We start from the raw sequence: 111,616 nt of genomic DNA on the forward strand, positions 1-111,616 counted from the left end.
AGACCATGCGGTCTTCGGTGTTATCCGGTATTAGCTCCGGTTTCCCGGAGTTATCCCGGTCTTGCGGGCAGGTTGCCCACGTGTTACTCACCCGTCCGCCGCTGACCAAACCAGAGCAAGCTCCGATCCGGTCCGCTCGACTTGCATGTATTAGGCACGCCGCCAGCGTTCGTCCTGAGCCAGGATCAAACTCTCCAAAGAAAGTTGATTGGCTAATTCCGCTTCGGTCCGCCGCCGCTCAGGGTCAAATAACCTTCCCCATCGGGGTGCAAGCACCCCTGCGGGTGAAGAACATTTGCCCGTCGCGGCGACCCGCGGACCTCCGCTTTTCGTTGCGCTTCGTTTCGTTCAGTTTTCAAGGAACAAGCAACTGCTTTTGCAACTTAACGACAACTATCATTATAAATAAATCTTTCAAAATGTCAAGCGGTTGTTTCCATCGCTTTGTGCCGCATTCATTTCATCACGGCAATATATTATTATAATCGTCATTCTTTGTTTGTCAACAACTTTTTTGATTGTTCCATCGCCGTCGTTTGCCTTTTGGCATTGCACGATCGCGAAATGGCGATTCTGATTATATTACGTCCACCCCTTCATGTCAATTGGAATTTCTGACCACCACATCGCAGACCGATTCACCCCCCTGTCCTGATCGTTCTTATCAACTATAATGATTGTAAGACCAAAAACAAGCCATCAATAAAGGAGGAATCGTTACAATGAATCACCCCTTTTCTGTTTTGCTTGACGGATACCGCCGCCTTTGGCCGAATCGTTCGCTCACAACGGAGACGCTTGATGAACAGAAAAGCAAAGCCCTTTTATATGAGACGATCCGGCAGGAGCTACGCGACGAATGGACGCATCCGCGCGTGCGGCAGACGCCTGAAGTGAAATTTTATTACGCGGTTAAGCGAGTGATTGCCTCGGATTTGCCCAATGACATGAAAATCGCGCTCATTCAAGCGTATTTAACAGCGATGGAACAATTGCACTCCAATCATACATAAATCAGGAGCATACGGCTCACACTATTGAACGGAAAACATTGATACCAAGGAGGAAATCAGCTATGGCGTTAATTCCGTATGACCCGTTTCGCCATTTGGAATCGATTCGCCGTGATATGAACCGCTTTTTTGCTAGTGATTTTCCATCGCTGTTCACTCATATGGATGAGCAGCACTGGATGCCGCGCATCGACATGCATGAAACAGCCAACGAATACGTTGTTTCGTGCGACTTGCCGGGTCTCGAGCGAAAAGAAGATGTGCACATTGACGTGCAGAACAACATGTTGACCATCAGCGGTACGATTCAACGCCACCACGATGTAAGAGAAGAACAAATGCACCGGCGCGAACGCTTCTTCGGCCGCTTCCAACGTTCGATCACCCTGCCGGCTGATGCGGCGACGGAAAACATTCGCGCGACGTACAAAAACGGCGTGCTCGACATTCACATTCCGAAAACAACAACAGGAACGAAAAAACGCGTTGATATTGAATTCCATTAATATGGAAGGGAGCGGTTGATCAACCGCTCCCCTTTTCACGTCCCTCGATGCTGGCGCGGATGACGAGCTCCGTCGGCACGACGACTTTCTTGCAGATGGTTCGGTTGGTCGTCAACCGTTCAACGAGCATCTCTACCGCTGTTTCACCCATAAATTCTGTGTATACTTTCACCGTTGAAAGCGGCGGGTGAAGAAAGGCGGCGGTCGGAAGATCATTGAACCCCACAACGGCCACTTCTTCCGGAACGGCGATGCCCGCTTCGTGCAACGCGCGCAAAGCGCCGATGGCCATCGAATCGCTGGCGATAAAAAACGCTGTCGGCAAGTCCCCTTTGGCAATCGCCTCTTTCATCAGCCGATAACCATCCTCGGCCGTAAAGGAGCCAATCCATACATGGCGCGAATCGTGTATCCCCTTGACATATAAATATTCGTAAAACGCTGTTTCCCGCTCATCACGAATTGGCGTTTCCCCGTCAACATATTCACGGCCGCCGATATACCCGATTTTCGTGTGCCCAAGCTGAAGCAAGTAGTCCAGCACTGCAATCGTCGCCTGACGCAAATCGATCACGACCGAGTCAAACCGCCGTTCATCAGGCGAGCAGTCGACAAAGACGATTTGCTTCGCCCCTTCGGCAAAGGCGCTCACTTCGTTCGGACCGAATTTCCCGACGGCGATGATGCCATCAAGCCCTTTCATCCGTTCAATCGGATAAGCGCCGTTCTGTTTAAACAATTTGACGAGTTCGATGCCGCGGTCAAAACATTCTTTTTCCACGCCGAGGCGGATCGCCATATAATACGGGTCGTCGATTTCTTGATGCTCCGAATACCAGTGAATGAGCCCGAAGCGAAATGATTCACGCGCCTGTTGGCTCCGTTCCCGCAATGTTTTGTAGTTCAGCTCTTGGGCGACTTCAAAAATGCGTTTTCTCGTCTCGTCGGAGACGGATAGCGTTGTGTCGTAGTTGAGCACGCGCGACACGGTTGCGACGGAGACGCCGACTTTTTCGGCAATTTCTTTTAACGTGGCCATAGTCTGTTTGCGATCCCTCCCTTCCTTCAGTTTCATATGAAACGCGTTTTTTCGCCCCATTTATACAAAAGACGACATCTTCTCCACCGCATGGCTAAGAAAGCGGCGAAACGCGTCCCTTCCTCGCTTGTCCCGCTTAAACACCCCAGCGTGCTCCAATACGGTCACAAACCGTTGTCCGACTTCGTAGCGCAAAATGTCATGGACATTTTCCTTCGTGATGTCCGGGTAGGCCGAGCGAATGGCTTCGCACCAATGCCAATGTTTACGCATTGTCTCATCCCAGTCTTCTTTTTTCGTCCGATGCACAAGGTAGTCGGCCAACGCTTCGAGTTCCGAGGCCAGCCGCCCCGGCAGCACCGCCAGCCCCATCACTTCAATCAAGCCGATATTTTCTTTTTTGATATGATGCAGTTCCTGATGCGGATGGAAAATGCCGTACGGATGCTCTGCCGATGTTCGGTTGTTGCGCAAAACGATGTCCAACTCAAACAAATCGCCGCGCCTCCGGGCGATCGGAGTGATCGTATTATGCGGGACATCGCCGCTGTAAGCGATAATCTCGACACTTGGATCGCTGTACGCCCGCCACACCTCATACAGACGCACCGCCGCCTCCAGCACGTCCTCTTTCGCCCCGGTTAAACGGATCACCGACATCGGCCAGCGGACAATCCCCGCCGTCAGTGATGGAAACGAAGGGAGATCAATATATTCCTCGATCTCTGCCTTTTCCATCGCAAACGGATAGCGCCCGCCTTGAAAATGATCATGTGTTAAAATCGAGCCGCCGACAATCGGCAAGTCAGCGTTCGAGCCGATAAAATAATGGGGAAATTGTTCCACAAAATCAAGCAAACGTTCCAGCGTCTTCCGCTCCATTTTCATCGGCACATGCTCGGCGTGGAAGACGATGCAATGTTCATTATAATACACGTAGGGAGAATATTGGAAATACCACTGTTCATCCAATAACGTGATCGGGATGACCCGATGATTGGAACGAGCTGGGTGGCTCCACGTTCCTTCATACCCTTCATTTTCTTTGCACAGCACGCATTTCGGGTACGAGGATGACGGTGCTTCTTTCATTTTGGCGATTTCCTTCGGGTCTTTTTCCGGTTTCGCCACATTAATGGTGATATCCAATTCGCCGTAGATGGTCGGCACTTCCCACTGCTGGTTTTGAGCGATGCGCGCCGTTTGAATGTAATTGGACGATTGGCTCAGCGAATAAAACCAGTCCGTCGCCTCCTGCGGGTCGCGGCGGTATCGCTCGTAAAAGGCGCGGATCACTTCCGACGGCCGGGGCATGACGCAATCCATCAGTTTCGCATCCCATCTATCGCGCTCGGTCGTTGTATTCGTTTCCAACAATCCTTGTTCATACGCCCAATCGATCATGGCGTCCAACACTGGAGCCGGCGAGGCCAAGGGAGTATCCTTGACCTCGACAGGCCGCCATTCAGTGAGTCGGAGCGTTGCCAGCAGGCGGTTGCGCGCGTACACCGCATCTTCCGGCATTAAAAGACCACGCTGCTTGGCATAATGAATCAGTTGTTCAATCGCCGCAAAAATCGTTTCCATTGTCACACACCTCGATAGCCGTTCGGCCGTGCTTTGTGCCATTCCCACGCCGATGCGACAATATCCGTAATGGATGGGAATTTGGGCTCCCAGCCAAGCTCGCGCTTTGCTTTTTCCGATGACGCGACAAGTCTCGCGGGGTCGCCCGGACGCCGCTCCACAACGCGGGAGGGAATTGGATGACCGGTCACTTGCCGCGCCGCTTCAATCACTTCTTTGACGCTGAAGCCGTTGCCGTTGCCTAAATTGTACACGTCGCTGGCCACTCCGTTCCGCAGTTTATGAAGCGCCAAAACGTGGGCATCGACGAGATCGAGCACATGAATGTAGTCACGGATGCATGTGCCGTCGGGCGTATCGTAGTCATCACCGTAAATGGAAATGTCCTCGCGCTGGCCGAGCGGCACTTTCAAAATCAACGGAATCAAATGCGTCTCCGGATCATGGTCCTCGCCGATTGCCGTGCCGTACGCTCCGGCAACGTTAAAATACCGAAGCGAAATCGAACGAATGCCGTAGGCGCGATCCGCCCATTTCATCATCTTTTCCATCGCCAACTTCGTTTCTCCGTATGCATTCGTCGGTTCCGTCGGATCGGTTTCAACGATCGGGACTTGTTTCGGCTCCCCATACACCGCGGCGGTGGAAGAAAAAACAATTTGTTTGACATCAAACTCCTTCATCACTTCAAGCAGCACTTGTGTGCCGTACACATTGTTGTCGTAATATTTCAGCGGCTCTTCCATGCTTTCACCGACCAATGAGTTCGCCGCAAAATGAATGACCGCCTCAATGTCGTGCCGGCGAAACACGCCGCGCAAAAAGTCGCGGTCGCGAATATCGCCTTGGCAAAACACTGCATCAGGGTGAACCGCTTCTTTGTGCCCCGTCTGCAAGTTATCGACAACGACGACCTCTTCCCCTTTTTCGAGCAGACGGTATACCGCATGGCTGCCGATATACCCTGCCCCTCCGCAAACCAAAATCATCGGCACATCTCCTCCAGTTCCGTGAGTTCTTTCGCCCCGTCACCAACATCAACGACATAAAAGCTTGCTTCGTACCCGATTTTTTCGGCATACGCGTTTCCGACCCGTTCAATGAAGTCTTGAACATAGGCTTTTTTTACAATGTTCACCGTGCAGCCGCCGAACCCGGCTCCGGTCATGCGCGCCCCGACCGTTCCTTCGTGCGCCCATGCCGCCTCAACGAGCGTATCGAGCTCGATGCCTGTCACTTCATAGTCGTCGCGCAGCGACAAATGCGACTGCTTCATCAGCTCACCAAAACGAACAAGGTCTCCCTGCTCAAGCGCCCCGGCCGCCGCAAGCGTCCGCTCGTTTTCCGTCACCGCATGGCGGGCCCGTTTTTGTTCGAGCGGGGAAAGAAGGTGAGCGTATTGATCCAGCTCTGCGCTCGTCAGCTCGCCGAGCGAGGCGATGTTGCGCACGTTTTGCAACTTGGCAAGCGCTGCTTCGCACGTCGCCCGCCGCTCGTTGTACGCCGAGTCCGCCAGGCCGCGCTTTTTGTTCGTATTGGCGATGACGATCGAACAATCGTCAAGCACCAATGGCAAATAGCGGTACTCAAGCGTCTGGCAGTTTAGTAGGATGGCGCAGTTTTGTTTCCCCATGCCGACGGCAAACTGATCCATAATGCCGCAATGGACGCCAACGTATTTATTTTCTACCTTTTGGCTCATTTTCACAAGCTCCAGCTGGTCAAGCCCGCGCCCGAACAATTCGTTGAGCATCACCGCGGTCACGAGTTCAATCGACGCCGATGACGACAGTCCGGCGCCGTTCGGGATCGTACCGTTATACAAAATATCCAATCCGGTCTCCAGCGGGCCAAGCGCCTGGAACGCGGCCAAAACCCCTTTCGGGTAGTTCGCCCAGCCGTGCTCGCTCCGGTATGACAAGTCATCATACGGAACGGTAATGACGCCGGTTCCCGGAAAGTTTGTTGAGTACAGCCGCACAAGCGGCTCTTTCGTTGGCCGCACAAGCGCATACGTGCCCATCGCAAGGGCGCACGGCAGCACATGCCCGCCGTTGTAATCGGTGTGCTCGCCAATTAAATTGACGCGGCCGGGGGCGAAAAACACACGGATGTCTTCGCCTAGTCCGCCGAAAAGTTCAATAAATTGCTGTTTTAACATGGAGATCATGAGAGGGCCTCCTTAGACTTTTTCTTTAGTAAATATTTTAGTTAATATTTTATTAAAGATCAATAAAAATGAACCCTATTTTTAGACACAACAAATCCCCCCTTGTTCGTTTCCCAAAATGAACAGGGGGATAGTATTCACTACTTTGTCTAGTATAAGACCGTACCAATCAAATGGCTAACTTATCAAGCAACTTCCCATATAAACAGTTTTCTGCACTTTCCCTTAACAAAACATTCATGAGCAACTTTTGCATTTAAGCATGAAATAAGCAAGTTCCCCTTCAGTTAATAATGTCCAAAGCGTGATTCATCACTTGGATCGATTGTTGATCATCTACAGAACCCCATGCATCTCCGCCAATAGCCCAAGCCCCAAAGCCAATTTCCAATACCTTTATCCCAGATTTTCCAAACGTCCGATATTCCATTTTGCTCTCCCTTTCAAACTGAATGGCCCTGGCTGCATAAAGCTCCTCATTGCTTAACTTCATACGGAATCCGCTTATAATCTTTCCCCTCATTGATGGCCCGAATAATCTTAAGGTCGATTTTCGGCTGACGATCATACGTTAACAACCCATTAATCTCTTGTTCCACGTCTGTTAGTTGCGTGTAACAGAAACCTTGGACAAGAGGGGATTCCAGCATAGCGGAAACAACCTGATAATAGCGTTCCGCAAAGTCCTCATCATTTTCGGCGCCTGAATATCCCCAACCGTCCCAATGGCTTTTCTTGTAGGCAATTCCGCCAAATTCCGTGACTAAAATGGGTTCTCCACGATACTCATACCCTGGCACGTAAATCAACCGATGGCCAGGCTGGGAATGCAAAATCGTTTCAAGTGTACGGTAACGTTCCTTAAGGATGTCTTTATTCGGCTCATAATCGTGAATGGTACAAAGATCGGATTTCGTATGTTCCCATCCGTCATTCGAAACAACAAGTCTCGTCGGATCTAACGATTTTGTTAAGTAGTAAAGACTTAAAGCATGGGCTTGCTGGCGTTCATCAGCGAGCAGGCGCGGCACCCCCCAGCTTTCATTGAGCGGCACCCAAACAACAATCGACGGATGGTTGTAATCGCGCTCGATGGCTTCCTGCCACTCGCTCACGATGCGCTTTACCGCCTCATCTGTATATATGTAGCTGTTGGCCATTTCCCCCCAAACGAGAAGCCCAAGTTTATCAGCCCAATACAAATAACGCGGATCTTCAATTTTTTGATGCTTCCTTACACCGTTAAATCCCATTTCTTTTGTCAACTGAATGTCTTTTCTAATGTCTTCATCAGACGGAGGAGTCAAAATTCCTTTTGGAAAATAGCCTTGATCTAAAACAAGCTTCATATAGTACGGGCGATTGTTTAACATAATGACGCCATTTTCCACAGAGATTTTTCTCATGCCGAAATAACTTTCTACACGATCGACTACATGTCCATTTTCCCGAATTGTAAAGACAATATCATATAAATTGGGGTGTTCCGGACTCCACAGTCTTCCAGGGCCGTGAACATTGAAATCATGCAAATAAATGCGGCGGCTTCCCTTTCCTTCAACAAGGTATACTTCATCTTTGGCAATTAACTGGCCATCAAAAGAAATTTCAATCTCTAGTTTTTGGTTTTCTTGAACGTTATTTATTGCATATTCAATCAAAATTTCGTCTGTATCCACATTTGGTGTCATTTTTACCTTTTCTAGATACGTCGCGGCTACTGCTTCGACCCAGACAGTTTGCCAAATGCCGGTTGTCCTTGTGTAAAAAATGGATTCTGACTTTTCCTTCCAATATTGTTTTCCGCGTGGTTGATCCAACGCTTTCGAGTAGTCTTCGGCTCGTACAACAATTTCGTTTTCCCCTTCTTTCACAACATGCGTAATCTCCGCATGAAATGGGGTATGCCCGCCTTCATGGGAACAAACAAACTGCCCGTTCACCCATACAGAAGAGCGATAATCGACCGCCCCGAAATGCAAAAGAATCCGTTTATTTTTCCATTCATCTGGAAGTTCAAACGTTCGTTTATACCAGACAATATCATGAAAGTCGGTCACGCCAATCCCGCTTAACTCGCTCTGGTAGCAGAACGGAACGCGGATCATTTGGCTATATTCATGGTTTTGATACCATTTTTCTTGAATGCCTCGATTTTCATCATCAAATTCAAATTTCCATTCACCATTTAAATTGATCCAATCCGTTCTAACAAATTGCGGACGTGGGTATTCTGGACGTGGAATGCTCATGTTCGCTCTCTCCTATTCCTCGTTTTATATCGTTATAAAACCCAGATGGGAACGCTTAAAAAGAACAAGCTCCCTCTGCAATGTTCAACCCGTTTTCCGTCTCAACCATTTCGATAAACAACGGCCTTTCGCTCCCATGAGGGGTATCCGGACAATGCACCGACATATATAATCTCCCTTGAAAGTCTCTAAACAGACTCGCATGCCCTGCATTTCGATCCAGCAGCAATGGTTCGTCATGGACCCATGGTCCAGCAATATCACCACTTTTCGATCGGGCAACAGCCACGACGTATCCTCCGTCCCCCCCGTAACTAGGCTTAGAATAACTCGACCAGAGCATGATTAACTCTCCATTTTTCGCTTGATACATAAACGGGGCATCAGTTAAAAATCCTTCCTTTTCAATTCTTGGGTCGCCAAAAAGGCGGATCCATTTCATTGACGAGGCGTGTAAAATATCAATTACTTCTCCATATGACCTCTTTAAATCTTTCGCTAGACGGATGGCTTTAATTTTTCCATCGTACTCTTGCGTCCACTCGTGGCAAAAGATGAGCCACCGCTGGCCATGGCGGTCTTCGTAAAATGTTCCGTCTAAACACTCCCAGTCCCTAGGGGTGACCGGTCCTTCACTATGAGGCTGGTACGGGCCAGCCGGATGGTCGGATACGAGAATGGCAGTGCCCCGGTGTTCCCCAATTCCTCCTTTGAATGTGGCAAACATGTAAAAGCGCCCGTCGATTTCAAATACTTCAGGCGCCCAGTAGTGCCTTACCCCCCAAAAGCCTTTTGGAGGCCGGAAAGCAATGTACGGGCCTTCCCAATCTTCTAGGTTTTCACTCGCATACACTTCGAAAACCGGGTCTTGATCCCCACATCCATCGGCAAATGTCGTGCCGAACAAGTAGTATCTTCCCTCTTTGATATAAGGAAAAACAAATGGATCTCTTATATGAATGTCATTTGTCTTCCATTTTCTTACCGTTCGAAACCCTTTCTCCATGCTGTACCCCCCTTTTTTTCGGTCAGTACAATGTCTTCAATTACTTAACATTAGGCCCTTCCGTTAGATCTGTACTTGGTTCTTGATTTTTAACGGTCGGCCATCCATTCTTCCAAATTACTCGGTCCATCATCAAAGGGCGCTTGGTTGCCCCATTCAGCAATCTCGGGTCGTCCTCATCGATGGCGTGGTATATGATCCAATCATTTCCGTTATCATCTGTGACAATAGCATTATGGCCAGGACCAACAAATTGCTTACCGTTTCTTCCAGGCTTCTCGTTGAAAGCTAGAATCGTAGTGCCACCGCCTTCTAAAAGCGGAATCCCTTTTCGGTCTTTATACGGTCCTTTCACTGACTTGGAACGTCCAACTCTTACATGGTACGTACTATTTTCCCCATCACAGCAAGTACCTGCTGAAACAAAAAGATAATAAAATCCGTCCCGTTTGATTACATAAGGCGCTTCATAACTTGTGTCAGCGATTTGAAACTTTTGGCCGACGGTATGCAACCCGTCGTCAGTCAGCTGAATTCCATAAATCCCATGGAAACTCCCCCAAAACAGATACGATTTTCCGTCCTCATCTTGAAAAAATTGAGGGTCAATCGAATTATCCACGCCAATACTTTTGCTTGTAAACAACGGACCGTGGTCTGTAAACGGACCGCCCGGCTTTGTGGCAGTAGCTACGCCAATGGCAGGGTTCGGATCTCCCCAAACAGAGAGGGCGTAATATAAATAATATGTTCCGTCCTGATGCCGGGAAATATCGGGAGCCCATAAGCCTCCGCCTCCTTCTTTCCAACCAGGTTTTTGTACAAACGCATCTCGATAAAATGTCCAATGAATCAAATCTTTCGAGCGAATAATCGGAATCAGGTGCGGTCCGTGTCCATCTCCCCAGTCATCCTCCGTGCCGTAGGCATAATAATAGCCGTCATCCCCTTTTATAACCGATGGATCCGCAAATGTCGGACCGAAAATAGGGTTTTGGTAGCGTTCTGGCCTCAGCAGCAACCAAACTCCCCCGATCAAACCGATAACGAGAAGAGAGGCCAACGCGTACACGATTCGTTTTTTATATTTCACACTCTCTTCCCTCTCTTCATTTAATCCCAGCTTGTGTGACAGCCTTCACGAACGACTTTTGGCCAATTAAGAAAATCACCATAACGGGAATGGTTGCAATTGTCGATAAAGCCATCAGTTTATTTGGCGTATTAACATAACTTCCCTGCGTCATAATCGCAATTCCCGCCGTCAACGTTCTCATTTCATCCGAGTTAGTCGCATACAACGGCCAGACGAAATCATTGAATACCCCCATAAACGTTAAAATAGCAAGCGTCCATAGCACGGGTTTCGCTGATGGCAATAAGATCCGATAAAAAATCTGAAATTTATTCGCACCATCCAAATAGGCGGCCTCTTCAATTTCTTTTGGGAAGGAAGAGAAAAACTGGTAAAGCAAAAATACACCAAACGCTCCCGCTGTATAGGGCAAAATGAGCGCCCAATAGGTGTCAATCAACCCAAGGTTGTTGAATTCGGCATACAGCGGCAGAAACCAAACAATATTCGGAATCATCATCGTGCTGACAATGATTGAAAATATCATTTTTCTAAAGGGAATGTCCAAGCGCGCCAATCCGTATGCAGCTAAAGCATCAACCGTTACGACTAATATCGTAGCAACGATCCCAACAAATAAAGAGTTGAATATCCATCGGAGGATCGGAACGTTTAATTCTCCCCCCGTTAACACATCACTATAATTGGCAAACGTCGGGTTGTCCGGGATCACATTCAAATTCGGCAATATGGCTTCAATGTCGTCCTTGAAGGATATCGAAACCATCCATAACAACGGCATAATAAACACTGCTGCCAAAACGCTTGCGATTGTAATGAGAAGCGTAGATTTCATATACCTCATGGCATTCACCCCTCCCTTTTATTCGCGAGCCGAAATTGGATAATAGAAACACCTATAATCATTAATGCCATTAATAGCGCCATGGCCGATGCTGCTCCCATTCGATGCTGGCCAAACGCCACGTCGAAGACGTTCATCAACAGCACGGTTGTTTCCGAGCCGGGCCCTCCACGGGTCATCAAGAATGGCTGGGCATAAATATTAAACGAAGCAATCGTTGAGGTGATCACTACAAAAACCATAATTCTCTTGATCGATGGCAAGGTAATGTATATGAACCGCTGCCATGCATTAGCTCCGTCAATTTTTGCGGCTTCATACATTTCCTCCGACACCTCGTTAAGGGCATTGATAAAAATAAGCATATTAAATCCAATGGTCCACCAAAGCGTAGCGCCGACAAGAGCAATCCAAACCCATGGGAGATCGGTAAGCCAGCCAATTGGCGACCCGAGATGGAGTTTGCTTAATATGATATTAAGAAGTCCTGCGTTCGTATCAAACACACGAATGAAAATCACGGCCATTACGGATGCCGAAATCGCATAAGGCATAAAAAAGATGGTGCGATACACTCCGCGAATTTTAGAAGGAAGCGAATTCACCAACAAAGCTAACGCTAAACCGATGACGATTAAAAAGGGGACAGAATAAATGACGAACTTAATCGTTCCAAGCAGTCCTTGAAAAAAACTGGTATGGAGGTAGTTCCCTTCCGTAAAAATATCGGTATAATTTCGCCAGCCAACAAAGTGACGCTCCGCCGAAAGCAGCTCGTAATCTTGAAAGCTCATCACAATCCCATGGACAAGAGGATACACTAAAAAGGCGATGAAGCAGACGAGGTACGGTAAAACGAATAAACTAGACGTTAGCTTCGACTTCCACCTCTGTTTAGAACGTTCGACTTTTATATTCACTGAAGCTCGATCAGATGGTAAATGTGGCGCCAAATGCGGCTTGGCATTGTTTTTCATTAACTCACCACCCTATGCTATTTAATCAGGCAGGTGATGCCACCTGCCTGATCCATTGTGTTATTTGACTTGCAACGCTTTTTCTTGCGCTTCGTCCAACGCCTTTTGTGGATCCTTTTGCCCGAGAAGCACGAGATTGATTTGTTTGTAAAGATCAGCCGTCATGGCTCCCCAGTTGATGATAGGCGGGTTAAATTGCACATAATCAAATTGTTGGGCGACAATCGTTTGTTGTTGTGTCAGTTTCTTAAATTCGTCACTTGCAAGAACTTGTTTCGACGCTACGGCTTGGCCGGACTGCGCCCAGTCGATCGAGTGACCTGCTACATATTTCAAGAAATCACCAATTCCTTCAAGAACTTTTGAATCCTTCACGTCCTTCGGAATGACAAACGTGTGAGACCCTGCTTGCACGGCCTGTTGTTTCGTACCAAGTTGCGGCACCGGAGCTACTCCGTAATTAATTTTTGCCTTATCGAACTGGTCTTTCATCCAAGGACCATTCAGCTGCATGGCGTTTTTCCCTTGAAGGAACAACGTCACTTCGCCATCTTGGGCTACTTTTTCCGGCGACACTTTATACTTGTAAACTAAGTCTTTTAAAAATGTCAGTGCTTCAACTGCTTCCGGAGAATTCAATCGGGGTTTCCCTTGTTCATCGGCCAGTTTCGCACCATTCTGTCCCACAATAGTCGGGAAAATGAACTGTTGCGGCCAAAGGGTTGGAACGACATATCCCCATTGCCCCTTTGATGGGTCCGTCAATTTTTTAGCCGCTTCGATAAATTCTTCTCGATTGGTAGGCGGATGATCAATTCCAGCCGCTTTAAATAAATCCTTATTGTAGTAAAGAACCAACGGGTGAATATCTAACGGAATCCCATACCATTTGCCATCAATGGTCGCATATTTGACAGGCGCCTCGACAAAATCTTCTTTTTTAATCCCCGCTTTAGCGGCTATATCATCAACAGGCTTCAATTGCCCCTTCTTTTGATAAGTCGGTATTTGGTCAACATGCATAATCATAAGATCAGGGCGTTTTTTGCCTGTGCTTAAAGCTAGGTCGACTTGCTTATAATACTCTCCGCTGGGGATGATTTGAAACTTTACTTGGTATTTATCAGATTGCTTATTGTAATCATCAACAATTTTTTTCATAAATGGGCCATCAGGTCCGGAGAACGGCGTCCAGAATGTAATTTCTTGTTTTCCTCCCGAAGTTGGAGAGGAAGATGCATCTCCGGATGTTTTTGCATTACACCCCGCCACCGTCAACGATGCACCTAGAAGAGCAGCTACCGCAATCCCTTTTGTCTTCTTTAACCAATTCATAAAACTACCCCCTTTTAACTTTTAAAATTGCCACATTCATCCCTATCTAGTTATCTATATGAAAGAAAACTAGTAGGCCTATCTAGTAAAACGGAGACGCATCACCAAATCAGTTTCATAGTTGCCAAACTTTCTTCCAAACAAATTAACTCCTCCGTCGTTAATTGCGTCCGGTTTTACACCGATGCGGACGGTAATAAACGGGGCTTGCTCCAACCGGAGATCATCCACTGTCACATCAGATATGATTCGCCCATCGATAAACGCTCCCTGATCAGTGACACGCCATGTTTTGAGAAGGCCGAATTGTGTATTGACCTCGCTCCACCATGAAGGGGTCAAAACCCCCCGTTCACCGCCAAAGTCACCTGGGCTCGTCCATGTTCCCACTTCTATTCCGTTAATCCAGAGCGTGATGTCAGAGGGCCAATTTGGGTTATGCAACGGCGCTTCCGAACAGACTTCCATCATGAGCTCAAGATTATTTACCTTCGCTCCAGGAGGAGTGCGATTAGGGAATCGGTATTCAACAAACCCGTGCCGAAACCAAATTAACTGGGCGTTCGTTCGCTCAGGTTCAAGAAACGAACTCGGATCATCAAGCTCGCCGATAATCTTGGAATCGCTTACAATACCACATGTCGGTGAAACCTGAAAATCAAAGAAATGACCAACTGGCATAGAAATCTCTATAAAATCATGATGATGGACTTGTACAGGTTCCCCTGTTTCCACGATAATCTTGCTAAATACTGCGGCGCATATTTTTTGTGTTCCCCTTGTACCTGGAACCATTTCTGTGCGAATTAAGTTCGCGTCCTCCAGCTTTTTGATATTCACCGCCGCCGTGGATGGAGGAATGTTGAACATTTCGGCAATTTCTACGACATTCATCGGACGCTCGAGCAACTTTTTAAAGATGGCGACCCGTAAATCACTTGACAAAGCTTTAGCAATCTCCACAAAATCATCTAGATTAGTAGTTAATACCCTCGTCGCTATCTCTGTATTTGACGAATCAACCATCAACTTTGGCATCACTATTTATTCACCTACTTTTATAAACCTTGATAAATTCAAACAAGTTTTATTGAATGATTAAAACGAATTTCTTCAATGGAATTCCGATCACTAACAACGTGACCAACTTTTATTAGAGCCACACCCAATAGGATAGACTCTCTTGGTCTCCAAGCTCAATCCATTCACTTATAAAGAGGCTTATTTTTACTTAACCGTTTAAGTAAAAATGTTTACGCTTTCATCATAACAAATTCAAAATCATCTGTCTACTCTTTTTAAACAAATTTTTTTGAATGTTTACTATTTTTTTGTTTGATTTGAATCAAAACGAAACCAAAACATGATACTCATTCGTATAATTCACAAAGGTCGATGTATCCTAAAGCATAGAACGAATATGGAGGCCCAAAACATGGATGCCAAACTACATTTACAAAAGGAATTAAAGCAAATCGAACAGTGGGAACACTCCCAAAAAGACCTCTGGTTTTGGGAAAAGCTCGGCCGCTTGCCGTTTCAAGTGTTGGACAAGCTGACGCCAAAAATGGTTCATCGAAAGCTCGGGCAATGGCTCGACGAATTAGGAAGCTATATTCAAAACGGTGGAAAATACTTAGTGAAGAAAGAGAACATATTGGAACGCCTTGGTGTCACGTCGCTTGAGGAAGTGCCGCACTTGCCGCTTGAGACGATGGATTGCGTCTGTGATGAATTGATCGAGGCGCGCGTGACGTTCGCCCAACTGCAAGGAGCGGCGACCGGAATCGGCGGAGCGCTGACGCTGGCGGTGGACATCCCCGCCCTGCTCGGACTGGCGCTGAAAACGCTGCAAGAAATCGCCATCATCTATGGATACGACCCAAACGAAAAACAAGAGCGCGTGTTTGTCGTCAAATGCCTGCAGTTTGCCGCAGCGGACATCGTCGGGAAAAAAGCGATTTTAGAGGAGCTGGCTTCATTTACCGGCCAGCGTGAGCGGGTATTTTCCGAGCTGCAAGGCTGGCGGGAAGTGATGATGACGTTCCGCGACCAATACGGGTGGAAAAAGCTGTTTCAAGCCGTGCCGATCATCGGTGTCATTTTCGGTTCGCTGTTTAACAAATCGTTTATGGAAGATATCGCCGAAACCGGGAAGATGCTCTATCGGAAGCGGCGCATCATCGAGAAGCTCAAACAATGGGAACCCGATGTCTAGACGACACCGGGTTCGATTGATTTCGGGATGATGCATAGGCGAAAGCGGCGCCATTCCCTCCTATCGAATGGCTTTCAGCCGCCACATCGCGCTGAAAAAATCACCCGCACGAGGCGGCACGGCGAGTCCGGCGTACATCAGCTCATCGCCTCCATAAACGCCAAGCCCCTCGATTGCGTAGTCTTGATTCGGGTCAAGCCCTTTGAGGCGCAGGTATGACAGCGGCGCGTTCGCCTCGGCCAACACGCGAAAGTAGGCGACGAGCGCTTCCGAGCGGTCGGCGGAGACGAACATCCACGCTGCTTCATTGCCCGCAAACGGGCTTACCAACCGATAGAACGTGCCGAACTGGACGAGGCGGCGCACTTCCTTGTAAAACGCGACTTGTTCCTTTATTATTTGTTTTTCTGTTTCTGTCAATTTCGTGATATCGAGCTCATAGCCGAAGTTGCCCGACATCGCGGCATGGCCGCGCGTCTTGAGCGGCGTCACTCGCCCGACTTGATGGTTCGGCACCGCAGAGACGTGGGCGCCCATGGCGCTCACCGGATAAACAAGGCTCGTGCCGTATTGAATTTTCAGGCGCGAGACGGCGTCGGTATTGTCGCTCGTCCACGTTTGCGGCATGTAATGCAGCATCCCCGGATCAAACCGCCCTCCGCCTCCTGAGCAGCTTTCAAACAAAATGTGCGGAAAGCGTGAGGTGATCTCGTCCATGACGCGATACAGTCCAAGTATGTAGCGATGCGCCGTTTCGCGTTGGCGCTCAGGCGGCAGGGCAGCCGAGCCGATTTCCGTCATATGGCGGTTCATATCCCACTTCACATAAGTGATTGGAGCGCTCGCCAACACGTTCGAGATCGTTTCGATCATATAATCGCATACATCTTGGCGGGAGTAATCGAGCACAAGCTGGTTCCGCCCTTCAGAGCGCGGACGGTCCGGCACATGGAGACACCAGTCGGGATGCTTCCGGTACAGCTCGCTGTTTGGCGACACCATTTCCGGCTCGATCCATAAGCCGAACTGCAGCCCGAGTTCGTTCACTTGTTTCGCCAACCCGTCTAAGCCGTTCGGAAGCTTGCGCCGGTTGACGATCCAATCGCCGAGCGAACGGCGGTCGTCGTCGCGCTCGCCAAACCAGCCATCGTCAAGCACAAACAGTTCGATGCCCAGTTCCGCTGCCGTTTTCGCAATGTTGACGAGTTTTTCTTCGTTAAAATCGAAGTACGTTGCTTCCCAGTTGTTGATCAAAATCGGGCGTTCGCGGTCGCGGAATGCGCCGCGCGCCAGGCGGGTGCGGTACAGTTCATGGTACGTTTGCGACATCCCATTTAACCCTTGGTCGGAGTAGACCATGACCACTTCCGGCGTTTGGAACGACTCGCCCGGCTGAAGCAGCCATGTGAAATCAAACGGGTTGATTCCCATCGAGACACGGGCGGTGTGAAACTGGTCCACCTCGACTTGGGCGAGGAAATTGCCGCTGTACACAAAACTGAACCCGTACACCTCACCTTGATGCTCATCGGCGTTTTTGGCGACGAGCGCGATAAACGGGTTTTGTTGGTGGCTGCTCGCGCCGCGGCGGCTTTCGGCCGCCTGCACACCGGTCAGAAGCGGGCGCCGCTCGATCCAGCGTTCGCGCCCCCACGCTCCGGGGAGATGGATCCAGTCATAATCGGCAGACGGGAAATCGACGCTCATGCTGAGCGCCCGCAACAGCTTTAGGCGCTCACGCCCCTTGTTTTCGAAACGGGCCGCGCGCGTGATGGCGTTCCATTTTTCATACGCGGTATACTGCAACGTGACCTCTAGACCGCTCAGCGCATCCTCGAGGACAATTTCCAACGTTTCCGCTTCATTCTCGTGTTCCACGTATGTCGCCGGCAGCCCGTTCAGTCTAGGCTTCCCTTTGTAAATGCGGTGCGTCTTGTAGCGCAAATCCGTCACCGTCGAACCGTTCTCAAGCTGCACGTGATACGCCGGGGCACGGAAATCGGTATTCCCATAGGCCGGATATTCTTGCGGCAGCGTATCGAGCGAAAACGTGCGGTCGGATGGGTCGGGATTGGGGGAAAACGCGCGGTCCAGCCGCGGAAACCTCCGCTCCCCCCGAACATCGCGCACCGCTTTTCCCCAATAGACATGAGCCAAATAGCCGGAACGGACGAGCTGCATGACATATGTTGTGTCATTGGCTTTAAGATAAAACGTCTTATTGGTTGGATCAAATACAATTGCCATATCGCTATCCTCTTTCTAAACAAGATTCTTCACTCTGCAAACACAAAACGCAACCGGACAAATGCGCGCAAACTGGCTTGTTCTTATGCACGTTTACTTGATTGCCCCTCTTGTGACACCGCCAATAATCCATTTCTGGGCAAACAAATAGACGATGATCATCGGAGACAACGCCATTAAATAGGAAGCGAACGCTAAATTGTAGTCCGTGCCGAACTTGGACTGAAACACATATTGAACCAACGGAAGCGTCATATCGGACTGGTCGCTCAGCACAATCAACGGCAATAAAAAGTCATTCCACGCCCATAGACAGGTTAGAATGGCAACGGTAGCGTTAATCGGCGCCATAAGCGGGAAAACCACGCGCCAAAACACGCCCCATGCACTGCATCCATCCATAATCGCCGCTTCTTCCAATTCCTTTGGAATCGAACGGATATACCCGACGTAAATAAAGATATTAAACGCAATGCCATAAACGACATACAGAAAAACAAGTCCGCTGGGATTATTCATCCCAAATGCCGATGTCTGCTTGACAATCGGCAACATAATAATCGGAAACGGAATAAACAAGGCGCTGACAAAGTAATAATATAAAAACTTAAAAAATTTCCGGTGCATATTGCGGGCAATGGCATAAGCGACCATCGAATTTGTTATAATGGTCAAAACAACGGTGGTTACCGTAATAAACGCGCTGTTTTGAAACGCTTGAAAAAAGTTCGTAGCCTTGATCGCTTTCGCAAAATTTTCCACATGCATGCCGACCGGCAACGACAGCACTGAGTCTGCCAATTCCTCCGGCGTTTTTAGCGCGATGGACACCGCCATATACAAAGGAAATAAAATGAACAGCGCGCCGACCGCAATCAACAATGTGGCAACCCAGTTTGTTTTCTTGGCCATCACATATCCACTTCCCGTTTTTGTAAAAATTTAATCTGCGCAATCGATACCGCCATAATGACAATAAAGTAAATGACCGAGTTCGCCGACTGGTAAGCGAACTCCCCGCCTTGGAATCCACCGTTGTAAATGTGCAATGAAATCGACTCAGTCGCCCGTCCGGGCCCCCCGCCTGTCAACGCCACGACTTGGTCAAATACCATTAAAAAGTTTTTCATCGCCAACACCATATTGATCGTAAAAAACGGCGCAATCATCGGAAACGTAATATGCCGAAAGTTTTGCCATTTGCTTGCTCCGTCCAAACTGGAAGCCTCATACAGCTCAGACGGCACGGTTTGTAGCCCCGCTAAGTATAAAATCGTATTAAAAGCGCACGCCTGCCATACAGCGACAATGACAATGCCGACCCATGCCCATTTTTCGCTTCCTAAAATATTCGTGGAAAGCGCCTCAATCCCCAGCTTCTCTCCCCATAAAGGGAGTACGTTAGCAAACAAGTAGTTGAAAATATAGCCTACAATCAGCACGCTTAAAACATTCGGCAAAAAATACACAGCGCGAAAAAAATTTTTGAACTTAATTTTTTCATTCAACCCTATAGCGATCGCTAAACTGAGGACATTGACGAGCACGGTCGACACAATGGCAAACTGAAAGGTAAACAAGTACGAATGCCATACGTTTTCGTCCTGAAACAAGTAGTAGTAATTTTTCAATCCAACAAAGTCGTACGTTAAGCTTAATCCGTCCCAATTGGTAAAGGAATAGAAAATGCCTTGGAGGGCCGGAAACGTATGAAATACCGCAAATAACACGACAGCCGGAACGGTCATTAAGTAAATCGCGATGTTTTTCGGTTTTTTGATTTTCTGGAAAATAGACAATGAAACGCTTCGTTCCCTTGTCACAACAACCTCTTTCCGCATCGTATCACCTCCTAATGATAACAGGGGGAGAAAAACCGAGGAACTCCCCCTATTTTCTTCCCGTTTCTCCTTCTTGCCTAATTACTTACGCCCTTTCACTTTTTCCCACTCGGCGTCCATTGTTTTTAAAAACTTCCCCACATCTTGATCATGCGTCAACTGTTGCAACAAATTGGCCAAATTGATGCTCGGCGGAATATAATGGTCTGGGAAATCGACCAACGCTCCCTTGGCAAAGCTTTCTTTTAACCCTTCCAACATCGGATCTTCCTGCGTTAATCCCTTGATGGCCGAGAACGCATTTTGTTCAGCCATGTACGCCTTTGCATTTTCCTCTTTTAATAAGAAGTCGATAAATTTCTTTGCTTCTTTCGGATGTTTTGATGTTTTCGAGATCGCAAAAAGAAGATCAACGCCGGATACCAATTTGGTTTGTTCCGGATTGTTTGTGACAGGATAAGGGAATACACCGAGTTCAATATTCGGATTGGCCTTTTTAATTTCCGGGATCGCCCAAATGCCTTGCAAGTACATCGCCGACTCGCCTTTGGCAAACGCCACATTGCCATCCGCATACCCTTTGCCAAATTGATCTTTATGCCCGTACTTCAACAGCTCCACAAATTTTTCGGTTGCTTCTTTATACCCTTTTTCAAAGCTTGTCTTGCCTTGATTTAAATCTTGGAAAAATGTTTCCCCTTGGGTGTTGGCTGCCAAAGCGTTGTAAGCAGGCAATGTCGTCCACGCATCTTTAAACGTAAAGTAAAACGGCGTTTTTCCGGCTGCTTTGATCTTTTCGGCTGCAGCTATAAACTCATCCCATGTTTTCGGAACGCTCAAACCGAGTTCTTTGAAGATGGCTTTGTTGTAAATGACAGCATCCGCATTGGCCGCATAAGGAATGGCATACACTCGTTCGAGTCCGCTGACGTCTTTTACCATTTGAATATACGAAGGTTGAATGTTGTTCAGTTCCGGCGCTTTCGTGACATCTTCAAACATCCCCGCTTTGGCGAGTTCCGCAAATGTCGTATCAGCGCCAACCCCAACGATATCTGGCATGTCCCGTTTAGCGGCGCGGGCTTTTAATACCGTTCCTGCATCCGGAGGATTGGCGTTGACAACATCAATGTTTGGGTTTTCTTTTTCAAATTTTTCAATCAGTTTATCGAATGTTCCCCTTGCTTCGGGTTTGTAATGGAAAAACTCAATTTTGACTTTTCCGCCTGATTCGCTTGCATTTTGTTCTGCTTTATTCGCGCATGCGCTAAGCAGCGAAAAAGTTAATGCACTGGACATGATGAGTGCGAGCGCTTTTTTCATCTTCCTTGTTCCCCCATTTCCCTTTGCTAACATGTACGGCCTCATTCAACAATCATCCGTTTTTTCGTTAAGTTGTCAGCGCTTACTTTTTTCGTTACATAGCTTCTTGCTATGATTCTCGCCGCTCACCCCCTTTATGTATTTTGGCCGTGTTTTGCACAGCTTTCCCTAATAATCAGCTCCGCCGGAGTGACGATTTTGACCGGAATGTTTCGGTTTCCTGCCATCCGCTCATGTAACGCATTTGCCGCAAGCTTTCCCATTTCATGCGCGTATATTTTCACAGTCGAAAGGGGCGGGTTCAAAAACGCCGCAGCGTCAATGTCATCGAAACTAATAATAGAAATGTCTTCCGGAACTTTCAGACCCTCTTGATGAATAGCGTGCAAGGCGCCGATCGCCATCGGGTCGCTGGCGATGACAAACGCACTCGGCCAGTCCCCGGAGTCGATGGCCCTCTTCATTAATTCGTATCCGCCCGCAGGCCCCCAGTCGCCAATGAACACTTGTTGCGGCTCGTAAAGCCCGAGCGCCCTCATCTTTTTCTCAAACGCTCGCTTTCGCACATCGTCAATTTCATAACTTTTGCCGCCGTTCATTTTTTTTACCGTTTCGGTGCCGCCGATATAGCCGATTCGGTGATGGCCAAGAGTGAGCAAGTAATCAACGATGTTCTCTGTAGCCGCTTCCAAATCGGAACAAACGACATCATACCCCTTTACATCGATGACTTGGGTCACAAATACAATGGGGATGTCTTCCTGAACACGGCTCTTGATGTCATCAGGGTCAATGCCGCCAATGACAATGAGCCCATCAAACTCGTTGACGTCTTGTATACTGGCTTCACCGTTTACTCGAATCACCGAAGAGATACGAACCGGCAATTGCTCACACTGCTCTTCAATGCCGCGGCGGATCAGGCTGAAATATGGGTCTGTCGCTTCTTCATGTTGGGATACCGCAATCAAAAGAGCGATCTGATGCCATTCGCTTTTTCGCTGACTGGTACGGTTGGCATTGCGCCTCCGCACCGGTTTATAATTGAGCTGTTTGGCAATCTCCAACACGCGCTGGCGCGTTTCCTCGGAAACGGAGAGAGTTGCATCGTGATTTAAAATTCTTGATACAGTTGCGATTGATACGTTCGCTTTCTCAGCAATATCTTTCATCGTAATCATCATGTCATCACACGCTATCCTTTTAGTTAAATTAACTGATTTACTTAAGTAAAATATAGCAAATTCAATAATAAAAATCAATAAAACATTTAAACTTATACGATTTTTTCTTAAATTGCGTTTTAGAAATCGCCACATGTCCACTCTTTTATTTTACTAAATTTAATCAAAAAAAGAGGCGCTCAATCTTGAGCGCCGGTCCTTCTAGATTCTTTCTTTATTTACTATCTCATCCGCTTCCCCCAACACCGCTCGTCGCAGTTCCTTGTCGAGTTCTTTCTTATACACGTCCCGCTCTTCTTCCGTCCACCCCAAATACCGCGCCATAAACGCCACCACTGCCTCTTTCTCCCGCCGGACCGAATCAATGTCAAACAACAGCGCGCCGGTGCGGCGGATGAAATAGTCGGCCGGTTTGGCCGCCATTTCTTCCTCCATGGCATAGACGAGGCGGATGAACGTTTCGCGCGTTACGCCAGATGAACGGTCGTATTGCCTGCTTAAAGCAAACAGCCGATCAACGTTCGTGCCGTATTGTCTCGCCAGCCGCGCTCCCGCTTCTTTCGTTAATCCGTAGCGCACCGCTTCGTCCGCCTTTTCAGCGATGAAGGCAGGGAGGCGGTGCGAGCCGCCGACATCGCCGCCGGAAATCGGCAATTGTTTCGTCCGACACGGCTGAAACACGTTTCCTTCTTCTTTCTCCAGCTGCTTGGCAACAAGATCAACGACGGTCTCGGCCATTTTCCGGTAGCCGGTCAGCTTGCCGCCAGCGATCGTAATGAGGCCGGACGGCGACGTCCAGATCTCGTCTTTGCGGGAAATTTCCGATGGGTCTTTTCCTTCTTCATAGATGAGCGGGCGGACGCCGGCCCAGCTTGATTCCACATCGGCCGCGGTGATGCCGACAGACGGAAACATGTAGTGAATCGCTTGCAATAAGTAGTCGCGGTCTTCGTCCGTCATCGTTGGGTGGGCCGGGTCGCCGTTATAAAACGTATCGGTCGTGCCGACATACGTCTTCCCGTCGCGGGGAATGGCAAACACCATCCGGCCGTCCGGGGTGTCAAAATAAACGGCTTGCTTGAGCGGAAACCGCTTTTGGTCGATAACGATGTGGACGCCTTTGGTCAGTTGGAGGCGTTTGCCCGTTTTCGAACCGTCTTTGTCGCGCAGTGCATCGACCCATGGCCCAGCGGCATTGACGACTTTTTTGGCGCGAATGTCATACGTCCGCCCGCTCAGCATGTCGCGGCAACGGACGCCAGTGATGCGGCCGCGGTCATCGTATAAAAACTGTTCGGCCTTTGTATAGTTGACAGCGTCGGCGCCAAGCTCGACCGCTTTTTTGATCACCTCGATCGTCAAGCGAGCATCGTCCGTCCGGTACTCGACGTAATAGCCGCCGCCAAGGAGGCCGTCGCGCTTTAAGAGCGGCTCTTTTTCCAACATCTCCCGGGCGTTAAGCATCGTGCGCCGCTCGCTCGGCTTGACGCCGGCCAGCCGGTCATACAGCCAAAGGCCGACCGACGTGCTCCATTTGCCAAACGTCCCGCCGCGATAAATGGGCAGCAGCATCCACTCCGGTGTGGTGACGTGCGGGCCGTTTTCATACACAATCGCCCGTTCGCGCCCGACTTCGGCGACGAGCTTCACCTCGAACTGCTTCAAGTAGCGCAAGCCGCCGTGGACGAGCTTGGTCGACCGGCTTGACGTGCCGGCGGCGAAATCTTGCATTTCGACAAGCGCGACCGTCATGCCGCGCGAGACGGCATCCAGGGCGATGCCGCACCCGGTGATCCCCCCGCCGATCACCAACAGATCGTATGGCTTTTCGCTCATTGCCTCGAGAACATCGTTCCGCTGTTTGCTTGAGAATGTCATGCTTGACTCCTCCTTTGAAAAAAGACAAAAAGAGACCAGTGCAAACACGATAAGCCTTCGCCTACCATGTGTGCATGGTCTCTCCTTGTCTCCTGACTGATGATTAACTTGTGTTGCTTTTATTGTAGCAGACTGCGGCCGATTTGGCCAGCTCAACGCATTATCCATTGTAGTGGCGCCATAATGTTTCGTTGGACGTGGTCACCGCCACCGCCCCAGCTTCCAACGCGCGCTCGACATCATCGACGGTGCGGATAAGTCCACCGGCATAAATCGGCTTCCCGGTCCGTTCTTTTACTTCGTGGATGATGTGCGGCATGGCACCCGGAATGACTTCGATGCAGTCGGGATTCGTTTTCGCAATCATCTGATAGCTTTTCTCCAACGCGTGCGAATCAAGCAAAAAGATGCGCTGCACGGCCAAGACACGCTTTTGGCGCGCCTTCATAATGACGCCCGCTTTCGTGGAAATCAGGCCATGCGGGCGAAATTCCTGGCAAAGATATTCCGCCGCATGTTCATCATGACTCAGCCCTTGCACCAAGTCGACGTGAATGATCAACTCCTTGCCATGCCGGCGCGCATAGGCAAAGATGCTTTTTAACTGGGCAATATGCACCTCAAGCAACACGCCGACCGTGTAACCGCTTGACAAAAAGGCGTCAAATTGCTTCATCGTTTTGATGGCCGGAATGATGCGCTGTTTCGCTTCCATTTTCTTTTCTTCGATTCATCCTCTCATTTTGTCGATCTCATCTAAGCATGACAGTGACATCATGGTTCGCGGTTTGCATGTGGCGATTTTCACCCCGCGCTTGCGGAATTTCTCAACGAGATGATGAATCACCTTTTTGCTTGCCGCCTCTTCCTCATGGGGATGTCCCATTGCCTCACGCTCCTCTCCTATTCCGCTTTCGGAATGGCGAGCTCTACCGTCGTTCCTTTCCCAACTTCGCTTTCCATCGCAATTTGCCCGCCGTACTTATCGATGATCTCCTTGGCGATCGAAAGGCCGAGCCCGGCGCCGCCCTGTTCGCGGCTGCGCGCCTTGTCGACGCGGTAAAAGCGCAAAAAGACGTTTTTCAGCTCCTCTTTCGGGATGCCGATGCCATAATCGCGGATAGACACGATGACAAACGGCCCTTCCTCGCGCAAGGAAATCGCGATTTGTTTCACTCGCTGAGAATATTTTACCGCATTGTCAAGCAAAATGAACAGCAATTGTTCAAAATGATGCTTCGCCATCGCCGCGCGCGCAATCGGCTTATCCGGCTGGTCAATCAGAAATTGAAAATCCGGGTGCAAGACGCGGAAATTTTTGACGACTTGTCCGACAGCCGCTGCAACATCCATCGGTGTCACTTCATCCGGCACCGCAATCGCCTCGGCGCGCGACAAGTCAAGAAGCTCCAAAACGAGCCGCTTCAGCCGCTCCGCTTCTTTCACCGCCGCCTCGAGCGACTCCTCTAAAATCTCTGGATTATGCTTGCCCCAACGCTGCAGCAACGAAAGATGGCCTTGCAAAATGGCGATCGGCGTGCGCAACTCATGGGACGCATCCTCAACAAACTGCCGCTGCATGGCGAACGATCGCTCAATTTCATCCATCATGCTGTTGAACACGAGCATCAGTTCCGTCATTTCATCGCGCGCCGGAGGCACATCAATGCGCCGTTTCAGCCCGTCGTTTTGAATGTCCGCCATCGTTTTGGCCAGCGTTTGCAGCGGCCGGACAAAGCTTTGCGCCACGAACCGGCCGGCGACAGCGCTTGCCGCCATGGCCAAAAAGCCGATCACCGTCATGATGAGAAAAAGCGTATTGGTCACTTGTTGAAACCTTGCCAGCCGGCGGGCGATTTCGATCGTCCCATGCAAGTTGCCGATATGAAGCGGCTGACGGAGCAGCAAAAATCGCTCATTGTTGATGAAATGCTCATCCATTTTCCGCTTGTCGGGCATCTCGCTCGGCGATAGCGACACCGCTGCCCCGTTGGAAACGGAGACGATGACGTTTCCTTTTTCATCCGTGACGCGAATGAGTTGGTAGCGCTCATTCAACCTTTCCAAAAACGCGCGGCTGCGGCGAATTTCCTCCCACGATAGATTACGTTTTTCCGCGTAATACGTTTCAATTTCCGCCACCGTTTGTTCCATCGTTTTTTCTTCTTCTTTGAGCAGCCATTGTTTGACCATATGGTATTGCAAAAACGTAAACACAAAATACGTAACGAAAATCGCCCCGGCCGACAAAACGGTCAGCTTCCCTTTCAGCGAAAGCCGGCGAATAGCCCCTCTCTTCATGGCCGCATCACGTATCCCGCGCCGCGCACCGTTTGGATATATCGCTCTTTATCGTGTTCGTCAAGCTTTTGCCGCAAGTAGCGGACATACACATCGACAACGTTCGTCTCGACTTCGGCGTCAAATCCCCACACTTTGTCAAGCAGCGCATCACGCGTCAAGACGACATTGATGTTTTGCATAAAGGCGACGAGCAAGTCGTATTCCCGCTTTGTCAGCTCAATAAACTCGTCTCCTTTTTTCACGGTGCGCGCCTGCACGTCAACGACTAAATCTTTAAACGTCAACACTTGGCCGTTCGCTTCCGGATGAACGCGGCGGAACAAGGCGCGGATGCGGGCGAGCAGCTCCTCAATGGCAAACGGTTTGACGATGTAGTCATCGGCCCCATTATCGAGCCCCATGACGCGGTCAAACACGCTGTCGCGCGCGGTGATCATAATGATCGGCGTCGATTTCGCCGCTCGGATGCGACGGCATACTTCCATGCCATTTAAACGCGGCAACATCACATCAAGCAAAATGAGATCCCACTGCTCCGAGAGAGCGCGCTCAAGCCCTTCGCGTCCATCGGCGCACACATGCACGTCAAAGCCTTCGTGTGTCAAGTCAAGCTCCAAAAACCGGGCGAGCCCGGCTTCATCTTCAATCAATAAAATACGTCCGTTCATCCGTTGCTCCTCCTCTCTTGCAGCTGTTGCGGCTTCCACCTTTGCACATCCCCGATTTCTTTCGTTTCATTTTTACTATACACAACAAAACGCCCACCGCCAACGGCGAGCAGCGGGCGAAAAAGAGTGGAACGCCATTGGCGGGCTGCCCTGAAAAGCACGCCGCCAAAAGGCGGTCCGGCCAACTGTTCATGAATGGCGGTCGACGATCCAATCGACAATGGCTTGAACGATTTCCAACACTTGATAAGAAAGAAGCGACACGGCTGTTCCAGAAAAAAACAATGTCACCAGCCAATGAACCCAATGCATCGCGCCATCCCTCCTCCCGCCGCCGGACAACCAGCAGCGTTATTGATGTGCATCTCATGGATGGTGGTGTCATTATATTCCATCCGGGTTAAAACAAGATGAAAACTCTCTAAAAAAGTATGAAGTAGCTTTTTTTGCGCTCTGTACATACATTGACAATGAATCGCTTTGCCAATCGGCAGCGTCCCGACAGAACCATTTCGCTGTTTTGAAAAAAGGAGGAGAGCGCAATGAATGAATCGTTTCAACCGCCAGCCAGCGGGGGAGGCCATCACCCGTTCCATCATTTGCGGAAAATGATGAATCAATGGTTTGATGAACGGCCGTTGCAAAAACTGTTTGAAACGCTCGATGACTATTTCGCCCAAACGTTTGCTGAAGCGTACATTCCGATCGAAGTGAAAGAGACGAAGCACGATTACCAAATCATTGTTCGGCTGCCTGACATCAAGCGCGAACAAATTAGCCTGCAATGGCAGGAAGACGGTTTGCAGCTGATCATCGACCATCATGAATGGATGGAATCGTCAGACAGCCATGGCCAGGTATACGAACGCCGCCACGCACGGCGGCGGGTGGCGCGGCTGATTCCGTTTCCGTATCCAGTCGCTGAGCATGAAGTGAAAGCGTCGTTTCAAAATGGGACGCTCACCATCCAGCTGCCGCAAAAACGAAAATATATCGATATCGACTGAAGACGATCCAGCCTGTGTGTACATTCAAAAGCCATTTTGGCAGCGGCCAGCGCCGCGCTTGGACGTGAAACAAGCCGTTCCCCTCATGGGGAGCGGCTTGTTTCTTATCCAGCTTCCTATTGTTTATGGGGTGAATTTCCGGAATGTTCGCCCTCTTCCAGCGTTCTTTTTTGATCCACCCATTCGTTGGCGATTTCCTCGCGGTGGTTCGGGGATTTGTTTTTCCGCTTCCGATTGTCGTTGCGGTTCGTCACCGCCATCACCCCCTTACTGTTTGCCACTCGCTTGCCTTGCCGCGGCCAAAACGATGCATACATACTTTCCCGGCTGACAAGCTACGCTACTTACTAGGAGGTGTAAAACGAATGGTGAAACTGCCCGATTTCAAACAATTGAACGACCGACTGATCAACGAGCCGTCGGATGAGCCGATGCTTGTCATCAAAACGAATCTCGATCCAGACCGCGTAACGGAGGAAAACCCATATGCCAACGGCCGAACGAACGTAAGCAAAGAGTTTCTCTCTTTTTTTGAAGGAGGAGGCCGGTGATGGAACAAACCCTTGCCTATTTGCGCGAAGTGCTGTCCAACTATTTGGATCACCACGACGACACCCCAAAACGCATTTACAAAAAACTGATCAGCAAACCATACCGAGGCGAAGGGGAATTTGTCCGCGACTTGACGCAAGAAGAAAGCGCCTTTTTGGACCGCATTTTGCCTCATGAAATCCGCTATGCGATGGATGAGCGCGATTATGAGCGCGTATATCAGCTCAATGAAGTGTATGAGCTGCTCATTTGACAACGTGAAAAGGGGCTGACCCAAAAAGGTAATTTCCCTTAAACAAAACACAACATAATGATTGTGTCATAAGAAAGGGTGTCCCGATCCCTTTTGGGACACCCTCTTTGTCTTTCAAGCGCCCGACCGTCACGCCATGCCGCGGTTTCATTTTTTAAACGTACCAAGCAGCCCTTTCAACACGCCATTCACTTGATTGACCGTATTGATCATTTGCCCCACTGTACTCATCATTTTGTTGATATCGTACGTTCCGTCGCTGTTTTTAAACTGGGCGAGAAACGACGGGCGCGGCGGCGGCAAAAGCGGCCCCGGCTTTGGATATGACGCCGGATGGGGAGGCGGGGCGGCATGGGTGGACGGAAAAAAGGGCCAGTGCCCCGGCGCCGATGGAAAAGATGAACCTCCATAGTGGAAGTAAGGATGATAATGGCTGCCTAAGCCATACGGACCATACGTGGGCGGTGGTAAAACCGGGCGCGAGTAACGATGCATATTCCTTCTCCCCCATTGTTGGTGTCCATTCCCCCTTGCCTAGAAAGCGGCTCGTACAGGCAAGATGCGGCCGTGCGCTGTTTCGCACGCAAACGAACAACATTCATGCTGATGAGCCACCAACCTTCCAGGCCGAAGAGGTGGGCTGCCACTAGTATATGTGACGGCGCCCGATGGCGTGTACGGACATGTCATCTCTTGTCGGAAGTTTTAATTTTCCGAAATCGGCCTTCCTCCCTATTTTCATGGTACGATGTAAGAAAGGGGAAGGGGGAAAAGCACCAATGAACGTGACGGAGTTAAAGCATAAGTTTATGGCGGTCAAACATTGCGAACCGGCTGAGGCGAACGAACTGCTTGATTTTGCCCGCCGTCTGTATTTGCGCGGGGAAATTTCGCTCGCTGAGTACCGCGATCTCGTGCGTGAGCTCGAAAAAGTCGGCGCCTCTCAGCCGGATGAAGCAGGCGAATACGCTGGGCTGTAAGACGAAGAGGGAGCTTTTCCCTTCTTTTTTTTGCCCTCTGTTCCTCAAGACGCATAAAAAACGATGTTTCTTCCCACCCTAAAGAGGCAAGAAGAATTGCCGTACAAGGGGGGATTGGCGATGGGTCGAGGTGTCCATTTTAACCATAAATTGAAAGGCCATGACCATGAAAAGCCGAAACATGGAAAACCAGCGCCGCCCAAGCACACTGAGCGGGTCGAATACGAGATCAACACCGTCGCTACTGCAGAAGGCGGCCCGGTCTCGATCACGACAGGGAAAGACACGTAAAACAAAAAGCTGTCCCTCTTGTTTCGCAGGGGACAGCTTTTTCCGTACGTCCGCTTTCTCCTGCCCCTTCAAAGACTCTCCTTGCCCGCTTCGCTTGTGTCGTCAAGCCGTTCCTTGACAAGCGCCAGCGTATAAGCGACGGCCTGACTGTATTGCTTGATGCGGCGCTCAGAAACGGACGGATAAAATGCCTCGACACACAGCTTCGCCATATGGTCGGCGGCGGCTTCAATTTGCTGTTCATGGACATATTTCGGCCGCGCATGGCGAATCCAGCGGGAAGCGGCGTCCTTCCACCGTTCGGCAGCGGCCTGCACCTCTTCGGCCATCGGTTTCACGTCAGCAAAAAAATCCGGCTGCTCGTTCCGCTCGCGGGCGCGCCGGGCGATCAAAAGCAGCTGTTCGTTGTATTGTTGCAGCCGCTCCGTCAACGCCTTAAGTTCCTTTTCCATGGCGATTCCTCCTTATCCATGCCGGCAAATCCGGTTTGCCCATGTGTCCTGCGGCCCGGAGAACGGATGCGTTTTGCCGCGACGCGCTTCTGTTTTATGATACCATACCGACCGGCTCACACCAAATACAGTTTCGACGAAAGCGGAAGTGCAGCACTCTGCTTCTCCTTCTCAAGCCGCTGTTCCACGCCGGCAATCTTCCCTTCAAGGCGTCCGAGCTGCGCTTGATTTTGCTCATAACGCTCTTCGATGACATCGGCGATCACTTTTTCCATTTTCGCATCGACTTGCTCAATGAGTGCGACAATTTCCTGAAGCTGCTTTTCGATCTCCTCTTTTTTAACGAGCCGTTTTTCCATTCCCTCTCCCCCATTTCTCGCATGATGATATTCCATTCGCGGCGGGAAGGACGACTCCTGCCGCGGCGACAAAAGTAGAACGAATTCGGCAAAGAAAGTGGCAAGCAGCCGCCATTCGACATTGCCTCCCTCCCCCGCGCCTGCTTTCGGTCGAGATGAGGGACTTCCCGGTCAGAGAGGATCAAAAAGAAAAAAGGCGCATATGACCAGAGCGTATGGTATAATAAAAACCATTCAAAGGAGATGAACGCGATGACACTCAAATACCCAAGCGGAAAAGAGTATCGCGGAAACAAGCCGAACGCAACGCGCCGGCCGACGGTCGATTATGCCAATCGCGGCATGACGCTCGAAGACGACTTAAACGCGACGAATGAATATTACCGGGAACACGGCATCGCTGTCATCCATAAAAAGCCGACCCCGGTGCAAATCGTGCGCGTCGACTATCCGAAACGGAGCGCCGCCGTCATTACCGAAGCCTACTTCCGACAAGCGTCGACGACCGACTACAACGGTGTGTACCGCGGCAAGTACATCGACTTTGAGGCGAAAGAGACAAAAAACAAAACGGCGTTTCCGCTGAAAAATTTCCACGCTCATCAAATCCGCCATATGGAGCAAGTCGTCGCCCACGGCGGCATTTGTTTTGCGATTTTGCGTTTTTCTTTGCTCAATGAAACGTATTTGCTTGACGCCTCTCATTTGATCGCTTGGTGGAACGAACAGGAAGCCGGCGGACGAAAGTCGATTCCGAAACAAGAGATTGAACAGCACGGACATTCCATTCCGCTTGGCTACCAGCCGAGAATTGATTATATTAGTGTAGTAGACAGCGTGTACTTCACTCGTTGAAGTAAAAACTTGTAAGAAAGGCAGGATTTGCTTATGTCTGGTGAGTATCGTTCTCGCGTGGAACGAAAGCAGGCAGCGAAACAAACGAAACAGAAGAAAGTGAAAACGAAAAAAGGGACCGCTTGGCTAAAAACAATCGCCATTGCGATATTGTTCATCATTGCAATCGCCGCTGTCGGCGGCGTGGCGGCGTTCGCCTACTTCGTCAAGGACGCGCCCCCGCTTGATGAAGCAAAAATTAAAGATCCGCTCTCTTCCATCGTGTACGATATGAATGGGAAGAAAGTCGCCGAACTTGGCGGCTACAAGCGGACATACATTTCATATAAAGACGTGCCCAAAGTGCTTGAAGATGCCGTGCTGGCAACGGAAGACGCCCGCTTTTATGAACATCACGGCATCGATGTCGTCCGCTTGGCTGGCGCCGTCCTTGCCAACATCAAGGAAGGATTTGGTGCGGAAGGCGGCAGCACGATCACCCAGCAAGTCGTCAAAATGACGTTTTTGTCGCCAGAAAAGACGTTGAAGCGAAAAGCGCAAGAGGCATGGCTCGCGCTGCAGCTTGAACAGAAATATTCAAAGCATGAAATTTTGGAAATGTATTTGAACAAAATTTATTATTCCGACGGCATTTATGGCGTCGCGCGGGCCGCTGAATATTATTTTGGCAAGACAGACTTGAAAAAGCTTACCCTTCCGGAAGCGGCGCTGTTAGCCGGCATGCCGCAAAGTCCAAACCGGTATAATCCGTATGACCATCCAGAAGCCGCGAAAAAACGGCGCGATACCGTATTGTCGCTCATGGTGAAACATGGCTTTATCAGCCGGGAAGAAGCGGAAAAAGCGAAACAAGTGCCGATCCAGTCGATGCTCGCTGAGCGGAAAAAACCGCAAAGCTCCGTGCCGTATGACGCTTTCATTGACGAAGTGATCAAAGAAGTGACCGACAAAGCGAACGTCAACGTCTTTGAAGATGGGCTGAAAATTTATACTACGCTCGACCAAGACGTTCAAACATACGTAGAAAAGCTATTAAACTCTGACAACTACTTTACCAATAAGAAAGATCTGCAATCCGGCATCGCCGTCGTCGACACAAAAACAGGCGCCATTCGCGCGTTAGGCGGCGGACGCCACCGCGATCACGTCGAATTTGGCTTCAACTACGCCATCAAACCGGTCGGCCAGCCCGGTTCGACGATCAAGCCGATTTTGGATTACGGTCCAGCGATCGAATATTTAAAATGGTCAACGGCGCACATTCTCGTTGACGAGCCGTATACGTATTCAGACGGAACGCCGATCCGCAACGCCGGCGGGGGATATATGGGTCCAATCACCTTGCGGACAGCACTGGCAAAATCGCGCAACATTCCGGCGTTAAAAACGTTCCAAGCCGTCGGCAAAGAACGGGCGATGGAGTTTGCCAATCGTCTTGGCATGGGCTTTAGTGAAGTATATGAGCCATATGCGATCGGGGGAGTATCCAACTATGTGTCACCGTTGCAAATGGCCGGCGCCTACACAGCCTTTGGCAACAACGGGATTTACACCAAGCCGTATGCCGTGACGAAAATCGTCTTCCCAGACGGTACAGAAATGGATTTGCAGCCAAAACCGAAACGGGTGATGCACGACTATACTGCTTATATGATCACCGACGTACTGAAAACGGTCATCCGTTCCGGAACTGGTATATTAGCGAATGTCCCAGGGCTTGAGCTCGCAGGCAAAACAGGAACGACGAACTACGGCGAAGACGGCGCCAAATTTGGCCTCCAAAGAGACGATGTGCCGGACAGCTGGATTGTCGGTTATACGCCAAACTATACGGCGGCTATTTGGGTTGGCTTCAGCAAGCGAAGCAGCACGGCAAAACTTAGTATAGAGGAACAAAAAATCCCGAAATACTTGTTGAAAAACTTAATGTCCCATATCGATGACGGCAGTGGGGAATTCAAACAACCGGACAGCGTCGTCAAGCTGCCGATCAAAAAAGGCACGAACCCGCCGAAGCTCGCCGGCAAATACACGCCGGAAAGCGAAATTACGTACGAACTATTTGTGCGCGGCACCGAACCGACGGAAACGGCAAACGACGAGCCGGAAGAGCTGCCGGCGGTGAAAGATTTGACTGCCACGTACGATCAAGTGGCCAACATGCTCTCTATCTCTTGGTCCTACGCTGAACAAACGGATGATACGGTTTTTGAAGTGCGCATCAAAGACAGCAAAGGCCAAACCAACACGGTCACAACGAAAGAACGGTCCATCACGATTGGGAATCCGGAGCCAGGCGCTACCTACACGATCGCCGTGTACGCGAAAGACGGCGAACGAATGAGCAAACCGGCCATTGCCAGCGTTCATGTCCCCGGCGGAGAAAATCAAACTCCCGCACCACAACAACCGGGCGACAATAACCAAAACAACGGCGGGCAAAACGGCGGCACCGATCAAGGCAACAGCGGGAATAACGGAAACGAAAACGGCCAGGGGAACAACAATGAACAAAACGGCGGCGCGAGCGGTGGACAAGAAAATGGCAACAGCGGCGGGACCAACACAAACAATGGCCAAACGGATGGAACAAACAATCAAGGAACAAACAACCAAGGAACAAACAACCAAGGAACAAACAACCAAGGAACAAACAACCAAGGAACGAACAGCAGCGGACAAACGAACGGCACGAATGGCGGCACCGGCTCAAACGGCGGAGCGTTGCCTGTCTCCCCGCCGTTAAAAAACGGATCCAGAGCAGGCTTCGGAAGCCGTCCATAACAATTGCATCCAAAAAAAACGGATGGCCTTTTGCGCCATCCGTTTTTTCATGGCAAGCCGGCATGCGACCGCCCATGCCCCCGCATCCATGCCGCCTTTTGTCAGCCCCCTTTCACTTCTCGTTTGTCATCTTTTCCTCTCGTTTCCGCATTCGTTTTTTTCCTTCACGACATAAGTGAAGAAGTGGACATGCTGAACATTGCGGCGCCTGCGCCTTGCAATGGTAGCGGCCGAAAAAAATCATCCGATGGTGGGTGATCGACCATTCTTCTTTTGGGATGTTTTTCATCAGCGTCTTCTCGACTTCCAAAACCGAGTCATCCCAGCGGCAAAAGCCGAGCCGTTTGCTGACGCGCTCAACGTGTGTATCAACCGCGATGGCCGGCACGCCGAACGCAACGGACACAACGACGTTCGCCGTCTTGCGCCCGACGCCCGGCAGCTTCATCAATTCATCGCGGTCGCGCGGCACTTCGCCGTTGTACTTGTCAATCAGCATCGCGCACAGCTTTTGAATGTTTCGCGCTTTGTTCCGATATAAGCCGATCGAGCGGATATCTTGCTCGAGCTCCTCAAGCGGCACGGAAATATAATCGTGCGGCGTCCGATATTTTTCAAACAGCCGTTTCGTCACCTTGTTGACGAGCGCATCAGTGCATTGCGCCGACAAAACGACTGCAATCAGCAGCTCAAACGGATTGCGATGCACCAGCTCGCAGTGCGCATCCGGAAACATTTTCGCCATCTCATCCAAACAGTAGCGGATTTGTTGCTTTGTCAGCACCTCGTCTCCGTTACAGAAAACTTACAAAACTTTATAGAGCGTTAAGTTTCTGTTTCCTTCCTTGTTCATCACGCCCGATTTCGCCGAAGCTGTTCTCGTTTACCTCCCACTTGTATTTAAATCCTCGATCACCACATACGCTGGCTTGGCTTTCACCAACCTCGTTGTGATCTGGCGGGTGTAGTGCAGCTGGATATTTTTTAGCCTTCGACGTTTTTTCAGAACAAGGAATTCCAATTTCTTTATGTTTTCCGTTTTTCTGTAACGGAGTTCACCTCCTTCTGGTTTCGGTTTTCTTCATTTCCTATTTTCGAGACCATTGTCTTTGCATGCGCTTGATGGTTTTTTCAAGATTTTCCACTTTAGGTGAGTGATGGATGTTGGGAAATATCATGCCATTGCTCACGGCAGCTAAGGATGATTTTATCCCTAAATCCAGTCGTTAACGAGTCTTCTGTTTCTGTTCGTGATAGACAAGACTCCACTGCATCGTACGTCCATACTCGGAAGTTGTGCAAAGCCGAGCGGAACGGACACCCTTCGCACTTCTCTGAATGAAGTCGCAATATAGCGTTTTCTTCATCCTCTTGATAAGGGGAAGGGGGGCCAACCGTTCTCCTTATCAAGAGGCCACCAAACGAAGGGCGTTTCTCCATTTTATGTGTCTATTTTCTTGACATAATCCCAACCAGTTCAATCGGCCATTTTGGACAAACAAAAACGAGAGACAGCGCCTCTCGTTACGAGTCAAGCCAGTTGAAAAACGGGATCGTCTGTTTAAATTCCCCCGTCGTCTGTTTCGCCGAACGGGAGGACAATTTCGGTTTGCGAAACTTTTTGCCGTAGTCGTGCGCTTGTTCAATCGTGCGAATGCCGTTCTTTTTCCATTCAAACAAAATGCGATCGATGTAGCGGAAATTCAACTTTCCCGACAGCACCGCTTCGCGCAGCGCCGCTTTAATGATGGCCGGCTCATGGCCGTCTTGATCGATCCACATCGCAAGCGTTTCACACTCGAACGGGGAGAGCGGGCGGCCAAACTCCTGCTCAAAAACAGTATATAAGCTCTCCTCTTCCTCCTGCCGGCCGAGTTCCCCCTGTTGAGCCGCTTGGGTGTACAAATGATGCACTAGCTTCTCCCAAAGCGGTTCAAGCGTATACTTTTCGTTGCGAATGCCTTGTTCATCCGTATGCTCTTCAATAGCGATCATCCCTTTTTGCAAGAGCCGACGCACCATGTCCATGCACTCCGCTGCCGAGACCGTCATTCTTTCGGCCAGCTCGGCCGGCGTCGGAAACAAGACGCCTTCTTCGAAAAACGACTGCATATGCAAAAGCAAGACGAGCTCCCCCTCGCTCAACCCAAGCTGCTTGTAGTGGCCAAGCAGCAGCTTCGGGACGGCGATGCTTCCTTGCGCCAGCCATTCGGCCACCTTTTTCTTTTCCATGCCGATGCACCTCAACTATAGTATAACATGACAGCGGCGAAAAAACCCCCTTTTTGCAGGGGGTTTTTTACGGATAAAGCCGGTTGAGCAGCCGCGGGAACGGAATCGTCTCGCGCACATGTTCAACGCCGCAAATCCAAGCGAGGGTGCGCTCAAGGCCGAGCCCGAACCCAGAATGCGGCACAGAACCGTATTTGCGCAAATCCAGATACCATTCATACGCTTCAAGCGGCAAATGGTGCTCTTCCAGACGGCGCTTGAGCAGCTCATAATCGTGAATCCGCTCGGAGCCGCCAATGATTTCTCCGTATCCTTCCGGCGCAATCAAATCGGCGCATAGCACAACGTCGGGACGGTTCGGATCCGGTTGCATATAAAACGGCTTCAGAGAGGTCGGATAGTGGGTGATGAACACCGGTTTGTCAAAACTTTCAGCGATGGCCGTCTCATGCGGCGCACCGAAGTCATCGCCCCATTCAATGTCGGTCAATCCTTTTTCATGCAGCAACTTGATCGCCTCATCATACGTTAGGCGCGGAAACGGCGGTTTGACCAACTCGAGCTTCGACACGTCGCGCCCGAGCCGTCCGAGTTCAAGCCGGCAATGCTCGAGCACCGACTGCACAAGGTAGGAGACGTACTCTTCTTGCAGCCGCAAATTGTCTTCAAACTCATAAAACGCCATTTCCGGCTCCACCATCCAAAACTCAATTAAATGGCGGCGTGTTTTCGATTTTTCGGCGCGGAACGTCGGGCCGAACGAGAACACTTTGCCGAGCGCCATCGCCGCCGCTTCCATATAGAGTTGGCCGCTTTGCGACAAATAGGCCTCCTCATCAAAATATTTCGTATGAAACAGTTCGGTCGTTCCTTCCGGTGCACTGCCAGTCAAAATCGGGGCGTCGATTTTCACAAACCCACGATCGTTGAAAAACTCATACGTCGCCCGGATGACTTCGTTGCGAATTTTCATGATCGCATGTTGGCGCCGCGACCGAAGCCAAAGATGGCGATGGTCCATCAAAAACTCGATGCCGTGCTCTTTCGGCGTAATCGGATAGTCAACCGCTTCTTGAATAACTTGCAAATCGGCAACCGACAGCTCGTAGCCAAATGGGGAGCGCTCGTCAATGCGCACCGTGCCCGTCACATAGAGCGACGTTTCTTGCGTCAATGTTTTTGCGCGCTGAAACACTTCTTCCGAGACGTTCGCCTTTTCAACGACTCCTTGAATAAAGCCAGTGCCGTCGCGCAGTTGCAAAAAGACGATTTTCCCGCTTGAGCGCTTGTTCGCGAGCCAAGCGCCGATCGTCACTTGTTGTCCTACGTATTGATTCACTTCCGCAATCGTCGTTTTCACGCACTGATTCCCTCCAATAATCGACACGTCCATCATTTGCTATTATACCGTTCCGTCGGCGTCACGGCAATGACCAGCCAAAGCAGCGCCAAACGATGCTGCACCCACCAAGCGCCCTTCGGAGCAGCCGTCTGGAGCCAACCGACAGTCCGCCGCTCCAACCGACGCGGAAAAAGCGGCTTTGCGCCAAACAAAGCCGCCCTTTTCTTTCCACCCTGACACCTTGGCGCCAAGCACCTTAGGCCCGTGCTTCCATAAACCGGCGGATGCGCTCGATCGCTGTCTCGAGCGCCTCAAGCGAGGTCGCGTACGACAAGCGGACGTTGTCCGGCGCCCCAAACCCAGAACCGGGCACGAGCGCGACTTTCGCTTCCTCCAACAAGGCGGCGACGAACTCATCGACCGTGTGGCAGCCGGCCATATCCGCCGCCTTCCGGGCATTCGGGAACAAATAAAACGCTCCTTGCGGTTTGACGCAGGTGAAGCCTGGAATTTGCACAAGTTTGTCGTAAATGATGTTGAGCCGTTCTTCAAACGCTTGGCGCATTTGTTCGACCGGCTCCTGCGGTCCGCTGTAAGCGGCAATAGCCGCATATTGAGCGATCGATGTCGGATTCGATGTGCTATGGCTTGCTAAATCGGTCATCGCTTGAATGATGTCCTTCGGTCCAGCCGCGTAGCCGATGCGCCACCCTGTCATCGAGTGCGATTTCGATACGCCATTGATGATGACCGTCTGCTTCTTCAGCTCCGGCGACAGCTCGGCGATCGACACATGTTTCGCCCCGCCGTAAATCAATTTTTCATAAATTTCGTCCGAAACGATCAACACGCCATGCGCCAAGCATACTTCCCCGAGCACTTTCAGCTCCTCGGCCGTATAAATCATGCCGGTCGGATTGCTCGGAGAATTGAGAATGACCGCTTTGGTCCGAGGCGTAATGGCCGCTTTCAACTGTTCCGGCGTCATTTTAAAGTTGTTTTCCTCAAGTCCCTCAACATAAACCGGAATGCCGCCCGCCAGCTTCACTTGCTCCGGGTAGCTCACCCAATACGGCGTCGGAATGATGACCTCATCGCCTTCATCAAGCAGCACTTGAAAGAGCGTATAAAGCGCGTGCTTCGCCCCGACACAAACGATGATTTCCGCCGGCTCGTACGAAAGCCCTTGATCGCGGGCAAACTTTTTGATGATTTCCTCTTTTAACGTCGGCAATCCGCCTGATGGCGTATATTTCGTATGCCCTTCATTCATCGCCTTGATCGCCGCCTCGATAATGTGCTTAGGCGTGTTGAAATCCGGTTCGCCGGCTCCTAAGCCGATCACGTCGTATCCGGCCGCTTTCAGTTCCTTTGCTTTCGCCGTAATGGCCAATGTCGCCGATGGCGTCAGCGACGCCACCCGTTTTGCCAGTTTCATCGTTTCTTCCCCCTTCACGTCCTCACTGTTGAAAACTGTACCTCTTCAGAAAGGCCCCATCCGCAAAATGAAGGTAATAAAAAGAATACCTTCCCTCTGCATCAATATATGTCAACTCCCAAAGAGGCACGCCTTTTTCCATGCCAAGCGTCGCGTCGATGATGCGCCGCGGGCGGCGATCGCGCTGCAAAATGGCACGCGCTTCCGTCTCGCTGATGCCGCTGTCCGCGCGCTTGACAACGACATTCCCTTCTTTTTCAGGCACCCAAACGACGATCGCTTTCCCTTGTTTCGTTCTTCCGATGAATACGGTGCACGCTTCGTCGCCATAATATGTATAGACTTTCTTCACATCAGCAAGCCCAGCGGCTTCCTTCGCCCGCGCCAACGCATGTTCCACCATCAGCCGTTTGGGCGCCATCGCCTCGTTATAAATCGACCATGCCTGCCAAATGAGGAATCCAAAAAAAAGCAGAGCGAACCAACCCCACTTTTTCATGGTCGATCACGTCCGATAAATCGTAAAGATGGCTTGGCGCTTGTCGTTTTCATCCAAGGCAAGGCCAAACATCAAATTGTCGCGCTTTAGCGTTCGGTTCAAGCAGTCGACAATTTTATACAAGTCGTCGGAGTGCTGAACTTTGACGGTAGCGAGCACTTCGATTTTGCTTTCCATTTTCGTCGTTTCCTCCTGTGCGGCGCAAATTTTGTTACTTATACACGCCGGCGGCTCCGGCAACAATACAAATACAGCGAAGGTGACATCAAAGGCGTGCTTCTTCGCACCTCTGCGGCCAAGCCGACAAAGCCAAGCGGCAAGGCGCAAACTGTCATCGCAGTTGTGCTTCTTCCCTATTATAGCAGGTTTGTCCGACCATTTCATAACAAATTTGCCCGCCTACACCGTCAACGCCAATTTGCTTCTTTCCCCCGCTTCATGCGGGGGATTTTTTGCCGCCTGACACCTTTAGATTGCACCGTTTTGTCCATCTTTATGAGAAACAAAGCCCGCTTTAAGTAAGCCAAGTTTCCGCCTTGTCGAGCAGCTCAGAAAGCACGCCCTCATGCACGGAAAGCGGAGGCAAGGAAGCGAGAAAATCCGCTCCGTATGGAGAGACCATCAGCCGCCGATCCAGCACAAATACAGCCCCTTTGTCGTCTTCAGTGCGAATGAGACGGCCAAACCCCTGCTTAAAACGAAGCACGGCCTCAGGAAGGGCCAGCTCAGAAAACGGATCGCCGCCCCCTAAGCGAATGCGCTCGCTTTTTGCCTCCATCACTGGATCGTCCGGAGGCGCAAACGGCAAGCGTGCGATGACAAGCACGTCGAGCGCTGAACCTGGCAGATCGACCCCTTCCCAAAAGCTGCTCGTCCCAAACAACACCGCATGCTCAAACTGTAAAAACGTCCGCAAAAGCTTTGCCGGACTGCCGCTTTGCACCCCTTGAGCGATCAAAACAAACGGCTCGCCTTCTTCCTCGGTCTTCAACGCATCAACCGTCAGTTTCAACAATTCATACGAAGGAAACAACACAAGCACCCGCCGTCCAAGGCGTCGGGCGATCACAAGCACCGAAGCGGCGACCGCCTCAGCGTAATCTTCAAGCGGCACGGCAGAAACGAGGGGCATGTCCGCCGGCACGAAGAGCGCGGCCTGCTCCTCGTAACGAAACGGCGGCGGAAACAAGCGGCAAAGTGGATAAAAATCCTCAAGGCCGAGGCGCTCCGCCATATACGTGAACTGGCCGCGGACAGTGAGCGTCGCCGACGTCAACACGACGCTCCGTTTTTTCATAAACAGTTGATCGGCGAAAAAATCAGCAAGGTCAACCGGCTGCGAGTAAAGGCGGACAGCGTTCGCCGCCCCTTTTTCATCCGCCTCGATCCACCGGACGACACCCGGCTCCTTTTCAGTCAGCAAACGCACAAGCGCAGCCATTTGCCGATTGAGAGCCGCCAAATCGGCCGACAGCAAGGCGGACGGGGGGAAATCGCCACTCGCATCAGCGGATAGGAGCGGCTTCACTTCAGCGAATAACAACGCTGTCAAATCGCGCAGACGCCAACATAACTCCACCGCCGCCTGCCACGCCCGGCTCTGTTCGTCCGTCGGCGAAAAGCGATAGCGGCAACGTCCAGCGCGAGCTGGCCTTTTGTCCAACGCATAGCGGCGCAACAGGCGGAACAGCTCGTCCCCTTCAAACTGCAGCTCCTCAAGGCGCCGCTGGCAACGGACAAGAGCCCCATTCGGTGTGGCCTGTTCCGCTTCTAGCCATTTCGCGATCGTCTGCGCGATTTTGGCGGTCAGCAGGCGAAACGACACATAGTCAATCTGCTCGCCAAAACACCGAGCGGCGGCATCTTCAAGCCGGTGCGCCTCATCGATGATCAGATGACGAAACGGCGGCAAAAGCGGCGCCGGGCCGGTCAAATCATGAAGCAAAAGCGCATGGTTGGTAATGACCACATCCGCCTGTTCGGAACGCTCTTTCGCCCGGGCGAAAAAATGATGCCGCCCACCGTCTTCCTCTTCACCGATGGCAAGTGCTGACAATAGGAGACGGGCGCCGGATGACACATTCAATTCGTCCAAGTCGCCGCTGTCGGTCTCAAGCAACCAAACGAGCATCTGACATTTCAAGAGCGCCGCATCGTACGTGTCAGACGGCTCCGACAAAAACGACGCGAACTTGTCAAGGGATAAGTAATTTTGCTTTCCTTTCAAAACAGCAATGCGGAGCGGAAACGGCGCGATTTGCCGCAATACCGGCCAATCGCGGCGAATGAGCTGCTCCTGCAGCTGGAGGGTGTGTGTGCTGATGACGACCCGCTCTTGCTGCTCACAGGCAAAAAAAGCAGCGGGAATTAAATAGGCAAGCGATTTGCCAAGTCCGGTCCCTGCTTCAATGAGCGCGTGCTGGGACGTCGACAGCGCCTCATAAACGAGCCGCATCATCTCCCACTGCCCCGCACGCCGTTGATAGCCGGGAAGCGGAAGGGGCGGCTCCTGTTCGCAAAAGGCAGCGAATGAAGCCAAAGCGGGGCGCCGGCGCCGGTCGCTCTCGTCCGGCTCCGGCGCCGATTTTTTCAACGCAATGCCGCGGTATACGGCGACAGCGCGGTCGGCCGGCGCCTTGTTCCGCTTTTCAGCGATGACCGCATCAAGGAGCAAATAAATATCGCTTTTCAAATGGCGGGCGAAGCGGCGCAGTTGCTCAAGCGTCATGAGCGGCAGACGGTGCAGCCGCTCAAGCAAGGCGATGAACAGCTTGGCAGTCACTTCCGCATCGCTGTCCGCTTGATGCGGACGATCGTGGTGAAGGCCGAGCTGTCTCGCCAAATCCCCGAGCTTATAGCTTTCGGCAGTCGGCAGTACGATGCGGGCGAGCTCGACCGTATCAATCGTCGGACCGGCAAACGGCGGCCAGCCAGCCCGTTCAAGCTCGGCCTGCAAAAACGGCAAATCAAAGTCAACGTTATGGGCGACAAAGTAAGCACCGTGCATCATGGCGGCGATCTCGCCCGCCTTGTCAGCAAACAGCGGCGCTCCTTCGACCATCTGTTCGTTGATGTTCGTCAGCTGCTGAATGAACAGCGGAATAGGCTGTTCCGGGTTAAAAAAGCTGGCAAACCGCTCGACAATCAGGCCATCTTCGACGACCGCCATGCCGAGCTGAATGATCCGATCGCCTTTTTTCGGTCCATTTCCGGTTGTCTCTAAATCAATGATGACAAAACGCGTTGCCATAAACGATCACCTCAAAACGAAAAGGGGCGGAAAGCCCCCTTTTCCCCCTCATTACAAAACCGTATGTGCCGGCTCTTCGGCAATGAGTTGCACAATCCGGTTGTTTTCGTCCATAATCGCGATTTTCGGTCGATGTGCAGAAATTTTTTCCTCCGGAACGAGCACATACGAGATGACAATAATGACGTCCCCTTTTTGCACAAGGCGGGCGGCGGCGCCGTTTAGGCAAAAGACGCCGCTGCCGCGCTCGCCGGGGATGACGTATGTTTCAAAACGGGCTCCATTATTATTGTTCACTACCTGTACTTTTTCATTAGGCACAATGCCGACGGCATCCAAAATATCTTCATCGATCGTAATGCTGCCGACGTAATCGAGATTGGCCTCGGTTACACGAGCGCGGTGAATTTTGGCATTCATGAGCGTGCGAAACATGCTTGCTCCCCCTTTTCATCCCCTTGTTCGCCGGTTTTGGGCAACTCGATGATGATGTTGTCGATCAACCGGGCGCTCGCGAATCGGACGGCGACAGCGATCAGCACTGTCCCGGCAAGCGTCTCGAGCGGCGTTAAATCCGGATATGAACATACTTCGACATAATCGATCTCAGCGTGCGTATGCGCTTCAATACGCTCTCTAACCATCCGGCGGATGGCCGCTGCGCTCCGCTCCCCTCGTTCGACGGCGGAAGCGGCCGCTTGAAGCGCCGCATACAGCGCCGGCGCCTCACTCCGTTCTTGCGGCGACAAATAAACGTTGCGCGAGCTTTTCGCCAGCCCGTCCGCCTCGCGAACCGTCGGCACCGGCACGAGCTCGATTGGAAAATTGAGATCGCGGATCAAGCCGTCGACAACCGCCACCTGTTGGGCATCTTTCATCCCAAAGTACGCTCGGTCGGGCATAACGATGTTGAACAGCTTAATGAGCACCGTCGCCACGCCGTCAAAATGGCCGGGGCGCGACCGTCCGCACAGCACGTCGGCGCGTGCTTGAACGATCGCTCGTACGGTAAGCGGCTCCGGATACATCTCGTCCGCTTCCGGATGAAACAAGACGTCGACCCCGTGCTGTTCGGCGATGCGCCGGTCGCGCTCGAAATCGCGCGGATAACGGGCAAAGTCTTCGTTCGGTCCGAACTGAAGCGGGTTGACGAAAACGCTTAGGACGACGATGTCATTTTCTGCGCGCGCTCGATCGATGAGGGACGTATGCCCTTCATGCAAATAGCCCATCGTCGGAACGAACCCGATCGTCTTTCCTTCACGGCGATATTGGCGCATGAGCGCCTGCATCGCCGCAATCCGATCCATCACAATCATCCTTGTTTTCCTCCGTAAAGCGCCACCCATTCTTCTTCCTTCATCGTAAACGTGTGCGCCGGCTCGGGGAACTGGCGCAGCTTGACATCAGCGACATAGTTGGCTAACGCCTCAACGATCGTCTCTTGGATGGACGCGTATTGTTTCACAAACTTCGGAACGCGGGTGACACCGTAGCCAAGCAAATCGTGATACACGAGCACTTGGCCGTCGACCTCCCCCCCAGCGCCGATGCCGATGACGGGAATGGTGAGTTCCCGGGCCATGGCCGCCCCGAGCTGCTTCGGAACACACTCTAAGACAAGGGCGATCGCTCCCGCCTGCTCGCATTGTTTCGCATCATCGATCAGCTTTTTCGCGCTTTCGGCATCTTTGCCTTGCACTTTATAGCCGCCAAGGACGCCGACCGATTGCGGCGTCAACCCGAGATGGGCGACGACCGGCACGCCGGCTTTCGTCAGCGCGGCGATCATGTCGACGACTTCATCCGCTCCTTCGACTTTAACAGCGTTCGCCCCTGACTCTTGCATGATGCGGCGGGCGTTTTGCAACGCCTCTTCTTTGGATGCATGGTAGGACATAAAAGGCATGTCGGTGACAATAAACGTGTTCGGTGCACCGCGACGAACCGCCTTCGTATGGTGGATCATATCATCGACCGTCACCGGGATCGTTGAATCATACCCGAGCACAACCATGCCAAGTGAATCGCCGACCAAAATCATGTCGACTCCAGCCTGTTCCGCAAGTTTCGCGGACGGAAAATCGTAGGCGGTCACCATCACGATCGGCTCGCCCGCCTGCTTCATGTGGAAAAAATCGGTTTTCGCTTTCACTTTCGTTCCCTCCTCTTTGGCTGCAGAGGAGATGAACCGCCCGAAACAAAACGTCCTTCTTTCCCGCCTTGAGAAAGAAGGACGCCATAAAACCACCGCCGGTTTCGTTCATCCCTCTGTCCTAGTCCTTCAAAAAGGATCAAGGCAGATCATTTCTTTCACCTATTCATGCTGTCGGCCTCGGTGCAGTTCTTCTTGCGAAAGATACTGCCCTTTTCCTCGCTTTGTATTTTAACAAAATTGTCACAATTTTTCTAGTGCCAATTTACAGCTGGATATCGGCAGAATGAATATAATGAACATGGTTTTGCTCGTCTTCCAAAATGAGCCGTCCGTCATCGGTGATGCCGCGGGCAATGCCGCGAATCGCCCCACCCAATGTTCTGGCCGTTACCGGCTTGCCGATCGAGACGGCGTACCCTTCCCAAAGAAGCTTAATCGGGCGAAAGCCGTGTTCTAAATATTGCTTGTACAGCCGCTCAAGTCGGAACAAAATTTCCTGAATGAGCGGTGCGCGCTTCACGCGCGCGCCCTTTTCAATGGCCAGCGATGTGGCGATGGCTCGGATATCCTCCGGAAACTGCTCGATCGTTTGATTGACATTGATGCCAATGCCGATGATGACCGAATGAACACGGTCAGGATCGGCTTGCAGCTCCGTTAAAATGCCGACGCATTTTTTGCCGCTAAGCAAAATGTCATTCGGCCATTTAATGTCTGGGACAAGCCCGGTTATTTCTTGAATCGCTTGGCTGATGGCCACCGCAGCCACGAGCGTCAACTGTGGAGCCTGCTGCGGCGGAATGGGCGGCCGCAAAATGAGGCTCATCCAAATGCCCGTCCCTTTCGGGGAAAACCATTTCCGATCCAAGCGCCCCCGCCCAGCCTTTTGCTCTTCCGCGACGACGAGCGTTCCTTCCGGCGCCCCTTCGTACGCGAGTCTCGCGGCAATGCGTTGCGTTGAATCGACCTCGTCAAAAAAGTGGATGGCATGGCCAAGTTTGTCCGTTTTTAAGCCAAGCTGGACTTCATTGGCCGTCACTTTATCTGGAGTGCTGATAATCCGGTAGCCAAGGCGGCGCACTGCTTCGAGTTCAAATCCTTCTTTGCGCAGCTCCTCGATATGCTTCCATACCGCCGCCCGCGAACAGCCGAGCTGTTCGCTGATTTTTTGCCCGGACAAAAACTCGCCGTTCGCTTCGGCAAACAACTCTAACAGTTTTTTTCGTGTGTCCGATTGCGCTCCATGAGCCATGCGTAAATCCGCTCCTTCTCATTTTCGACTTCGCCGCTGACGACCGCCCGCCAGATGGCATCCAACGTCTCTTTCACCCACGGACCGGCCGGTTTTCCAGCCCAGCGAATGACGTCTTTCCCATTGACGGCAAGCTCCCCTCTCGTTTTGATCGGCAACGACGCAAAGCGACGGCGAAGCTCTTCATGATGCCGTTCAGGCGGCGCGCCGATCAGCGCAGCGCGCACCGCTTCAACCGATAGCGCCCGCTTGAGGCCGGCCAAAAACAACTGTTCGTTCGTCCACGCCTCCGGCCTAGGGACATCATCTAGCGCCGCCAAAATGGCGCCAGCTTCATCGATGACTTTGTTGGGAAGCTTCCAGGCGCGCAAAAACGGACGAATGTCTTTGACATCAAGCGCGCGGCAAAGAAGCGCCCAGCGCTCTTCGCGCTCCGCAAGCCACAGCCAGCGGAAGGCGGCAGCCGAGCGCAGCAGCGGCTCTTTTTCGGCCAGTCCAGGCAAATAAGCGGACAGCCCGGTATCGGCCAACAGCGGCAGCGCCTCGGCGACGAACGGACCGGCGAGCAGCTTTTCCATTTCCATGGTCATCCGTTCGACAGAAATGTGGGCCATAAGCGGTGCGTTTTGGACAATCGCCCGCTTCGTGTCCTCAGCAAGCGCAAATCCAAGTTGGCTGACAAAGCGAACAGCCCGCATCATGCGAAGCGCATCTTCACGAAACCGTTCGTCGGCCGCCCCGACCGTGCAAATGAGCCGACGCTCGATCGCCTCTTGTCCGCCAAACGGATCAATGATCGTTCCATGTTCATCCATGGCAATGGCGTTCATCGTGAAATCACGCCGCTTTAAGTCTTCCTCAAGCGAACGAACGAACGTCACCGACTCCGGACGGCGATGATCTTCATAATCGCCGTCCGTGCGGAATGTCGTCACTTCGTACGCTGTTCCTTCATGCACGACGACGACCGTGCCGTGTTTCGAACCAACGTCGATGGTTTTCGGAAACAAGCGCATCACTTCTTCCGGCAGCGCGCTTGTCGCGATATCGACGTCGCCGATCGCACGCCCGATCAACAAGTCGCGCACTGCGCCGCCGACAAAATACGCCTCATAACCATGCCGCTTCAATTGTTGGATAATGCCGAGCGCCTGTTCAAACGGCGGTTTCATCGCTTCACCTTCCTTGCCGCAAGCGAAACGTACAGCTGTTCATACTGCCCGACGATGTCGGCCGAGCGGAACTTGCGCTCAACTGTTTGCACCGCCTGTCTCGCCATCTCAGCGTGCAACCGGCAGTCCGTCAACAGCGCTACCGCCTGTCTTGCCGCCTCTTGGACATCGCCAAGCGGGCATAAAAACCCGGTTTTCCCATCCTCAATCACTTCCGGAATCCCGCCGATGGCCGTGCCAATGCACGGAACGCCGCACGCCATCGCTTCAAGCAATACGAGCCCGAAGCTTTCTTTTTCCGACAAAAGCATCATTATATCGCTGATCGAATACAGCTCTTCGAGTTTATCCTGCTTTCCTAAAAAGCGGACATCGTCTTGCAGACCAAGCTCTTTCACAAGCCGGCAGACGACGGTCATTTCCGGGCCGTCGCCGACAAGCAAGAGCTTGGCTGGCACGTGCTGGCGCACGATGGCAAACGCTCGCACTACATCAGGCACGCGCTTCACTTTCCGGAAATTCGAGACATGGATCACAACCCGTTCATCGTCACGAATGCCGTACTCGCGCCGTAAATGGCTCGCTTCCCGGCGACGGTAGACGCGTTCATCGACAAAATTGTAGACGGTATGGATCGTCGCTTGCACATCGAGCAGTTCATACGTCTGTCGGGCAAGGGCGTCAGACACCGCCGTAACGATATCCGACTGCTCGATGCCAAATTTGATCATATCGGAAAGCGATGGGTCATAGCCTAACACGGTGATATCCGTGCCGTGCAGCGTCGTGATGATCGGCAGCTCGCCGACCATTTGCCGCGCCAACACCGCGCAGACGGCATGAGGAACGGCGTAATGGGCATGAAGCACATCAAGCCGTTCCCGCTTGGCCACCTCAGCAATTTTGCTTGCCAATGCCAAATCGTACGGCGGATATTGAAAAACAGAATATTGGTTGACCGTCACTTCATGATAATAAATATTGCCGTACACTTTATTCAAGCGAAACGGCATGCTCGATGAGATAAAGTGAATCTCATGTCCCCGCTCCGCCAGCAGCTTGCCAAGCTCAGTGGCGACCACCCCGGAGCCTCCGACTGTCGGATAGCAGACAATCCCGATTTTCAGCTTCATCGCTCCTCCTCAAACAAATTGGAAAGATGAATCGGCGTTTTCGTCAAAAACCCTTCCGCATACGCCGCACCGATTTGTTGACCGAACCAGCGCTCGCGGCTTTCAATCATCTCGATGTAGCCGTTGGTCAGCGGGGTGTCAACTGAGCCAGCCCGTTTTTGAAATTGGCTCTCATAGGCGCGCAAACTGGCCAGCTTGTCGTCGATCGTTTCGCTAATATCGATGAGAAAATGCGGGCGACAAAAGACATTGATCATATAATAATACACCGCCCGAACACGATGCGCATCACCAAGCTCTCCAACGCCATAGCGGCGAATGCCGGCGGAAAAGACCGCTTCCTCGACAAGGCGGGCGCATCGCCCGTGATCCGGATGTCGATCTTCCCAATAGGGGGCGAATACAAGGCGCGGCCGGCAGCGGCGGATGACCGCTGCGATCTGACGGATCGCCTCTTCCTCGATGTAAAGGCCGCGGTCAGGCAGTCCGAGATTGAACCGCTCGGATACACCGAGCCGGCGGGCCGCCTCCGCCGCCTCTCTCTGCCGCTCGTCGACCGTGCCGTTGGACGACAGCTCGGCTTTCGTCAAGTCGCAAATGACAATACGGTACCCGCGGCGTACGTATTTGGCGATCGTCCCTCCCATGCCGATTTCGACATCATCCGGATGGGCGCCGAACGCCAACAAATCACACGTCTCCATCATCGCTGTCACCTTTCTGTTTCCTATTCCTCCCCGCCTTTTGTTCGGCCGCGCACAATGCTTCGCCATGCCAAATCGCCGCGCTCCAACGCGCGGATGAGCAGCTCGGCCGTGCCGATGTTCGTCGCCAGCGGCACGGCATAGACGTCGCAAAGCCGCATCAATGCGCTGATGTCCGGCTCATGCGGCTGAGCGGTGAGCGGATCGCGGAAAAAAATGACCAGATCCATTTCATTGCGGGCGATCATCGCCCCGATTTCTTGGTCGCCTCCGTACGGCCCTGATTGGAAACGGTGAACCGAAAGACCGGTCGCCTCCTGGATGCGCAAGCCGGTCGTGCCGGTGGCGTACAATTCGTGGTTTGCCAGCACAGGCGCATAGGCGGTCGCAAAGGCGACCATCTCTTCCTTTTTTTGATCATGGGCAATCAACGCGATTTTCATTCCGTTCTCCCCCGTTTGCGCAGTTTGCACACTATTCCAAAATATGCTCCAGCCCATAGACAAGCGTATGTAAATGCATCACTGTTTCCACTGCCAGCTTCACCCCGGACATAAACGAGCGGCGGTCGAACGAATCGTGGCGGATCGTCAACGTCTGGCCGTTGCCGCCGAAAATCACTTCTTGATGAGCGACAAAGCCCGGCAGACGGACACTGTGGATCGGAATGCCGTCGTAAGCGGCTCCGCGCGCGCCGGCAAGCGTTTCTTTTTCGTTCGGGTGGCCTTGCTTTTTCGACGGTCGCACTTCGGCAATGAGCTGCGCTGTCTTCAACGCCGTTCCCGACGGAGCGTCAAGCTTTTGGTCATGGTGCAATTCAATGATTTCCACATCCGTGAAATATTTGGCCGCCATGCGGGCGAATTTCATCATCAACACTGCTCCGATGGCAAAGTTCGGTGCAATGATGGCGCCGACTTCTTTCTCTTCCGCCAGCTCGGTCAACCGCTCGATCTCTTCCGGCGTAAATCCGGTCGTACCGACGACAGGGCGAACGCCGTGACGCAGCGCCAGCTCGGTGTGCCGCTTTCCGGCTTCCGGCGTGGTCAAATCGATCAAGACATCCGGCTTCACCTCGTCAAAACAGCGGGACGCATCGGTGTAAATCGGGGCGTTGACGCCGGAAAATCCGTCGATCTCCGCTAAATTTTGTCCATCGTAACGACGGTCGATGACCGCGGCTAGTTCAAAGTGATCTGTTTGCTGCACGAGCGCAACTGCTTCTCGGCCCATGCGGCCGCGCGGCCCTGCGATGACAATGCGAATCGTCATGACCCTTCCTCCTTCCGCGTCCAACGGTCGCGGTCGCGGGTGCGGAACTTGTCCATCACCCGGTCGTGCGCCGCCTGCAAATCAATGCCGAGCGAATTGGCAAAGCAAATGAGCACAAACAGCAAATCGCCCAACTCTTCTTCCACCGTTTTTTCTTGTTCGGTCGCCTTTTTCGGTTTTTCCCCGTAGTAGTGGTTCACCTCTCGCGCCAGCTCGCCGAGCTCTTCCGTCAGCCGCGCCAGCATGGCGAGCGGGCTGAAATAGCCTTCTTTGAATTGGCCGATATAGTCATCCACTTCCTGCTGCATTTGTTTCATCGTTTTCTCCTGCATGGCTTGTCACCTCGCCTGTTTCCATGTTAGCGAAAAGCGGCGCATTTGACAAATGTTTTCGCCCGCTGTCCATTCCGTCCGTTTTCGCTCATCATTGCCTATACGGACGAGTTCCTCTATAATTAAGGGCGCCGACTATTTTTGCGGACGGAGGGACGGTATGATTTTTGGACTAAAGATCAAAAACTGCGTGTTTATTTTGCTTGGCGCCGCCATTTTCGCCTTCGGGCTCGTTCATTTCAACATGCAAAACAATTTGGCGGAAGGCGGATTTACCGGCATTACGCTCCTTCTTTATTTTTTGTTCGGACTGGATCCAGCGGTCACCAACTTGGCGCTCAACATCCCGCTCTTTTTCATCGGCTGGAAACTGCTCGGCCGCCAGACGTTTCTCTATACCGTCATCGGCACGGTCGCCGTTTCTGTATTTTTGTCCATCTTTCAACGTTACATGATTCATATGCCGCTTCGACATGACATGACGCTCGCCGCCTTGTTTGCCGGCGTCTTTATCGGCGTCGGCCTCGGCATTATTTTCCGCTACGGCGGCACAACCGGAGGCGTCGATATTATCGCCCGCCTTGTCCATAAATATAAAGGCATCAGCATGGGAAAAACGATGTTTGCTTTTGACGCCACCGTCATCACGCTTTCGCTTCTTCTTTACTTATCCTATCGCGAGGCCATGTATACCCTTGTCGCCGTTTTTATCGCCGCCCGGGTCATCGATTTTATGCAAGAGGGCGGGTATGCAGCGAAAGGAGCGACGATCATCTCGGAAAAAAGCGAAGAGATCGCCAGCCGCATTTTGACGGAGATGGAACGCGGCGTCACCGTGCTCAAAGGCCGCGGCTCGTATACGAAGCGCGACCGTGACGTTTTGTATTGCGTCGTCGCCAAAAACGAACTGCCGCGCTTAAAAAGTGTCATTATATCCGTTGACCCACATGCGTTCGTCGCAGTCACCGATGTGCATGATGTGCTCGGTGAAGGGTTTACGCTTGATGAACAAAAGCGGCCGCTGGAACCATAAAAATCCGCTGGCGCGAAAGTCCAGCCCGAACAAGCCCGACAAGCGCCGCTTGAAAGTGCGGAGGAAGTGCTTGCACAAAGCGACAGGACAACAAAAAAGAGGGGGAAACGCTTCCCCCTCGCAAAAAGCGCCGGCGCTTAGTCTTCCGGCTGCCGCGCTCGCTTCTCTTCCTTTTCTCCTTTGTACTTCCGCCAGCCAACGTACGTCAGCGTCAGCACGATCACTCCGCCAGTGGAAATCATCACCCAAATCAGCGACGGATCAGCCTCGTCCTTTTTCACCCCGGCAAACAGCGCTTCAAGATCTTGACGGGCATCGGCGAGTTGCTCGCGCTGCTCGTCTTCGCTGCGTTGCCAAAACGCGGCTGCCTGCAGCGCCTCCAGATCGTCATCGACCTTTGTCGCGATATCCGGCGGCACGTCAATTTTCACACTCGGCTCGATCAATGTATAACGGTCAAGCAACTGGCGAAGGGCAGCGGCATACGCTTTCTGCTCGCCTTGTTGTGCCGCCTTTTCGACCGCGGCAAACGCCTCCATGACAGCCGGTTCCATCTCCGTCCAAAGCGGCTGGTATGTCGAATGGATGGCGTCAACAACAAGGCGAAACTGGGTGATTGCCGCCACTTTGTCTTCCGCGGAGATCGGCGCCGTCATCGCCTTGACTGCCTGCTCGTGCGTCACGGTCACCGCCCGCAATTCATCGGCCGATTTCAACCGTTCTTTTGCCCCAAGGGCGAAAAACCGCTCAGAAAAATAGCGGAGCACTTCTTTTGCTTCGGCAAAACGACCGTTTTTCGCCAATTGCAGCGCCTCGTCGGAAATATCATCCAACTGCTCCCAACCGTTTGTTTGTTCAGCCGCGCCAATGGGTGCTGGCCATAAAAAGGCGAGCGACAACAGCATGGCTAGCCCGATTCGCTTCATCATCGTCCCTCCCTCATCCACTAGTACAATGTATGAAGGAGTGGACAAGAGTAGACCAGGCAACTGCTATATAGAAAGCTGCCGCCCAACGTTCCTCCTTATGTTCAACGCTCTACTCTGATGCCTGCCGGAAAGACATGCCGCCCGGCAGAAGCGGCTGGCGCCGGAGGCGAACGCCAAGCTGATACGCAACGGCAATCGATGCGATGCTCAACCAAAACGTAAAATAGCCGATTTCGTTGGCGTAGTCAGCTAGCACACTGTAGCGCGGCATCATGCCAAACACGTAGTCAATGACATCGTTATGCAGCGTCCACACGGCCGCTAGCATAAGGTGAAGGAAGCGGAATCGATAAAACCGGGCATACAGCATTCCTTCGATCGCCATCGCCCCGTGCGAAACGATGAGCATCCAGCCGGCCCAATCGAGCGTGCCGGTGACGCGCCAAACGAGCACATTCATAATGACCGCCCAAATTCCATACTTAACAAGCGTCACCAAAGCCAACGCTTCAAAAAGCGGCGCCGACCTGCCGAAAAGCCATGCCACAAGGACAACAAGAAAAAAAAGGCTCGCCGTCGGACTGTCAGGAACAAACGGCAAAAAGACGGGCGGCGTATCGGCAAGTTGATAGCGATACCAATAATATCCATAGATGGTGCCGGCCGCGTTGGCGAACAAGAGCAACCAAACAACCGGCCGGGAAGCCAACAGCGCATAAAACCATGCCATCATCTGCACCTCGCCTCGGTTTCATGTTGGCACGAAAAAAGCTGACTAACGCGAGTCAGCTTTTTCGTGTCGAAACGATTATTCCGCTTTTAGTCCGGCGATGAATTCGGACAGTTTTTTCAACTCTTCATCCGTGCCCTTAAAGACGCCAGGCGGCATGTTGCCTTTCCCTTCTCTCGCGATTTTCGCGATTTCTTCTGGTTTCAAGCCGGTGCCGATGAGCGACGGACCAGCGCCGCCGGACAAGTTTTGTCCGTGGCACGATGTACATGTATTCGCTTGGGCGATTTTATAGCCTTCCGCATTCGTGTCAATTTTCACTTCCGCCCGAATTTTCCCTTGTTCAGCCGCTTTTTTCCAGTCGTGCGTGACGACCGCTTCCCATGTCAAATAAATCATCGCCGCAAGCGCCAACAGCATCATCCCGGTCGCTACCGGACGCTTCCAAGGACGACGCTCCGGGCCGCGGTCCAAAAACGGCGCCAACAAGAGCGCGCCGAACGCCAATCCTGGGATGATGATCGCGCCGACGACCGTATACGGCCCAGACGCATACGAATATTTGAGCAATTGGTATAAGAACAAGAAATACCAGTCAGGCAGCGGCACGTACGTCGTGTCCGTCGGGTCGGCGATCCGCTCAAGCGGCGACGGATGGGCGACCGTCAAGCATAAGAAACCGACGAGAAAGACCGAGCCGACCAGCCATTCCTTGAGCAGGAAGTTCGGCCAAAACACTTCCGTTTTCCCGGGATATTCCGAATAGTCTTTTGGAATATTCGGTTTTCTCACCGCGGGAACACGGGAATCGCCGACGAATTTCATTCCTTTTCCGCGATGCATTGCGTGGTTCCCTCCTTTTTTCTATCGCCTGCAAACGTCGGGCCGACCGATCATAGCGGACCGGAAATGCCTTGTCTGCGAATCATTAAAAAGTGCGCTGCCATTAAGCCGAGTAAAGCGGCCGGCAAGAAGAAGACATGAATGGCAAAGAAGCGCGTCAGCGTTTGCGCACCGACAATTTCTGGGTCCCCAGCCAACAGCGTCTTGATCGCCGGGCCGATGAGCGGCGTCGCTTCCGCGATTTGCAAACCAACTTTCGTCGCAAACAGCGCTTTCATGTCCCAAGGCAACAAGTAGCCGGTGAAGCCAAGACCCATCATCACCATAAAGATCAATACACCGACGATCCAGTTCATTTCACGCGGCTTTTTATACGCCCCTTGGAAAAAGACGCGCAGCGTATGTAAAAACATCATGACGATGACAAGGCTCGCCCCCCAGTGGTGCATGCCGCGCACAATTTGGCCGAACGCCACTTCGTTTTGCAAATAATACACCGATTCCCACGCATTTTTAATATCCGGGACGTAGTACATCGTCAAAAACATGCCGGACAAAATTTGAATGACCGTGACAAAAAACGTCAGCCCGCCGAAACAATAGACAAAGGCAGAAAAGTGATGGGCCGGGTTGACATGCTCCGGAACTTCGTGATCGGCAATATCCCGCCACAAAGGCGTAATATCTAAGCGCTCATCCACCCAGTCGTACAGCTTGTTTAACACGCATTACGCCTCCTTTCTTGGTTTCGCCTTGCCTAAATACAGCTTGCCGTCTTTCACTTTGTACTCATAACGGTCAAGCGGAGCTTGCGGCGGTGTTCCCGGAACGTTCGTGCCATCCTTCTCATAGCGCCCATAGTGGCATGGGCAGAAAAATTGGTTCGGATGTTCCTTGTCCGTGTTCCAGTCGACCGTACAGCCGAGGTGTTTGCAGATCGGCGACAGGGCGATGATCTCCCCTTTGTCCGTTTTATACACCCATGCTGATTTTGGCTCTTCCGACTCGTACCAAGCGTCTTTCACCTTCACTTTAAAGTCGAAGCGCTTCGGTTCGGTCGTAATCTCTTTGACGTCTGCTACCGCGACCATCTCCGTCCCTGCTTCATCCTTCAAGATCGGGTCGAAAGCAAAACGAAGCATCGGCATGAGCATCCCTGCCGCCATAAAACCGCCGACGCCGGTCAGCGTGTAGTTTAAAAACTGACGTCTCGTTACGCGATGTTTGTTGTCGCTCATCGTCTTCCCCCCTCTATGCAAAATCAAGTCCGCACCGGACGATTGTATGTATAACACATATGGAAAACTAGGACATTCTAATGATAGCTCAATTGCTGGACAAGGTCAATATCGCAGGCGGCAAAACGTCGGACTTTGCCGCGTCTACTCTTGCATCCAGCGACCGACGAGAAAGCGGAGCAGCTCGGCGGCCTGCTCTCTGACAAGCTCGTGCTTGTACGATTCACCCATGCTCTCGAGCGGAACAACCGGAACGACCCAAACGCGGTCGGCTTCTTCGCCCTCTTGCCACGAACGGTCGCACGTCACATAAAACAAATGCTTCATTCCTTCCCGTCTAAGCCGGTTGGTCCAATCCGCCAGCCTTTCAGTAAGCAGCGCTCGCGGCTCATCGGCAAAATACACAAACGACGGCAACAAAAACACCCGGCCCTTCAGCTGTCGCTCGACCTCAGCCGCAATGAGCCCGACAAGCTCCCCGCCGGAAGCGAGCCGCTTCGCTCCTTGGCCGAAAGCCACCGGCAGAAGCGGAAGAAGCGCCGTGTCGATGTAGTCGCGCTCTTGTTCATAGAGGGCGACGTCCTCGCCTGTCCACTTCATTCGCACTCTCCTTTGCCTTAAAGTTTCTTCCCTTCATCACCATACCATATTTTTCGGCAAAAGAAAAACCTTGCCGGCGGCAAGGTTTTTACAATTTGTTTAATTCATCGGTCAGGCGGCGGAACGCCTCTTCATCATGTCGGTCAAGCGCCTCATCGATCAGCTTCATGAGCCGCCCGCGCCGGAATTCATAAATGGAGCGTTCCAAAAACTGCTCGGCAAGGCGCTGGTCGTTTTCGCTCACTTGCGCCTGCTTCGGCGCATACGGGTTTTCCTCAAGCACAGCGACATATTGCGGCGAATGAAAAGAAGCGCGGAAATTCAGTTGAATGTAAATATCTTCGTCGCGGTTTAAACGGATGTCGTGGAACGATTTCTCTGCATCGGTCGTCATCACATTGCCTTTGTAAAAGCGGAACGGCACATCGTCGACGCAATGGGTCGACATAATGATGCCGCGCGGGCAATATTGGGCATTCTCGACAAAATGCACCTTTTGCATGAGCTGATCATGGCTCATCAAATAGTTTAAAATCCAGACACACTCGCGCCGTTTTAACTGGTAATGGCTTAAAAACCAACGGATAAACTCTTTTTTCTCATTGACGGATACGTGCGTCATTGTGCGCTTCCCCCTCGATCGGTTTCCAAGAAAGAGGTTGGGCCACCGCTTCTCCCCTACTCTTCGAGCTCAAGCAGCATCTCCGCCGCCTCCGTATGGGTTGGGTCGAGACGGACGATCTGTTGAAATATTTCTTTCGCCGCCGCCCGATTTCCTTCCTCGATGAGAAAATATCCGTACTCTTCGAGGAACTCAACATTGTGCTTAAAGAAATTATATGCCTCGCCGTAATGATTTAATGCATCGTCGTACATCTCAAGCCGATGTTTGGCGCGCCCAAGGTCCCATTCGAACTGCGGATCGTACTCGCCATCGGCCATCGCCTGCTCAAGAAGCGCGACGACATCCTCATAGCGCTGTTCGTTTAGCCAAAGCGCCGATAAAACCGTGAGCGCCTCGATGTATCCGCCATCGATCTCAAGCGCCTTTTTCAAGTGTTCCTCTGCCTCCTCCGGCTTGTTCAGCTTGAGCGCCAGTTTGCCGGCGTAAAGGCGGAGCTCTTTGTTCCATTCGTCGACGCCGATGCCCTCAAGCGCCGTCTCATAGCTTTGCACGAGCCGCCCTTCTTGTTCATACGCTTTCGCCAAATAAAGGTAAAGCGAAGTGTAATCCGGATCGAGCTCTTTTAAAGCGCTGAGCTTATCGATGGCCGTTTGTGTATAGCCGGCCTGCAACGCAGTGAATCCGTAGGCGAACAGCGTCCGGCTGTCCATTTTTTCATTAAGCGCCTCCTCATAATACGGAAGCGCCGCCTCGAATTCCCCGGAACGGCTGAGCGCCTCAGCGATCCTCTCGGTAATTAAGACGCCAGCCATCTCCTTGTTCGTCTTCCGCACCTGTTCATAAAGCGGCACGCTTTTTGTGTATTCACCGTGCGAAAAATACAGCTCAGCCAACGCAAACTGCACGATCGGCTCATCTGGGGCTTTCTCGTACGCTTGACGCAGCTTCCGCTCGCTCACTTCCGCCAGTCCTTGCATTTCGTACAAATCGGCGGCAAGAAGGCACGCGCGGACAAACTGCGGATCGTCTTCGTCGATCTCCGACAAAATGGCGAGCGCTTCCTCTTCGGCTTCAAGCTCCGTATACACTTCCGCCAAAAACAAGCGAATGTCGCTGTCATCCGGATAGCGGGCAGCCAGCTCCTCAAGCAGCTCCTTTGCCTCTTCCGGCATTCCCCATCCGTACAAACAGTCAGCGAGCGCGTATTTTTCTTCATCACTTCCATATTTTTTCACTTTCGGCACGAGCGTCAATGCTTGGTCGACGTTTCCGTTTTCCACTAAGCGAATGATTTGTTCGACGCGTGTCATCGTTTCGTCAGCCCTCTCTTGCGGCAGGCGGCCATCCGCCTTTGCCATTCAAATCGTTATGTACTGTTACAATGGGAACATGAATGATGATAATCGATCATGGCCGTTTCCGCAACCAAACCGCTCGCCGTCTGGAAGGTGCGTTGTTTCTTCATTCAGAAACAGGAAATGTATCCGCTTTCAAAAATGCGGAGCCCTTCCTCTCACTGACAATATATGAACGAACAACACAAAATATGACCGCCCGCCCTCTTGGGGCGGGAGGCCTTACAGCAGCGAACGGAGATCAGCAAAAAACGTCGGATAGGAAACGGCGACCGCTTCCGAACGCTCGAGACGGACCGTCCCTTTGGCGATGCAGGCAGCAACGGCGAGCATCATGCCGATGCGGTGGTCGCCATGACTGTCGACAACAATCCCGTCGGCATAAAGCGGCGTTTTGCCGCGGATGATCATGCCATCGTCGGTTGCTTCGATGTCGGCGCCGAATTTTTTCAACTCGGTGACGACCGTATTGATCCGATTCGTCTCTTTCACCTTCAATTCGCTCGCGTCTTTGATGACGGTCGTTCCTTCCGCCTGCGTCGCGAGCAAGGCAATGATCGGAATCTCGTCGATCAATCTTGGAATCAGATCCCCTCCGATTTCGACTGCTCGAAGCGTCGACGTGCGGACCGTAATGTCACCGACCGGCTCGGTTTCCTCGTGGCGGACGTTGTCAATCGCAATATCCGCCCCCATTTGTGCAAGCACATCGATGATGCCGGTCCGCGTTGGATTTAAGCCCACGTTTTTCAGCACAATTTCGCTGTTTGGCGCAATGGCGCCGGCGACAAGGAAAAAGGCGGCTGACGAAATATCGCCGGGAACGTAAACGTGCGTCCCGCGCAAGCGCTGCGGCCCAGCGACCGAAACCGTCAAACCGTCGACACCCACCTCGCCGCCGAACAATCGAATCATCCGCTCCGTATGGTCGCGCGAGCGGTGCGGCTCGGTGACCGACGTTACGCCGTCGGCGAACAAGCCCGCAAGCAAAACGGCTGATTTGACTTGTGCGCTCGCCACCGGCGAAGTGTAACGGAGCGGGCGAAGCGCGCCGCCGCGAATCGAAAGCGGCGTATAATGCCCTCCTTCACGTCCGTCAATGCGTGCCCCCATTTGGCGAAGCGGCTCCGTCACTCGCCCCATCGGCCGCTTGGCGATCGATTCGTCGCCGACCAAGCAGGCGTGAAACGGCTGGCCGGCCAAAATGCCAAGCAACAGGCGCGCGGTCGTCCCAGAGTTGCCGACATCAAGCACAGCGGCGGGCTCACGCAATCCATCAGGGCCGGTTCCTTCGACAACAACGGTCGTTCCGTCCCGGCGAATGTCGACGCCAAGTTTGCGAAAACAATCAATGGTGCTTAAACAATCCGCCCCAGGCAAAAAATGGTCAATCACCGTTCGTCCAGAAGCAAGCGCCCCAAGCATGACAGCGCGATGGGAAATGGATTTGTCGCCGGGCACCTCAATCGTTCCCCGGAGTGATGATACGTTCGTTGGCAGCTGCATGGAACCCCTCCACCATTTTGATTGCTATCCTTCATAGATGGCGTAGCTCGTATGTTTCGCAAGGCACGCTTTCGCCCGCGCCCGATCGTCTTCGCTTTGGAAGCTGAGGCGGAGCACGCCGTAAATTTCTTCGCGCGTTTCAATGATGCGGATGTTCGTGATGCTGATGTTTTCCTCGGCCAAATAGCCGGTCACTTCGGAGATGACGCCCGGATAATCCGGCACGTCGACATACAAATCGTAAAACGACGGAATCGCCCCCTTTGTCCGTGTCGGCAGTCCGTCGCGAAACTGCTTGGCTTCCAGAAAGTAATGGTAAATGGCCGGGCTGTTTTCCTCTTCGACAAAGGAGCGAAGCTTTTCCATCTCCGCCATCCATCGGTCAAACAAAGCCAGCATCTCCCGCTTATTATGGATCAAGATATCGCGCCACATTTCCGGATTGCTCGACGCAATGCGGGTGATGTCGCGGAAGCCCCCGGCCGCCAGCCGGCTGACAAGCGCATTTTCGCACTCGTACTCGCGCGCCTGGTGGACGAGGCTCGCTGCAATCAGATGCGGAAAATGGCTGATGACCCCGGTGATGCGGTCATGTTCCTCGGGCGTCAAGATGACAAACTGTGCTTTCGTTCCCGCAAGCCACTGTTTCAACGCTTCGACTTGCTGCGACGGCACATCGTCCGTCGGCGTCAAAATGTAAAAGGCGTTTTCAAACAGGTGAGCTCTAGCCGCCGCCACCCCGCTTTTATGCGACCCGGCCATCGGATGGCCGCCGATGAAAGCCACGCCGCACTCAAGCAGGCGGCGCGCCCGTTCAACGATGCGCCGCTTTGTGCTGCCCACATCCGTCACAATGACGCCCGGCTTCAGCCGCTCAAGCGGCATGGATGAAAGCAGCGCCTCCGTCTGCATGACCGGGGCGGCCAAAACGATCAAATCCGCCCGTTCGTACGCTTCTGCCAATGAGCGTGCGGCTTCATCGATGACTTTGAGCGAACGGGCCAGACCGAGCTGCCGCTCATTGACATCGTAGCCGATGATCACCGCCTCCGGATGCGCTTTTTTAATCGCCAGTGCAATCGATCCGCCGATCAAGCCGAGGCCGACAATGAACACGTTTCCTTCCAATCGTCCCACCTACTTTATGCAACGATGCGCCCGCTGCTTGCGAAAAGCAGCGGGCTGATCTTTTCTATTTATCCCGCCGCTGAACGGTCAAGCGAGCTGTTTTTCCCGAAGCAGTTGCAAAACGAGTTCCAACACCCGGTCGTTTTGCTCTTTCGTGCCAACAGTCACGCGCACGCCGGTCGGCAGCCCAAGCGCTTGACCGGAGCGGACAATGACGCCTCGCTCAAGCAAATATCGGAACACTTCGTCGCCATCCAACCCGAAATCAATGAACAAAAAGTTTGTTTGCGACGGGTAATACTTCAGACCGTTCTCCTCGCAAAAGCGATAATACCGTTCAAGCTCAGCACGATTTCGTTCGACGCAGGCGCGGATGAACGCTTGATCGTCAAGGGCGGCCGCCGCGGCCGCTTGGGCGATGGTCGACGTGTTAAACGGCTCGCGCGCTGGCTCGACGGCGCGGATGAGCGTCTCGCTCGCCACGCCGTAGCCGACGCGGAGCGCAGCGAGCCCGTATGCTTTCGAGAACGTGCGCATGACGACAAGCTGCTCGTACTCGTTTAACAGCGGCACCGTTTGCGGGTAGTCGGGCGCCGTCGCATATTCGTAGTACGCTTCATCCACGACCACGAGCACGTGCGGCGGCACGCGATCCAAAAAGAAGCGCAGCTCGGTGTCATTCACATACGTGCCCGTCGGGTTGTTCGGGTTGCAAATCCAAACGATGCGCGTGTTTTCATCGATGGCCGCAAGCATCGCCTCTAAGTCGTGCCGTCCGTCAACGAGCGGCACTTCGCGCACCTCAGCCCGCTCGATGACGGCGTTGTGCCGGTATTGCGGGAACGTCGGCGCCGCCATGACCGTGTTTGTCCCCGGCTCTAAAAAGGCGCGGCAAAAAATTTGCACCACCTCATCCGAACCGTTGCCAAACAGAAGCTGTGTTTCCTTGACACCAAGATGCTTCGCCACTTTTTCGCGCAACGTGCGGGCGTAACCGTCCGGATAGACGGCGAGACGGTCAAGCTCAGCGGCGATGGCTGCTTTTGCCGCTGGCGACGAACCGTACGGATTCTCGTTAGAAGCAAGTTTGATAATCTCAGACAAGCCATATTCCCGCTTGACTTCTTCGATCGATTTTCCCGGCTGGTACGGAGAAAGCCCCCGGAGCGATTCCTTTACTTGCATGATTGTCGCCAACTCCTCCAATTTCGGAACTTTTAGCGCGAAGAACACGGCTCCCGAAGCGGCGCGGCAAGCGAACGGGCATAGGCAGCAAACTCGGCGACGGCTGCTCCCCTTTCATCCAGCGCCTGCAGCCTCGGAGCCAGCTGCTCGACTTTTTGCACAAGCGCGCTGCCGACGACAACGCCGTCGCACACCTCTTTTAACATCGCGACTTGCTCCGGCGCCGAAACGCCAAAGCCAACGGCGACCGGGACGCGGCTATGCCGCTTCACTTCACGGAGGAAGTCGCCGAGCGTCTCCGGCAGCGTCTCGCGCACGCCGGTGACGCCAAGCGAGGAGACGCAGTACAAAAATCCTTGCGCCGCCGAAGCGATCCGTTCGATCCGTTGCTTCGACGTCGGTGCGACAAGCGAAATGAGCGGGATGTCAAACCGTTCACTAAGTTCGCGGAGCGGACCGCTTTCCTCAAACGGCAAATCCGGGATGAGCACGCCGTCGGCGCCATTTTCCTGCGCTAAAGCAAAAAAGGATTCTTCTCCTAATTGTAACACAGGATTGTAATACGTAAAGAGAATAATCGGAATGTTTACCCCTTTTTTTCGCATCTCGCCAATAAGCTGAATGGCTTTCGGCAGCGTCATGCCCCCGTCAAGCGCCCTTGCGGCGGCGCGTTGAATCGTCGGTCCATCAGCGAGCGGGTCCGAGTACGGCACGCCAAGCTCCAATATGTCAGCACCGGCTTCCTCAAGCGCCAAGGCGAGATCGATCGTCACAGCGGGGGTCGGGTCACCGGCGACGATAAACGGGATAAATAGCGGCGGATTAACGGACAGCGGCAATGTCTTCACCTTCCTTCGCGCCAAGATAGCGCATCATCGTTTGCACATCTTTATCGCCGCGGCCGGACAGGCAAATCAGCACCGTTTCATCCGTGGGCATCCGGCGGGCGAGTTCAACCGCTTTTGCCACTGCATGGGCCGATTCGATGGCTGGAATGATGCCCTCTGTTTGCGCCAACAATTGGAACGCGGCGATCGCTTCTTCATCGGTCGCGCTTTCGTAGCAGACGCGGCCAATGCTCGCCAAATACGCATGTTCCGGCCCGACGCCGGGGTAATCCAAGCCGGCAGAAATCGAATACGGCTCGAGAATTTGCCCGTACTCGTCTTGCAATAGGTAGGTCATCGCCCCGTGGATGACTCCTTTCGTCCCTTTGGTGATGGTCGCCGCATGGTGCGGAGTGTCGATCCCTTTGCCGGCCGCTTCGACGCCGACAAGACGGACGTCATCTTGCAAAAACGGGTAAAACATGCCGATGGCGTTGCTGCCGCCGCCGACACAGGCGACGATGACATCCGGCAGCTTCCCTTCACGGGCGAGAAACTGTTCTTTCGCTTCATCGCCAATCACACGCTGAAACTCGCGCACCATTTTCGGATACGGATGCGGACCGACGACCGAGCCGATCATGTAAAAATGGTCGTCGCAGTGGGCGACCCAATAGCGAATCGCTTCGTTCGTCGCATCTTTCAATGTTCGATTGCCGCTTGAAACCGGCACGACTTCGGCGCCCAACAGCTTCATGCGAAATACGTTCAGCTCCTGGCGCTTCATGTCTTCTTCGCCCATAAAGACGATGCAGTCCATGCCGAAATGAGCGGCTACCGTCGCCGCGGCGACGCCGTGCTGGCCGGCGCCGGTTTCCGCGATCAGCTTTTTCTTGCCCATCCGTTTTGCCAAAAGCGCCTGGCCGATCGCGTTGTTGATTTTATGGGCGCCCGTATGGTTTAAATCTTCGCGCTTTAAATAAATTTTCGCGCCCCCAAGCCGTTGTGTCAAATTCGACGCGAATGTGAGCGGAGTCGGACGGCCGGAGTAATGCTGCAAAATGCGAATGTATTCTTGTTTGAACGATTCATCGGCAAGCGCTTTGTCAAGCTCCGCTTCGATTTCTTCAAGCGGAAGCATGAGCGTCTCAGGGACAAACTTGCCGCCGAAATCGCCAAACCGGCCGTATTCATTCGGAACGTGTTCGATCATCTAACCCCACCTTCTCCTTCATAAAAGTTGAAAAACGAAGAGGCGCATTTCTTCAAAGTCCTGCGGTTGGTCAATCGTCCGAGCGTCAGCGCCGTCTTTTGGCCCTTCGTTTTTAAGAATAATGTTTGATCAGACGTGTTGATTAACCAATCAAAAGTCTGTTGAGAAGGCTCTATTCCGAGCTTTTCTGCCGTAGTCGGCAAGCGGTTCGCTTGCCCTGGACATGCTGCCGCATGCCCTCCTCGAACAATGAGCGCTTTGCGGGCCAATTCGGTTTGCCAGCCAACGCTCTTGTTCGGGAGAAGAGGGCGGAAAAGCTTGTGTTCAGCCATATCATTTCTATGTTTTTCCGTACATAGCGAATCATCAACACTCGTGATGTTTGATTTTTTCTTCGATTTGCTTCATCTTCGCTGGATCTTTGCGTCCATCCGTTTCAATGCCGCTGCTGATATCGATGCCATCTGGTCGATAGACAAGCAGCCGATCAATATTGTCCGGAGTGATGCCGCCGGCAATGAAGCATGGCACGCCTTGGCGGGCCGCCTCTTCCAAATAGCCTGGCACTGCCGTCCAGTCAAAGGCGATGCCCGTCCCCCCCCAGGCGCCGGCGACGCGGCTGTCGACAACGTAGCCATCGGCAATGCCAGCGTACTGCCTCATCGCCGCAAGCGCCCTATCGCCATGGTGGATTGTCTTCCAGACGGAAAACGGCACCGTCTCTTTCACTGCCGCCAGCTCCGCCGGCGTTTCCCGGCCGTGGCATTGGATGACATGAAGCGGCAGCTCGGCGGCGACAGCAGCGATCTGTTCAACGGGAGCGTTGACAAAGACGCCGACAAGCTGTTTGGCGCCAAGCTCATGGGGCGCAAGCCACTGTTGCACTTCACTCGGAGAGACGTTCCGCTTGCTTTCGGCGAAAATAAAACCGAGGTAATCAGCCCCGCTCACGATAGCAGCCTGCACGTCTTCAGCCGAACGGTTGCCGCAATATTTAATTCGAATCATCCCCATCTTCCTCCCCAAACAGCCGATAGACCGCCCGCTCCACATCGTCTTGGCGCATGAGCGACTCGCCGACGAGCATGGCCTGTGCTCCATACGATTCAACCGTCTTCACATCGTTGTAGGAACCGATCCCGCTTTCGCTGACGATGATGCACGATGGCGGGATGAGCGGAGCGAGCGTTTTGGTCGCCTCAAGCGTTGTCACAAAGGTATGCAAGTCGCGGTTGTTGATGCCGACGATCTCCGGCGTAAACCGATCGAAAATCCGCTCGAGCGTCTCTTTCGCATGCACTTCGACCAGACATTCGATCCCCGAGCTGTACGCTTCATGATAGAGCTCCTCAAGTGTTTCCGGTGGGAGCGCCTCGCCGATCAATAAAATCGCATCCGCCCCGAGTCGGGCGCTTTCTTCGACTTGCCGCCGATCGATGATGAAATCTTTGCGGAGCACGGGAACATTAACCGCTTCTTTCACCGCTTGCAAATAGCGGCGATGCCCTTGGAAATACCGTTCATCCGTCAGCACGCTGATGGCGTCGGCACCGGCGCGTTCATACGCTTTCGCGATGGCCACCGGGTCAAAATCCGGGCGAATGATGCCTTTTGACGGCGACGCTTTTTTCACCTCAGCGATCAAGCCAAGCATCCGCCGCGGCCGGCGGAGCGCCGCTGCCAATGGTCGGCGCTTTCGCTCTGGCCATGGCGCCGGCAGCGTCAACGTTTCCACTTCTTCCCGTTTGGCTGCTAAAATTTCCCTAAGCATCATGAACCACTTCCTTCGCCCGCAGGCGTTGCAGTTGTTCGTATGCGGTTTTGGACAAAAGTGCCTCTTTCGCTCTCGCCACTCCTTCGGCAATCGTTTCTGCTTTGCCGGCGGCATACAGAGCGGCGCCGGCATTCAGCACAACGATATTGATGGCGCTCTCCGGCGCTGTTCCCGCCATCACCGCCTCAAGAAGCGCGGCGCTCTCTGCCGGATCGCGCACTTGCACATCGGCAAGCTTGCCGCGCGGCAAGCCAACATCTTCTGGAGCGATGACAAAGCGGCGGATCGCCCCGTCTTTCAATTCCACAACATCCGTTTCTGCCGCAATGCTGCATTCATCAAGCCCATCGCGCCCGGTGACAAACAACACATGTTTCGAGCCGAGGCGGCGCATCGCCTCCGCCAATTTCTCAGCGTAGCGGGTCGAATAGACGCCGACGACTTGCCGCTTGCAACGCGCCGGATTGGCGAGCGGGCCGATCAAGTTGAAAACGGTGCGGAACCCGATTTCCTTCCGCGGCCCGGCGGCGTGTTTCATCGCCGCGTGATAGAGCGGGGCGAACAAAAACGCCAACCCTTTCGTTTCCAACGCCTGTTTGGCCGCCGACGGCGACGTTGGAATGTCGATGCCGAGCCGCTCGAGCACATCGGCGCTGCCACTTTTTGACGAAACAGCGCGGTTGCCGTGCTTAGCGACTTTGACACCGAGCGATGAAATGACGATCGCCGCGGCGGTGGAAACGTTGAATGTCGCCGCCCCATCGCCGCCCGTGCCGCACGTATCGATGACATCATCACTAGCCTCAATGGCAGTCATCCGGTCGCGCATGGCCCGCACAAATCCGACGAGCTCATCGACCGTCTCTCCGCGCAGGCGGAGCATGGACAACAGACTGGCGATTTGACTGTCCGTCGCCTCGCCGGACATGATGACATTCATCGCCGCATACGCTTCGTCCTCCGTCAACGCTTCTCCTTCCGCACATTTCGAAAGCAGCTGCTTCAACATACGACCCTCTCCCCTTTCGCAAATAGTCGTTCCGCTTGTTCAATCGCATTCATCAAGGCGCTCGCTTTATTACGCGTCTCTTTCCACTCCAGTTCCGGAACGGAGTCGGCGACAATGCCGGCGCCGGCTTGCACATAGGCATAACCGTCTTTCACGACCGCTGTCCGGATGGCGATGCATGAATCGATGTTGCCGTCAAACCCGATATAGGCAATCGCTCCGGCATACAGCCCCCTCGCCGTCGGCTCGAGTTCCTGCAAAATTTGCATCGCCCGCACTTTCGGAGCCCCGCTCACCGTTCCAGCCGGAAAGGCGGCAAGGAGTGCATCGATCGGGTGAACGTTGTCGTCCAGTTCACCGACGACTTTGGAAATTAAGTGCATCACGTGTGAAAACTTTCCGATCTGAAGCAACACCGGCACCTCGACTGTTCCGTACTTGGCGACCCGGCCGATGTCGTTGCGCGCCAAATCGACAAGCATATAATGCTCAGCCCGTTCTTTCGGGTCGTGGTACAGCTCATCAGCCAGCCTCTCATCTTCTTCCGGCGATCGGCCGCGCCGCCGTGTGCCGGCAATCGGATCGATCTCAACGCGCCCACGGTGCACTTGAACGAGTTTTTCCGGCGAACTGCCGACAATTTCCACATCGCCAAGCTGGAAATAAAACATGTACGGTGACGGGTTGATGTAGCGGAGCAACCGATAAATGGCAAAGCCTCCGGCTTGAACCGGCACGCAGAAGCGCTGGGACAGAACCGCTTGAAACACATCACCGGCCGCGATGTACCGTTTCACAGTCTCCACATCGCGCAAAAACTGTTTTTTGTCATAGTTGGACACTGCTTTGGCAAACGAGGCGGGCCGCCCCGATTCGCCTTCCGCCGGCAAGAGCGGCTGCTCGGTGCGGATGCGGGCCGCTTTCGCTGCGAGATCGGCCATGCGCCGTTCGGCCGCGCGGTACGCTTCGATTTTTTCTTCCTCCGTTTCGTTGCCGCTCAACCGAATATAGTGAATGACGAGCAATTCACGCTTTTGGTGGTCAAACGCAAACAACGATTCACAAAACACGAAATAGGCCGTCTTCATCGGCAAATCGCGGTTTTGATGGCGCGGCACTTTTTCGATGGCGGAAATGAAATCGTAGCCTAAAAACCCAACTGCACCGCCTGTAAACGGCACCGTCTCGGCGAGCGGCTTGACGGCAAGCGTCCGCTCGACCCATTGAAACGCTTCTTTCAGCGTCGGTGCGGTGATTGGTTTGTTCCCGTTTTCGTCTTTCACCGAAAACGTTTCGCCGGTTTCGCTCTCCAGCGTCAAAAACGGCGCCACGCCAATGAACGAATAGCGCGCCCATGGCGATTCGTCATCCTTGCTTTCAAGCAAAAACACGGCTTCCTCGCGCAAATTGGCAAACACGCCGAGCGGCTCAATGACATCGGCTACAAATTTACGCACAATCGGGATGGTGCGAAATTCGTTCGCTTCTGCCAAAAAAGCGGTCAGCCCATCAGCAGACATCACTTCTCCTCCCTTCATGATCAGCGGGCGGAGAATGAGGGTTTATGAGGCGAAAAAAGAGAGGGGAAAATAAAACGCCCAAAGACGACCGTCTTTGGGCAGATGCCGGCGAATGAAAAAACGCTCACCTCAGCTAAACTCGCTCATTCTCATCTACCCTACGCTCGCTCTCCACTCTTGCTCAGCTTCCAACACCCCTCGCTGCGTTAAGGGGGCAAAGAAGTTATTTTAACTATATTACATTTCAGTTTTTTTTGTCAACGACAAATCCGGGCGCAACACAACCGCTCCTTTTAAATACACGTGGCAGATCTCTTCTTGGTGTTTCTCAGTCGCCACCGTCATCATGACGCGAATGCAGCGCGGCAAGGAACCAGGCACCGGAATTTCCCTCATGCACATGACCGGTACATACGTCCAGCCGTCCAAACGGCGCAGCGCCTGCGCCGGAAACGCGGCGGTGATGTCGTCGGTGACGGAAATGAGCACAAACGACACATCAGCAGCGGCGACATCGTTTGCGCGGATCATTTCACGAAGCAACGTTTCAGTTGCCGCCACGATTTCCTCGGCGTCATTTCGATCCACCGTAATCGCTCCGCGAATGCCGCGAATCATCCTTTCCCCTCCTGTTTGGAAAACTCGTCCAGCCACGTGAGCAGGTTGTCATCTTCGAGTTCCACCACTTCCACGTCACCGATCTCACAAAGAAGCACCATTCGCACTGTGCCGGCGTACGCTTTTTTGTCGCCTTTCATCTTCGCAAGCAGGCGGCGCGTCTGAACCGTTGTCGGCAGCGACACCGGGAAGCCGTATCCTGCGAACCAATCAGCCAATCGATGCTCGGCGAACGACCGGCCGTAAAATCGTTCGCTGACAAAGACCGCAAACAGCATGCCAACCGCGACCGCCTCCCCATGGGTGAGCACGCCGTAGCCTAACTCGCTTTCCAGCGCATGGCCAAGCGTATGGCCGAAATTCAAATGGGCGCGCACCCCGGTTTCTTTTTCATCCTCACGGACGACGGACGCCTTAATGTCAATGCCCTTTTCAATGCAATAGGCGAGCTTGTCGCCCTGCAAGTCGGCGAGCGTCTTGATTTCCGCGCGCAGCCATTCGTAAAAGCAGCGGTCGCGAATCAACGCATGCTTGATCACCTCGGCAAACCCGGACCGAAGCTCGCGATCGGGCAAAGTACGCAAAAAAGAGATGTCGTACACGACCGCCTCTGGCTGGTGGAAAGCGCCGATCATATTTTTGCCGAGCGGATGGTTGATGGCGACCTTGCCGCCGACGGCGCTGTCATGGGCCAAAAGGGTCGTCGGCATTTGTATATAGCGGATGCCGCGCATATAGGTGGCGGCGACAAACCCGGCCAAATCGCCGACAACGCCGCCTCCAAGCGCAATGATGACCGAACGGCGGTCAAGGCCGCACTGCAATGCCGCTGTCTGACAGGCGTAATAATTATCAAAGGACTTGGCCGCCTCCCCGCTCGGAATGACGTAGGTGTACACGTCGTACTCAGCGGCGGCAAGCAACCCCCGCACCTCATCCAAATAAAGAGGCGCCACAGTATCGTCGGTAACGATGAAAAGTTTTGTCCCCGGCGGGCAGGCGAGCGATCGAAGCAACTTTGGCAACTCGCGGGCCGCTCCATCGCCCAAAAGAAGCGGATAGCGCTTCGTCGCCGTTTCAATCGTCCGTTCGATCATGGTTAAAACTCCTTTGCATAGCGGCGGGCGCGTTCCACATTTTCTTTAATCAAGTCCATCCGATCCTGCCCAAACTGCTCAACGATCGCCGCCGCCACTTCCCAGGCGACAACGGCCTCAGCGACAACGCTCGCCGCCGGCACGGCGCAGCTATCCGATCGCTCAATGCTTGCCGCAAACGGCTCTTTCGTCTCGATATCCACGCTTTGAAGCGGCTTGTACAGCGTCGGGATCGGCTTCATCACTCCGCGAACGACGATCGGCATCCCGGTCGTCACCCCGCCTTCAAAGCCGCCCGCCCGATTCGTTCGGCGCGAAAAGCCTTCTTCCGGGCTCCAAACGATTTCATCGTGCACTTCACTTCCCGGGAGGCGCGCCGCTTCAAAGCCGATCCCGAATTCAACGCCTTTAAACGCGTTGATGCTGACGATCGCCGCGGCGATTTTTGCATCAAGCTTTCGGTCGTAATGGACATAGCTGCCGACTCCAGCCGGAACGCCCTCAACGATCACTTCCACGATGCCGCCGATCGAATCGCCGTTTTTCTTCGCCCAATCGATCGCTTCCATCATTTTTTTCCCTGCCTCCGGGTCAAAGCAGCGCACCGGCGATTCTTCCGTCACCGCCTGCAATTCCTCAAGCGAACGATAATCAAGCTTCTTGGCGCGCACGCCGCCGATTTCGATGACATGGCCGGCGACGCGGATGCCGACCTCTTCCAAAATGCGTTTTGCCACCGCCCCGGCCGCCACACGCACCGTTGTTTCTCTTGCTGACGAGCGCTCGAGCACGTTGCGCATGTCGCGATGTCCGTATTTCAGGGCGCCGTTTAAATCAGCATGCCCTGGGCGCGGACGCGTCACTTTCCGCTTCACTTCCGCTTCGTCATCCATCGGCTCAACCGCCATAATCGTTTGCCAATGTTTAAAATCGCGATTCTCGACAACGAGCGCAATCGGCGAGCCGAGCGTTTTCCCGTGCCTGACGCCGCCTGTGATTTTCACTTCGTCTTTTTCAATCTGCATGCGGCGGCCGCGTCCGTACCCTTTTTGCCGACGCGCCAGCTCTTTATTGATATGCTCGGCGCATAGCGCGAGCCCGGCCGGTACTCCTTCCAAAATGGCCGTCAATTGCGGCCCATGCGATTCCCCTGCCGTCAAATACCGCATGTTTGTCTCTCCCTTCAGGTCTTTAACGCGTTTAAGTAAAAATATATCATAAATTCGAAAAATGAAAATAGTTTCAGGAAAAAAAGAAGCCGGCGTGAGCTATTTTTTTCGGTAAAAAAACGTCTCCTCGACTTCAAAGCCGTACAAGCCGGGATTGAAAATCTGCTCGGTGCTGCCGACAAACAGCACACCTCCCGTCCGGAGCGCGTCGTGAAATTTGCGATACAGCATCCGCTTCGCCTCTTCCGTAAAATAAATGAGCACGTTGCGGCAGACGATCAAATCCATGTTGCAAGGAAACGGATCCGCGAGCAAGTTGTGCTTTTGAAACTTGACCGTTTGTTTAATCTTTTCGTTTATTTTATAATACTCGCCGTCTTTCGTAAAAAACTTTTTTCTCATTTCCTCCGGCAGCTCTACAAGCGACCGCTCGCTGTACAAACCGAGACGCGCGCGGGCGAGCGCATTATCGTCAATGTCGGTCGCCAACACCGACACGCGGTGAAGCGGCAATCGTTTTGCAAGCACCATCGCGAGCGTATACGGCTCCTCGCCGGTTGAGCAGGCAGCGCTCCACACGTTCGGGCGCGGGTTTTCCGCCAAGAGCCGCGGCAAAATGGTGTGCTCAAGCACTTCCCAACGCTTGGCGTTCCGGTAAAACTCCGAGACGTTGATCGTCATCCGATCCAAGCATTCATGCCATAGCGCCGGCTCTTTCTCCATCGCCGCAAACAACTCGGCAAAGCTTTTTAGCCCTTTTTTCATGTACAACGACGCCAAACGCCGCCTCATCTGCGCCTCCTTATATAGTGATAAGTCAATGCCTGTTTTTCGCTTCACTTTGGCAATGAACTGTGCGTAATCGTCCATCGTCGCCTGTTCCTCTCCCCTGTCAATATACAAAAACGGCAAAAACCGGCCGAATGGCGGCCGGTCTTCGCATCAGTACAGCCATGCGTTGATCTGTTTCGAATAGCGGACGAGCTCTTCTTCTTTAAAGAACAAGTTGATTTCGCGTTCGGCGCTTTGCGGCGAGTCGGAGCCGTGGATGACGTTTTTGCCGACCGTCAGGCCAAAATCGCCGCGGATCGTGCCAGGGGCAGCCTCCTGCGGATTCGTTTTCCCCATCATTTGCCGGGCGGCGGCGATCACGTTCTCGCCCTCCCACACCATGGCAAACACTGGCCCCGAGGTGATAAAGTCGACGAGCTCGCCGAAAAACGGGCGCTCTTTATGCTCAGCGTAATGCTGCTCGGCCAGTTCGCGCGACACCTGCATCAGCTTCGCGCCGACAAGCTGGAAGCCTTTTTTTTCAAAGCGAGCGACAATCTCGCCGATCAAATTGCGCTGAACCCCGTCCGGTTTCACCATGATGAATGTCCGTTCTGCCATTCGCTCTCCACCTCTACTGTCGTATGTACTGGGAAACGGGTTCCCACCCATCATAGTATCATGGTTCCACGCCGTTGGCAACAGCGTCCTTGAAAGCGCTAATAATCCCTTTTCCCAATGTAGAGAGCGAGATCATGGAGCAGCGTGCGCGCTTCGTTGGCCGGCAACTCGTTGAGCAGGCGGAGCGCTTTTTCCAAATAGCGGTCGCTTAGCGCATACGATCGTTCGATGGCATCCGTCTGTTTAATGACCGCCAGCACCGCTGACATTTCTTTGGCGTCAGTGTCCGCGTTGACGGCCGTAATTTTCGCTCGCGCCTGTTCATCGCAAAGGGCATACAGCACCGGGAGGGTGACGTTTCCTTGCTGCAAGTCGCTTCCAGCCGGCTTGCCGAGCTGCTCTTCCGTGCCCGTGAAATCAAGAATGTCATCGGTAATTTGAAACGACATGCCGACGTAATGGCCGAACCAATACAGTCGGTTGGCCACCGCCTCCGGCGCGTCGGCGGCAAGGGCGCCAAGCTGGCAACTCGCGGCGATCAATAGCGCCGTTTTCCGGCGGATGCGCCGCAAGTACGTGCGAAGCGGCTGGTCGAATCGGTATTTGTCCTTGATTTGCTCGATTTCCCCACGGCACACTTCCACGATCGTTTTCGCCAGCACTTGATGAGCGCGCGAACTGGAAAGCTCCGCCATCCGCTCAAGCGAACGAGCGAAGAGGTAATCACCTGTATACATGGCAAAACGGTTGCTCCATTTCGCCTTGATCGTCGGGCGGCCGCGCCGAACGTCGGCGTCATCGATGACATCGTCGTGAACGAGCGATGCCATATGGATGAGTTCAAGCGCTACGGCTACATGTTTAATCCGTTCAAAATCATAATGGCCAAAACGGGCGGACAGCAAGACAAAAACGGGACGGATCCGCTTTCCGCCCGCTTGCAATAAATGGAGCGCCGCTTCCCCCAGCGGCCCGTATTCCGACCGGACCGTCCGCTCGAGCTCCTCTTCGACCGCCGCCAAATCATCGCTTAAAAACGAATACATCGCCTTTAACTTCATGGTGTTCACCTTGACTCATCGTTTATAGCCTAAATGCATGGCCGCTACGCCGAACGTGTACGGTTTGACCTCGACATCGACGAAACCGGCTTCGCGGAACATCTCGGCCAGCTCGTCCCGTCCTGGAAATTCACGCGCCGATTCCTGCAGCCATGAGTATTCCTCATAGCTTTTCGCCAACAGTTTGCCAAACAGCGGCATAATAAACCGAAAATAAAAATAGTAAAGCTGGCGGAAACCAAACAACGTCGGCTGCGACGTTTCCAGACAGACGGTCATGCCGCCCGGCTTGGTGACTCGGTGCATTTCTTTCAGCACCGTCATATAATCAGGGACGTTGCGCAAGCCGAAGCCGATCGTCACATAATCGAACGAATTATCGGGAAACGGCAGCCGCATGGCGTTGCCGTGAATGAGCTTGACGTTGTCGAGGCCGCGCGCCTTCACCTTTTGCTCGGCGACTTTCAGCATGTTTTCGCTGAAGTCAAGACCGTACACTTCCCCCTTCGGTCCGACCGCCTCAGCCAGCGCAATCGCCCAATCGGCCGTTCCGCAACACACGTCGAGCGCCCTTTTCCCTTTTTGCACATTCATCCTCCGCATGACGTCCTCGCGCCATTTCAAATGGCGGCGGAAGCTGATGACAGAATTCATCCGGTCATAATGTGCAGAAATGTTTTCAAATACGCGATGGACTCGTTCTTCTTTCGATTGATGCATCGTTCTACCCTTCTTCCACCGACTTTTTGACAATGGCTTGAAATCGGCCGGCAAGTTCCGCCATACGGAACCGCAGCAGGTCATTCATCGGCAAGTCGGCCGAAAGCAGCGCTTCCTTGCAATGGTCGATATAACGCTCGCAAAGGCGAAGCAAATGCCGCTTTTGTTCTTTCGTCAGCCCTTTAGCCCACGGAAAGGCGATATGCGCCATTTGTTCAAACAGCACCGATGACCCGGTGCGGACGAACGCTGCTTGCTCGAGCAGCAAGCGCCGCAACAGCAAGTAATGGCCGGCAAATTCCCCCCATTGCGGCGCCCCGATGCGCTCGGCAAGCTTCACAAGCAATGCCGACTCGATCGTGCCGACCGCGGCGAACAGCGTCTCGATCCGCTCCACCTTTTTTTCGTACAGCTGCACTTTTTGCTCATTAATCTCACGGACCGCTTCGGCAAACAAACGGATGAGCGCGACATCGCCCGAGCGCGCCAGCAAGTCGTAATAAAGCCCGCTGTACAAGTCGCCGGCCAAAACGACAAGCTGCCGCGTCCGCAAATCGCCGCCGCGGTCTGTCACCTGATCATGGGTGTCAAGGGCGATTTGCATGAGCATCATGGCGATGATGCACCGGTCCGGCTCATTCGGCGCCGCCGAAGCATCAGTCATCATCGACAGCGAAAGCAGCAGCCGATCTTCGTCGACAGCCGGCGTCGGCACATGCGCGCGCAAATACGGATGGTCCAGCTGCCGTTCGATTTGTTCCTTCAATGACGCCAATTTCACCATGATGTCATTCACTCTTCTCACCCTTGTCCCCCCAAAAATATCCGCACCGCCATGACGGACTCATTATAACATAATTTTGTCGAAAACGCTCTAGTTTGCTAGAAATTTGCCGGTTTACTTTTTGCCTTCCGATTCAACCACACCGTGGCGCGTTTGAATATACGCTTTTCCTCTCACTTTGATCGCCGACGTATGTTCCGTGAACTGAGCGATCAACACTTCGCCTTTGTCAAGCTTTTCCGAATGGTGAAATCTTGTGTCCGCGCCGCGCGTCAGCCCGATGACGTTCACCCCGTCTTCGAGCGCTTTAATGACGACAAAATCGCTGTTTGTGTACATCCTCTTCCCTCCTTACGCTTTGATTAACGAAAGCACTTCAGTGCGGGCGTTGGCATCTGTTTCAAACACGCCTCGCACCGCGGTTGTCACTGTTTTGGCCCCCGGTTTTTTCACCCCGCGCATCGTCATGCACATATGCTCCGCTTCAACGACGACCATCACCCCATGCGGCTCAAGCGCCTCGACGATCGAATCAGCAATCGTCGCCGTGATGCGCTCTTGCAGCTGCGGGCGACGCGCCACCGCCTCAACGGCTCGAGCAAGCTTGCTCAGTCCGGTCACTTTCCCTCCCCGCGGAATATAGGCGACGTGAGCAACGCCAAAAAACGGCACCAAATGGTGTTCGCACATCGAATAAAACGGAATATCTTTGACGAGCACAAGCTCCTCATGTTCCTCGCTGAATACGGTTTGAAAGTGCTGCTTCGGGTCTTCCTGCAACCCAGCGAACACCTCGGCATACATTTTCGCCACCCGCTTTGGCGTATCGACGAGCCCTTCGCGGTCTGGATCTTCCCCGATCGCCTCAAGAATGAGGCGGACCGCATATTCAATTTGCGCAACATTGATCTCTGGCATACAAACAACATCCTCCTGCATCATAAAAGCTGCATGTAATCCGATTCTAGCATAGGGAGCCAAAAAAAACAAAAAAGAAGGGCGGTGGATCACCTGCCCTTCCCTTCTGCGCTCCTGCTATGTAGGCTTACTTGACAGCATCTTTCAACGCTTTGCCCGGTTTGAATGCAGGAACTTTGCTTGCCGGAATTTCCATTTCTTCGCCCGTTTGCGGATTGCGTCCTTTCCGGGCGGCGCGCTCGCGCACTTCAAAGTTTCCAAAACCGATTAATTGCACTTTATCGCCTTTTCGCAGCGCTTCTGTAATCGAATCAAACACCGCATCAACGGCTTTTGTTGCATCTTTTTTCGAAAGACCGCTTGTTTCAGCGACCGCGTTGATCAATTCCGTTTTGTTCATGCCATTCACCTCCTCCCAAGGAGCTGGTCTTGTTTACTACCATTTGTGCACACTTTTCTGCTTTTCTATACATAGACATCCAATTCCAGCGGCAAGAAGGCTCGCGCGCCGCGCCGGCGCAACCAATCATTCTATGTTTGCCTCGCGACAGTCCGCAGGAGATGCGCCTATGCCGCCGGCTGAAGCCTCTTCCCAACCGTTTGGGCTTCTCCTGTTTTTGCCGAGCGCAAACGAAGCAAAGGACAAGGAAACCGCCTTCTTCCCGCCAACAGGCGGTGACATGCCTAATCTTAACCAATTGACCGCGGAAATTCAACATCTTTTTTCGCAAAAACGGCCAATTTTAGGCATATTTCACCAAAACAACGATTTCAGATAAAAGATTACCATAACGCCATGCCTATAATCAAGTGCCAATCCTGATTTCTCAAGGGTTTTGGCGATTTTTTCCCTTTGCCGCTTAGCAACTGAAAAAATGGCATCAAAAAAAGCCCCCTTTTCGGGAGCTTGGCGCGCGGCCTCCGCTTTTCTTTTCTGTCTAGCTCCGGCCGCTAGCTCCCTTCCGCAAAATAACCCCCGCCCTCGAAGTGCAAGCACTTCTGCGGGCGGGGAACATTTTTCCTCGGGAGCTTGGCGCGCGGCCTCCGCTTTTCTATAAAATAATCGCGATGAGGCCGCCGGAGCCTTCGTTGATGATACGCTCAAGCGTTTCTTTCAGCTTGTAGCGGGCGTTTTCCGGCATGAGCGCCAGTTTCGCTTGGATGCCTTCACGGACGATGGAGCTGAGGGAACGTCCGAAAATGTCAGAGTTCCAAATCGACAGCGGATCGTCTTCGAAGTCTTGCATTAAATAGCGGACGAGCTCTTCGCTTTGCTTTTCCGTGCCGATGATCGGCGCAAACTCCGATTCGACGTCGACTTTGATCATATGAATCGACGGCGCAACGGCTTTCAGACGGACGCCAAAGCGCGACCCTTGGCGGATGATTTCCGGTTCGTCAAGGCTCATGTCGGACAAAGCGGGAGCAGCGATTCCGTAGCCGGTTTGTTTGACCATTTTCAAGGCGTCGGCGATTTGATCATATTCCGCTTTCGCATGGGCAAAATCTTGCATCAACTGAAGCAGATGGTCTTTGCCGCGGATCTCGACACCGACGATTTCTTTTAAAATTTGATCGTACAGCTCATCCGGCGCGTACAAGTCAATTTCGGCGATCCCTTGCCCCATTTCGATGCCGGCGAGCTGCGCTTTTTCGATGAAATCGTACTCGGCAAACTGCTGCACAACCCGGTCGACGTCGCGCAGCCGTTTAATGTCTTTGACGGTGTCGCGAACCGCTTCTTGGTAGCTTTCGCGCAGCCAATGATCTTCGCGAAGCACCATCACCCAGCTCGGCAAGTTGACATTCACTTCAAGCACCGGAAATTCATATAATGCTTCACGAAGCACGTTATACACATCGGCTTCGCGCATGCTTTCCACGCTCATGGCGAGCACCGGGATGTCGTACTTTTCGGCAAGCTCGCGACGAAGCGCTTCGGTTTCCGGATGGTGGGGCCGAACAGTGTTGACGATCATAATGAACGGCTTGCCGACTTCTTTCAGCTCGCCAATCACCCGTTCTTCCGCTTCGACGTAGTCTTGACGCGGAATTTCCCCGATCGTGCCGTCTGTCGTAATGACGACTCCAATCGTCGAATGTTCTTGGATGACTTTTCTTGTCCCGATTTCCGCCGCCTCTTGGAACGGGATCGGCTCTTCATACCAAGGCGTGTGAATCATCCGCGGCCCGTTTTCGTCTTCATATCCTTTTGCGCCGGGCACAGCGTAACCGACACAATCGACAAGACGGATGTTGACTTCAAGACCCTCATCCACTTTCACCGTCACCGCCTGGTTTGGCACGAACTTCGGTTCTGTCGTCATGATCGTCTTGCCGGCAGCGCTTTGCGGCAGTTCATCTTGGGCGCGCGCTTTATCGGCTTCGTTTTTAATGTTCGGAATGACCACCAACTCCATAAACCGTTTAATAAACGTCGATTTTCCGGTGCGGACGGCGCCGACCACCCCTAAATAAATGTCGCCCCCAGTCCGCTCGGCGATATCTTTAAAAATATCGACCTTTTCCAAATGACTCCCCTCCAGTTCTTCGGTCGTTATTAGAAACAGCGAGATGAACCAATAGAGCAGGACACTATATGCATATGATGTTGTCCGATTCGGTTATGACTAAAATAGAAAAAATCCCTTCTCTAGAATGTATTTTCCTAGAGAAGGGAAGATGACTCATTTTATGAAAAAAATCGGTTCATTCGTCTTGGCATCGATCGTATAGGGCAACGAGTACGCCGGCACAAAAAGCGAATGGTCAGTCAAAATCGGGCGAATGTCGTCGCCTGGCTTGTAGTGGTGCGCATATTTTTTCAACGCCGCATACAAATCAGAACGATAGTCGATATAAATTTCCCCATTCCCGTCGATGACAAACGGCAAGTTGTTGCCGGAAAACGGGCTGACGACATACGGCGGCTCTTTGTAACCGAGCTTTTTGTAATCGAGCGTAAATACGCCCGGCGCAACGACGTCTTGAAACGGCGGATACTTATGCTTGTCCGTATACATGCGCAGCCGCAGCTTTAAATCACGGACGCGCTCAGCCAATCGCAAATCAAGAAGCTTGACCGTCGGGTTCGTTTCCGCATTGATGATCATATACTGGAAGACGCCCCCGCTTTCATAGGCGTTTCCCGGCGGCTCCTGCATATAGCGGGGAACGAGTTTTTGAAAATCGACTGGATACTTCAAATACATCGGCGTGTTCATGTCGCGTGTTTTGATCGGCAGAAGCCCGCCGGTCGCCTTCCGGTATTCATCAACTGCCGATTGGACGGCCGCCACTTGGTCTTTGTAAGGAATTTGGTTTTGTTTCAACCGCTCTTGTGGATACAGGCAGCCGGAAATCATGGCCAAACATATACATGACAACAACAAGCGAGCGATTCGTTTCATCTTTCCCACCTTTTTGCCTATTGCGGTGTTGGTCCGCTGAATACGACGAAAATGATGATGATGCCGGCGAAAATTAAAAGAATGTAGGCGATGAGCGCCAACAGGAAGCGAAGCCATTTCATCTTGACCTTATAGCGGCTTAAATAAATGAAGCCGACAGAAATAAACATAAACACCATCGAGGCGATGGCGATCCACATTTTCGCTAACGCCGGTGACATGGAGGCCCCTCCTTTTTTTCGACAACTATAATTATAGCATTGGCAAAAAAAAAGCTGAAGTAAAGCGGGGCTTTCTTTACTTCAGCATCGCCTCATACCCTTCCGGAAGCTCAAGCCGATGATGGTTCGCCATATTGTATGCAAAACGAAGACGACTTGTACCGCCATTGGCCTATTTTCATCATTCTTGTTCGGCAAAAATATGGTTCAAGTCGTCCATTTCCTCCTTTTTTCCACGCGCCATGAGCGAATCGACCGCCTCTTTCGGGTCTTTTCCCGCAAACAATACGTCATAGAGAGCTTCGGTGATCGGCATCTTCACACCAAGCTCTTTCGCCAGTTCATAGGCGGCTTTTGTCGTCCGCACCCCTTCGACGACCATTCCCATGCTCTCGAGCACCTCGTCCAGCTTTTTTCCTTGACCGAGCATGTAGCCGGCCCGCCAGTTGCGGGAATGAACGCTCGTGCACGTGACGATCAAATCGCCGACTCCGGTCAAACCGGCGAACGTCAGCGGATTAGCGCCGAGGGCGCAGCCGAGGCGGGCGATCTCGGCGAGCCCCCTGGTAATAAGAGCGGCTTTGGCGTTATCCCCGTAGCCGAGCCCGTCGCTGATGCCGGCGGCCAAGGCGATGATATTTTTCAGCGCTCCACCGACTTCGACGCCGATTAAATCCGGGTTCGTATACACGCGAAAATAGTGATGGTTCATAAAGATGTCTTGGATGCGGCGCGCCGCTTCCATATTGGGCGATGATACCGCCACGGTCGTCGGATGCCGGAGCACGACCTCTTCGGCATGGCTCGGCCCGGAAAGGACAATAACATCCGCAAGCCATTCGCCCATTTCCTCGATGACCATTTCCGACACCCGCTTATGCGTCCCCGGCTCGATTCCTTTGCTGACGGCAACGACCGTGATCGGTGCCGTCAAGCAGGGGCGCGCTTGTTTGAGCACATCGCGGATCGCCTTCGTCGGTACGGCCAGCACGACGATGGAAATGCCGTCAAGCGCAGCGCAAAGATCATCGTAACCAATGATGGCTTCCGGCAGACGGACGCCTGGCAAATATTTTTCGTTCGTCCGTCGTTCGTTGATCTCCCAGGCTTGCTCCGCCCGATGGCTCCAAAGCCGGACGCGGTGCCCGTTGTCGGCCAACACGAGCGCCAACGCCGTGCCCCAGCTTCCCGCCCCCAGTACGGCGATATTCTCCATCGTTTCCCACTTCCTTCGTCCGATTGTCGCAATCTCGAAAAAGAGCAGCCGCATCGCTTCGTTCTCGTCCATCCGGCTTTCACGGCTATGGCTTCCGCTCCCGCCATCCATCCGCGCAGAAGCGCGCTCGGCCGGTTTGCTTGATTCCGGCCCCTTGGTGAATCCCGCGGCGCTTGTCGCCGATGAGCACGCCCGGCCCCGCTTTCCCGCTGCCGGCGCCCTTCCCTCCAGCCAAGGAAGAATCGTGGGTTTCGCGAGCTCTCTTGGCGCTTTCCTTCTTATTTCCGCGGACGGGCGATGATTTTAATCGGCGTGCCTTCAAAACCGAACGCATCACGGATGCGATTTTCCAAAAACCGTTCATATGAAAAATGCATCAATTCCGGATCATTGACAAACGCGACAAACGTCGGCGGTTTGACGGCGACTTGCGTCATATAATAAATTTTTAACCGCTTGCCGTTGTGCGTCGGCGTCGGATTCATCGCCACCGCATCCATAATGACTTCATTGAGCACATTGGTCTGGACGCGCATCGCATGGTTGTCGCTCACAAGCCGGACGAGCGGCAAGAGCTTATGCAGCCGCTGTTTGGTCTTCGCCGACACGAATAAAATCGGTGCATAATCCAAAAATGGAAAATGATCGCGAATCTTCCGCTCAAACTCGACCATCGTTTTGTCGTCTTTTTCAATCGCATCCCATTTATTGACGACCAAAATGACGCCGCGTCCGGCCTCATGGGCATATCCGGCGATTTTTTTGTCCTGCTCGATGATGCCTTCTTCGGCGTTTAGCACGACAAGCACGACGTCCGAGCGCTCAATGGCCCTTAACGCGCGCAAGACGCTGTATTTTTCCGTGCTTTCGTAAATTTTTCCTCGCTTGCGCATCCCTGCCGTATCAATGATAACATATTCCTGCCCTTCGCGCACGAACGAGGTGTCGACGGCATCCCTCGTCGTACCGGCGATGTCGCTGACGATGACCCGCTCTTCGCCTAAAATGGCATTGACCAGCGATGATTTGCCGACATTTGGCCGGCCAATAAGGCAAAATTTAATCACGTCTTCCTCATACTCCTGCCCGCCGCCTTTCGGGAAATGACGGACGACGGCGTCAAGCAAATCACCAAGCCCCGTCCCGTGCGCTCCGGAAATCGGATACGGCTCTCCAAAGCCGAGGGCATAAAAGTCATAAATCAAATCGCGCATCTCCGGATTGTCGATTTTGTTCACCGCGAGCACAACCGGCTTGTTCGACCGGCGAAGCAGCTTGGCCACTTCTTCATCGGCCGCGGTCACGCCGTCCCGGCCGTTTGTCATAAAGATGATGACATCCGCCTCATCGATCGCGATTTCCGCCTGCTGACGAATTTGCACAAGCAGCGGCTCGTCGCCGATGTCAATGCCCCCGGTATCGATCAAGTAAAACGAATGGTTCAGCCATTCGGCCCGGCTGTAAATGCGGTCGCGCGTCACTCCGGGTACGTCTTCGACGATGGAAATGCGCTCCCCGACGATGCGGTTGAAAATCGTCGATTTCCCCACATTCGGACGGCCGACAATGGCCACGACTGGATTTGCCATGCTACCACCCTTTATCGACATTTTTATATCGTTCCTCGTGAAAAAACGCCCTTTTCGAAAAGGGCATACTGCAGCTGCTTTATTTTATCAAAAAGCGAAACGCTCAACAACTAATGTTTGACGATAATAAGAAGCCCCTCGCTCAATTCATGGGCGATGCCATCCAAAATCGCCTCTAAATTGGCGGCGATCTGTTCCATTTCCTCTTTTGTCTGGCAAATAAAGATCGGCGCGCCGCCGGCGACAGTTTCGCCCTTGGTCGTCACAATGGCCAAAATCATTTTTTCATGCGTCATCACCGCCGCCCCCTCTTCGCTTCCAGCGCCGTTTCGCCGGCATGCGGATGGCGCTCTCGAGCACCGGAACGTTTTCAATGACCGCCTTCGCCTTCTCGACATCCTCTACTTGCGGCAAAATAAAAACACCGACGCGCCCGTCATTTAAGTCCCGCTTCGCGAGCGGCACGAGCGCCGGCGTCCCTGAATCGCGATAAATGCCGAGCGCCGTTGATACGTCATGCAAAATCGCCTGCCGCTGCCCGAGGTTGGCGATCGTCGTGCGGGCGTTGAAATTTTTCGGCGTTAAAATAAACCCCATTCCATAGCGCAAAATTTCTTCGCGCCGAGCCGGCAAACCAATGTTCATGATGTAGATGTTGTCAACATACAGCCCTGCCCCTTCAAAATGCGGCTTGACATATTGGACGTCGGCAATGTCTTTCAGCCGGCTTCCGCTCATAAACCGCCGCGCCGCCATCAAGCCAATGATGCTCGCCAAGACAGCCGCCCACACATTCCATACTAAATAGGCAAGCGTTGATAGGAAGGAAACAAAAATCACTAAATAGTTCCGCCCCTCAAACACGATGGCGATCCCTTCAATGTACGTTTTTCCACGCGGCACGAGTTCATACTGGTCCAATTCATTCAACGTATTGCGCTCCATATTGCGCACGTCGCGAAATTGTGAGGCGGCCAAGGCCAAAAATGTGATCGCTGCGAACTCTTTTTCCATAATCGCCGGCACGGCGACCGTTCCCAGGCCGGCGGCAATGGCCCCTAAGGCGATATGGATCGTCCGACCGTGCAAATACGTCGGGTATTGCCGGTAATCGGTGCGCAACAAATAAAGCCGCGTCAACACCCCAGCGGCAACACCGTATAAAATCGGAAACGTGTATTCGTTCACGGCTGCCTCATCCTCCTTACAGGCCGTTTTTCCTCAAGCTGCAGCGAGAGGAAGCGGATCGATTCCCAAACGAGCAAGCACGACGCACTGATCGACATTGCATCCAAAAATGAAAATGCCCCGATCACATCATCCGGTGTCATGCGGGAAACAGCCATGGCATACACGATTTCCCCTTGGCATCCGCCGAGCGCCAGACAAAGAAGGCGGGCTGTTGCATCGCGGTGAAACAAGGCGCTGACGAAAGCGAGCCACCAGCCAAGCATCCATTGGCCGTCAAGCCAAATCCAGACCGGATCAAACAAGGCAAGCAGACGAAAAGCGGCATAGGCAAACGCCAAGCCGGTCGCTGACAGCGCCATCCGCAGCCATCCGCATGGCCGCTGTGTGACCGCCACGTAACAAGAGGAGAAAAAAAGCACAAAAAAGGACGCCCCCATCTGAATAGGACTGATCTTCACCGTTATGGAAGCCGAACTGATCATGAATAGCGAAAACGCAGCCAGCTTCGTCCGCTCGACGGTCTTTTTCATCAAAAATGTCGCTACAATCCATAACGCCCAAAAAAAGAAATAAAAATAGACTCCTTCCATCTTTTCCACTCCTTATTATGTCCATTATGTCATCTTTTATGAACGTTCATTCCCGCATAGAAAAAACAGCTTTCGTTCATAGTAAAAATGATCGCTGTACCGAAGCAGAAAGGAGCCATGATGAAATGGGAAAAGATCGACAGGAAAAAAAGCTGAAGCAATCGCGGCGCGTCGAGTCAGACCGCGACCAGTCCCTCTCCTATAAAGGAGCGGCTCGGCTCGACACGCCGGACGAAGCGCGGGAACGAAACAGCCATTGAGAAAAAACGGCTCTTATCTTCCCTTGCGGCCGCCCTTGTCCGGACGCGAGCAACAGCGGCAGAATTCCACTGCAAAGTTCGAATCGGAGCAAGCTTGTTTTAGGCAGGAGCCTTCTTGTTTCTGTACACCGTCCTTAGGACAGCGCTTGGATCGATCACCTAGCGAAGAGGATCGCTGTCATATATAAAAGCTAGCCGTGTTTTTTTGCGGCTAGCTTTCCATTTGTGCGCCAACACCATTCAGAAACGAGAACAAATGATGTTCCCTATTTTTCAAGTATTTCCCCTAAAGGTCGAAACAGAGCGTGAATCATTTGTGACGGGCCTGGCAGATCCGGATTGATGATCAACATGACGGCCAACACGGCGCCTAAGCAAAGCAGAACAGCGACTGCCGTTTTTTCTCTTTTTTGCGCCTTTCCGAGCCGCGACCACTCATACCACCAAATCAGTCCGACAATCAGCAGCATTCCTAGGATCAGCCAAGCGTTCATTTTTTCACCTCTGGTTCCGGCACGCCTTGCGGAGAGAAATTCATTCCCGGCCTGCGCACTTTCACTGTGATGTTCAGCTCAACAGGCAGGTTGGGGAAAATATCCTCCCAGCGTGGTTTCATGCGGTGCCATTGATGTGGATATTTTTTGTAAAACGCATCAGCAAAGCCGAACACATCAATTTTCATTTCTTTCTGCACGCTGTTCAAGACCTCCCGCATCCGCCGGCTAATATCCTTCTCCAGCTGCGCTTTGATCCTTTGAATGTTCTTGGCGCTTAATAAGTCCAACTTCGTTCCGTTGAGGATGATGTCGTCTTCCGTTGTCACCTTGATGGTCATTTTCCACCTTCCTTGCTCGTATTTCGGCATGAGAACGGTGCGCGAACGAATCATCCTCGAGGTGATGTTCCCTTGCTCCCCTTTGACGGCCACGGTAATATGCGCTTGCTCGATTTCATTTCGAATCCATAACAAGCCGCGAGTGAGATAGTCGTCAATTTGGCCGACCATTTGATCTTTTTTAAAAATGGCGGTTCCATAAATAAAGGGCATCGTTTGAATTGGTTTTTTCCCTTTTTCCGGCGGCAGCACTTTGACCATGGGAAGCACGATGGTTTGCGCCTCGCTGCTTAGCATTTGCAGCGTTTCTTTCACCGTTTTCTTCAGCAGTGTTCTTGATTCCGCCAATTCCCGCAACGCTTCTGATGAACTTTGCTCGATGATCGGAACCAATTGCAGCACGCTCTTCGCCGTGCCTTGGCTGACAAAGACATTGGACCGAATCCGGGTTTGCGGGTGGCGGGCGAGAAAATCAAGATGTTCGCGAATGCCCGCCTTCGCTGCTTTTTCGCCAAACACAATGACCTTCGTATGTCCCCAAAACAGGCGGCGGGACAGCCGCTCCTGCAGCTGGGCGATGGCATCCCCAATCGTCACGCCTGTTCCCGAACGCACGATCGTCTCTCCCTCGTTGCTGCTGCCTCCTCCCCCTAGCATCTGTCCCCCGATTGTCCGCGGCACCGCGATCTCTACGGTCATCCTGATCTTCCCTTGTTCCGTCCGATCAATGCCAATTCCGAGCACGAGCGCGAGATCATTGACCTCCTCGCGATCCCAGCACCCACAAAGCAGGGCAAAATGGGCAATCATAAAGAGAAAGGAAACCATCAGTCTCCATTGTTTCCAGGCGATCATGTCGGTTCATCCTTTTTCGCTCAATGATAAGGGGCTTTACTACTTCCCGTGTTCCTGCAAAACAGCGTCAGATGATGAAACGGCCCGCTTCCTCCATTTAGCAATAAGCAGCAGAAGCGACGGAAGAATGATTTGGACAAACATCAAATAAAAGGGGCCGGTCGTGGCGACAAAATGGGTCAATTCCATTAAATCCCGCGTCGCCCAAATGGACATGAACAACAAAATCCATCCAACCGGAAACACAAGCGGCTGGTAATGTTCCAGATTCAGCCATTTAGCCATGGCTACGGCTATGGCATAATAAAAGACAGAAATCTTTAAAAAAACGCCAACCACCCAAAGCGCCATGACCACAGCTTCAAGGTGTTCCAAAAAATCAGCAATACTGATGTAGCGAACGATAGTCATCACCGGATACACAAAATGGGCGGTAATCGCTCCAAACACCAACAGGGTGACCAAATTAGTCATAAGCAAGGTCAAAGCAATGAACACAACGGCCATGTTCCCCCACTTCGGCCCGTTATGTTGATCAATGACATAAGGAAGCAAAAAAGCCATCAAAAAGCATTCGCTGAACCAGCCTTGCGGAATCACCGATCCCATAATCGACGGCATGACCCCTTTTTCCATGATCGGCAGCATATTTCTCAAGTCGATATCCGGAAGCAACAAAATGACGATCATCATCAGCAGCATAATGACAAACGGAACCAGCAATTGCGCGAGCTGTCCCAACACGTTAAGCCCGCTGCGAACCGCCACGGCGCAGACAAACACCATGCTTCCCATCACAACGCTGATGGGCGTGCGAAACAAAAAGTTGCCCACGACAAACTCTCCATACTCGCGAATAATAATTCCCGTTACATGGAAATAGAAAAACAACCAAATCAATCCGATCAATTTCCCCAAAAACTGGCCAACAATGTCCACGCTGTATTCGATCGGCGTTTTTTTCGGGTAGAGGCGATGCAGCCGCACCGTGATGTACACGGCCAAAAAGCCGGCAAGCGACGCCCACAGCGGCGAAATCCACATATCTTGTTTCGCATGGTGGGCCGTCACTCCCGGAACGATCAAAATAGCGGTGGCGATAACAGTCGGGTAGAGAAGAAACATCATTTGGACGGACGTGATTTTTTCCTTTTCCACCGTCTTTTTCACTCCTTTGCCGTCTGTTGGCTGCGCCGCTCATTCACGCGCGAATCGGCGTTTGCTTTCCACCACGGAGTGCGGATCAGCGCGTCATCCATATGATGGCCGGCGTTGGGAACATGCACTGAAAGATACGGAACGCCAAGCGAACGAAGAGACGCCATATGAGTCAGGATCAGAAGCAGCCCAAGCATAATGCCCAGCAGCCCTAACGATCCGGCCAAAATCATCATCGGAAAGCGCAGCATGCGCAGCGCGATGGCCGCAGTAAAACGCGGAAACATAAACGATGCGATGCCCGTCAGCGCCACCACCATGATCATCGGTGCGGAGACAAGGCCGGCCTGAACAGCTGCCTGGCCGATGACAAGCGCGCCAACGATGCTGACGGCTGCCCCCGCCTGTTTGGGAAGCCGCACACCGGCTTCACGCAGCGCTTCAAAAACGATTTCCATGATCAAGGCTTCGACAAACGCCGGGAAAGGAACGCGCTCCCTTGACGCAGCGACGGTTAATAAAAGGGTCGTTGGAATCATTTCTTGGTGAAAGGTCAAAATAGCGATGTACGCCGATGGCAGCAAGAGCGACACTAATAAAAACAAATACCGGAGCAGGCGGATCAGCGTGCTGATCAATGAACGTTGATAGTAATCTTCGCTCGACTGCATCAACGAATAAAACGACACCGGCATCACAAGCACAAACGGAGTGCCGTCTTGCACAATGACAATGCGCCCTTCAAGCAAACTGGCCACCGCCACATCGGGCCGTTCGGTATTCAACACTTGCGGAAACGGGGAGTACGGGTGGTCTTGGATGATCTCCTCGATATACCCTGTTTCCAGCACGCCGTCCAATTCCACGCGCCGGAGCCGCTGTTCGATTTCAGCGACCAACGCCGGCGCAGCCACGCCCTCTATATAACAAACAGCGACTTCCGTTTTCGTATACTTGCCTAAAGCGATCGCTTTGGCTTTCAGCCGTGGACTGCGGATTCGGCGCCGCAGTAAGGAGAGATTGGTTTCGAGCGATTCAATAAATCCTTCGCGCGGCCCCCTGATTCCCGATTCCGCCACCGGTTCTTCAATCGCCCGCTTTTCCCATTTGGACAAGCCGAGGGCAACCCCTTCGCTTTGCCCGTCGACAAGCAGCACCGCATTCCCCTCTGCAAGATGCTCAATGCACTGCGCTACCGTCTGCGCCCGATATACTTTCGAGACAGGCAGTCGCTGTTCGACAAAGCGCTTCATGTCAACGAGCTGTTCAGCCGGCGGCATGCCGTTTTCATCGACCCAACCATGCCCCATCAACGGCTCAAGCACATGTTCATGAATTTCTTCGATATTCGCCAATCCGTTGATATAAATGATCACCGCATCAGTGTCAGCAAACATTTGAAACTTTCGAAAGACGACATCCATACAATCCTGATAAATCGTTTTGATTTTCTCTACGTTTTCATTGAGATCGACCGTTAGAAGCTCTTGCTGCTCTTCCTCCTTGTCTTCTATGGGAAGCGGCTGATTGTTTCTCCTCCGCGTTGGCAAAAACGGCATGTCCTTCCCTCCTTACCATCCTAATACGTAAGGTTTCCGTTTTAACGGTAAAATATGAGTTTTCTGCCTACTGTTTCTTCATTGCAATGAATCAAGCAAAAAAGCTCCCTCCGACCCGATGGAGGAAACCATCGGGCAAAAGGGAGCTTTCGCTTTGTTTTGCCAGCTAGTTGATTTTGCGGCTCTGCATTATTTTAATTTTTTCAGCTGCTCGCCGATCACTTCACCGAGCTGGAAACCACGCGCTTCCGACGTTCTTGTATATTGGCTGTAGTCCTCAGCCGGCGCAGCCGCCTCTTCCTCAAGCAGCGCGCGGATGCTGAGGGAAAGGCGGTGATCCGCCTCGTTGACGTCGAGCACTTTCGCCTTTACTTCATCGCCTTCTTTCAGCACTTCATGCGGCGAGCCGATGCGGCGGTTGGCGATTTGCGACACATGCACCAACCCTTCGACGCCTGGGAAGACTTCCACAAACGCGCCGAACGAAGCGAGTCGTTTCACCGTCCCGGTGACGACATCACCCGGTTTCACTTTTTCGCTGAGGCCTTCCCATGGGCCCGGCAGCGCTTCTTTGATCGACAGCGACAGGCGCCCGTTCTCCGGATCGACGGCCAACACTTTCACTTTCACCGCATCGCCTTCTTTCACCACTTCCGACGGATGAGCGACGCGCGTATGGGAAAGTTGGGAAATATGTACGAGCCCGTCAAACCCGCCGACATCGACAAAGACGCCGAAATCGGCAATGCGGCGGACGACGCCATCCAACACTTGCCCCGGCTCAAGGCGGGAGAGCAGCTCTTTTTGCTGTCGCGCTTGTTCTTCCTCAACGACCGCCCGATGCGACAAAATGACGCGGTTTTTCTCACGATCAAGCTCGACGACTTTCACGGCGAGCGTTTTTCCTTTATAATCGGAAAAATCTTCGACGTAATGCGGCTCGACAAGCGACGCCGGGATGAAGCCGCGCACTCCGACGTCGGCGACAAGACCGCCTTTGACGATGTCTTTAATGACCGTTTCAAATGTTTCGCCGCTTGCAAATTTGCGCTCAAGATCTTCCCAAGCCCGCTCGGCGTCCACCGCTCTTTTCGATAAAATGAGCAACCCTTCTTCCCCGTCTTTTCCTTCTTCCACTTTCTTGACTTTGGCCGTCACTTCATCGCCGACAGCGACGGCATCGCTCGGTTTTTCAATATGCAAGTTCGACAGCTCGCTGATCGGAATGATGCCGCTTTGCTTGCTGTTTTCCACCTCGACCAGCACTTGCTTGTCCTCAAGCTTCACCACTTTGCCGCGGACGATATCGCCCACTTCATACACATTGACTTGCACATTCATCTCTTCTGTCATCGCAAAAACCCTCCTTCATCGACTGACAACTGTCAAAAGCGCGCCTCGCGCCGAGGCCGCGGCCGGCTGTCGGCAAAATAAGGACGCTTTTCTAATTAGTATACCATATTTTCTCAATCAACATGTACTATAATGCTCATTAAGACGGTGGAAGGGATGCCTTGAACAGCATGTTCCTTTCATGTTCGCTGATGCTCTTCGAGGAGCCGGCGGATATGATCCATAATGTAATCGGCCGCTTCTTCCGGGCTCGCTTTCCGCGCGCGCAGCGGCGCCATATCGATCGGCGCTCCGTACACAACCTTAAGCGGCACAAACGGACGGTACGGGCCGACAATGGCGCACGGGACAACGGCGGCCTCGGTGCGCAAAGCGAAAAAGCCAACGCCGGGCAACGCCTTTTTCAGCCGGCCGTCTTTGCTGCGCGTCCCTTCCGGAAAAATGCCGAGCACTTCGCCTTGCTTCAGCACCTCAAGCCCCGTGCGCAGCGCCTGGCGGTCGTTCATGCCGCGCTTGACCGGAAAGGCATGCAAGCTTTTGACGAGCGTTTTCACGACCGGAGCACGAAACAGCTCTTCTTTCGCCATAAACCGAATCGGCCGCGGCGCCGTAATGCCGATGACCGGCGGATCTAGGTTGCTGATATGGTTGGCGCAAAGAAGCACGCCGCCTTCCTTTGGAAATTGTTCAATCCCGATCGTTTGAATGCGGTAAAAAGGGGTGAGCACTCCCTTGACGATCCCCTTGGCGAATGAATAAAAGTCCACCGTCATCCAATCCTTTCGTTGACAATCTCCATAATCCGCTCCACCACTTCCTCAACCGACAGCGATGTCGTATCGATTTCCACCGCATCCGGCGCCTTGCGAAGCGGCGCTGTCTCCCGTTCCGAATCGAGCCGGTCGCGGCGGGCGATCTCTTCTTTCAGCTTTTCAAGATCGGATGGAAAGCCGCGCGCGAGATTTTCCTCATGCCGGCGCCGCGCCCGCTCCTCGACCGAAGCTTTCAGGAAAATTTTTACTTCGGCGTTTGGCAGCACATGCGTTCCGATATCGCGCCCGTCCATGACGACGCCGCCCCCTTCCGCCAAGGCGCGTTGGCGGGCGACCATCTCCTCGCGCACAAGCGGATGCTTCGCAACAAGCGACACCGCATTCGTCACCGCCTCACCGCGGATGATGTCGGTCACATCGTCGCCATTGACTAGGACGATCTGTCCATGCGGCGACGGTTTCAACTCAATCGATGTATCGCGAAGCAGCGACAGGAGCGCCTGCTCATCATGGATGTCGACGCCGCATGCAAGCGCCCGGTACGTCAGCGCGCGATACATGGCGCCGGTATCGATGTATACGTAGGAAAGCCGCTCAGCGATCCGTTTGGCGACCGTGCTTTTCCCCGCCGCGGCGGGTCCGTCGATTGCGATGCTGATTCGTCGTTTCATCATTTCCTCCTAGCTTTACCGAAAATCGCTTGATGAGTGCACAAAGAAAAATGCAGGAAAACCCTGCATGTCTCCATGTTCATTGTACCATATCCGCCGTCAACGGTCGACGGCCGTTTCAACTGTTTTCGTTTTTTCTGGCTTGGCTACACCTTCGTATTCATACACCTTGCCGATATACAACGCCGCTGGCGTGTACAACACAAGCCATTGGGCGATCAACAGGCAAATCGTCTGGATGACGACAAGCTTCCACAACAGCTGTTCGATCCGTTTCATGGCGCAAGCCTCCTGCTTTCCCATTTTTTCTAGCAGTATTCCACGCGCCCAGCTCATTTATTCTGTTCGTTCTCCCATTTTCTCTCCTCAAGCTGCCGTTCAAAGCTGTAGCGAATGAGCCGAACGCGGTCTTGGGGGGCGAGGTTTGTGAACTCCACCGACATTTTCGCCATGCCGCGTTCGTCATCAGCCATGCGCACAATCGACGCCTTCGTTTGCACGTAATGGTATTCGCCGGAGCGCATCGCCAACACGAGCCAAAGCTCGACCGCCATGCCGGGGCGAAGAAGCGGAGCGTGCGCCGGCGGCACAAGGAGGGCGGCGCCGCCGGCGCTGATATCCACCGTCATCGTCACAAACGGAGCGAACTCGCTGTCAGACGGATGGACGGCCGCATCGACATTGGCTTTCACCCGTACATAACGGCGGCGCTGGATGCGCACGACGTATTCCTCGCCCGGGTAAGCCAAGACGACCATCGGCAACGGATCGCGGATTTTCCCCTTCACTTCGGTATCAAAGATGTATAAACCGCCGTCTTGCCCGACAAAAGTCGCTTTAAACTGCATCCCGTTCAACAAATAGACGGTTTTTCCGCTCTGTTCATCGATCGGATAGCTGATATGAACCGCCCCGTCAGCAACAGCGAGCGCTTTGCTTCGGTATTGCCGCGCTGAGCCGTCCGACGGCTCAAGCCGGATCGAATCTCCGATTTTGATCATCATGTTTCCTTTTCTCCTTTTCAGTCAGCTGCCGAACCGGCGATCGTTTCGCTGACCCGCATGATGTCCCATGACGATTATACCATACCGCCCGACTGCCTTTGACCAAAAAAAGAGGAAAAGCCGACAGCGCCAGCTTTTCCTCCCTTGTTTTCATCTGTAATTCGGCTCCACGCTTTCGAGCTTCTCGACTTTTTCTTCAAGGCCGGTTGCGGCGTTAATGAACAGTTGATACGTTTCATCGCCAAGCGTTCCTAAAAACTCATAGCAAAGCACCGGTTTTTGCAAATCGTTCATAATGACCGCCTGGCGCTCTTCCATCACTTTCAAATGTGGGTTTAACTTTTTCTTCGCCGCCTCGACGGTGAGCGTCGGTTTGGGCAACGGACGCGGAATGGACGATGACAAATAGTCGCGCGCCGTAAAGCCGACGACATAGCCGTTGTCAAGCGCCACTTTCATTTGGATCGCTTCCGGGTAAATGCGGACGCCGTTTTCGCTTTTGACAAATGTCAGCACGGCGACATTATCGTATTGCGTGCTGTCGTACAACTCAAAGCCGGTGAATTGATGCCGTCGCAAAAACGCCATCCCACGGTTGGCCGCCTCATGCAAGCTGATCTTCGGCTTGCCGATTGGCCGGCTGTTTAACGCCCAAATCGGATATCCGCCGTTTTTCGTCACATCCATATAAATGTCGCCCTTTGTTTTCGGATCGTGAATCGTTAAACTGTAAAAACGCTCATCCGCCCCATTGCCGCTGTCCGTCACCTTGATTTTCTCTGTTCCTTTTAAGCCGAGAAACTCGCGGGCGATCCGTTTCGCCTCGTCTTTGGAAATCGGGCGCCCTTTCGCGCGGACAAAGCCTTTTTCCTCGTTGGCGAGGCCGATGAACGACGGGCCGAACTCGGACGAACTTGAGAATGTATCAACATTTTTCTCCACCGCTTTTAAGCCGTCAATAATGATGTTGTCGCCTTTCTCGTCGTTCGTCGCCAGCGCCAGTTCGACGTCCATCCAGCGCAAATTGTTTTCTAAGACTAAATGCTGCACGTTGCGCAACTCTTGGCGGATCGCGCCGGCGCTTTTGTACAACGCCTCGAGCGTCTTGTACTCTTCCTCCGTCAACGGCTCTTTTTCCAAATCGCGCACGGCCGTCCGGTAGCTGAACTCGCCGATTTTCGATAAAAACTCTTGCGTCTTGTTAAACGGCAAAAGTGACAGCGGCAGCTGGCCGACGTCGGAATGGGCTTCAGACGCGATTTTCCACACTTCGGCGAGCGCCGGCGACAACGAGGCGTGCGAATTCATCGCCAGCGTCGCTCCAAGCTTGTCATGCAGCAAATCGATCTGGTAGGCCAAATCGTGGAACGCGCGCTGGTAATTGTTTTCCGCATGAATTAAGATCGCGTTTTTTTCCTGATGCTCGCGGTAGCCCCAGTAACCAGTGCCGACGACAGCGATGACAAGCGCCGCAATCAGTAAGTTTCGCACCATCTCGTCTCCCTCCTGTTATTTGCAGAAAATATGGTTTCCAATCCGCTTGATTTGCGGGCGGCTCCAAATCCAAGCGCTCGTCGCCGTGGCCGGGTTAAAGTAGTAAATCGCTCCGCCGGTCGGATCCCAGCCGTTGATCGCATCAAGCACCGCTTTTTTCGCCGTTTCATTCGGCGTCAGCCAAATTTGCCCATCGGCGACCGCTGTGAATGCACCGGGCTGAAAAATGACCCCAGCAACCGTATCCGGGAATGACGGATGCTTCAGCCGATTTAAAATAACGGCGGCAACCGCTACTTGCCCGATGTACGGCTCCCCGCGCGCTTCCCCGTAAACGGCGTTGGCCATCAGCCGAATATCGTTTTGCGAAAACCCTTTCGGCACGTTCGACGCCGTCGTTTTCGCCGCCCGCACTGAACCCGCTGAACCGCCGCGTTTTTTCACCTGCTGGCTGAGCGGAATGCCGCCGTAATGGGTGAAATCGTTCCCTTGGCGAATTTGCTCTTTCACAAACTGCTCGTAATATTTTGAAGCGTTCACAAGCTTCCGTTTCGTCTCCGATCCGGCTAGTCCATCGACCGGCAAGCCGTATTCGTATTGGAAATTGCGCAGCGCCCAATACGTGCGCCAGCCAAACACACCGTCAATTTTGCCGTTGTAAAACCCAAGGTATTGCAGCCGCGCCTGCAGCTCAATGACATCATCGCCCACCGCTCCGCGCTGAATCACTTGCGGGGAAAACGCTGAAGCATGGCCTGATGGGTACATGCATGTCCAAACAGCCAATGCGATGAATAGGACCCATTTCCTTGCCATATGTGAACCTCCCGTCAACACTCACCGTTTTTACCCCTATTTTCCTTCCGTTTCCCTTTTTTATGCGAAAAAAAGAAAAAAGCCAAAGCTTTTACGCTTGGCTTTTCGCAGGCGGCACCGCCTGGCAGCGGGCGTATCCTTTCGCTTGTTTTACTTTGCGCAACGCCACCCACCATAAGGAGAGCATAAACACCCCCATGTAATAGCCCCATCGCTCTTTGGCGAGCAACAACCAGTCATAGACGCCATGAAGGAAAAACGGCAACAAAAACGACGCCCATAAATAATAGCGGCGCTTTTTTGCAGCAAACTTCGCCTTGCCGAAATAAAACCCCATGATGACGGAAAAGAGCGCATGACTGGACACCGGCAAAAGCGCCCGGGCAATGGCCGTCTCCACTCCGTTGGCCAATAAGTACAAAATGTTTTCCAGCGTCGCGAATCCGAGCGAGACGCTGGCGCTGTACACAATGCCGTCATACGGCTCGTCAAATTCGTCGTGGTCATACACAAAAAAATAAATGACAAACCATTTGACAAACTCCTCAAGGAGCGCGGCGGAAAGAAACGCCTCAGCTGCCGGCGACGCGACAATCCCTTCTGCCGCCAGCACGTATTGGATGAACATGATCGGAAACACAAGCAAAACGCCGAACAAAAACATGCGCAACACAAACGAAAGCGGCTCAGCCTCATACTCGTCTTTTAAATAAAAATAACTAAGCAGCGCCACCCCGGGGGCGACGCCGGCGGAAATCAACGAAAACATCCCCGGTCCCCGTTTCTTTGTCATTTTACTTCTATCTTATCTTTTCTATCTTATCTTTTCTATCTTTCTTTCACTAAGTATAGTGTATCACATTTTTAGTGATACAAAAAACGATTCCTCGCCGCTTCCTCCCTTCGGTCGTTGAAGTGTGGGCCTCCTCGCCAAAGACGATGAAACGAGGGAGCAAAAAAGAAAAAATCGATTAATAAGCAAACAAACGATCGAAATCGGCGTCAGCAGCGAGGGCGACAGCAAGCTTGATGCGCGCTTTTTTCGCATCGTAGTCGCTGCCAAGAATGACGCCTTTTTTATGCAAATCATAGGCGCTGCCGAGGTAATCGTACGTTGTATACACCGCCCCTTCCTCGGCGCTCGTCGTCACCACGACTTTGATGCCCACTTCAATGGCTTTGACGATTTCATCGACCATTTTGGGCGCCACTTGTCCGCGGCCGACCCCTTCGAGCACGATGCCAGCGACTCCGCTTTCCCGGGCGGCTTTAATGAACTTGCCGTCCGCCTCCAAGTAGCATTTCACAATGTCCACCGGCGGAAGCGGGCGCACAAGCTTGTAATATTCGCGTCGGATCGGCTTTTGATACACGTACACCTCATCGTTGTCAATGATGCCCAAATAGCCGAAGCCGAAAGCGTTGAATCCTTGAATATTCGAGGCGTGTTCTTTTTTCACGTATTTCGCAGCAAAAATGCGTTCATTGAACACAACGACCGTCCCCGCCCCGCGCAGCGTCTCGGCGCACGCGGCGTAAATCGCATGGCGGATATTGATGTACACATCGCTGCCCAAATCAGACGGCGCCCGCTGCGAACCGGTGACGACGATCGTCCGCGGATCATCGATCGTCAAATCAAGAAAATAGGCCGTTTCTTCGAGCGCATCTGTTCCGTGAGTGACGACGATGCCATCAACGGTTGGATCGGTGAAATGCGCCTCAATCCGTTTTTTCAGCTCAAGCCAATGCGAAAACGTCAAATGCATGCTTGGCAATTGAAATACGCTTTCCACGATGATTTCAATTTCTTTCGGCAAATGGCACAGCGCCGCGAGTTCTTCGCCGCTTAGCGCCCCCGCCCGCAGGCGGCCGGAACGTTCGCTCCGCTTGCTCGCAATCGTGCCGCCGGTTGTCAGAAGCACCACTTTCCGTTTCGTCACGCAAGCCACCCTCGCTTTCTCTCTTTAGCATCATTACACAAAGTGTTGATTATCTATTTATTTTACTAAAAAACACCACATCATATGGCTGGATACACGCTTTTCTGCCTCTTCCCTCGAACAAGAACGCCGGTGGGCCAATGGAATGTGCCCGCAAAACGTTCATTGTTCGAAGAGGGGGCGCCTTCATATGCCCTGCCCAGTCGGTCAGCGAACCGCTTGCCGACTACGGCAGAAAAGCTGGGAACAGAGCCCTCTTAATTGGTTTTTATTGATTCATCAACGCGCCTGACATCATTAAGGTATTGGCCAATGAAGCGCTACTGCAGCTGCTTGGGTGACACCTCCCGCTCACGCTTGGCGATGCAGGCAGCGATGCGATCCCCGTGAAAACGGCCGTTTTCGATAAAAATCTCGTTCGCATCGTTGCCGGCGGCGATCACTCCGGCGATAAACACCCCCGGCACATTTGTTTCCATCGTCTCCGGATCATAATGCGGCCGGCCGCTTTCCGGATCGATCTGCACCCCGATGTTCATCAAGAAGCGATGGTCTGGATGATAGCCGGTCATGGCAAACACAAAGTCGTTTTTGATTGTTTTCGTTTCCCCGTCCACTTCATACACGACCGCCTCTTCGGTAATTTCTTTCACATGAGCGCGAAACTCCATGCGGATGACTCCTTTCTTTACAAGGGAGTCAAACTCCGGCAAAATCCACGGCTTAATGCTTTTCGAATACTCGTTTCCACGGTACAGCACCGTGACGCGCGCCCCGGCTTTTACGAGCTCCATCGCCGCGTCGACGCTCGAATTTTTCCCGCCGATGACGACGCAGTCGGTGTTGAAGTACGGATGCGCTTCTTTAAAGTAATGCATCACTTTCGGCAGTTCTTCCCCTGGCACGTTCATATAGTTCGGATGGTCGTAATAGCCGGTGGCGATGACGACATATTGCGCGCGGTACGTCCCTTTTGTCGTTTCAATGAAAAACGTTCCGTCTTTCTGCGGCTTGACGGCTTTCACTTCTTCAAACGCATGGACGCGCACTTGCTTGCGAACGACGACTTCCCGATAATAAGCGAGCGCTTGATTTCGCGTCGGCTTCCGATTCTCCGTGATAAACGGCACGCCGCCGATCTCCAGCCGGTCGCTCGTGCTGAAAAACGTCTGATGCGTCGGAAAACGGTAAATCGAATGGACGATGTTTCCTTTCTCGATCACCAGCGGCGAAAATCCAGCGTCTTGCAAAGCAATCGCCGCCGCCAGCCCGCACGGCCCGCCGCCGACAATAATAATTTTCTCCTCTTTCATCGTTCTTGCCACCTCGCACGAAGCAAAAAATCCCCTATCTTATGATAGGGGATTTCGCGAAAGCTTGCAAACATCGGCGCTTGCTGCGCTCACACCCAGCCGCGGAACCGGCACGCTTCCGCCATTTTGCGAACGCCGACCATGTAGGCGGCAAGGCGCATGTCGACGCGGCGCGTCTGCGCCATTTCATACACGTTGTTGAACGCCTTGACCATCACTTTTTCAAGCCGCTGTTCCACTTCTTCTTCCGTCCAATAGTAACCTTGGTTGTTTTGCACCCATTCAAAGTACGACACGGTGACGCCGCCAGCGCTTGCCAACACGTCCGGAACGAGCAAAATGCCACGTTGCGTCAAAATTTCCGTCGCCTCGAGCGTCGTCGGTCCGTTCGCCGCTTCGACAACGATGCTCGCCTTAATGCGTGGAGCATTTTCCGCCGTAATTTGGTTTTCGATGGCCGCCGGCACCAAAATGTCGCAATCAAGCTCAAGCAGCTCTTTATTCGAGATCGTATTTTTAAACAGCTTCGTCACCGTGCCAAAGCTGTCGCGCCGTTCCAGCAAATAGTCGATATCGAGCCCGTTCGGATCGTACAGCGCGCCGTACACATCGGAAATGCCGACGACTTTCGCCCCGGCGTCATGCATAAATTTCGCCAAATAGCTGCCAGCGTTGCCGAACCCCTGCACGACGACGCGCGCCCCTTTGAGCGACAGACCGCGTTTTTTTGCCGCCTCGCGGATGCAAATGGTCACTCCTTTGGCCGTCGCCGTTTCCCGGCCGTGCGAACCGCCGAGGACAAGCGGCTTCCCGGTGATAAAACCCGGCGAATCGAACTCGCGGATGCGGCTGTACTCATCCATCATCCACGCCATAATTTGCGAGTTCGTAAACACATCCGGCGCCGGAATGTCTTTCGTCGGTCCGACGATTTGGCTGATGGCGCGCACATAGCCGCGGCTTAGCCGCTCGAGCTCGCGGAACGACATCGTGCGCGGGTCGCAGACGATGCCGCCTTTGCCGCCGCCATACGGCAAGTCGACGATGCCGCACTTTAAGCTCATCCAAATCGACAGCGCTTTCACTTCGCGTTCCGTCACATCAGGATGGAAACGCACGCCGCCTTTCGTCGGGCCGACCGCATCGTTATGCTGCGCGCGGTAGCCGGTAAAAATTTTCACCGACCCGTCGTCCATGCGCACCGGAATGCGGACCGTCAACACGCGGATCGGCTCTTTCAACAGCTCATACACTTCTTCCGGGTAACCGAGCTTTTCCAACGCTCTATGTATAACAATTTGTGTCGACGCCAACACGTCGTATTGTTGTTCTTTCTCTTCCGTATGCTTGTCGGCTGCCATACGTAAACCTCCTATAAGCTCGCTATAATAATTTGTCGCCTTTCATGTCATAGTATACACCTTCTGTGGCCGGATGCAAAGGAAAAATGGCGAAGCGGCGTCAAACAGTCGGCGCAAAAAAATAGACTCCTTGTCCATTTCAAGGAGCCTTTCTATACCTTTAATTGGCGCGGAAATAACGAACGAGCTGTTCGATCGCGCGGCGTTCAATCAGCCGCTTCCCATATTCTTGCACACGATGTATCGTTATCGTAGCCGGGTTGCCAAACTCGGCCAGCAAGGCGACAAAGTTGTCGAGCGGAATCGGGGGTTCTTCGGGAACATGCAAGTAAAAGCGGCCTTGATAGGAATAGAGCGTGCCGTCGAGGCAACCGACCGCATGCAGGCGATGAGCGAGCTGGATGACATCTTCAAACGTTTGGAATTCGTAAAATATGTCATCGCTCTCATCGAGCGTTACTTGCATTTCGATATAATCGTCGGCGAATTCTTCTTCCATGTCGTCGTAGTCGCCTTCGTTCGTAACGATAACGACCATGCCCTGCGCCGGTAAAGAGTACACTTCGACCGCGATCGATCCGTTCACTTCAAAACCGAGCTCTTCGCTTGCTTCCTCGATCATATCGCGGAACAGCTGATGGACTTTAAACGTGTCTTTCCATAAATCGTCTTTCGTCAACCCGCGGTCCAGCAAATCGTCAAACGTCAGGAAAATTTTGATTTTGTTGTGGGTCAAGCGCTCAAGACGCATCGGCACCCCTCCTTACCTACAGAGCCATCTCTTACCGTTATTGTATGTCGCAAGCGGCAATTGGTTCGTTTGTTGTTATTAATGAGTTTACATCGTTTTCCCCGTTTTAGACAAGCATTTTTTCTCGGCTGCCGGCTTTCCGGGCACAATCGTGATGAGATGAGTCTCTGCCGGGGCTCCGAGGCGAAGCGGCACCCCGGTCGTCCCGTAGCCATTGCTCGTCAACAGCGCGGTGCTGCCGTGCCATTTGAGCCCTCCTTTTTCATACAATCCAAGCGAAAACAACCGGATCTGCCCACCGTGGGTATGGCCGCTCAACACGAGCGAAATGCGCTGTTCGTCTCTTAAGCGGACGATGATCGCCGGATTGTGGCAGGCTAAAATCCGCAATGATTGTGGCGGCACGCCTGCAAGCGCCCGATCGATATCCGCCTCCTTCCGACTCACGTCGCCGACGCCGATGAGCGCGATCGGCACGCCGCCATGCTCCCATACTTTCGCCTCGTTTTTGAGCACATGCACGCCCTCTTCCAAAAGCAATGAGCGAAGATCGTAACCGACTTCGTCATCATTGTTTCCCCAGACAAAATACACGGGAGCGACCGCTTGCAACCGGCGCACATTTTCGCGGACGCGCGCTTCGGGCACCCCTCTTTCGGCCAAATCCCCGCCAATGACGACGAGATCGGCCTTTCCTTTCACTTTTTCCAGCATGCGTGCCGAAATGATCCGCCGATGAATATCGGAAATAAAAAAAATCGTCAGCGGCGGCCAATGTCCAGAAAAAGAAGGGAACGGCAGCGTCACATGACGGATCCGGCTGCTGTGCGCTTCTTTCCACATATAGACAAGCAAAAGCAGAATACCCGTGATCACTCCCCCGATGACCATACTTCCTCCTGCTAAAGCCGGCCGTCTTCGGGCAGCCGGCGTCCTCTTAACATCATCATACCATAAAAGAAGGAAAAAACGAAAAAAAATGCCGCCAATCGCCAATGGAATCGAAACGCCCAATAAAAATGGCCGAGCGCCGCCAAACTGAGCATCCATTCGCCGAGGCGAACCTTTCGGCCGGACAACAAATGCATCGCCCCGGTTACAGCGATGCAAAGAAGCATCCCATTGGCAGCGACGCCGAGCAAAAAACAGGCAAAAGCAAGCCATGTTCGAAGCGGTGAAAACAACAGCTGCGTCCAAAACAAGGTTGGGGAAAACGGCTTAAGCGGCGGCAGCCAGCGAAAAAACAAATGTGTGCATAAAATGGCGGCCATGGCGGTCACCCATAGGCGGCCCATGTTTTCCCCCCATTTTCTTTTTTGTCCCCATCGCCCTTGACGACTCTTCCTCACCTTTGGCGGGTATTGGTCAAGGGCGAATCCAGCCTTGAGCATCCCTGCGATACTCAATGGGACGGTCTGTGTGGAGTTTTCATAAAACGTTTCGCTGCCTTTTCATCTTAACGATTCACCATGACAAACAGGCATGAACGGCATCGCCCCATCATACATATAGACTGAACTTTGCCAAAAAGGAGGGGTTGTATGTTTACAACGCGCAAACAATATGAGCCGTACATCAGCCCGTTTGACCCGTGCCCGCCGATCCGCGTCAAAACGTACGTCACGGCGCCGAATTTATACGTCGGCTTCCAACCGCCGAACTTACCGCAATTTCCGCTTCGCGAAGCGCTAATGAAAGGAACGCTTTGGCAAGTGTTTTACGATCCATATTACAGCCCTTACGAAACAAAGGCAAAAGGTGATGGCTCATGAAACAAATGCCGAAAGAGTATTACGAGCAGCTTGAGGAGCTGCAAGCGGTCGACTTTGCCCTCGTTGAACTGACGCTCTATCTGGACACCCATCCAAACGACTACCAGGCAATTCAACAATTTAACCAACTCGCGCAAAAGCGAAAGCAGCTGAAAAAACAGTTTGAAGCTGCCTATGGTCCGCTTGAGCAGTTTGGCCATAGCTATTCCAATTACCCATGGAACTGGGACGACGCGCCGTGGCCTTGGCAAGTGTAGCCGGCCCATTACGAATGCAAGGAGGAACAGATCATGTGGATTTATGAGAAAAAGCTGCAGTACCCAGTCCGCGTCAGCACGTGCAACCCGCGGCTGGCGAAATATTTAATTGAACAGTACGGCGGAGCAGACGGAGAACTGGCCGCTGCGCTTCGTTACTTAAACCAGCGTTATACACTCCCGTCAAAAGTGATCGGATTACTGAACGACATCGGCACCGAAGAGCTCGCCCATCTCGAAATGATCGCGACGATGGTGTATAAACTGACGAAAGACGCAACGCCGGAACAGCTGAAAGAAGCTGGGCTGGAGCCGCATTACGTCGACCATGAACGCGCCCTCTTTTACCATAACGCCGCCGGCAATCCGTTTACGGCGACATACATTCAGGCAAAAGGCGACCCGATCACCGACTTGTATGAAGACATCGCCGCCGAAGAAAAAGCGCGCGCCACGTACCAATGGATCATCAACATGAGCGATGACCCGGATTTAAACGACGGACTCCGCTTTTTGCGCGAGCGGGAAATCATCCATGCCCAACGATTCCGGGAAGCGGTCGAAATTTTAAAAGAGGAACGCAGCCATAAAAAAGTGTTCTAGTCGAATGAGCCGGCCACGGTCTCCCGCTCAGCTTTGTTCATAATAAAGATTGATATCGTATTCCCGTTTTATCCATTCAAAAAGCCGATGACGCCGACTCCATTGTTCCTCATCTTTCCATAAATCGATGCTTTTTTGGATGATTTCACAGCGAAGAGCGTGAAAGTCGTCTTCCGCCTTTTCGCTTTTTCCCTTGTAATAGACAGCCGCCCAATAAACGGTGCCTAGAAGAAGCAGAATGAACACATGGGCCGGCGCGGCGAAAAACCAGGCGATCCGCTCGCCCCATGTTTCAAAAGCCGCCGCTTTGGCCAAAAGATAAAGAAGGAAAATGGCCAAACCGGAAAACGCGGCCGCCTGCAAGAGCAGCACCCGCTTTTCAAACCGCTCCCATTTTTTCTTTTTTTCAATAACCGCAACCAGCATTTCTTTCGCCACTTCATCGATAGGAAACTCATCCGGGAAATGGACCATCTCCTCTCCCCCCTTGTCCCGTTTCTATTGTCCATCATATGCCGCAGACGGTGGCGTTAGAACAAAAAGCTGAGGGCAACGGACAATATTGGATCAAAAAGGCGTCCCGCTTACTGTTCGCCGCGAAGCGGGATGCGCAGTGTTTGCCCCGGCTGAAGGCGGCCGGTCGATAGGCCGTTTTCCTTTTTAATGAGATCAATCGCATCAGGCGTGCCGTAATATTTCATGGCGATGCTGTAGAGCGTTTCATTAGCGGCGACGACATGGGTGATGATTTTTCCTTGTTCATCATCAGTCTTTCCCCATTGGTCAGTCTTTTCCCAACCGCTGACGTTTCCCCGATCGGCGGCGCTCTTTTGCTTCGGTTTGGCCGCCTGTTCTATCCCCTTGACTTCGTCGTCTCGAATAATGCGCACCGTCTCTCCCCCTCTTTCTTCATGACGGACGACCGTCACAGAGCCCGACTTCGATTGGACATGATGGATCGTCAACACAGCCGCCGGCAAGATCAAAAACAAGAACAGAAGCAGACGAGACGGAACGTACTTTCGCTTTTGCTCTTCTTTTTTTCGCCGCCGTTTGATACGCGATGACGGTGTGCTCTCGTCCAACCCCAGGCTCCGCCGCGTCCGGCGCTCCTCTGCCCTTCCCATGGCTTCACTCCTCTCCCGACCGAATATGCAACGCAAGCACGAAATCGATCAAAAAGTGCGCGGTGATGGTCACCCATAAGCTTCCGGTTTGCTCATACAACATGCCGAGAAACAAACTGACAAGCATCACCATGAGAAACAAAAACCATTTTTCCAAATATCGAACATGCAACAAGGCAAACACGACGCTTGCCGCCCAAACCCCCCAATGTGTCTGCACAACGCCGCGAAACAGCCATTCTTCCGTCGCAGCGATGAGCGCGCATAAAAAAAAGAGATGCGGAATCGAGCGGCCGCGGAATATTTTTTCGTTCACCCCGCCGTCGTCATGCCAATCATCCGGCAAATAGCGCATGGCCAAAAAATCGACTCCCAGCACGAGCGCCGCCCCGCCCGCTCCGTATAACAGCACATCGGTGAGATCAAACCGCCAAAGCCGGCGCCACTCCGCCCCATCGAACAAAAAGAGCGAACAGCCGCCGGCGGCAAGAAGCAGCAACCCTTGCGTGACATAAAGGTGAAAAAGCACCTCGCGCTCCGTCATCTGCTGGATTTGTTCACTTTGCCGCTTCATTCGTCCGTCCCTCGCCAAAAAGCATGTCCCATAACTCCTCGCGCCAATGGCGAACCGGCGCCGCCTCCGGACGGCGGACGGCTCGTTCATAGCCGTCAAGCGATAGCCCGCAGCGATCGCAGCAGACATCCCGCCGACCCGTCAACTCCTGTCCAAACGCGCGGACAAGCGCCTGACGCCGGCACGAAGACAAGTGTACCCATGCATCCATTTCCTGCAGTTTTTTCCGCTTCCAGCGCCGCCGCACCTCGATGGCGGCTGCCATCTTGCCGTACAGCCGCTCTTTCGCCTCCGCTGTCAGCCAACCAGGCATCGCTCGTTGTCCCTGTTCTAAAAAATACGCCAACAACCGCTTTTGTATGTCGGTGAATCCGGCATCCTCGAGCGCCGCCATCGCCGCTTCCCATCCTGCTCCTTCCGGCAGCCGCCGACACCACTCACGCAGCCCGCGCGGACTTAGCAGCTCCGCCTCCGCCACCGCCTGGGCAATGGCCCGGTCGCCGTCCGCATAAAATAACACAGCAAGGCTTGGCGCTCCGTCACGCCCCGCACGCCCGATTTCCTGCACGTACGCCTCGAGCTGGGCCGGCATATGAAAATGAAACACAAACCGGACGTTTTCTTTGTTCACGCCCATGCCGAATGCGCTTGTGCAACAAACGATGTCCAGCTGGTCATATAAAAACTGTTGCTGTACGAGCAACCGCTGCTCCCCGTCCATGCCGGCATGGTAATAGGCGACTCGCCCCGCGCCGCACTGTTCGAGCTGGCGCGCCATCTGTTCCGCCCATTGACGGCTCGAAAAATAAATGATTCCCGGGCCTTCGAGACGCTTGGCATAATCGGTCAAACGCACCGCTTTGTCCTCCGTTGATGAACAATGCTTCACGCACAAGGCGATGTTCGGACGGTCGACGGAATGAATATGGCGGCGGGCGCCATCCATCCCAAGCGTGCGAATAATATCCTCCTGCACCTCGGGCGGCGCCGTCGCCGTCAACGCCAAACACGGCGGAGTCCCGAGTGCGCGCCGGATCTCCCCAAGCTTTAAAAAGTCCGGGCGAAAGTCATATCCCCACTGAGAAATGCAGTGCGCCTCATCAACGACAAAAAGCGAAATGCATACGCGCCGAAGCGCCGTTAAAAATTTGGCCGACTGCAGCATCTCCGGCGACGCATAAATAAAACGAAATGTTTCAAGCGAGGCCAGCGCCTGCCATTTTTCTTCAGCATCAAGCAGGCTGTGAAAAGCAATCACTCGCTTTTCCCCGCGCCGGCGCAGCTGCTCGACTTGGTCCTCCATGAGCGACACAAGCGGTGAAACGATCAGCACACTGCCTTGAAGCAAATACGCTGGCAGCTGATAGCAGAGCGACTTGCCGCTTCCGGTCGGCAGCATCGCCAGCACGTCACGCCCAGCAAGCACATCTTCCGCCACTTCCCGCTGCCCCGGACGGAATGAAGCATGTCCGAACTGCGTATGCAGCGTTTTCGTCAACTCGTCCAACGTCCCACTTCCTTTGCCAACACGAGCCGAATTTCAAAATAGCTTACCTTGCCATCAAGCGCCTCGCGAATCTCTTTCAATTTCCGCGTCCTGAGCGCCTGCGCCGCCGCTCGAATGGCCGCCGCCTTTTCATCATCGACAAACGGGGCGATCGAAAAACCGGGCACATTGGCAGCGATTTCGACAAGGTGATCCTCAATCGTGCTTCGCTTCAAGCGGCGAAGCGCGGCAATATCTTCCATCGTTTTTCCTTTCCGCAGCCATTCGTACGTTTTTTGCGCCGATTGTGTCAGCACCGCCGGCGCCAGCCCGCTCATCAATTCGGCCATCATCGAAGCGCGTCCAGCCTCAGCTTCCGCCATGATGTAATGGAGCACGTTGCGGAATTGAAACTGCACGTAGAGCGCGTCTTTTTTCAAATGGGCCGCGATTTGCTCCATCGTCCAACCGATGCGGACCGCGCTCGTCAAACGCAGCGTAAAGATCGCCGCCGCCTCTTCCGAAACCGCCTCAAGCAGCCGGATGAGCTCCTGATACAGCGCCTCGGTCAACATCTGGCGCGATCCTTTGGCAAGCAAGTATTGCTTCACCCATTGAAGCGTCCGCTCGTCGCGGCAAATCGGTGCAAAACGCCGCCCATAGACGAGGTTTGACAATGTCTGCCCGATCAAGGAAAGACGCTGCCAAAACAGCGGTTCCACCTCATGATAGCGCCAGCCGTTCAGATGGCGGGGGAAAAGCGTCGCTTGCTCGGCAAGCCATTCTTCCCCTGCCGCGGTCAACGTGTATGTCCGCTGTTCCTCGGATAAAGCGAATCGCTGTTCGACAAGCGCCATTGCCGCCTCCTCGAGCGCTGCCATCGTCACATTCTTCCATGTGCCAAACAGTGGCTCAAGCTGAAACCATTTGCTGTCTTGGAGCGTCTGCGCCGATTTTTTTCCCGAAAATAAATGATACGCCGCCGCCAGCGTCCGTTCGCCGCGAAACTGGCGAAGACACCAGGCAAGCAAAAACGACGCATAACTGTGCTGCATGGCCCTTCCTCCCTGCCTTTATTGTAGCAAAAAAAGCGGGCCAATCGGCAAAAAATCGCGTCGTTGACATTTCCACCACATGATAACAAAAATGAACCTCTCCCACCTACATTCCATTTCGAGGTGGGAGACTTCTCGGTGAATGTGTTAAAGAAGATGCATATGTGTAAAAATACAGGAGAGCGATTTTTTTATTGAAAAGCCGGCCGTACGGTCTTATTATAAAAGTGAAAGTTCATTTCCGAGCAGGCAACACGGAGATGGCCCGTCCGTTTCCAATAAACTTGAGGAGGTTCGATTTTTATGCCAAAGTATACGATTGTGGATAAAGAGACTTGCATCGCCTGCGGAGCTTGCGGCGCCGCCGCTCCGGACATTTACGACTACGACGAGGACGGCATTGCCTACGTCACCCTCGATGACAACCAAGGCATCGTCGAAGTGCCGGAGATTTTGATTGACGATATGATGGACGCCTTCGAAGGCTGTCCGACCGAGTCGATTAAAGTCGCTGACGAGCCGTTTGACGGCGATCCGAATAAATTCGACTGACATTCCCCCTCTTGCCTTGGCGGCAAGAGGGGTTTTTTGATGCAAGCGTGAAAAAATGGCCTATCACAAGTGGCGCATCTTGGGCGAACGTGCTACAATAAGATTGGCTTGTCCGCCTCGCCTGCTAGGGTGGACAAGTTTTCATGTATACATAACCAACAAAGGAGGAACGGGTTATGGCATTCGAAAATAAAATTGTCGAAGCGTTTATCGAAATTCCAACCGGAAGCCAAAACAAATACGAATTCGACAAAGAGCGGGGCATTTTCAAGCTCGATCGCGTCTTGTATTCACCGATGTTTTATCCGGCCGAATATGGCTATTTGCAAAATACATTGGCGCTGGATGGCGACCCGCTCGACATTTTGGTCATCACAACGAACCCGACGTTCCCGGGCTGCGTCATCGACACGCGCGTCATCGGCTATTTGAACATGGTCGACAGCGGTGAAGAAGATGCAAAATTGATCGGCGTTCCGGTCGAAGATCCACGCTTTGACGAAGTGAGATCGATTGAAGACCTTCCGCAGCACAAACTGAAAGAGATCGCCCACTTCTTTGAACGCTACAAAGACCTGCAAGGCAAGCGGACGGAAATCGGCACATGGGAAGGCCCGGAAGCGGCAGCCAAATTGATCGATGAATGCATCGCCCGCTACAACGAGCAGAAAAACAAGTAATCCGTTCAACACCTCATTTCGCCAGACGCCGTTTTTCTATTTCCGAACAATTTTGCCCATATCGTTTGATATGGGCGCTTTTCTTTTTCCAAACCCGAACATTTTTGATCAAAAAAAACGTTTTCATTTGTATGACTTCTTTTTCCCCCATTGACAGAAACCGCTTTCCCGTGTTAAATTATCAGAAATTTAACATCCTTGAAACAGAAAGGGGCACCTACTGTGTTTCGCGTACTCGTTTCTGACGCCATCAGCGAAGAGGGGCTGGCGCCGCTCCGCGCATCGGCGCACATTGACATCGTGCAAAAGAAAGTGAGCGAAGCGGAAGAGGAATTGCACACATTTGACGCTTTGCTCGTGCGCAGCGCCACCAAAGTGACCGAAGAACTATTGGAAAAGATGCCGAACTTAAAAATTATCGGCCGCGCCGGAGTGGGCGTCGACAACATTGATGTCGATGCAGCGACGAAACGCGGCATCGTCGTCATCAATGCGCCAAACGGCAATACGATTTCGGCCGCCGAGCATACCTTTGCCATGATGGCCGCGCTTGTCCGCCGCATCCCGCAGGCGCACATTTCCGTCAAATCCCGAGAGTGGAACCGCTCCGCGTTTGTCGGCAATGAGCTGTTTGGCAAGAAATTGGGCATCATCGGCTTCGGCCGCATCGGTTCGGAAGTCGCCAAACGGGCGCGCGCCTTTGGCATGAGCGTGCACGTGTACGACCCGTTTTTAACAAAAGATCGGGCCGAAAAACTCGGCGTTTCGATTCACTCGCTTGACGAAGTGCTGGCCGTGGCTGACATCATCACCGTTCACACACCGCTCACGAAAGAAACGCGCGGATTGCTTGGCGCGGAAAACTTGGCGAAAACGAAAAGGGGCGTCTATTTGATCAACTGCGCCCGCGGCGGCATCATCGACGAACAAGCGCTCATTCCGTTTTTGGAAAACGGCCATGTCGCCGGCGTCGCCCTCGACGTCTTTGAACAAGAGCCGCCGGGCGATCATCCGCTGCTTTCGTTTGACAATGTGATCGTCACGCCGCATTTAGGGGCGTCAACCGTCGAAGCGCAGCTGAACGTCGCCACCCAAGTCGCCGAAGAGCTGCTCCACTTTTTTGAAGGACGGCCGGTCACCTCGTCGATCAACTTGCCGGCGTTGTCGAAAGACGTCTATGAAAAAATTCAAGCATTCTATCATTTAGGCCGGAAGCTCGGCTTGATCGCCTCGCAGTTTATGAACATCCCGGTGCAAGAGCTGTCGGTCACCTACGCCGGCACGGTCGCCGATCTCGAGACGACGTACATCACCCGCAGCCTGCTTGCCGGCTTCCTGCGGCCGCGCGTCGCCTCAACGGTCAACGAGGTGAACGCCGCCATGATCGCCAAAGAACGCGGCATCACATACGGCGAAAAATTTTCCGATGAAACGCACGGCTATGCGAACTGCATTTCCCTCACCGTCCACGGTGAAAACAAAACGTTCACCATCAAAGGAACGCACGTGCCGAACTATGGCGACCGCATCGTCCACTTTGACGGCGTCGCCATCGACTTTGCCCCAGAAGGACATCTGTTGTACATTCAGCACCAAGACCGGCCGGGAATGATCGGCAAAGTCGGGAACGTGTTGGGGGCGCACGATGTCAACATCGCCACCATGCAAGTCGGGCGGCAACAGGTGGGCGGCAAGGCGATCATGATGCTGTCGCTCGACAAGCCACTTGATGACGAACTGCTCGAATTGCTCGTTAACATCGAAGACATTGAAGCGGCGAAAAAAATCGAAGTATAACAAAGTCATAGAAAAGGAGAACGGGGCATCCCGTTCTCCTTTTTACTGGTTCGTGATCGTGCCTTGATGGAAAAACAGCTGCCACCTTCCGTCGATGTGCTTCCAAATCGAGCTGCGCAGCGTGAGCTGACCCCTGGTTTCATCGTGGAGGCGATATGTCGCCAACACCACCCCATCTGCTAAAGGATGTATCGCAAAATCGGAAATCGTCATGCGCCGTACCGAAAGTCCGCCGCCTTCGACACTATCGTGTTTGTACCAGACGTTTCCG

At 52.9% G+C, this 111,616-nt stretch carries 123 protein-coding genes, 1 rRNA gene and 1 pseudogene (1 of these 125 cut by a window edge); 19 read left to right on the forward strand and 106 right to left on the reverse strand.

Annotated features, from left to right (window positions below; all coding sequences use genetic code 11):
* Window positions 1–201, reverse strand: a 16S ribosomal RNA gene (locus ETC05_RS08495); the annotation flags it as partial.
* A 521-nt stretch (window positions 202–722) separates the two neighbouring features.
* On the opposite strand from ETC05_RS08495, the gene ETC05_RS08500 reads away from it, so the two are divergent.
* Both ETC05_RS08500 and ETC05_RS08505 read left to right on the forward strand, forming a co-directional pair.
* Entirely contained in the window at window positions 723–1,013 is a 291-nt protein-coding gene (locus tag ETC05_RS08500; protein ID WP_031408806.1) for a hypothetical protein, read from the forward strand.
* A 62-nt stretch (window positions 1,014–1,075) separates the two neighbouring features.
* A complete protein-coding gene (locus ETC05_RS08505; protein WP_011231631.1) occupies window positions 1,076–1,519 on the forward strand; it encodes an Hsp20/alpha crystallin family protein in 444 nt (147 codons plus the stop codon).
* A 19-nt stretch (window positions 1,520–1,538) separates the two neighbouring features.
* On the opposite strand, the gene ETC05_RS08510 is transcribed toward ETC05_RS08505, so the two are convergent.
* From ETC05_RS08510 to ETC05_RS08565, 12 genes and pseudogenes are all read right to left on the reverse strand, one after another.
* Window positions 1,539–2,558: a LacI family DNA-binding transcriptional regulator gene (locus tag ETC05_RS08510; RefSeq protein ID WP_171660833.1), complete on the reverse strand. Its 1,020-nt coding sequence runs from the start codon at window positions 2,556–2,558 to the stop codon at window positions 1,539–1,541.
* 60 nt (window positions 2,559–2,618) lie between these two features.
* Window positions 2,619–4,145: a UDP-glucose--hexose-1-phosphate uridylyltransferase gene (gene galT / locus ETC05_RS08515; RefSeq protein ID WP_171660834.1), complete on the reverse strand. Its 1,527-nt coding sequence runs from the start codon at window positions 4,143–4,145 to the stop codon at window positions 2,619–2,621.
* Window positions 4,146–4,147: 2 nt separating this feature from the next.
* Window positions 4,148–5,134 carry a UDP-glucose 4-epimerase GalE gene (gene galE, locus ETC05_RS08520; RefSeq protein ID WP_171660835.1) on the reverse strand — a complete coding sequence of 329 codons (987 nt, stop codon included), beginning with the start codon at window positions 5,132–5,134 and terminating at the stop codon, window positions 4,148–4,150.
* A complete protein-coding gene (locus ETC05_RS08525; protein ID WP_171660836.1) occupies window positions 5,131–6,315 on the reverse strand; it encodes a galactokinase in 1,185 nt (394 codons plus the stop codon). Before ETC05_RS08525 ends, galE begins: the two co-directional genes overlap by 4 nt.
* A 295-nt stretch (window positions 6,316–6,610) precedes the next feature.
* Window positions 6,611–6,745: pseudogene (locus tag ETC05_RS17845) on the reverse strand (aldo/keto reductase); the annotation flags it as partial.
* 46 nt (window positions 6,746–6,791) lie between these two features.
* On the reverse strand, window positions 6,792–8,567 hold the full coding sequence (locus tag ETC05_RS08535; RefSeq protein ID WP_171660837.1) for a glycoside hydrolase family 2 protein: 1,776 nt from the start codon (window positions 8,565–8,567) through the stop codon (window positions 6,792–6,794).
* 55 nt (window positions 8,568–8,622) lie between these two features.
* Window positions 8,623–9,573 (reverse strand): glycoside hydrolase family 43 protein, encoded by a 951-nt coding sequence (locus ETC05_RS08540; protein ID WP_171660838.1) that lies wholly within the window; start codon window positions 9,571–9,573, stop codon window positions 8,623–8,625.
* Between the two features lie 40 nt (window positions 9,574–9,613).
* Window positions 9,614–10,666: a family 43 glycosylhydrolase gene (locus ETC05_RS08545; protein WP_368668034.1), complete on the reverse strand. Its 1,053-nt coding sequence runs from the start codon at window positions 10,664–10,666 to the stop codon at window positions 9,614–9,616.
* Window positions 10,667–10,682: 16 nt separating this feature from the next.
* Window positions 10,683–11,513: a carbohydrate ABC transporter permease gene (locus tag ETC05_RS08550; RefSeq protein WP_171660839.1), complete on the reverse strand. Its 831-nt coding sequence runs from the start codon at window positions 11,511–11,513 to the stop codon at window positions 10,683–10,685.
* Between the two features lie 5 nt (window positions 11,514–11,518).
* Entirely contained in the window at window positions 11,519–12,490 is a 972-nt protein-coding gene (locus ETC05_RS08555) for a carbohydrate ABC transporter permease (RefSeq protein ID WP_171660840.1), read from the reverse strand.
* Window positions 12,491–12,550: 60 nt separating this feature from the next.
* Window positions 12,551–13,825 (reverse strand): ABC transporter substrate-binding protein, encoded by a 1,275-nt coding sequence (locus tag ETC05_RS08560; RefSeq protein WP_171660841.1) that lies wholly within the window; start codon window positions 13,823–13,825, stop codon window positions 12,551–12,553.
* A gap of 78 nt (window positions 13,826–13,903) precedes the next feature.
* The gene (locus tag ETC05_RS08565) at window positions 13,904–14,863 is read right to left on the reverse strand and encodes an ArsR/SmtB family transcription factor (protein WP_253263985.1); all 960 of its coding nucleotides are present in this window, start codon (window positions 14,861–14,863) and stop codon (window positions 13,904–13,906) included.
* A 397-nt stretch (window positions 14,864–15,260) separates the two neighbouring features.
* Between ETC05_RS08565 and ETC05_RS08570 the strand changes: the two genes are divergently transcribed.
* The gene (locus ETC05_RS08570) at window positions 15,261–16,043 is read left to right on the forward strand and encodes an EcsC family protein (RefSeq protein WP_171660842.1); all 783 of its coding nucleotides are present in this window, start codon (window positions 15,261–15,263) and stop codon (window positions 16,041–16,043) included.
* 60 nt (window positions 16,044–16,103) lie between these two features.
* On the opposite strand, the gene ETC05_RS08575 is transcribed toward ETC05_RS08570, so the two are convergent.
* The 11 genes from ETC05_RS08575 to ETC05_RS18095 form a co-directional block, all read right to left on the reverse strand.
* A complete protein-coding gene (locus ETC05_RS08575) occupies window positions 16,104–18,290 on the reverse strand; it encodes an alpha-galactosidase (RefSeq protein WP_171660843.1) in 2,187 nt (728 codons plus the stop codon).
* Window positions 18,291–18,383: 93 nt separating this feature from the next.
* The gene (locus tag ETC05_RS08580; RefSeq protein WP_031408787.1) at window positions 18,384–19,202 is read right to left on the reverse strand and encodes a carbohydrate ABC transporter permease; all 819 of its coding nucleotides are present in this window, start codon (window positions 19,200–19,202) and stop codon (window positions 18,384–18,386) included.
* Complete coding sequence (locus ETC05_RS08585; protein WP_031408785.1) at window positions 19,202–20,038, reverse strand: carbohydrate ABC transporter permease; 837 nt, start codon at window positions 20,036–20,038, stop codon at window positions 19,202–19,204. Before ETC05_RS08585 ends, ETC05_RS08580 begins: the two co-directional genes overlap by 1 nt.
* Window positions 20,039–20,212: 174 nt before the next feature.
* On the reverse strand, window positions 20,213–21,454 hold the full coding sequence (locus tag ETC05_RS08590) for an ABC transporter substrate-binding protein (protein WP_031408783.1): 1,242 nt from the start codon (window positions 21,452–21,454) through the stop codon (window positions 20,213–20,215).
* 134 nt (window positions 21,455–21,588) lie between these two features.
* Window positions 21,589–22,638, reverse strand: a complete 1,050-nt coding sequence (locus ETC05_RS08595; RefSeq protein ID WP_171660844.1) for a LacI family DNA-binding transcriptional regulator — start codon at window positions 22,636–22,638, stop codon at window positions 21,589–21,591.
* Window positions 22,639–22,839: 201 nt separating this feature from the next.
* Window positions 22,840–24,516, reverse strand: a complete 1,677-nt coding sequence (locus tag ETC05_RS08600) for a glycerol-3-phosphate dehydrogenase/oxidase (protein ID WP_171660845.1) — start codon at window positions 24,514–24,516, stop codon at window positions 22,840–22,842.
* Between the two features lie 160 nt (window positions 24,517–24,676).
* Window positions 24,677–25,231 carry a glycerol-3-phosphate responsive antiterminator gene (locus ETC05_RS08605; protein WP_031408777.1) on the reverse strand — a complete coding sequence of 185 codons (555 nt, stop codon included), beginning with the start codon at window positions 25,229–25,231 and terminating at the stop codon, window positions 24,677–24,679.
* Window positions 25,232–25,246: 15 nt separating this feature from the next.
* The gene (locus ETC05_RS08610; RefSeq protein ID WP_011231640.1) at window positions 25,247–25,402 is read right to left on the reverse strand and encodes a hypothetical protein; all 156 of its coding nucleotides are present in this window, start codon (window positions 25,400–25,402) and stop codon (window positions 25,247–25,249) included.
* 17 nt (window positions 25,403–25,419) lie between these two features.
* Window positions 25,420–26,817, reverse strand: a complete 1,398-nt coding sequence (locus ETC05_RS08615) for a HAMP domain-containing sensor histidine kinase (protein ID WP_171660846.1) — start codon at window positions 26,815–26,817, stop codon at window positions 25,420–25,422.
* Entirely contained in the window at window positions 26,814–27,488 is a 675-nt protein-coding gene (locus tag ETC05_RS08620) for a response regulator transcription factor (RefSeq protein ID WP_031408774.1), read from the reverse strand. The genes ETC05_RS08615 and ETC05_RS08620 overlap by 4 nt, the downstream gene beginning before the upstream one ends.
* A gap of 189 nt (window positions 27,489–27,677) precedes the next feature.
* The gene (locus ETC05_RS18095) at window positions 27,678–27,800 is read right to left on the reverse strand and encodes a hypothetical protein (RefSeq protein WP_256371114.1); all 123 of its coding nucleotides are present in this window, start codon (window positions 27,798–27,800) and stop codon (window positions 27,678–27,680) included.
* A 230-nt stretch (window positions 27,801–28,030) separates the two neighbouring features.
* On the opposite strand from ETC05_RS18095, the gene ETC05_RS08625 reads away from it, so the two are divergent.
* Window positions 28,031–28,495, forward strand: coding sequence for an Hsp20/alpha crystallin family protein (locus ETC05_RS08625; protein WP_031408772.1), 465 nt, complete (start codon window positions 28,031–28,033; stop codon window positions 28,493–28,495).
* Between the two features lie 116 nt (window positions 28,496–28,611).
* Here ETC05_RS08625 and ETC05_RS08630 read toward each other — a convergent pair whose 3' ends face one another.
* Complete coding sequence (locus tag ETC05_RS08630) at window positions 28,612–28,749, reverse strand: hypothetical protein (RefSeq protein WP_167333002.1); 138 nt, start codon at window positions 28,747–28,749, stop codon at window positions 28,612–28,614.
* Window positions 28,750–28,860: 111 nt separating this feature from the next.
* Between ETC05_RS08630 and ETC05_RS08635 the strand changes: the two genes are divergently transcribed.
* Together ETC05_RS08635 and ETC05_RS08640 are read left to right on the forward strand one after the other, a co-directional pair.
* The gene (locus ETC05_RS08635) at window positions 28,861–29,046 is read left to right on the forward strand and encodes a hypothetical protein (protein ID WP_031408769.1); all 186 of its coding nucleotides are present in this window, start codon (window positions 28,861–28,863) and stop codon (window positions 29,044–29,046) included.
* Window positions 29,046–29,300 carry a sigma-G-dependent sporulation-specific acid-soluble spore protein CsgA gene (locus tag ETC05_RS08640; protein ID WP_031408768.1) on the forward strand — a complete coding sequence of 85 codons (255 nt, stop codon included), beginning with the start codon at window positions 29,046–29,048 and terminating at the stop codon, window positions 29,298–29,300. The genes ETC05_RS08635 and ETC05_RS08640 overlap by 1 nt, the downstream gene beginning before the upstream one ends.
* A gap of 147 nt (window positions 29,301–29,447) precedes the next feature.
* Here the strand turns inward: ETC05_RS08640 and ETC05_RS08645 are convergent, their stop codons facing one another.
* Window positions 29,448–29,795 (reverse strand): YppG family protein, encoded by a 348-nt coding sequence (locus tag ETC05_RS08645; protein ID WP_011231647.1) that lies wholly within the window; start codon window positions 29,793–29,795, stop codon window positions 29,448–29,450.
* A 284-nt stretch (window positions 29,796–30,079) separates the two neighbouring features.
* On the opposite strand from ETC05_RS08645, the gene ETC05_RS08650 reads away from it, so the two are divergent.
* Entirely contained in the window at window positions 30,080–30,280 is a 201-nt protein-coding gene (locus tag ETC05_RS08650; RefSeq protein ID WP_031408764.1) for a YppF family protein, read from the forward strand.
* 120 nt (window positions 30,281–30,400) lie between these two features.
* Window positions 30,401–30,571, forward strand: coding sequence for a hypothetical protein (locus ETC05_RS08655; protein ID WP_013144930.1), 171 nt, complete (start codon window positions 30,401–30,403; stop codon window positions 30,569–30,571).
* 68 nt (window positions 30,572–30,639) lie between these two features.
* On the opposite strand, the gene ETC05_RS08660 is transcribed toward ETC05_RS08655, so the two are convergent.
* Complete coding sequence (locus tag ETC05_RS08660; protein ID WP_031408762.1) at window positions 30,640–31,023, reverse strand: YppE family protein; 384 nt, start codon at window positions 31,021–31,023, stop codon at window positions 30,640–30,642.
* Window positions 31,024–31,139: 116 nt separating this feature from the next.
* Window positions 31,140–31,382 carry a hypothetical protein gene (locus ETC05_RS08665; RefSeq protein WP_031408760.1) on the reverse strand — a complete coding sequence of 81 codons (243 nt, stop codon included), beginning with the start codon at window positions 31,380–31,382 and terminating at the stop codon, window positions 31,140–31,142.
* Window positions 31,383–31,634: 252 nt separating this feature from the next.
* On the opposite strand from ETC05_RS08665, the gene recU reads away from it, so the two are divergent.
* Window positions 31,635–32,237 carry a Holliday junction resolvase RecU gene (gene recU / locus ETC05_RS08670; RefSeq protein ID WP_031408758.1) on the forward strand — a complete coding sequence of 201 codons (603 nt, stop codon included), beginning with the start codon at window positions 31,635–31,637 and terminating at the stop codon, window positions 32,235–32,237.
* Between the two features lie 33 nt (window positions 32,238–32,270).
* Window positions 32,271–35,021, forward strand: coding sequence for a PBP1A family penicillin-binding protein (locus ETC05_RS08675; RefSeq protein WP_171660847.1), 2,751 nt, complete (start codon window positions 32,271–32,273; stop codon window positions 35,019–35,021).
* 112 nt (window positions 35,022–35,133) lie between these two features.
* Here ETC05_RS08675 and nth read toward each other — a convergent pair whose 3' ends face one another.
* From nth to ETC05_RS08765, 18 genes are all read right to left on the reverse strand, one after another.
* Window positions 35,134–35,805 carry an endonuclease III gene (nth, locus tag ETC05_RS08680; RefSeq protein ID WP_031408754.1) on the reverse strand — a complete coding sequence of 224 codons (672 nt, stop codon included), beginning with the start codon at window positions 35,803–35,805 and terminating at the stop codon, window positions 35,134–35,136.
* Window positions 35,806–36,545: 740 nt separating this feature from the next.
* Complete coding sequence (locus ETC05_RS08685) at window positions 36,546–37,253, reverse strand: DnaD domain-containing protein (RefSeq protein WP_031408753.1); 708 nt, start codon at window positions 37,251–37,253, stop codon at window positions 36,546–36,548.
* A gap of 67 nt (window positions 37,254–37,320) precedes the next feature.
* Window positions 37,321–38,613, reverse strand: coding sequence for an asparagine--tRNA ligase (gene asnS, locus ETC05_RS08690; RefSeq protein ID WP_031408751.1), 1,293 nt, complete (start codon window positions 38,611–38,613; stop codon window positions 37,321–37,323).
* Between the two features lie 42 nt (window positions 38,614–38,655).
* Entirely contained in the window at window positions 38,656–38,835 is a 180-nt protein-coding gene (locus ETC05_RS08695) for a hypothetical protein (protein ID WP_171660848.1), read from the reverse strand.
* 16 nt (window positions 38,836–38,851) lie between these two features.
* Window positions 38,852–40,033 carry a pyridoxal phosphate-dependent aminotransferase gene (locus tag ETC05_RS08700; protein ID WP_171660849.1) on the reverse strand — a complete coding sequence of 394 codons (1,182 nt, stop codon included), beginning with the start codon at window positions 40,031–40,033 and terminating at the stop codon, window positions 38,852–38,854.
* 22 nt (window positions 40,034–40,055) lie between these two features.
* Window positions 40,056–40,532, reverse strand: coding sequence for a cell wall elongation regulator TseB-like domain-containing protein (locus ETC05_RS08705; protein WP_031408748.1), 477 nt, complete (start codon window positions 40,530–40,532; stop codon window positions 40,056–40,058).
* A gap of 6 nt (window positions 40,533–40,538) precedes the next feature.
* Entirely contained in the window at window positions 40,539–40,709 is a 171-nt protein-coding gene (locus ETC05_RS08710) for a YpmA family protein (protein WP_011231659.1), read from the reverse strand.
* Between the two features lie 337 nt (window positions 40,710–41,046).
* The gene (gene dinG, locus ETC05_RS08715) at window positions 41,047–43,782 is read right to left on the reverse strand and encodes an ATP-dependent DNA helicase DinG (RefSeq protein ID WP_171660850.1); all 2,736 of its coding nucleotides are present in this window, start codon (window positions 43,780–43,782) and stop codon (window positions 41,047–41,049) included.
* A 51-nt stretch (window positions 43,783–43,833) separates the two neighbouring features.
* Window positions 43,834–44,217, reverse strand: coding sequence for an aspartate 1-decarboxylase (gene panD, locus ETC05_RS08720; protein ID WP_031408744.1), 384 nt, complete (start codon window positions 44,215–44,217; stop codon window positions 43,834–43,836).
* Entirely contained in the window at window positions 44,199–45,101 is a 903-nt protein-coding gene (panC, locus tag ETC05_RS08725) for a pantoate--beta-alanine ligase (protein ID WP_031408742.1), read from the reverse strand. The genes panD and panC overlap by 19 nt, the downstream gene beginning before the upstream one ends.
* On the reverse strand, window positions 45,098–45,937 hold the full coding sequence (gene panB, locus ETC05_RS08730) for a 3-methyl-2-oxobutanoate hydroxymethyltransferase (protein WP_031408740.1): 840 nt from the start codon (window positions 45,935–45,937) through the stop codon (window positions 45,098–45,100). The genes panC and panB overlap by 4 nt, the downstream gene beginning before the upstream one ends.
* 265 nt (window positions 45,938–46,202) lie before the next feature.
* Complete coding sequence (locus ETC05_RS08735) at window positions 46,203–47,192, reverse strand: bifunctional biotin--[acetyl-CoA-carboxylase] synthetase/biotin operon repressor (protein ID WP_031408738.1); 990 nt, start codon at window positions 47,190–47,192, stop codon at window positions 46,203–46,205.
* Window positions 47,150–48,364 (reverse strand): CCA tRNA nucleotidyltransferase, encoded by a 1,215-nt coding sequence (locus ETC05_RS08740; protein WP_171660851.1) that lies wholly within the window; start codon window positions 48,362–48,364, stop codon window positions 47,150–47,152. The genes ETC05_RS08735 and ETC05_RS08740 overlap by 43 nt, the downstream gene beginning before the upstream one ends.
* Window positions 48,361–49,497: an N-acetyl-alpha-D-glucosaminyl L-malate synthase BshA gene (gene bshA, locus ETC05_RS08745; protein ID WP_031408734.1), complete on the reverse strand. Its 1,137-nt coding sequence runs from the start codon at window positions 49,495–49,497 to the stop codon at window positions 48,361–48,363. Before bshA ends, ETC05_RS08740 begins: the two co-directional genes overlap by 4 nt.
* Window positions 49,494–50,204, reverse strand: a complete 711-nt coding sequence (gene bshB1, locus ETC05_RS08750; RefSeq protein ID WP_171660889.1) for a bacillithiol biosynthesis deacetylase BshB1 — start codon at window positions 50,202–50,204, stop codon at window positions 49,494–49,496. Before bshB1 ends, bshA begins: the two co-directional genes overlap by 4 nt.
* A gap of 20 nt (window positions 50,205–50,224) precedes the next feature.
* On the reverse strand, window positions 50,225–50,644 hold the full coding sequence (gene mgsA / locus ETC05_RS08755; protein WP_031408730.1) for a methylglyoxal synthase: 420 nt from the start codon (window positions 50,642–50,644) through the stop codon (window positions 50,225–50,227).
* A gap of 31 nt (window positions 50,645–50,675) precedes the next feature.
* Window positions 50,676–51,473, reverse strand: a complete 798-nt coding sequence (gene dapB / locus ETC05_RS08760; protein ID WP_031408728.1) for a 4-hydroxy-tetrahydrodipicolinate reductase — start codon at window positions 51,471–51,473, stop codon at window positions 50,676–50,678.
* Window positions 51,470–51,805 carry a nucleotide pyrophosphohydrolase gene (locus ETC05_RS08765; protein ID WP_031408726.1) on the reverse strand — a complete coding sequence of 112 codons (336 nt, stop codon included), beginning with the start codon at window positions 51,803–51,805 and terminating at the stop codon, window positions 51,470–51,472. The genes dapB and ETC05_RS08765 overlap by 4 nt, the downstream gene beginning before the upstream one ends.
* 160 nt (window positions 51,806–51,965) lie before the next feature.
* Between ETC05_RS08765 and ETC05_RS08770 the strand changes: the two genes are divergently transcribed.
* Window positions 51,966–52,838 (forward strand): YitT family protein, encoded by an 873-nt coding sequence (locus ETC05_RS08770; protein WP_031408724.1) that lies wholly within the window; start codon window positions 51,966–51,968, stop codon window positions 52,836–52,838.
* A gap of 137 nt (window positions 52,839–52,975) precedes the next feature.
* On the opposite strand, the gene ypjB is transcribed toward ETC05_RS08770, so the two are convergent.
* From ypjB to ETC05_RS08910, 28 genes are all read right to left on the reverse strand, one after another.
* Window positions 52,976–53,764: a sporulation protein YpjB gene (ypjB, locus tag ETC05_RS08775; protein ID WP_171660852.1), complete on the reverse strand. Its 789-nt coding sequence runs from the start codon at window positions 53,762–53,764 to the stop codon at window positions 52,976–52,978.
* 112 nt (window positions 53,765–53,876) lie between these two features.
* The gene (gene lhaT / locus ETC05_RS08780) at window positions 53,877–54,497 is read right to left on the reverse strand and encodes a lipoprotein heptaprenylglyceryl N-acetyltransferase LhaT (RefSeq protein WP_031408720.1); all 621 of its coding nucleotides are present in this window, start codon (window positions 54,495–54,497) and stop codon (window positions 53,877–53,879) included.
* A 78-nt stretch (window positions 54,498–54,575) separates the two neighbouring features.
* The gene (locus ETC05_RS08785; protein WP_011231675.1) at window positions 54,576–55,340 is read right to left on the reverse strand and encodes a menaquinol-cytochrome c reductase cytochrome b/c subunit; all 765 of its coding nucleotides are present in this window, start codon (window positions 55,338–55,340) and stop codon (window positions 54,576–54,578) included.
* Window positions 55,341–55,390: 50 nt separating this feature from the next.
* Window positions 55,391–56,065 (reverse strand): menaquinol-cytochrome c reductase cytochrome b subunit, encoded by a 675-nt coding sequence (qcrB, locus tag ETC05_RS08790; protein WP_011231676.1) that lies wholly within the window; start codon window positions 56,063–56,065, stop codon window positions 55,391–55,393.
* A 3-nt stretch (window positions 56,066–56,068) separates the two neighbouring features.
* Window positions 56,069–56,578: a Rieske (2Fe-2S) protein gene (locus ETC05_RS08795; RefSeq protein ID WP_011231677.1), complete on the reverse strand. Its 510-nt coding sequence runs from the start codon at window positions 56,576–56,578 to the stop codon at window positions 56,069–56,071.
* 144 nt (window positions 56,579–56,722) lie between these two features.
* Window positions 56,723–57,178 (reverse strand): YpiF family protein, encoded by a 456-nt coding sequence (locus tag ETC05_RS08800; RefSeq protein WP_031408717.1) that lies wholly within the window; start codon window positions 57,176–57,178, stop codon window positions 56,723–56,725.
* A gap of 88 nt (window positions 57,179–57,266) precedes the next feature.
* On the reverse strand, window positions 57,267–57,800 hold the full coding sequence (locus tag ETC05_RS08805; protein WP_013144907.1) for a ReoY family proteolytic degradation factor: 534 nt from the start codon (window positions 57,798–57,800) through the stop codon (window positions 57,267–57,269).
* A 56-nt stretch (window positions 57,801–57,856) separates the two neighbouring features.
* Entirely contained in the window at window positions 57,857–59,113 is a 1,257-nt protein-coding gene (locus tag ETC05_RS08810; RefSeq protein WP_031408714.1) for a tetratricopeptide repeat protein, read from the reverse strand.
* 267 nt (window positions 59,114–59,380) lie between these two features.
* Entirely contained in the window at window positions 59,381–60,664 is a 1,284-nt protein-coding gene (gene aroA / locus ETC05_RS08815) for a 3-phosphoshikimate 1-carboxyvinyltransferase (RefSeq protein ID WP_031408711.1), read from the reverse strand.
* 24 nt (window positions 60,665–60,688) lie between these two features.
* A complete protein-coding gene (locus ETC05_RS08820; RefSeq protein ID WP_031408709.1) occupies window positions 60,689–61,792 on the reverse strand; it encodes a prephenate dehydrogenase in 1,104 nt (367 codons plus the stop codon).
* 87 nt (window positions 61,793–61,879) lie between these two features.
* Window positions 61,880–62,977 (reverse strand): histidinol-phosphate transaminase, encoded by a 1,098-nt coding sequence (hisC, locus tag ETC05_RS08825; RefSeq protein WP_171660853.1) that lies wholly within the window; start codon window positions 62,975–62,977, stop codon window positions 61,880–61,882.
* Window positions 62,978–63,009: 32 nt separating this feature from the next.
* Window positions 63,010–63,816 carry a tryptophan synthase subunit alpha gene (trpA, locus tag ETC05_RS08830; RefSeq protein ID WP_031408704.1) on the reverse strand — a complete coding sequence of 269 codons (807 nt, stop codon included), beginning with the start codon at window positions 63,814–63,816 and terminating at the stop codon, window positions 63,010–63,012.
* Window positions 63,800–65,017 carry a tryptophan synthase subunit beta gene (gene trpB, locus ETC05_RS08835; protein ID WP_031408702.1) on the reverse strand — a complete coding sequence of 406 codons (1,218 nt, stop codon included), beginning with the start codon at window positions 65,015–65,017 and terminating at the stop codon, window positions 63,800–63,802. The genes trpA and trpB overlap by 17 nt, the downstream gene beginning before the upstream one ends.
* 366 nt (window positions 65,018–65,383) lie before the next feature.
* On the reverse strand, window positions 65,384–66,025 hold the full coding sequence (locus tag ETC05_RS08840) for a phosphoribosylanthranilate isomerase (protein WP_031408699.1): 642 nt from the start codon (window positions 66,023–66,025) through the stop codon (window positions 65,384–65,386).
* Window positions 66,012–66,788 carry an indole-3-glycerol phosphate synthase TrpC gene (trpC, locus tag ETC05_RS08845; RefSeq protein WP_031408698.1) on the reverse strand — a complete coding sequence of 259 codons (777 nt, stop codon included), beginning with the start codon at window positions 66,786–66,788 and terminating at the stop codon, window positions 66,012–66,014. The genes ETC05_RS08840 and trpC overlap by 14 nt, the downstream gene beginning before the upstream one ends.
* On the reverse strand, window positions 66,781–67,800 hold the full coding sequence (gene trpD, locus ETC05_RS08850; RefSeq protein WP_031408695.1) for an anthranilate phosphoribosyltransferase: 1,020 nt from the start codon (window positions 67,798–67,800) through the stop codon (window positions 66,781–66,783). Before trpD ends, trpC begins: the two co-directional genes overlap by 8 nt.
* Window positions 67,794–69,320 (reverse strand): anthranilate synthase component I, encoded by a 1,527-nt coding sequence (trpE, locus tag ETC05_RS08855; RefSeq protein ID WP_031408693.1) that lies wholly within the window; start codon window positions 69,318–69,320, stop codon window positions 67,794–67,796. Before trpE ends, trpD begins: the two co-directional genes overlap by 7 nt.
* A gap of 237 nt (window positions 69,321–69,557) precedes the next feature.
* Window positions 69,558–69,938: a chorismate mutase gene (aroH, locus tag ETC05_RS08860; protein ID WP_031408691.1), complete on the reverse strand. Its 381-nt coding sequence runs from the start codon at window positions 69,936–69,938 to the stop codon at window positions 69,558–69,560.
* The gene (aroB, locus tag ETC05_RS08865; protein ID WP_031408689.1) at window positions 69,935–71,035 is read right to left on the reverse strand and encodes a 3-dehydroquinate synthase; all 1,101 of its coding nucleotides are present in this window, start codon (window positions 71,033–71,035) and stop codon (window positions 69,935–69,937) included. Before aroB ends, aroH begins: the two co-directional genes overlap by 4 nt.
* A 2-nt stretch (window positions 71,036–71,037) precedes the next feature.
* Window positions 71,038–72,204 (reverse strand): chorismate synthase, encoded by a 1,167-nt coding sequence (gene aroC, locus ETC05_RS08870; protein ID WP_031408687.1) that lies wholly within the window; start codon window positions 72,202–72,204, stop codon window positions 71,038–71,040.
* Between the two features lie 99 nt (window positions 72,205–72,303).
* Window positions 72,304–73,074: a CheR family methyltransferase gene (locus ETC05_RS08875; protein ID WP_171660854.1), complete on the reverse strand. Its 771-nt coding sequence runs from the start codon at window positions 73,072–73,074 to the stop codon at window positions 72,304–72,306.
* 72 nt (window positions 73,075–73,146) lie between these two features.
* Window positions 73,147–73,596, reverse strand: coding sequence for a nucleoside-diphosphate kinase (gene ndk / locus ETC05_RS08880; protein ID WP_031408684.1), 450 nt, complete (start codon window positions 73,594–73,596; stop codon window positions 73,147–73,149).
* Between the two features lie 98 nt (window positions 73,597–73,694).
* Window positions 73,695–74,657, reverse strand: coding sequence for a heptaprenyl diphosphate synthase component II (hepT, locus tag ETC05_RS08885; RefSeq protein WP_031408682.1), 963 nt, complete (start codon window positions 74,655–74,657; stop codon window positions 73,695–73,697).
* 15 nt (window positions 74,658–74,672) lie between these two features.
* Window positions 74,673–75,377 (reverse strand): demethylmenaquinone methyltransferase, encoded by a 705-nt coding sequence (menG, locus tag ETC05_RS08890; RefSeq protein ID WP_031408680.1) that lies wholly within the window; start codon window positions 75,375–75,377, stop codon window positions 74,673–74,675.
* Between the two features lie 4 nt (window positions 75,378–75,381).
* A complete protein-coding gene (locus ETC05_RS08895) occupies window positions 75,382–76,161 on the reverse strand; it encodes a heptaprenyl diphosphate synthase component 1 (RefSeq protein ID WP_031408678.1) in 780 nt (259 codons plus the stop codon).
* A 114-nt stretch (window positions 76,162–76,275) separates the two neighbouring features.
* Window positions 76,276–76,500 carry a trp RNA-binding attenuation protein MtrB gene (gene mtrB, locus ETC05_RS08900; protein ID WP_011231698.1) on the reverse strand — a complete coding sequence of 75 codons (225 nt, stop codon included), beginning with the start codon at window positions 76,498–76,500 and terminating at the stop codon, window positions 76,276–76,278.
* Between the two features lie 12 nt (window positions 76,501–76,512).
* Complete coding sequence (folE, locus tag ETC05_RS08905; protein ID WP_031408675.1) at window positions 76,513–77,079, reverse strand: GTP cyclohydrolase I FolE; 567 nt, start codon at window positions 77,077–77,079, stop codon at window positions 76,513–76,515.
* Between the two features lie 127 nt (window positions 77,080–77,206).
* Window positions 77,207–77,479 (reverse strand): HU family DNA-binding protein, encoded by a 273-nt coding sequence (locus ETC05_RS08910; RefSeq protein WP_008879623.1) that lies wholly within the window; start codon window positions 77,477–77,479, stop codon window positions 77,207–77,209.
* A gap of 169 nt (window positions 77,480–77,648) precedes the next feature.
* On the opposite strand from ETC05_RS08910, the gene ETC05_RS17850 reads away from it, so the two are divergent.
* Window positions 77,649–77,858, forward strand: a complete 210-nt coding sequence (locus ETC05_RS17850; protein ID WP_237746898.1) for a hypothetical protein — start codon at window positions 77,649–77,651, stop codon at window positions 77,856–77,858.
* Between the two features lie 273 nt (window positions 77,859–78,131).
* On the opposite strand, the gene spoIVA is transcribed toward ETC05_RS17850, so the two are convergent.
* From spoIVA to ETC05_RS08955, 8 genes are all read right to left on the reverse strand, one after another.
* Window positions 78,132–79,610 (reverse strand): stage IV sporulation protein A, encoded by a 1,479-nt coding sequence (gene spoIVA, locus ETC05_RS08920; protein WP_031408672.1) that lies wholly within the window; start codon window positions 79,608–79,610, stop codon window positions 78,132–78,134.
* Between the two features lie 156 nt (window positions 79,611–79,766).
* A complete protein-coding gene (locus ETC05_RS08925; protein WP_031408670.1) occupies window positions 79,767–80,489 on the reverse strand; it encodes a hypothetical protein in 723 nt (240 codons plus the stop codon).
* A gap of 17 nt (window positions 80,490–80,506) precedes the next feature.
* Entirely contained in the window at window positions 80,507–80,710 is a 204-nt protein-coding gene (locus ETC05_RS08930) for a DUF2768 domain-containing protein (protein WP_031408668.1), read from the reverse strand.
* A 181-nt stretch (window positions 80,711–80,891) separates the two neighbouring features.
* On the reverse strand, window positions 80,892–81,926 hold the full coding sequence (locus ETC05_RS08935; protein WP_171660890.1) for an NAD(P)H-dependent glycerol-3-phosphate dehydrogenase: 1,035 nt from the start codon (window positions 81,924–81,926) through the stop codon (window positions 80,892–80,894).
* 278 nt (window positions 81,927–82,204) lie between these two features.
* Window positions 82,205–83,515, reverse strand: a complete 1,311-nt coding sequence (gene der / locus ETC05_RS08940; protein ID WP_031408664.1) for a ribosome biogenesis GTPase Der — start codon at window positions 83,513–83,515, stop codon at window positions 82,205–82,207.
* 110 nt (window positions 83,516–83,625) lie between these two features.
* Entirely contained in the window at window positions 83,626–83,811 is a 186-nt protein-coding gene (locus tag ETC05_RS08945; protein ID WP_031408662.1) for a capping complex subunit for YIEGIA, read from the reverse strand.
* A complete protein-coding gene (locus ETC05_RS08950; protein WP_031408660.1) occupies window positions 83,801–84,703 on the reverse strand; it encodes a YIEGIA family protein in 903 nt (300 codons plus the stop codon). The genes ETC05_RS08945 and ETC05_RS08950 overlap by 11 nt, the downstream gene beginning before the upstream one ends.
* Window positions 84,700–85,296, reverse strand: coding sequence for a YphA family membrane protein (locus ETC05_RS08955; protein WP_031408658.1), 597 nt, complete (start codon window positions 85,294–85,296; stop codon window positions 84,700–84,702). The genes ETC05_RS08950 and ETC05_RS08955 overlap by 4 nt, the downstream gene beginning before the upstream one ends.
* A 125-nt stretch (window positions 85,297–85,421) precedes the next feature.
* Here ETC05_RS08955 and ETC05_RS08960 point away from each other — a divergent pair, with 125 nt between their 5' ends.
* Complete coding sequence (locus ETC05_RS08960) at window positions 85,422–85,556, forward strand: YpzI family protein (protein WP_071880184.1); 135 nt, start codon at window positions 85,422–85,424, stop codon at window positions 85,554–85,556.
* A 266-nt stretch (window positions 85,557–85,822) separates the two neighbouring features.
* Here the strand turns inward: ETC05_RS08960 and ETC05_RS08965 are convergent, their stop codons facing one another.
* From ETC05_RS08965 to ETC05_RS09050, 18 genes are all read right to left on the reverse strand, one after another.
* On the reverse strand, window positions 85,823–86,050 hold the full coding sequence (locus ETC05_RS08965; protein WP_171660855.1) for a hypothetical protein: 228 nt from the start codon (window positions 86,048–86,050) through the stop codon (window positions 85,823–85,825).
* Window positions 86,047–87,246, reverse strand: coding sequence for a Ger(x)C family spore germination protein (locus tag ETC05_RS08970; RefSeq protein ID WP_253263986.1), 1,200 nt, complete (start codon window positions 87,244–87,246; stop codon window positions 86,047–86,049). Before ETC05_RS08970 ends, ETC05_RS08965 begins: the two co-directional genes overlap by 4 nt.
* Window positions 87,247–87,285: 39 nt before the next feature.
* A complete protein-coding gene (locus ETC05_RS08975; protein WP_171660856.1) occupies window positions 87,286–88,404 on the reverse strand; it encodes a GerAB/ArcD/ProY family transporter in 1,119 nt (372 codons plus the stop codon).
* Window positions 88,405–88,412: 8 nt separating this feature from the next.
* Window positions 88,413–89,963: a spore germination protein gene (locus ETC05_RS08980; protein ID WP_171660857.1), complete on the reverse strand. Its 1,551-nt coding sequence runs from the start codon at window positions 89,961–89,963 to the stop codon at window positions 88,413–88,415.
* Between the two features lie 189 nt (window positions 89,964–90,152).
* The gene (rpsA, locus tag ETC05_RS08985) at window positions 90,153–91,316 is read right to left on the reverse strand and encodes a 30S ribosomal protein S1 (protein WP_031408647.1); all 1,164 of its coding nucleotides are present in this window, start codon (window positions 91,314–91,316) and stop codon (window positions 90,153–90,155) included.
* Between the two features lie 179 nt (window positions 91,317–91,495).
* A complete protein-coding gene (locus ETC05_RS08990; protein WP_171660858.1) occupies window positions 91,496–92,089 on the reverse strand; it encodes a lysophospholipid acyltransferase family protein in 594 nt (197 codons plus the stop codon).
* Window positions 92,086–92,760 carry a (d)CMP kinase gene (cmk, locus tag ETC05_RS08995; RefSeq protein WP_011231711.1) on the reverse strand — a complete coding sequence of 225 codons (675 nt, stop codon included), beginning with the start codon at window positions 92,758–92,760 and terminating at the stop codon, window positions 92,086–92,088. The genes ETC05_RS08990 and cmk overlap by 4 nt, the downstream gene beginning before the upstream one ends.
* 99 nt (window positions 92,761–92,859) lie before the next feature.
* Window positions 92,860–93,039 carry a YpfB family protein gene (locus ETC05_RS09000; protein ID WP_011231712.1) on the reverse strand — a complete coding sequence of 60 codons (180 nt, stop codon included), beginning with the start codon at window positions 93,037–93,039 and terminating at the stop codon, window positions 92,860–92,862.
* Window positions 93,040–93,092: 53 nt separating this feature from the next.
* Entirely contained in the window at window positions 93,093–93,761 is a 669-nt protein-coding gene (locus ETC05_RS09005) for a flagellar brake protein (RefSeq protein ID WP_171660892.1), read from the reverse strand.
* A 153-nt stretch (window positions 93,762–93,914) separates the two neighbouring features.
* Entirely contained in the window at window positions 93,915–95,258 is a 1,344-nt protein-coding gene (ypeB, locus tag ETC05_RS09010) for a germination protein YpeB (RefSeq protein WP_171660859.1), read from the reverse strand.
* Between the two features lie 15 nt (window positions 95,259–95,273).
* Window positions 95,274–96,074, reverse strand: coding sequence for a spore cortex-lytic enzyme (sleB, locus tag ETC05_RS09015; protein WP_031408636.1), 801 nt, complete (start codon window positions 96,072–96,074; stop codon window positions 95,274–95,276).
* Window positions 96,075–96,165: 91 nt separating this feature from the next.
* Complete coding sequence (gene prsW / locus ETC05_RS09020; RefSeq protein WP_031408634.1) at window positions 96,166–96,843, reverse strand: glutamic-type intramembrane protease PrsW; 678 nt, start codon at window positions 96,841–96,843, stop codon at window positions 96,166–96,168.
* A gap of 202 nt (window positions 96,844–97,045) precedes the next feature.
* On the reverse strand, window positions 97,046–98,017 hold the full coding sequence (locus ETC05_RS09025; protein ID WP_031408632.1) for an asparaginase: 972 nt from the start codon (window positions 98,015–98,017) through the stop codon (window positions 97,046–97,048).
* A gap of 320 nt (window positions 98,018–98,337) precedes the next feature.
* The gene (locus tag ETC05_RS09030; RefSeq protein WP_171660860.1) at window positions 98,338–99,330 is read right to left on the reverse strand and encodes a YpdA family putative bacillithiol disulfide reductase; all 993 of its coding nucleotides are present in this window, start codon (window positions 99,328–99,330) and stop codon (window positions 98,338–98,340) included.
* 89 nt (window positions 99,331–99,419) lie between these two features.
* Window positions 99,420–100,691 carry a Glu/Leu/Phe/Val family dehydrogenase gene (locus ETC05_RS09035; protein ID WP_025948501.1) on the reverse strand — a complete coding sequence of 424 codons (1,272 nt, stop codon included), beginning with the start codon at window positions 100,689–100,691 and terminating at the stop codon, window positions 99,420–99,422.
* 160 nt (window positions 100,692–100,851) lie between these two features.
* Window positions 100,852–101,442 carry a genetic competence negative regulator gene (locus tag ETC05_RS09040; protein WP_011231720.1) on the reverse strand — a complete coding sequence of 197 codons (591 nt, stop codon included), beginning with the start codon at window positions 101,440–101,442 and terminating at the stop codon, window positions 100,852–100,854.
* An 87-nt stretch (window positions 101,443–101,529) separates the two neighbouring features.
* Window positions 101,530–102,333: a metallophosphoesterase gene (locus tag ETC05_RS09045; RefSeq protein ID WP_031408625.1), complete on the reverse strand. Its 804-nt coding sequence runs from the start codon at window positions 102,331–102,333 to the stop codon at window positions 101,530–101,532.
* Window positions 102,334–102,344: 11 nt separating this feature from the next.
* On the reverse strand, window positions 102,345–102,737 hold the full coding sequence (locus ETC05_RS09050) for a hypothetical protein (RefSeq protein ID WP_171660861.1): 393 nt from the start codon (window positions 102,735–102,737) through the stop codon (window positions 102,345–102,347).
* A 246-nt stretch (window positions 102,738–102,983) separates the two neighbouring features.
* Between ETC05_RS09050 and ETC05_RS09055 the strand changes: the two genes are divergently transcribed.
* From ETC05_RS09055 to ETC05_RS09065, 3 genes are read left to right on the forward strand one after another with little or no spacing between them, the layout of a single operon-like run.
* Window positions 102,984–103,214 (forward strand): spore coat associated protein CotJA, encoded by a 231-nt coding sequence (locus ETC05_RS09055; protein ID WP_031408622.1) that lies wholly within the window; start codon window positions 102,984–102,986, stop codon window positions 103,212–103,214.
* Complete coding sequence (locus ETC05_RS09060; RefSeq protein WP_031408620.1) at window positions 103,211–103,471, forward strand: spore coat protein CotJB; 261 nt, start codon at window positions 103,211–103,213, stop codon at window positions 103,469–103,471. Before ETC05_RS09055 ends, ETC05_RS09060 begins: the two co-directional genes overlap by 4 nt.
* A 33-nt stretch (window positions 103,472–103,504) precedes the next feature.
* Complete coding sequence (locus tag ETC05_RS09065; RefSeq protein ID WP_031408618.1) at window positions 103,505–104,074, forward strand: manganese catalase family protein; 570 nt, start codon at window positions 103,505–103,507, stop codon at window positions 104,072–104,074.
* 27 nt (window positions 104,075–104,101) lie between these two features.
* On the opposite strand, the gene ETC05_RS09070 is transcribed toward ETC05_RS09065, so the two are convergent.
* The 5 genes from ETC05_RS09070 to ETC05_RS09090 all read right to left on the reverse strand — a co-directional run bounded on the left by ETC05_RS09070 (window position 104,102) and on the right by ETC05_RS09090 (window position 108,316).
* The gene (locus ETC05_RS09070; protein WP_171660862.1) at window positions 104,102–104,548 is read right to left on the reverse strand and encodes a YpbF family protein; all 447 of its coding nucleotides are present in this window, start codon (window positions 104,546–104,548) and stop codon (window positions 104,102–104,104) included.
* Window positions 104,549–104,658: 110 nt separating this feature from the next.
* A complete protein-coding gene (locus ETC05_RS09075) occupies window positions 104,659–105,201 on the reverse strand; it encodes a LysM peptidoglycan-binding domain-containing protein (RefSeq protein WP_171660863.1) in 543 nt (180 codons plus the stop codon).
* Between the two features lie 4 nt (window positions 105,202–105,205).
* Entirely contained in the window at window positions 105,206–105,775 is a 570-nt protein-coding gene (locus ETC05_RS09080; protein WP_031408612.1) for a CPBP family intramembrane glutamic endopeptidase, read from the reverse strand.
* Complete coding sequence (locus ETC05_RS09085; RefSeq protein ID WP_171660864.1) at window positions 105,759–107,282, reverse strand: RecQ family ATP-dependent DNA helicase; 1,524 nt, start codon at window positions 107,280–107,282, stop codon at window positions 105,759–105,761. The genes ETC05_RS09080 and ETC05_RS09085 overlap by 17 nt, the downstream gene beginning before the upstream one ends.
* On the reverse strand, window positions 107,270–108,316 hold the full coding sequence (locus ETC05_RS09090; protein ID WP_171660865.1) for a YpbB family protein: 1,047 nt from the start codon (window positions 108,314–108,316) through the stop codon (window positions 107,270–107,272). Before ETC05_RS09090 ends, ETC05_RS09085 begins: the two co-directional genes overlap by 13 nt.
* A gap of 303 nt (window positions 108,317–108,619) precedes the next feature.
* On the opposite strand from ETC05_RS09090, the gene ETC05_RS09095 reads away from it, so the two are divergent.
* The 3 genes from ETC05_RS09095 to serA all read left to right on the forward strand — a co-directional run bounded on the left by ETC05_RS09095 (window position 108,620) and on the right by serA (window position 111,345).
* A complete protein-coding gene (locus ETC05_RS09095; protein ID WP_011231729.1) occupies window positions 108,620–108,868 on the forward strand; it encodes a ferredoxin in 249 nt (82 codons plus the stop codon).
* A 176-nt stretch (window positions 108,869–109,044) separates the two neighbouring features.
* Window positions 109,045–109,548 (forward strand): inorganic diphosphatase, encoded by a 504-nt coding sequence (locus ETC05_RS09100; protein WP_011231730.1) that lies wholly within the window; start codon window positions 109,045–109,047, stop codon window positions 109,546–109,548.
* A gap of 222 nt (window positions 109,549–109,770) precedes the next feature.
* Complete coding sequence (gene serA, locus ETC05_RS09105; RefSeq protein ID WP_031408606.1) at window positions 109,771–111,345, forward strand: phosphoglycerate dehydrogenase; 1,575 nt, start codon at window positions 109,771–109,773, stop codon at window positions 111,343–111,345.
* 42 nt (window positions 111,346–111,387) lie between these two features.
* On the opposite strand, the gene ETC05_RS09110 is transcribed toward serA, so the two are convergent.
* Window positions 111,388–111,616, reverse strand: the 3' portion of a protein-coding gene (locus tag ETC05_RS09110; RefSeq protein WP_031408604.1) for a nuclear transport factor 2 family protein. 137 nt of this gene lie beyond the right edge of the window; 229 of the gene's 366 nt are visible here — the last part of the coding sequence; its start codon lies beyond the right edge, outside the window — the gene reads right to left on this strand; the stop codon is at window positions 111,388–111,390.

This window comes from Geobacillus sp. BMUD (assembly GCF_013096845.1).
GTDB classification, from domain to species: Bacteria; Bacillota; Bacilli; order Bacillales; family Anoxybacillaceae; genus Geobacillus; species Geobacillus vulcani.

What these genes read in the sequence shown, in the direction of transcription:
- ETC05_RS08970 (WP_253263986.1), bottom strand. Translation starts at nt 87,246, where the DNA reads ATGATCGCCTGGAAACAATGGAGACTGATGGTTTCCTTTCTCTTTATG.
- sleB (WP_031408636.1), bottom strand. Translation starts at nt 96,074, where the DNA reads ATGGCAAGGAAATGGGTCCTATTCATCGCATTGGCTGTTTGGACATGC.
- bshA (WP_031408734.1), bottom strand. Translation starts at nt 49,497, where the DNA reads ATGAAGCTGAAAATCGGGATTGTCTGCTATCCGACAGTCGGAGGCTCC.
- mtrB (WP_011231698.1), bottom strand. Translation starts at nt 76,500, where the DNA reads ATGTACACAAACAGCGATTTTGTCGTCATTAAAGCGCTCGAAGACGGG.
- ETC05_RS08800 (WP_031408717.1), bottom strand. Translation starts at nt 57,178, where the DNA reads ATGAAGTGGACAGGCGAGGACGTCGCCCTCTATGAACAAGAGCGCGAC.
- bshB1 (WP_171660889.1), bottom strand. Translation starts at nt 50,204, where the DNA reads ATGATGGAGACGTGTGATTTGTTGGCGTTCGGCGCCCATCCGGATGAT.
- ETC05_RS08660 (WP_031408762.1), bottom strand. Translation starts at nt 31,023, where the DNA reads ATGGAAAAGGAACTTAAGGCGTTGACGGAGCGGCTGCAACAATACAAC.
- ETC05_RS08555 (WP_171660840.1), bottom strand. Translation starts at nt 12,490, where the DNA reads ATGAAAAACAATGCCAAGCCGCATTTGGCGCCACATTTACCATCTGAT.
- ETC05_RS09000 (WP_011231712.1), bottom strand. Translation starts at nt 93,039, where the DNA reads ATGAAACGGATCGAACAGCTGTTGTGGAAGCTTGTCGTCATCCAGACG.
- ETC05_RS09005 (WP_171660892.1), bottom strand. Translation starts at nt 93,761, where the DNA reads ATGATCAAAATCGGAGATTCGATCCGGCTTGAGCCGTCGGACGGCTCA.
- der (WP_031408664.1), bottom strand. Translation starts at nt 83,515, where the DNA reads ATGGCAAATCCAGTCGTGGCCATTGTCGGCCGTCCGAATGTGGGGAAA.
- rpsA (WP_031408647.1), bottom strand. Translation starts at nt 91,316, where the DNA reads ATGACAGAAGAGATGAATGTGCAAGTCAATGTGTATGAAGTGGGCGAT.
- ETC05_RS08875 (WP_171660854.1), bottom strand. Translation starts at nt 73,074, where the DNA reads ATGGACGATTACGCACAGTTCATTGCCAAAGTGAAGCGAAAAACAGGC.
- ETC05_RS08955 (WP_031408658.1), bottom strand. Translation starts at nt 85,296, where the DNA reads ATGGAAGGAGTCTATTTTTATTTCTTTTTTTGGGCGTTATGGATTGTA.
- ETC05_RS08710 (WP_011231659.1), bottom strand. Translation starts at nt 40,709, where the DNA reads ATGGAAAGCAAAATCGAAGTGCTCGCTACCGTCAAAGTTCAGCACTCC.
- ETC05_RS08805 (WP_013144907.1), bottom strand. Translation starts at nt 57,800, where the DNA reads ATGACGCACGTATCCGTCAATGAGAAAAAAGAGTTTATCCGTTGGTTT.
- ETC05_RS08575 (WP_171660843.1), bottom strand. Translation starts at nt 18,290, where the DNA reads ATGGCAATTGTATTTGATCCAACCAATAAGACGTTTTATCTTAAAGCC.
- ETC05_RS08675 (WP_171660847.1), top strand. Translation starts at nt 32,271, where the DNA reads ATGTCTGGTGAGTATCGTTCTCGCGTGGAACGAAAGCAGGCAGCGAAA.
- ETC05_RS08935 (WP_171660890.1), bottom strand. Translation starts at nt 81,926, where the DNA reads ATGGAGAATATCGCCGTACTGGGGGCGGGAAGCTGGGGCACGGCGTTG.
- ETC05_RS08635 (WP_031408769.1), top strand. Translation starts at nt 28,861, where the DNA reads ATGGTGAAACTGCCCGATTTCAAACAATTGAACGACCGACTGATCAAC.
- ETC05_RS08505 (WP_011231631.1), top strand. Translation starts at nt 1,076, where the DNA reads ATGGCGTTAATTCCGTATGACCCGTTTCGCCATTTGGAATCGATTCGC.
- ETC05_RS08580 (WP_031408787.1), bottom strand. Translation starts at nt 19,202, where the DNA reads ATGGCCAAGAAAACAAACTGGGTTGCCACATTGTTGATTGCGGTCGGC.
- ETC05_RS17850 (WP_237746898.1), top strand. Translation starts at nt 77,649, where the DNA reads ATGCCGCCGGCTGAAGCCTCTTCCCAACCGTTTGGGCTTCTCCTGTTT.
- ETC05_RS08810 (WP_031408714.1), bottom strand. Translation starts at nt 59,113, where the DNA reads ATGACACGCGTCGAACAAATCATTCGCTTAGTGGAAAACGGAAACGTC.
- ETC05_RS08655 (WP_013144930.1), top strand. Translation starts at nt 30,401, where the DNA reads ATGGGTCGAGGTGTCCATTTTAACCATAAATTGAAAGGCCATGACCAT.
- folE (WP_031408675.1), bottom strand. Translation starts at nt 77,079, where the DNA reads ATGCCAGAGATCAATGTTGCGCAAATTGAATATGCGGTCCGCCTCATT.
- ETC05_RS09065 (WP_031408618.1), top strand. Translation starts at nt 103,505, where the DNA reads ATGTGGATTTATGAGAAAAAGCTGCAGTACCCAGTCCGCGTCAGCACG.
- trpE (WP_031408693.1), bottom strand. Translation starts at nt 69,320, where the DNA reads ATGTCTGCTGATGGGCTGACCGCTTTTTTGGCAGAAGCGAACGAATTT.
- ETC05_RS08610 (WP_011231640.1), bottom strand. Translation starts at nt 25,402, where the DNA reads ATGGGACATCCCCATGAGGAAGAGGCGGCAAGCAAAAAGGTGATTCAT.
- ypeB (WP_171660859.1), bottom strand. Translation starts at nt 95,258, where the DNA reads ATGGTGCGAAACTTACTGATTGCGGCGCTTGTCATCGCTGTCGTCGGC.
- ETC05_RS08510 (WP_171660833.1), bottom strand. Translation starts at nt 2,558, where the DNA reads ATGGCCACGTTAAAAGAAATTGCCGAAAAAGTCGGCGTCTCCGTCGCA.
- ETC05_RS08500 (WP_031408806.1), top strand. Translation starts at nt 723, where the DNA reads ATGAATCACCCCTTTTCTGTTTTGCTTGACGGATACCGCCGCCTTTGG.
- ETC05_RS09040 (WP_011231720.1), bottom strand. Translation starts at nt 101,442, where the DNA reads ATGCGTCTTGAGCGCTTGACCCACAACAAAATCAAAATTTTCCTGACG.
- aroH (WP_031408691.1), bottom strand. Translation starts at nt 69,938, where the DNA reads ATGATTCGCGGCATTCGCGGAGCGATTACGGTGGATCGAAATGACGCC.
- ETC05_RS08945 (WP_031408662.1), bottom strand. Translation starts at nt 83,811, where the DNA reads ATGACGCATGAAAAAATGATTTTGGCCATTGTGACGACCAAGGGCGAA.
- ETC05_RS08685 (WP_031408753.1), bottom strand. Translation starts at nt 37,253, where the DNA reads ATGGAAAAGAAAAAGGTGGCCGAATGGCTGGCGCAAGGAAGCATCGCC.
- ETC05_RS08765 (WP_031408726.1), bottom strand. Translation starts at nt 51,805, where the DNA reads ATGCAGGAGAAAACGATGAAACAAATGCAGCAGGAAGTGGATGACTAT.
- ETC05_RS08540 (WP_171660838.1), bottom strand. Translation starts at nt 9,573, where the DNA reads ATGGAGAAAGGGTTTCGAACGGTAAGAAAATGGAAGACAAATGACATT.
- menG (WP_031408680.1), bottom strand. Translation starts at nt 75,377, where the DNA reads ATGCATCAATCGAAAGAAGAACGAGTCCATCGCGTATTTGAAAACATT.
- aroB (WP_031408689.1), bottom strand. Translation starts at nt 71,035, where the DNA reads ATGATCGAACGGACGATTGAAACGGCGACGAAGCGCTATCCGCTTCTT.
- ETC05_RS08565 (WP_253263985.1), bottom strand. Translation starts at nt 14,863, where the DNA reads ATGCCAAAGTTGATGGTTGATTCGTCAAATACAGAGATAGCGACGAGG.
- ETC05_RS08965 (WP_171660855.1), bottom strand. Translation starts at nt 86,050, where the DNA reads ATGAACGCTTGGCTGATCCTAGGAATGCTGCTGATTGTCGGACTGATT.
- ETC05_RS08910 (WP_008879623.1), bottom strand. Translation starts at nt 77,479, where the DNA reads ATGAACAAAACGGAATTGATCAACGCGGTCGCTGAAACAAGCGGTCTT.
- ETC05_RS08740 (WP_171660851.1), bottom strand. Translation starts at nt 48,364, where the DNA reads ATGAAACCGCCGTTTGAACAGGCGCTCGGCATTATCCAACAATTGAAG.
- ypjB (WP_171660852.1), bottom strand. Translation starts at nt 53,764, where the DNA reads ATGAAGCGAATCGGGCTAGCCATGCTGTTGTCGCTCGCCTTTTTATGG.
- ETC05_RS08785 (WP_011231675.1), bottom strand. Translation starts at nt 55,340, where the DNA reads ATGCATCGCGGAAAAGGAATGAAATTCGTCGGCGATTCCCGTGTTCCC.
- ETC05_RS08615 (WP_171660846.1), bottom strand. Translation starts at nt 26,817, where the DNA reads ATGAAGAGAGGGGCTATTCGCCGGCTTTCGCTGAAAGGGAAGCTGACC.
- ETC05_RS08895 (WP_031408678.1), bottom strand. Translation starts at nt 76,161, where the DNA reads ATGGTGAAATTGGCGTCATTGAAGGAACAAATCGAACGGCAGCTGGAC.
- ETC05_RS08645 (WP_011231647.1), bottom strand. Translation starts at nt 29,795, where the DNA reads ATGCATCGTTACTCGCGCCCGGTTTTACCACCGCCCACGTATGGTCCG.
- ETC05_RS08525 (WP_171660836.1), bottom strand. Translation starts at nt 6,315, where the DNA reads ATGATCTCCATGTTAAAACAGCAATTTATTGAACTTTTCGGCGGACTA.
- ETC05_RS08980 (WP_171660857.1), bottom strand. Translation starts at nt 89,963, where the DNA reads ATGCCGTTTTTGCCAACGCGGAGGAGAAACAATCAGCCGCTTCCCATA.
- hepT (WP_031408682.1), bottom strand. Translation starts at nt 74,657, where the DNA reads ATGAAGTTAAAGGCGATGTATTCGTTTTTAAGCGATGATTTGGCGGCG.
- ETC05_RS08550 (WP_171660839.1), bottom strand. Translation starts at nt 11,513, where the DNA reads ATGAGGTATATGAAATCTACGCTTCTCATTACAATCGCAAGCGTTTTG.
- ETC05_RS08665 (WP_031408760.1), bottom strand. Translation starts at nt 31,382, where the DNA reads ATGGAAAAACGGCTCGTTAAAAAAGAGGAGATCGAAAAGCAGCTTCAG.
- cmk (WP_011231711.1), bottom strand. Translation starts at nt 92,760, where the DNA reads ATGAAACGACGAATCAGCATCGCAATCGACGGACCCGCCGCGGCGGGG.
- ETC05_RS08700 (WP_171660849.1), bottom strand. Translation starts at nt 40,033, where the DNA reads ATGAAACTGGCAAAACGGGTGGCGTCGCTGACGCCATCGGCGACATTG.
- ETC05_RS08795 (WP_011231677.1), bottom strand. Translation starts at nt 56,578, where the DNA reads ATGAGCGACAACAAACATCGCGTAACGAGACGTCAGTTTTTAAACTAC.
- ETC05_RS09045 (WP_031408625.1), bottom strand. Translation starts at nt 102,333, where the DNA reads ATGGTCATCGGGGGAGTGATCACGGGTATTCTGCTTTTGCTTGTCTAT.
- ETC05_RS08960 (WP_071880184.1), top strand. Translation starts at nt 85,422, where the DNA reads ATGGGAAAAGATCGACAGGAAAAAAAGCTGAAGCAATCGCGGCGCGTC.
- ETC05_RS08535 (WP_171660837.1), bottom strand. Translation starts at nt 8,567, where the DNA reads ATGAGCATTCCACGTCCAGAATACCCACGTCCGCAATTTGTTAGAACG.
- prsW (WP_031408634.1), bottom strand. Translation starts at nt 96,843, where the DNA reads ATGTTTTCGTTGATTTCCGCCGGCGTCGCCCCCGGGGTGGCGCTGCTT.
- ETC05_RS09075 (WP_171660863.1), bottom strand. Translation starts at nt 105,201, where the DNA reads ATGGGAAGGGCAGAGGAGCGCCGGACGCGGCGGAGCCTGGGGTTGGAC.
- ETC05_RS08925 (WP_031408670.1), bottom strand. Translation starts at nt 80,489, where the DNA reads ATGAAACGAATCGCTCGCTTGTTGTTGTCATGTATATGTTTGGCCATG.
- trpD (WP_031408695.1), bottom strand. Translation starts at nt 67,800, where the DNA reads ATGTTGAAGCAGCTGCTTTCGAAATGTGCGGAAGGAGAAGCGTTGACG.
- ETC05_RS09055 (WP_031408622.1), top strand. Translation starts at nt 102,984, where the DNA reads ATGTTTACAACGCGCAAACAATATGAGCCGTACATCAGCCCGTTTGAC.
- ETC05_RS09080 (WP_031408612.1), bottom strand. Translation starts at nt 105,775, where the DNA reads ATGAAGCGGCAAAGTGAACAAATCCAGCAGATGACGGAGCGCGAGGTG.
- ETC05_RS09030 (WP_171660860.1), bottom strand. Translation starts at nt 99,330, where the DNA reads ATGAAAGAGGAGAAAATTATTATTGTCGGCGGCGGGCCGTGCGGGCTG.
- ETC05_RS08570 (WP_171660842.1), top strand. Translation starts at nt 15,261, where the DNA reads ATGGATGCCAAACTACATTTACAAAAGGAATTAAAGCAAATCGAACAG.
- ETC05_RS09100 (WP_011231730.1), top strand. Translation starts at nt 109,045, where the DNA reads ATGGCATTCGAAAATAAAATTGTCGAAGCGTTTATCGAAATTCCAACC.
- ETC05_RS08605 (WP_031408777.1), bottom strand. Translation starts at nt 25,231, where the DNA reads ATGGAAGCGAAACAGCGCATCATTCCGGCCATCAAAACGATGAAGCAA.
- trpB (WP_031408702.1), bottom strand. Translation starts at nt 65,017, where the DNA reads ATGATCGAACACGTTCCGAATGAATACGGCCGGTTTGGCGATTTCGGC.
- ETC05_RS08640 (WP_031408768.1), top strand. Translation starts at nt 29,046, where the DNA reads ATGGAACAAACCCTTGCCTATTTGCGCGAAGTGCTGTCCAACTATTTG.
- dapB (WP_031408728.1), bottom strand. Translation starts at nt 51,473, where the DNA reads ATGACGATTCGCATTGTCATCGCAGGGCCGCGCGGCCGCATGGGCCGA.
- aroC (WP_031408687.1), bottom strand. Translation starts at nt 72,204, where the DNA reads ATGCGGTATTTGACGGCAGGGGAATCGCATGGGCCGCAATTGACGGCC.
- ndk (WP_031408684.1), bottom strand. Translation starts at nt 73,596, where the DNA reads ATGGCAGAACGGACATTCATCATGGTGAAACCGGACGGGGTTCAGCGC.
- mgsA (WP_031408730.1), bottom strand. Translation starts at nt 50,644, where the DNA reads ATGAAAATCGCGTTGATTGCCCATGATCAAAAAAAGGAAGAGATGGTC.
- lhaT (WP_031408720.1), bottom strand. Translation starts at nt 54,497, where the DNA reads ATGGCATGGTTTTATGCGCTGTTGGCTTCCCGGCCGGTTGTTTGGTTG.
- ETC05_RS09070 (WP_171660862.1), bottom strand. Translation starts at nt 104,548, where the DNA reads ATGGTCCATTTCCCGGATGAGTTTCCTATCGATGAAGTGGCGAAAGAA.
- ETC05_RS09050 (WP_171660861.1), bottom strand. Translation starts at nt 102,737, where the DNA reads ATGGGCCGCCTATGGGTGACCGCCATGGCCGCCATTTTATGCACACAT.
- panD (WP_031408744.1), bottom strand. Translation starts at nt 44,217, where the DNA reads ATGTTTCGCACGCTCATGAATGCCAAAATTCACCGCGCTCGTGTAACC.
- ETC05_RS08560 (WP_171660841.1), bottom strand. Translation starts at nt 13,825, where the DNA reads ATGAATTGGTTAAAGAAGACAAAAGGGATTGCGGTAGCTGCTCTTCTA.
- ETC05_RS08990 (WP_171660858.1), bottom strand. Translation starts at nt 92,089, where the DNA reads ATGACGGTGGACTTTTATTCATTCGCCAAGGGGATCGTCAAGGGAGTG.
- ETC05_RS08625 (WP_031408772.1), top strand. Translation starts at nt 28,031, where the DNA reads ATGAATGAATCGTTTCAACCGCCAGCCAGCGGGGGAGGCCATCACCCG.
- aroA (WP_031408711.1), bottom strand. Translation starts at nt 60,664, where the DNA reads ATGCAGCTGCCAACGAACGTATCATCACTCCGGGGAACGATTGAGGTG.
- recU (WP_031408758.1), top strand. Translation starts at nt 31,635, where the DNA reads ATGACACTCAAATACCCAAGCGGAAAAGAGTATCGCGGAAACAAGCCG.
- galE (WP_171660835.1), bottom strand. Translation starts at nt 5,134, where the DNA reads ATGATTTTGGTTTGCGGAGGGGCAGGGTATATCGGCAGCCATGCGGTA.
- ETC05_RS08930 (WP_031408668.1), bottom strand. Translation starts at nt 80,710, where the DNA reads ATGTCACCGGCGTTAGCGAAAATGTGGATCGCCATCGCCTCGATGGTG.
- ETC05_RS09060 (WP_031408620.1), top strand. Translation starts at nt 103,211, where the DNA reads ATGAAACAAATGCCGAAAGAGTATTACGAGCAGCTTGAGGAGCTGCAA.
- dinG (WP_171660850.1), bottom strand. Translation starts at nt 43,782, where the DNA reads ATGGCAACGCGTTTTGTCATCATTGATTTAGAGACAACCGGAAATGGA.
- ETC05_RS08770 (WP_031408724.1), top strand. Translation starts at nt 51,966, where the DNA reads ATGATTTTTGGACTAAAGATCAAAAACTGCGTGTTTATTTTGCTTGGC.
- galT (WP_171660834.1), bottom strand. Translation starts at nt 4,145, where the DNA reads ATGGAAACGATTTTTGCGGCGATTGAACAACTGATTCATTATGCCAAG.
- ETC05_RS09090 (WP_171660865.1), bottom strand. Translation starts at nt 108,316, where the DNA reads ATGCAGCACAGTTATGCGTCGTTTTTGCTTGCCTGGTGTCTTCGCCAG.
- ETC05_RS08595 (WP_171660844.1), bottom strand. Translation starts at nt 22,638, where the DNA reads ATGATGATTACGATGAAAGATATTGCTGAGAAAGCGAACGTATCAATC.
- ETC05_RS08585 (WP_031408785.1), bottom strand. Translation starts at nt 20,038, where the DNA reads ATGACCGTTCCGGCTGTCGTGTTATTTGCGGTATTTCATACGTTTCCG.
- ETC05_RS08735 (WP_031408738.1), bottom strand. Translation starts at nt 47,192, where the DNA reads ATGGCTCATGGAGCGCAATCGGACACACGAAAAAAACTGTTAGAGTTG.
- trpC (WP_031408698.1), bottom strand. Translation starts at nt 66,788, where the DNA reads ATGCTTAGGGAAATTTTAGCAGCCAAACGGGAAGAAGTGGAAACGTTG.
- ETC05_RS09095 (WP_011231729.1), top strand. Translation starts at nt 108,620, where the DNA reads ATGCCAAAGTATACGATTGTGGATAAAGAGACTTGCATCGCCTGCGGA.
- ETC05_RS08620 (WP_031408774.1), bottom strand. Translation starts at nt 27,488, where the DNA reads ATGAACGGACGTATTTTATTGATTGAAGATGAAGCCGGGCTCGCCCGG.
- ETC05_RS08590 (WP_031408783.1), bottom strand. Translation starts at nt 21,454, where the DNA reads ATGAAAAAAGCGCTCGCACTCATCATGTCCAGTGCATTAACTTTTTCG.
- ETC05_RS08840 (WP_031408699.1), bottom strand. Translation starts at nt 66,025, where the DNA reads ATGATTCGAATTAAATATTGCGGCAACCGTTCGGCTGAAGACGTGCAG.
- ETC05_RS08705 (WP_031408748.1), bottom strand. Translation starts at nt 40,532, where the DNA reads ATGAAAAAGTGGGGTTGGTTCGCTCTGCTTTTTTTTGGATTCCTCATT.
- ETC05_RS18095 (WP_256371114.1), bottom strand. Translation starts at nt 27,800, where the DNA reads ATGCATTGGGTTCATTGGCTGGTGACATTGTTTTTTTCTGGAACAGCC.
- panC (WP_031408742.1), bottom strand. Translation starts at nt 45,101, where the DNA reads ATGATTGTGATGGATCGGATTGCGGCGATGCAGGCGCTCATGCGCCAA.
- ETC05_RS09035 (WP_025948501.1), bottom strand. Translation starts at nt 100,691, where the DNA reads ATGGCAGCCGACAAGCATACGGAAGAGAAAGAACAACAATACGACGTG.
- hisC (WP_171660853.1), bottom strand. Translation starts at nt 62,977, where the DNA reads ATGCAAGTAAAGGAATCGCTCCGGGGGCTTTCTCCGTACCAGCCGGGA.
- ETC05_RS08650 (WP_031408764.1), top strand. Translation starts at nt 30,080, where the DNA reads ATGAACGTGACGGAGTTAAAGCATAAGTTTATGGCGGTCAAACATTGC.
- ETC05_RS08600 (WP_171660845.1), bottom strand. Translation starts at nt 24,516, where the DNA reads ATGACATTCTCAAGCAAACAGCGGAACGATGTTCTCGAGGCAATGAGC.